Consider the following 85,718-nt stretch of genomic DNA (forward strand, 5'->3'; position numbering starts at 1 on the left):
AGCGTGGCTTGCTGATGTCCTCGACCGTATCCACGATCACAAGATCAACCGCCTCGACGAACTGCTCCCGTGGAACTGGAAGTCGTAGGATCAGGCGACGGTATCAACCGGTCGGTTACCTTTCAGGAAGGGTTAATCATCGACGGAACGCAGGAAACACATGTGTTTACCGACTACCGTTGGAACGATGGATCAGTGAGCCGGCGCCAGTTGGTTGATCCGAACAGTTACGATGCCACGCGTGTCATCCTACGGCCGGTGTCACTCACACTGCCAGGCAGCGAAGATCAGTAAGAAAACCACTCCGAGTGGCCCATGTTGCCCTCGTAGTCACCGAATTCGACCATGATGCTGCGGGAGTAGAACTGCCAAAGGCCGCCACCGCTTGGGTAGGCAATCTCCTGCCCGCTTTCCGAGGTGAATGTCGAGGGCCAGGGCGTGTGGGATCCGTAGACCCGTTGGATATACCGACAAGTCCGGTTCTCGCGATCGCAGGAGCGGATCGACCAGTCCCACTGGCGCGGTTCGTCGCGCGGCTCGTAGGAGCGCCCGGTGAACCAGATCACATGGGTCCGGTTCAGCCATTCGTATTCCGGCAGGTTGGTGTCGAGCTCACCCTCTCCGCCGGGCCCGCCCAGCTCGACCGGCACATGGGCAAAGGTGCAGACCCCGAAGGGCGGCAGGCTCGGCCAGGGCGTGATCCGGCGAATCATCGTGCGATAGGCCCGTGCACAGACCGCGCTCGGGGGGAAACCGCCGGCCATGCAGAGCATGATGGCGCAGTCGATGTCATAAGCTTGCGCCTTCTCAGGGGCTCCGAACACCGCCATCACTCCGAACGCAGCTGCCATCGCCTGTCGTCTCATATCGCTCTCCCGCAAAAGTTGCGGCAACTATCGTGCAATTTGTATTTTTCTGCAATATGTCGTATTGACTCCATATGACTTTATGGCCTTAGTGTCGTGAAGTAGAAGGGCTCTCAACGGGAGAGTCCGAACATGCCGATAGCGCGCAACCAGATCCTGATCACCATCGATGGTGTCAAAGACCTGTCCGAGAAGGGCATCGCGTTCCGCTGCCGGTATGAACTCGTGGGGTTCACGGACGATGGCAAGCCGCGCTACCAGTGCATCTACCTGCGCGAGGGCGAGCCGGAAGCTATTCTTGTCTCGACCCGGATCACTCCGCACGGGCCCGAGCCGCGGTATTTCAACATATGGCCGGGGCTCTTCAAACATCATCTCGAGTTCGGTGACGGGCGCGATCTGCGCTTTGGTCCTGATTACAGCATCACCCTCGAGGAGCGCGGCTGACGTCATCGCCTTCGGCCGCGACGGCACGGCCCGGACTTCTGGCTGGACCTTTCATGGCGAACGACCTGCCTGGGCAGGGCTGGATGATAGCACTGAGGCCGAAGTCGTTCTGGCCTCGCTGGACGCCACGCCGCCTTCCAGTCGCGACGGCATCCTCTCCCTGATCCGGACAACTGCCGTCCGCCACCAGCGGAACCGTGCCCTGCGCCTAGCTGGTCTGAGTGCCGACGACTGGCAGTTCCTGTTCCGAGCACTGGTCGAGGCCGAAAGCAGCTACAACCCAACTGCCGTCAGCCCCAAGGGCGCCTATGGTCTCGGCCAGCTGATGCCAGACACGGCCCGCAGCCTCGGAGTCGACCCGCGCGATCCCTCCCAGAACCTCGACGGCGCCGCGCGCTACCTGCTCGCCCAGCTCGCCACGTTCAAGGACATCGACCTCGCACTGGCAGCCTACAACGCCGGGCCGCACAGGGTGGACGAATATTCCGGCATCCCCCCCTTCACCGAGACCCGCGACTACATCGCGCGCATCCACCGGATCCGGTCCCGGCTGGCGAGCACATCCGTTTCCGCGCCAAACGTCCGTGTCTCGACCCGCGTGCCTGCTCGCGCGCCCGCCCTCATCGATCTCCAGTAAAACAAGGGAACTTCGCATGCTTCGACATCGCCTCAGCCGCCTCTTGCCTGCCACCACAACCCTGGCGGCTTTCGCAACGCCCGCTCTCGCGCAAGACTTGTCACCGATCCAGACCATGCTGGAAACCGTCGAGGCCGCGCTGACCGGTCCGATCGGGATCGCGGTCGCCACACTCGCCGTCATCGGCACCGGTTTCATGTGCATGATGGGGCGGCTGAACTGGGGCTGGTTCGCCTCGGTCATCATCGGGATCGTGCTGATCTTCTCGGCCGGCACCATCGTTGACGGCTTCTCCTGAGAACCGAGTAGAGCAGTGGCAGAACGATCCCCCCTTTTTCTGGGCCTCGCCCGTCCGCCCAAGTATCTGGGTCTCCCTGTCGGATACCTCGTGGTTCTGGCGACTGGGGTCGTTCTGCCGTTCATCTGGACGAAGTCGATGGTCTTTTTCCTGATCGGGCTCGTCGCCTACCCGATCCTCTGGTTCGTCGCCGACCGAGAGCCGCATTTTTTCGAGGTGCTGCGCGTCTCCTATGGATCGGTGCGCCCGACGAAGAACCGGGCCCTGCATGGAGGCGACAGCTTTGGCGCTTGATGCGGGCACACTTTCCACTCACGGAACGGCACTCCTTCAGGTTGGCGGCGGGGCGTTTGCGCGGGAAAGCTATCTCGCGGAGCATCTGCCTTATTTCGCGCTCGCGGATGACGATGTCATGGTCCTGCGCGAAGGCGATCTCTTGGCGACCCTGCGCCTTAATGGTCTGAACCCGATGACTACGGAAGATGCCCGGCTCGATGCGCTCAAACGCGCGGTCGCCGCCATCGTCGCCCAGACCGGCAATGCCTTTGGCTTCTACATCCACCGCATCTCGGTCCCGCAGGATCTTGGGATGCGCGCGATCGAGGGGGACAGTTTCGCAGCCGCAATCGATGCGCGCTGGCAGGCCCATGTCAAAGACCTGCGCCCGGCCAAGCGCCAGCTCTACCTCAGCGTCATCCGGCGCCCCGACATCTCCGCCCGCATTCCGCTTCTGCGGGCGCTGGCCCGCAAGGCCTGGTTCAAGGACCGCGCGACGCGCATGCAGGAGCTGAACGAGGTCATGGGCTTCTTCGAGGTGGCCCTCGCTTCCGCCAACCCGGTCAGGCTCACCAAGGCGGGCGGCGAATGGCTGGGCTATCTCAATACGCTGAACGCTGGGGCATTCTCCCCCATCGCCTTCGGGCAAAGCGCCCTGCCCCTCTCGCACACCCTGAGCAATTGCCGCGCCACCATTGACGGCGACGTCGTCACCCTGACCGATGCCGTGACCGGCCGGGTAAAATACGGCGCGCTCTTCTCGATGAAGACCTATCCGGCGTTGACAGATGTGACGCTGCTCGATGCGCTCGACCTGCCGCTCGACATCGTGCTGACGAACTCCTTCAGCCCGATCCCGAACAATATCATGGCCGAGCGCATCCAGCGGATCATCCGCCAGATGCACGCCTCAGACGATGCCGCCGTCTCCCTGCGCGAGCAGCTTGGCCAAGCCGCCGACGATCAGGAGGCGGGGCGCATCGCCTTTGGCGATCATCACCTTTCCATCGCGGTCTATGCGCCGGACCGCGACACGCTCGAACGCGCCGCCGCCCAGGTCAAGCGCGTAGGCCAGGAGATCATGTCGGTGATCGTGCGCGAGAACATGGCGCTGAAGGCGACGTATTTCGCGCAGAGTCCGGGCAACTTCGGCTACCGTGCGCGCAAGACGCCGATCTCCTCGATCAACTTCGCGGATTTCGCAGCCCTCCATGGCAGCGTCGAGGGGCGTGTTCCGGACCAGTCGCCCTGGGGCCAGACCATCTCGGTCCTGCCGACGGTCGGCACCTCGGGCTATCGTTTCAATTTCCACGAGACGGGCAGTCCCGGCAAGGAACCGACCGTTGGCCACACCCTCGTCCTAGGCCGCACCGGCACCGGCAAGACGCTCACCACCGCCTTCCTCGCGGCACAGGCGCAGCGGGTCGGCGCGCGGCTTTTCTTCTTCGACAAGGATCGCGGGTTAGAGATGGCCGTTCGCGCCTTGGGTGGCCGCTACAACGAAGTCCGTGCCGGGGTGCCGTCCGGCCTGAATCCCCTTGATACCGAGATCGATGAGCGTGGGCGCGCCTGGCTCTCGGATTGGCTTGCGACACTTCTCACACGCAATGGAACCCTCACGGGCGAGCAATCCCGCCATATCCAAAGCGCGGTCTCGCAAAATGCCCATGCCGAGGGCTCGCTCCGGCGCTTCGCGAGTTTCGAGACGCTGTTTCAGTCGCTTGATGACAACGGCGAGCTGCAGTCCCGCGTCGCCGAATGGGCCCCGGGTGGGCGCTATGGCTGGGTCTTCGACGAGCCGGAACATGGTGCCGGGCTTGAACTGGCCTCCGACATCATCGGCTTCGACATGACCGAGATCCTCGACATGACCACCGAGCGGATGGCGGTGCTCTCCTATATCTTCCGCCAGATCGAACGCGTGGTCGAAGATCGCCGTCCCACCATCATCGTGCTCGACGAGGCCTGGAAGCTCTTGGACGATCCCTATTTCGGGGCACGGTTGGAAAACTGGCTGGTCACGCTTCGGAAAATGAACTGCGTCGTGATCATGATGACGCAGTATCCGAGCCAGCTGCGCGACAGCCGCGTCGGCAAGACCATCGTCGAGACAGTGCCAACCCAAATCCTCTTCCCGAACGATCGTGCCACTGTCTCCGACTACGACTTCCTCCGCGTCAACGCCAAGGAGGCCGCCCTCCTTGTCCAGCCCACCATCGGCCAGCGCATCGCCCTTGTCCGCTCGGCGGGCGACAGCGTCTTCGTCGATGCCGATCTCTCTGCCTTGGGCGACCTCCTCCCCATCCTTGGCGGCGGCGCCACCGGCGAGGCCCGCGTTCCCGCCGATTGGCGCGCCAATCCTGATTTCTGGAGACATGTGATATGAATTCGAAACCTCTCCTCGCGCTTTGCGCCGCCGTTGGCGTCCTCTCGGCTTGCGAGAAATACACCGAGAAAACCTCGCCCTGCTTCGGACGCAATGGCGAGCCGCAGGTGACGCGCTCGACCCTCTCCTTCTCGACCATGGGCGCACCGGCTCACGCAACGGCCAAGCCCGACTGCACCTTCGAACCCCTGCCCCGTCCGGAATGAGCCGCGCCGCGTTCATATCCGCCGGGTTCTGCCTCGGCCTCAGCGCTTTGCCCGCGCATCCCCAGGGCGTGCCGACGCAGGACAATTCCGCGATCGGTCGTGCCATCGCGCGGGTGACGGCGCTCGCAGAGGATCTGGGCGTCCAGCAGGACAAGGATCGGACAGAGTCGACCCTGGCGGACGTGCAGGCCGATCAGCTTCGCGTCCTCGAGGAGATGACGGCGGCCATCACTGGTCCCGGCTTCGATATCCGCGCGCTCGAGGGCAACGCGGATTTTGGGGTGGCGGCGGTCTACCCGAACACCGATCCAAGCCCGATGAACAGCCGCCTCTTCGGTGAGGGCCGCGAGACGGTCGAGATGATGATCGTCGAGGTGGCAGGTGAATTCGCAGGCGCGCCGGGTGTGGCCCGCGCCGGGCTCTCGGCCACCCAGTGGCGCTGCCTCTTCCAGGCCCTGATCAAGCAGGAGAGCCGCTTCAACGTCACAGCACAAAGCCCAGTCGGGGCTTATGGTCTGACCCAGCTCATGCCCGGCACCGCCTCCGATCTCGGCGTCGACCGGTACAATGTGAAGGACAACCTGCGCGGCGGCGCGCGCTATATCACCACTCAACTCAACCGTTTCGGCAACATCCCCCATGCGCTCGCAGCCTATAACGCGGGGCCCGGCCGCGTGATCGAGTACGGTGGCGTGCCGCCCTTCGCCGAGACGCAAGGCTATGTGCGTAACATCTCGAAGTTCTACAACGAATACCTCGCCGTGGTGGGTGGTGCCGACGCGCTCGGCACACTCTCGCCTTCGGACTTTGCGCTCGCCGAATATGCCAGCATCTCCGAGGCGGGCGTCTATTACGCGGCCGACAGTTCGGCGACCACCGAACAGGTCATCAATCGCCTGCGCGCGATCATCCTGCAGATCGATGCTCAGCCCAATGCCAAGGCGGCCTGGGAACTCAACACCTACGCCAAGGCCGAGATCGGCCGCATCCTCAACCTCCGCGTCCGGCTGATGGCCGCAAACCAGCAGCGCGAGGCGGCCTATGCGCAGCACCTCGTCGCCGACCGGCTGACCGAGCGCGACTTCATGCAGATGGGAGTTCCCGAATGAGACATCTTCTCCTGACCGCAGCGGCGGTCACCACACTCGGGCTTCCGTTGCCCGCCTCGGCCCAGGGCGTGCCAACCTTCGATGGCTCGCAGCTTGGCCAGCTCGTGGCGCAGCTCGAACACATGGCGGAGGACCTGAACGTTCAGATGCAGCAGCTCGCCACCATGCGGCTGGAGTTGGAAACCCAGCTGTCGCAACTGACGAACCTCGAAGCGCAACTAACCTCGCTGATCCAAGGCAGTGGGCTGGGCGAGCTTTTCGCCACGGTCGAGGAGTTCCGAGCACTCCGCGGCAAGCTGGTCGCTCCGCTCAACACCGCGCAATCGCTGGCGAGCGGCGATTTCCTGAGCGGCTTCAATCCCGGCGCCGAGCTTTCGGCCTCGGTCGAGCGCTTGCTGTCGGGCAGCGGCTTTACGTCGGAACGCCTGAGCACGCTCTCGGGCTCTGATCAACCCGCCGACAACCGCATCGCCACCTCGGCCGGGGCCAGCGCCATGCTCTCGGTTGCCGCGCAGGAAAGCCACGAGGAGGCCGGTCAAAGCCTCGAACGGCTCGAGACCATGGTCGGGCTCATCGACGATCAGGACGGGCTGAAGGCTGCCGTCGATCTCAATACCCGCGTGACCGCCGAGCTCGGCATCATCCTGACCCAGATCTGGCGGCTGGAAGCGGCGCAAGGCGTCAGTGCCGGCCAGCTCGGTGTCGTCGATGCCGCGACTCTCGCGGATGAGCGCAAGTTCCGCTCGATGGCGGTGGATCCATGAGAACGTCCATGACCCACAGCTTGGTTCCAGTTCGGGCGCTTGGTATCGCAGCGCTTGTCTTGGCTGCCCTGCCCTGTAGCGCGCTGGCCCAGACCCCGAATACGGATCCGTCCGTTGACACACCCTTCAGCTCGATGGCCATCGCGCGGGACGAAGCCGACGCCTGCCGGGTCCCAAAACCACCCGCCGATCTGGCCGAAACGGCTTACCTTCGCAACGGCTACCGCGCGATCCTGCGCATCCTGATTGCCGAGGAGGCGCTCGCCTCGGAAACCTGCACCTGCCTGCTGGACGACTACACCTGGGATCAGGCACATGACGCCCTGCCCAGGTTCCAAACTTCGGACAATCCGCGCCTGCCCTTCAACGTGCTCGAGCTCTATGCCAAGGCCGACGCGCTCGAGGCGCAAGTTGTGGAGGCCTGTGCGGAATAGATGGGCGTTATTCGCGACATCCTGAGCCAGGTCGACGCCGCTGTGAACACCGTGGCGCAGGACGGGTTTGTCTCTTCCGCAGCCTCGGTCGGCAATGTCATCTCGGCAGGTGCGACCCTCCTCCTCGTCCTCCTGGGGATCAACGCCGTGATGCAACTCCGCCCCCTGCCCTTCGGCACCGGCTTTGCCTTCGGGATGAAGGTGGCACTGGTCGGGATCTTCGCGCAGAGCTGGGACAACTTCAGCGTCATCTATGGCATCGTCACGGACGTCCCCGACTCCGTGGGCGCCTCGATCCTGGCGCTCACCGGCTCGGGTGACGAGGCCGGGGTCTATGAGAGCCTCGACAACATGGTCGCCCGCATCACCGCCTATGGCGATACGATCGGCGACCGCGCGGGCTGGGTCTTCGGCGCGGTGCTGGGCGCCATCTTCTTCGTTCTCTCCGCCGTCTTCGCCGCCGTCACCGCCGGCATCATCGCCTTCGCCCGCATCGTCTTTGCACTGATGATCGTGATCGCCCCCTTCATGATCGTGACCTCGCTCTTCAAGCCGACCCAGTCGCTCTTCGAGGCCTGGACCCGTGCCACCATCGGCTATGCGCTCATGCCCGTCGCTGCCGCAGGCGCTGCGGGCATCATCGTCGCCATCGCAGAGGCCATCGGGGATGCCTCCGCCGATCCCGGCGATGTCGAAACCGTCAGCCTCATCCTGCCCTTCCTCGTGATCCTGATCCTCAGCGCCGGGATCATGGCCTCGGTGCCCTACATCGCCTCCAACCTCACCGGCGTCGTCGGCATTGCCTCGAATGCCGTGGGCCTGACCGGCCTTGCGCGCCAGGGTTTCGTGAACACGCGGGAGTACGGCACGGGTGCCGCCTCGCGCCTCGTCACCGGCAAATCCCCCCACGAGCTGAACCAGATGGCCAATGCGGGCGTGGTGAAGACCGGCGAGATGATCCGGCAGAGCCCCGGCGCGCTTCTCTCCGCCGCCAAGGCCTTCCGCAAACCCTGATGTGAAAGACGACGACTTTGACGAAGACTGTAACCAGTTCCGCAAACCACGACCGCGACGCATTCGAGGCGGATTTCATCTACGGGCCAAGGCGGCGCGAGCGCTTCGCCTGGTTCGTGGCAGCCGCCGGCGTGCTGGTCGGCGTCGCCGGCATGGTCGCGGGCGCGAGCCTCTTTCCCCTCAAATCCACCGAGACCTTCGTGGTCGTGGTCGACAAGGAAACCGGCGAGATGGACCGGGTCGCCGCCGTGCAGGCGCTGTCGCTGTCCGAGAGCGACGCGATCATCCAGGCGAACCTCGTGGCCTATGTCGATGACCGCGAGACCTATGACCTGACCGATGGCGAGCAGCGCATCAACTCGGTCCTCGATCGTTCGGATGGCGATGCCGCCCGCACGCTGCGCGATCTCTGGTCCTCCACCAACGAAGACTACCCGATCACCGTTTACGGGCGCGACGCCAAGATCGAGGTGGTCATCAAGTCCGTCAACCAGATCGAGCGCGGCGTGGCGCAGGTCCGCTTCACCCGCACGCTCCGCCGTCCCCGCGACACCCGCACCGTGACCAGGCCGTACGTCGCCACCGTCGGCTACGACTTCCAACCCGAAACTCGCCAGCGCCTTCAGGACGTCTGGGCAAACCCCTTGGGCTTCGTGGTGACCTCCTACCGCGTCGACGCCGAGACCCTGGAGAACTGACCCCCATGAAATCCCTGCCCGCGCTACTCCTGGCGCTTGCCCTCCCTGTTGCCGCGTTTGCAGAGGCCACGCCCCAGGGCGGTCCGCTCGACATCCGCATCCGCACCGCCGTCTACAATGAAAATCAGGTCTACCGGATCGAGACCGATCTCAGGCATTCGACGACGATTCATTTCGGGGCGGGGGAACGCTTCGAGGCGGTGATTGTGGGCGACACCGAAAGCTTCCAGGTCGATCCGATCCCCGAGCTTGGCAATGTGCTCACGATCAAACCGCATGTGGCCAATGCCTCCACCAACATGACGGTGATCACCAACCGACGCACCTATTCCTTCCACCTGCGCGAAGGCTCGATCCCGAACCGCACCGGGATGTTCTTCGAAGTCCGCTTCCGCTACCCCGACGAGGAACGCCGCGCTGCGGCCGCCTCCCAGCCCAAAGGGTTCGAGGCGCCGCGCAACTACAACTACCGCGTCTCGGGCGAGGGCGATTTCCGCCCCAGCCATATCTATGACGACGGGCGCTATACCTACTTCGTCTTCCCGGAAAACGCCCGCCAGCCCGCCCTCTTCAAGGCCGATGACCAAGGCCGTGAGCGCACGGTGAACTGGACGCAGGCAGGCAACACCGTCCGTGTGCTCGGGATGAACACCTACTGGACGCTGCGCATCGGCGACGAGGCAATCTGTGCGATGCGCGACGAGAGCGCAATCTATGTGAGCAACTGACCATGGCCGATCAAAACCCTCCCGATCTTCAGAACCGCCTCGACCAGTTCAACCAGCGTGGCAAATCCAAACGCCGCGGCAACAGCCTCGGGGTCGGCGCACTGGCGGCCGCCCTTGCCCTCGGCGGCGCCGGGGTGGCGTATTTCCTGGCCACTGGTCTGCAGGAGGGTGACAGCGCGCTTGAGACTTCCGATGTCGAGACCTTCCAGGACCGACGCCCCGGCACCGGCGGACGGCTGGAGTTCCCGCCTGACGAGACCGAGCAACGGGTCAATGACGCGCTGATCGCCGTCGAGGAAGCGCTCGATGTGCCTGAGGCCCCTGCCCCGGAGCCAAGCGCCGAGGTGTTGGCCGAGATCGCCAAGCTCCGCGAGGCCCTCGCCGCCAGCCAGGCCGCGCGGAATTCAGAGATCCAGTCCGCGGTGGCGGATCTGCGCGAGGCCTTCGACGAGCAGAAGACCGCACTGGAAGCACTTATCGCGGAGAAAGAGGCCGAGCTTGCCAACCTGCAGCGCCAGACCGAGACCCGTATCGAGGGGCTGCAGGCCATGCTCGATGCCGAACGGGCGCAGCGCGAGGGGCTCGAGGCCGAACTGGACCGCGAGGGGCTGATTGCTGATCAGCGCCTGCTAGAAGAACGCCGCCGGCAGGAAGAGGAGCAGCGCCAGCGCGAGGCTGAGCGGGTCGCCGAAGAGCTTCTGACCGCGCAGATCAAATCCCCCGCCGTGGTCTATGCCGACGGTCCTCGCGGCGGCCAAAGTGGCGCGGCGGTCGCCGATCCTGCCGCCACGGGCACAGGGGGGCCAGTCCTTTCGGGCAATGAGCGGTTCCTGCAGAGCGCGCGGCCGCTCGAAGTGCAGGAGGCTGCCCGCCTCGCTTACCCGGAACGCACGCTGACCCAAGGGTCCGTCATCCAGGCGGCGCTCCAGACCGCCATCAACAGCGACCTGCCCGGGTCTGTCGTGGCGGTCGTCTCCGAACCGGTCCCAGCATTTTCCGGGGACCGGATCCTGATTCCACGTGGCTCCCGCCTTTTTGGCCAATACCGCTCAGGGATCGAGATGCATCAGAAGCGCATCCTGATCCTCTGGACCCGCGTCCTGACACCGGACGGCACCTCAATGGAAATCGCCGCTGTGGGCGGAGACCGGCTCGGTCGCTCCGGCCTGACAGGCCTCGTCGACACGAAGTTCGCCGAGCGCTTCGGCGGCGCGGCGCTGATTTCCGTGATCGGAGCGGCGCCCGCGGTAGCGGCGGAAAGTGCCAATAACGAGACGACCAGCATCGTCCTGGGCGATGTCGGCAGCGATCTTCAGGATGCGGTCGGCTCGGTCATCGCCGATCAGGTTTCGATCGCCCCGACGATCTATGTCGATCAGGGTGCCTCGGTCACCGTGCTGGTGGACCGGGATGTGGTGATTTACTGATGGATCAGGCGTCGCCAGCCTCCTACCTCGAGCGTTATCTCGACCCGTTCCGCGACCTTCTGCGGCGCGACGACGTGGTCGAGATCGCGATCAACCCGGACGGCAAGGTCTGGCTCGAGGCCGCGGGCGACGCCACCATGCGCCACGAAGGCCAGACCGTGGACCGGACTACCGCCCTCAACATGGCCCAGACCATCGTCGGCGACGCCAAGGCCCGCGTCTCTGAAAAGAACCCCCTCGTCTCCGGCAAGGTAGAATATGCGGGCCGGCCACTCCGGGTCCAGGTCGCCGTGCCGCCCGCCATCGACCGCGGTGCCTCGATCACCATCCGCCTTTTCGCCTCGGGCAGCGTCAGGGATTACGTCCCGGCCTATCTCTTCGGCAAAGCCGTCTCGCTCGATGCGCTCCGGGCCAAGAAGATGAAAAGCATTGCCAGTCTCGCCGAAGAGAACCTCGAAGCTGCCCTACAGACCCTGGTCGAGGCACGGCTCAACGTCCTCATCAGCGGCGGCACTTCGACCGGCAAGACCACCTTCGCTCGCCACCTTCTGACCTACGTGAGCGAGCACGAACGGTTGATCACCATTGAAGACGCCTTTGAGCTCTTCCCCGGCCAGCCGAACACCGTCGCCCTCCTGGCCGACCGCGGTGCCGGCTCGCAGCGCAGCGCTAACGCCCTCCTGCAGGCCTCCCTCCGAATGCGCCCCGATCGGATCATCGTCGGCGAGCTGCGCGGCGCCGAGGCCCTGACCTATCTCGAGGCGATCAACACCGGCCATGGCGGATCGGTCTCGACCATCCACGCCGAAACCGCGGAACTCGCGATCGACCGGCTTGCGATCATGGTGCTGCAGGCTGGCACACCGCTGACCTTCGCCGAGGTGCGCGAGTACATCCGGAAATCCATCGATGTGATCGTCCAACTCGGTCGCGCGGAGGGGAAGCGGGGGATCACGGAGTTCTACTTGCCGGGGTCGTGAAAACTACCGACATAGACGGCGCAATGCAGCCGTTTGCAACGCTGAACTGGACGTCCGCAAGGCGAAGTGTAGCGGTCACGCCATAAGGCGATATCTGACGTATTAGCAACGGGCAGCGGTGACACTCCGGACCTTGGGTCATTGAAGGAATGTCGCACAGTCTCTTTGACCGCAGCGCGAAGAAAAACCTAACTATCGGAATTACATATGATACTCTCTATGCGAGCAGCAGCGGGGTCGGCACAACCACCCTAAAACGAAAGGAGGCGACCACTGACTCCAGTACTTCCAGAAGACTTGGTTAATATAGTTTCGGGCGATCCAGAAGAGTTGGGTGTTCATCTCCAGCTTGTTCAACGGGACGTGCTCTTGAAAGATTGCGTGGCCCGTCTCCACTGTCATTGCCTGACTGTGGATGGGAACGGACGCGTCAAGCCGGAGCGCCTTGCGGAATTTATGCGCAACTCAATTATCGATTATGCCGTCCCGAAATCGCGGTTGGATGATGCGCGGGCGCGGGACGCCAGATTCAAGTCCGGAAGCGCGGTTGCAGCCCTGCACCACGAGGCAATCGGCACCTTTACGGACCTTGCCAATACTGGCGAAGGCGGCGAGATGCTGCTCTTCCTACTCGCAGAGCGCTTTCTCAAGGTTCCTCAGGTGCTCTGTAAGATGGACCTGAAGACCGACTCTCACATGCACTATCATGGTGCGGACGGCGTCTATGCTTCCGTAAACGAAAACGGCCTTCTCAAACTTTTCTGGGGCGAGTCAAAGGTTTATGGCGACCCTACAGCGGCCATAAGAGATTGCCTTGCGTCACTTGCCCCTTTGCTCGTGGAGACGGACCACGAACGCGCTGATCGCGAGCGGGATCTCGTGCTCCTCAGCGACAAGGCCGATCTCAGTGATCCGGAACTTACGGCCGCATTCCGGAAGTATTTCGACCGAACCTCACCGCTATCGAACAGGGTCGAATATTGCGGGATCGCGCTTATCGCCTTCGATGCGGATTTCTATCCGAAAGATGATGCAAAAGGCATCGGGGAGGACATCCTGAAGGCGGCGAATGACGAAATGGAAAAATGGGTGAAGAATGTAAAGAACAGACTATCGGTGGAGAAACTCGACAAATTCGACATCCAGTTTTTCTGCGTGCCAGTGCCTTCGGCGGATGGGTTTCGCGCATCGTTCCTTAAGGCGCTGGGTATCAAAAAATGAAAGATACCGAACTCTTTGATTGGCTGACGGGTGAGGCGCTTCGTGATGATATTATCAGGTTGACTCAGATCACAGTGGCGACCGAGATAACAAATCTGGACGCAATCCATGAATCCGCTGACCCAAAGAATAGCTTTGACTGGCAGCAGCTTCTTTTGGCCGGAAGCCTTTTGGCCAGATCAACCGAACGAACGCATCAGGAGGCGGCGCTGCGGATCGCAACCGCTGCCGTCACACTCGAAACTTCGCCGGAAGTGCGGGATGCGGGGGCTGTCCTCCTCGAAAAGCTGTCCAATCGCAGGTCCGTCGAGCTGGCAATACGGCGAAACCGGATCGCTCCCGATCTTGAGGGCAGACTGGGCGTGTCGATGCGCCTTGAAGCCAACAGAAGACGTTTCGAGGACTCAATACTCCTTGAATCGAGCGGAAAATGGATAGGCGTAAACGATTTTCAGAGAGAACTATGGGCGGGCGCCTCTTCCGGCGCGGGCTGGCTTTCAGCGTCCGCGCCAACCGCGTCCGGAAAAACTTACCTCGTTTTGCAGTGGCTGCTCGATCACGTTCGCACAAGCAAGACAAAGATCGCCGTTTACCTGGCCCCAACCCGGGCTTTGGTGAGTGAGATTGAACTCAGTCTGAAGGAGCTATGTCAGTCGGACACCGGCATCGAGATCACGTCGCTACCGCTGACGGAAGTTTATTTCTCATCCACGACGGGAGACAAGAAAGCCGTCTTCGTATTCACGCAGGAGCGTTTGCACCTGCTTGTCAATCTTCTCGGGGAGGACTTCAGTGTAGACCTTCTCATTGTTGATGAAGCACACAAGATCGGAGACAATCAGCGCGGTGTAATACTGCAGGATGCAATCGAGCGGGTGTCTCGGCAGAACCCGATGATGAAGGTCGTGTTTGTAAGTCCTTCGACACAAAATCCCGGAGAACTGCTTGAGGATGCGCCGAACGATATGCCAAAAACGTCGGTCAATACCGATATGCCAACCGTTCTGCAGAACGTGATCCTAGCCGAGCAAGTGCCTCGGAAGCCCAAGGAGTGGTCGCTGGACCTTGTCTGGGGCGATTCACCCATACCACTGGGCACGCTTAAACTGTCGAACAAGCCTGCGGGCCTGAAAAAAAGACTGGCGTTCATCGCAGCGGCGGCAGGCGGTCGCGGCGGCACACTGGTTTACTGCAACGGCGCGGCTGAAGCGGAGGACGTCGCGCTCCTTATCAGCCAGTTGGAAGGCTCGGAGAAGACAGATGATCAGGAATTGCTGGACCTGGCTGATCTGGCCCGCAAAGGGGTCCACCGTAATTATCAGCTCGCGCCGCTGGTCGAACGTGGTGTCGCTTTTCACTATGGAAACATGCCCTCTCTCATCCGCACCGAGATTGAGAGGCTGTTCCGCGACGGCAAGATAAGATTTCTTGCCTGCACCTCGACGCTGATTGAGGGAGTAAATCTCTCTTGCAGGACCATCGTTGTGCGCGGTCCCCGGAAGGGCCGTGGGAACCCGATGGAGCCGCACGACTTCTGGAACCTCGCGGGACGGGCCGGTCGCTGGGGAAACGAATTCCAAGGCAATATCATCTGTATCGATCCAAAGGATGAGAAAGCATGGCCCGTCGGCGTGCCGAAGCGCTCACGCTACCCGATCAAGAGAGAGACTGACGTCGTTATATCTTCCACCGATGAACTGGCTGCGTATCTTGAGAACAGAAACATCGACTCTTTGGCCGATCTTGCGCAAGGTGAAGAATTCGAACAGGTCGGGGCTTATCTCCTCAATACCTATATTCGTCTTGGTACGCTTTCCGATGCCGCATTTGCGAAGCGGCATTCTCCAGATACGCTCCGGAAACTCGATAGAAGCCTCGAAGGTATTTCGGCGCTGATCAATATTACGCAGGATGTTCTAGTCCGACATCCAGGCGTCAGCGCGGTGGGCCTGCAGCGTTTGCTGGAAGCTTTTCGAAAGTACGAAGGCAATATCGAAAATCTGCTGCTCGCGCCTTCGGAAAGCGTCGATGCGTACGACAGGTACGTCACCGTGATGCGACGGATTAACGCGAATTTGTATCCTGTCTTTCTGCCGGACAGTCTCATTCCCCTGCACGCGCTCGTGGTTGTCGAGTGGCTGAAAGGATTGTCTTTGGCTGCAATTATCAGGAAGCGTATAGAGTATCAGCAGCGAAACAACAGATCGTTCAAGCTTCCAGTGCTCATTCGCGAAACGATGAGCATGGTGGAAGAGACAGCAAGATTCAAGGCACCGAAGTATATTTCCGCCTATATGGATGTCCTCCGCCTGTTCTTGACTGAAGCCGAGCGCGAGGACCTGATTGATGAAGACTTTGACATCGGGATAGCGCTTGAGTTTGGCGTCTCCAGCATCACGCTTCTCTCATTAATGGAACTAGGGCTTTCCCGCATGTCTGCGGTGGCCTTGTATGAGAAGATTGCGCGCGACGATCTGGACAAGGAAGGTTGCCTGGCCTGGATTAATGAGCATGGCCCGAATTTCGCCGGAATGGACCTGCCTAACCTTATCGTCAGGGAAACGCTGCAGGTATCGGGCCTTGATGATCCGGAAGCGGGCCACGAATTCAGCGAATAGAGTAGAGAGGAAGCGATTATGCCCGCAAAGCCAGTAGAGATCGGATCGCTCTCATTCGCGAGGAAAGGAGACGCAAACGACTTTTTTAGGGATATGCTGTACAAATATGAACTGGGTGACAAGGTAACCAGTAAAGACGCCGAAATACTCACGCATCTCATGCATATGCATCCCGAAGCCACCGAAAAGATCGGCCCGGGAATTGAAAGCTTCAGTGTAAGAACGGCGGATTACGGAACGCGCTGCTTCTGGGTCAACCGCGTCGATGGAACGACAGAAAAATTCTCCTTTCGGGCGTGTTACTGATTATCGACACAGAGCTGCCATCGCTATCGCTCAGTAATTGGCTCGTATTCGAGTTTATGCACTTCCTGGGGTGCGGTGACCTGCCACTGGGCTCTGATCCAACCATGACTGGGCCCGGTTGGTCTTAAGCTGCCTACGGATTCTGGACCGCCGAAAGGTGGAGGAGCCGGTTGCCGAAAACAAACGCGAAATACATGCTATGCGAAATCTTCTTCTCTAAAATTCAATCTTAGTTCTGCGCGACAGCCGCCCTATACCCTCGCCGCTTTTTGGTAGCATGGAGCTTCATGAGCGCCGTGACAGCCTTGCCCTCGTCATCATGCAGTTCGATTAGCATCTGGCCTCGAAACCCGATACGGCCCCATTCCCGCACGAGGCATGCACCGCCAAACAGGTCTGGCTGAACGCTCATTCGATAGAAGCGCCGCATGTTGAGAGACGGGTCGATCCGCTTGAGATCGACCGTCGTCGGGAACACTTCCATTTGCTGCATTGTATCCAACATATTGGGCAATCCTTACTTAGACACCACAATACCAGGTGGACACATGTGTTTCCATTATGTTCTACTTTTTCTCGATTCGGGCGAAACTTTTTCGCTGCACTCCTCCCTAGCTTGGCAGAACCGCTGCAGGTTCGGGACTTTGACTGTACTTCGTGTTCTTGGATAGGGCGACAAATGGTAAAGAACATCTGCATATTCTCGGACGGAACCGGCCAGATGGGTGGTGCCAGGCCGGACCAACGGCTGTCGAATGTTTACAAGATGTATCGCGCCATGCGTCCTGGTCCAGATTCACCAATTAGCCCGAAGGACCAAGTAGCCTTTTACGACCCGGGCTTGGGAACCGGTGAAAGTGGTGGGTTTTTCGGTCGGATCAAGCCGATCCTGGAAAGCGCCGTCGGAACTGGCATCGACCACAACATCATCGATTGCTACGAGCAGATCATCGCCCATTACGAGCCCGGCGATCGCGTGCTGCTGTTTGGGTTCTCTCGCGGAGCCTATACAGTCAGAGCACTCGCCAATGTCATGAACCTTTGCGGTGTCCCGACGCAGATGCCCGATGGTTCTCCGGTGCCGCGTCATGGTCCCGCCCTGCGCAAGATCGCCAAAGATGCTGTAAAATTCGTCTATAATCACGGCGCTGGAAAACCGCGCGGACAAGATCCTTACTTCAAGAACCGTGAAGAGCTCGGCAAACGATTTCGCAAAAAGTATTCGAGCTTTCCCATTGAAGGCGAAGACAATCAGGGAAACGTTCAGCCTACATTCATCGGGGTCTTCGACACGGTGGCATCACTGCGAACGGCAGTTGTCCGCACCTTGGTCTGGGGCGTCACGTTCGGGGTCGGGGCGGCTTTTGCCGCAGGCGTTGCACTCGGATGGTCTTGGCTTTTGGTTGTTCCGCTTGGCGTACTTCTAGTCTCGCTTCTTTGGCAGCTTGGTTCCCTGTTGCTCGACAACTTCAAGTATTTCTCGGACGATCCCGAGCGCAAACTGAAGCTCTGGCGCCCAACCGATTGGCCGCAGATCCTCAAGACGGGTCATTTCGCGGCTTGGAACAAGCGCAACTACGACAAGTGGCTGGATCCCGATGTCCAACACGCCCGTCACGCCATGGCGATCGACGAGGACCGTGCGGACTTTCCAAGGGTTGGATGGGCATCGAAGGCGGCCGCGATTGAGACCAAAGATCGAGAGCCGAAGTGGCTGAAGCAGGTCTGGTTCCCGGGCTGTCATAGCGACATCGGCGGAAGCTATCCCGAGGCAGAGTCCCGCCTGAGTGATATAGCCCTCGATTGGATGGTCGACGAATTGAAAGACTGTGTGCCGTCCATCCAGATCAACGAGAACGTCTTGAACCGCGCCCCTGACCCTCTGGGTTTGCAGCACCGCGAAGACGCGATGGTAGCATTTGGACCATTCCGCATCCGCTGGAGGAAGGGAATTCGCGCAGTTGACGACGACTTCCCAATCCATCCTTCAGTCGAAGAACGCATGCGAGCCAAGGCAGTCGCCCAATGTGGCGAGGTCAAACCCTACCGACCTGCCCAATTGAAAGAGCGACGCGACTTGAAATGCTACTACGACGAATAGGGGACCAATCGACCACGCTCACCCACCCAACAACTCCTCGATGAAGTCCTCCTGCCGGTCGAGCGCCGTCTCCCATTCCTTCGGCACCGCCGCTTCCCGCTCGAGCGTCTCGGGCTCAGGCTGCACGTGCCCGGCCTCCATCGCCATCACGCTCATTGCGCGCGCTTCGCGGCGATGCGAACGATCCCTGACAGGCGCGCGCCCGGCTGGTTTCACCGGCTCGTCAGAACTTGCCTCATCACCAGCATCGCCTCCCCAAGGCCCTACGCCCTGCACGCTCGGCGGATAGGGGAACGGCTTGCCTTCCTGGCGGGCCAACATGTCCTTGAAGAACGGATCGTCGTAATACTTGATCCGGCTTGCCTTGATCGGGTGTTGGGGCGAAGCGAGGATGATGACCTCGTCGGGATCCATCAGGCGCGCTTCGGTTTCCGACAGAAGCGGCCGCTCTTCCAGCCGCGCCGAGGTCGAGGTCGCGCCGAGGAACCCCTTGTTGCGGCCGTACATCCGGGTCACCGCCTCGCGGGTGGTGCTGCCGACCGCGGCGGAAACCTCCTTTACGGTGCGCTGGTCACGCGGGGTGATGTAGAGTTTCAGCCCTGCCCCGTTCTCGAGGCTTTCGCGGCCCTCAGGTCCGTAAATCCGATCGAGCGAAGCCAGTGACTGCGCGATCATTGCGACGCGGCCGCCATAGCTTGCCAGCGAATGGATCGCGCGTTCGAGATAGGGCATCGCCCCCATCTGCTGGAATTCGTCGATCATCATCATGACGGGCCAGGGTTCGCCCGGGCCCGGCTCATTCAGCCGGATCGAGGCGATAAGATCGGCGAACATCAGGCGCAGGAGCGGGGCCAGCGTCGCGATGTGATCCTCGGAGACGGCGATGTAGAGCGACTGCGGGGTCTTGCGGAAGGTCGAGAAATCAAAGTCGCTGTCTTGCGTGGCTGAGCGCACGGCGGGGTTGTCCCATTGCTTGAGACCGGCGGTCATCAGCGCCTGGATGTTCGAGGTCAGGAGCCGCGACGAGGCCGAGGCCGCGTTGGTCCAGAGCTCACGCAAGATGTCTTCCTCGGCCTCGTCGGCATAGGTCTTGTACTGGGCGTTCTTGTATTCGCCCCCGGCGACGATCTTGTTCACCTCACCAAGATTTGGCGTGCCGCGCTGGATCGCCAGCAGGCAGGCCGCGACAAAGATCGACTTGCCGGCCTCGGAAAAAGTGTCGAGTGTCTTGTTGTCCTTGTCGAGGAAGAGGTCGGCGAGGATCGAGACCTCGGTGAAGCGCTGCGCGAATGTCGGGGCCTTCGCAATCCGCGCAAGGGGGTTGTAACGATGCGTGGCATTGGCCCAGTCGAAGGGGCTGAAGCGATAGACCTCGTCGCCGTTCACCGCCCGAAGCCGCGCGGTCTTCTCGAAGTTCTCGCCCTTCACGTCGAGCACCACGACCGAGCCCGCGAAACTCAGGAGGTTCGGGATCACGAAGCCCACACCCTTACCGGCGCGGGTCGGCGCGACCATCATCACATGCGGGATCGTGGTGGAGGAAATGAACTCAGCCTTCGAGGTCGGCGCGCCGAGCTTGCCACAGACGAATCCTTTGCCGGGGGCCTGCAGCATGTCGTTCTTCTTCAGCTCTGCCTTGGTCTGCCAATGGGCCGAGCCGTAGTCGTCCCGCTCCTTCTTCCAGGTCCAGGCGAGCGCCAGGACCCCAAGCCCGATGGCTCCGAAGCCGACGGCACCAAAACCCACCTTGAAGGCTTCGGGATGCGCCGCGCGCGCGCCCGCGCTCGCCTTCCAGAGCGCCAGCATGTCGAAACTCTGAAACCCGGTTTTCAGGGCCAGGGTCAGGTAGAAGGCGGCGACGATGGTTCCGATGACGGCGCCACAGATCACACCGAAGAGGAGCGCGGCCCAGAGGGGAAGTGTCTTGGTCATGGTGGTCATCTCCCCCTTAGAATTCCATCTCGTCATCGAGACCGCGGTCCCGACCAAGATCGCGGCCCATCTCCTGCGCTTCCTGCTGGCCGCGCAGCCGCGCGACTTCGGTTGCCTTGTCCTGCTGCAACCCGGCGGCGCGGTCGGTGAAGACCTGGTCACCGGTCTCCTCGAAGGTCATTTCGAGGAACTCCTGCGTGACGGTGATCTGGTCGAGCTTGCTTGGCAGGGCCGCATCCAGCACCTCGTAGTTGCCACGGCGAAGTTCGGCCAAGCCTTCTTCGCCCAGTTCCTTGAAGAGCTCGGATTGCAGGGTCCGCTCGACCGTCTCTTCCTGTTCCTCGGTGAGCTTGCCGTCGCGCAACATGTCGGCGAGGTCCTGCAGGTAGGGATTTGGTGTCCGGTCGTCCTCGTCGACGAGCGGCAGCGTTGCCTCCTCTTCATCCGCGAGGGTCCGGCCGATTTCGACGCCCATCTCCTTGGCGCGTTCCATCAGTGCGTCCATCACCCCGTCAACTTTCTCGAGCGCGGCATCCAGTTGGTCGTCATTGGCGGTCTCGATGCTGAGACCGTCCTTCGCCAGCACCGCGTTCATGTCCCGCTCGACCCAATCCTGCGCCATGCCGTAGTTCCGCGTGCCGCCCGCCGAGATGCGCGCCACCAGTTCCTCGCTGTCCATGCCTGCCTCCTCGGCGCGCTCGAGCACCTCACGCAGCCCCTCGTCCTTGCCGGACTGCAGCGCGGCGATCAGCACCTCGCTGCCCGCCCCCGGCGGATAGGGTTCTTCGAGCTGCTTGCCAAAGCGCGCGCGCAGGTCCGGATCCGGCACCATCTGCGAAAGGTCCGCGATGATCGGCGCAGCCTTGGCTTCAAAAGCGGCGCGCTCGGCCGGGTCCAGTGCCTCGGCTTTGAGCCTCAGCGCCTCGATCGTGCGCTCGGAATAGTCGATCGCGTCACCGACGGTCTTGATGTCCTTCATGTCTATCTCTCCTTCGGTGAAGTTCCACGGCGTGCACGAACCAAGCCCGTCCGCCATGCCGCGCACGGCGCGCGCCATGTGGTGCCGGTCCATCCGGTCCAGCAGGTCGGCGAGGTTCTTGTAGCCCTTCGCGAAGCCCACCACCTGCGCCTGCGCGATGGCGGACTCTTGCGCGGTCATGACGATTTCGCGCGGCAGTCGGGCCTCTTCCTTGGCGCGGTAGATCTCCTCGATGCCGGCGGGCTTCTCGAAGATGCCCCGCTCGAGCCGGGTGGTGGCGTCGAGCATGACGCCATACGCTTCGGCGATCTCGGCCTGCTTCTCGCGCATGAGCTGCGGCGACATCACACCCTCGGCCCAGCAGGAGAACCAGGTGCCCTTCTCGACGCCGCGGTTGTTCAGGATGATGTGCGCGTGTTTGTGCGCCCGGTCGTCATGGACCGCGAGAACATAGTCCCACTGGTCGCCGTATTGGCCGCTCTCGAAGAAATGCTCCGTCCAGTCCATCGCGATGTCGCGGACCTGGTCGACCGTCACATCGGTCGGGAACGAGAGCAGCATGTGCGAGGTGAAACCGAGCTTGGTCGAGCCGCGCCAAGTCCCAGCCCAATCCTCGATGATGTCTTCCTTCTGCTCCTCAGAAAGCACCGCCGCGTCGGTCAGGGCATTGGTCATGGTCGAGTAGGTGTAGAGGGCCTTGTCGTTGATGTAGGAGATCTGCGCCCCGAGCGAAGCACGCGTCTTGCAGCCCCCCGCCCGGATCCGCTTGAACACCGCCGCCCGGCTTTGCCCCGAGGCCACCTTCAGCGCATTGCGCGCCGACATGGATCCGACGCGCGCAAAACTCCGACCCTGCCGACGCCCCGCCAGCCGCGCGTCGATCCGCGCCGCGGCCTGGCCCCGGATGCGCTCATCCTCCCAGAGCCGCCCCATGACCGAGGCGTAGAGGGCGAGCGGATCAGCCATTTCGAGAGTTCCGGTTCTTCAGCAAATCATCGGGTATCGCCGTTCGCGTTCGAGGCTTGCCGAGAGGCAGCGAAGGGCGATCCAATTCTGAACCGGAACTCTCACGCACGAGCCTCAGACCGCTCCCGATCGTGCGCGGGCCATCCTCCAGAACCGCGCTCTCCGCGCCCTGCCCTTCTTCCTTTTGTGGCCACTCCCGATGGCGCAGCGCCTGCGCCGTATCCTTCATCCGGCCCATCTCACGGCTCATGGACTGCGCCAGATCAAGGAGCTCGATCAGCACCGCGCGGTCCGCCTCCGAGACCTCCAGCCGACCGCGATGGACCGACTTGGCGAGCACCAATCCGGCGTCGCACACATCCTTCGCCTGCCGCCACGCCGCGCAGAATTCCGAGACCAGATCGCGCGGTACATCGAGGAATCCACACCGCCCGCGAAGCACCGCGTTGAGTGCCTGGGATCGGTTGGCAAAGCCCCGCTCACGCCACTCCGCATCGAACGCTGCAAGCTCAGTCTGACTGGCCCGGAACGCCACCGTCTCGCTCGGATCGCGTACCGCGAGCCCCTCGCCCGCCTCCTCTTTCGCGAGCCGGTTCACATGACGCGGAGAGATGCCAAATGCCGCCGCCAGGTCCTTCGCACTCTCACCCGCCGCAAAGCGCCGCGCCACTTCGATGCGCTCTTCAAGCTTCAGGTTTTTCGCTGGCCTCGGCACTAGGACGTTCTCCCGCTTCCAAGGAAAAGATGCATGCGCAGACGCGCGCGAGGCAGCGATTGCCCGCAATCGCGTTCGCGTGCGGCGGAGCATTCAGCTTTGCGGGAAACGCCCATGACAGACCCCTCGGACAAAATGTGCAAACATTGGCCCTATCCTGCCAACGTCTTCCTACTCTCCTTCGCTTATACTTCAATACATCACATTGCGCAATATTACGTTTTGCGTGCCGTGTCTTTTTGCTGGAAATAAGGTGTACTCAAGACCGCTGCGCAGCGCAGCATGGAACGGACGCAGTCCACAATGATACGCGGCAATCAGGTCAAAAGACTCTGCTGAAACTGTTACCCAATCAGCAGGTGACGACAGGCAAATCGAGCGCCCGAGCCGGTCACGGATCGGGCGCCAGGAACACGAATACGGCCCGCGCGAGAAAGCGCGGCCACACCCTCTGAGGGAGTCACGAAGCTTCTGAGAGTCGACGTCAGACCCCTGCGGATTCGAAGACCCGCAGGGGTGTCTGGGTCAGTGACCCAGTCCCTGATTGCGCAGATCGTCGTAGCGGCTGCGGGCGATCAGCGCCTCGGTCTCGAGGCTGTCGAGTGTCTCGGGATGGGTGTCTTCATCAAAGGCGGCGAGGTAGGCTTCGATGGCCATGTCGGCTTGCAGTTCCGCGAGGTCGATGGATTGTTCGAGTGTCATGGTGTGATCCTTTCCGTTGATCGTCGTTGGACGGATCGTGGAAAAGACCGGGGGCATGAGAGCGGGCTGCACCCGGCACGGGGCGGAATGAAATGGAGCACGCCGGGGGCAGGTTTGTTGTGAGCGATGCCCCGCAACGCTCACGGCGTCAGCCGTCCAGAAACCTGCCCCCGGCGTTGCCGACCGCTCGACCCCGGGCTAGCGATCTGAGAGGCCAACAGGTCGACGGAAAGGCGCGCGGCGGTGACACGGGCGCGAGACGTTGCTCCCCGGACGCATGACGTTGATCTGGGGTTTCCTCGCCTGCGGCCAAAGATGTGTTTGCCAACCCAACGGCTTCGCCAAGACCACCCTGGCGCGGGTCGCCCGACTGAGAGGAGGATTGCGCTTGCCTCGCTCAGCTGGCTCCCAGTTCTCCCTGCTGACATTCGGTTTCGCCTCGGGTTCGCGCGATCCTCGCTGTCACTGAACTGAAAGATCGGCGTCGCATCGGCGACCGATCCAGTCTGACTGCCCGACTCTATGTCCGCGTCCGAAATATGCGGCATTCTTCGGACACGGGTTTCGGACCCGAACTGCTGCCATTCCTCAGAACGAGGAAAGGCCAGACCGCCGGAGCGGTCTGGCCCTTGGCTTAGGCTGCGTCTTTGGGACCCCAGGGGATGACGGCCTGCAGGGACAGATCGTCCTGGTTCGCGGCCTTGCCGAGGTTGGCGTTGAAGCCGTGATCGCGGATGGTCAGCGTGTAGTAATCGGCGCCGGTCTCCTTGTTCTGCTTCTTCCAGATGCCGCCGCACTCGACCAGTTTGCCGCGCGGGGAGCGGCCGAGGACGCGGTGCGTGGGGGCCATCGGGTTCGTGCTCGCGACGGGTTCGACCGTAATGTCGAGGTCGAAGGTCAGGGTCGAGATGGAGCCGACGCCCTTGGCGGTTTCGATGTCGGCGCTTGTGAATTTTATGCAGTTCGTGGTCATTGCTCTTCTCCTTGTTTGCGTTGCAATGATGGTCACCTTGCAGCTGGCCAAGGACTGGCCACACCGAAGGCGAAGCGCAGCGGAGAGGGGTAGGCGCCGGTCTTTTTGATCCGCGAGGAATGGCCCGCAGGGTCAGGGGAAAAAGATCGGCGACAACCTTTGTGGACGGGACGACAGCTGCGACCAGCATGTCATGCAACTCAGACAAAAGGAGAAGTGCGGTGGCCGCGAAGGAAACGGGGTGAACAGCTGATGGAGATTGCCGGGGGCGGTGTCTTTTCTGCCCTCTCACGCCGAGCCGCAGCCGGAAGGGTTCGCGCTTTGCCGGGCCTTGCCTAACGTGGCGCGATCGCTCGCATCCATGGCAAGCTGGTTGAGTGCGGTGCCATCTGGCTGAGCGATTTCAAGCAAACCGTGGAGACATCTGCACTGGGCGCGGTTCCTCCCGATTTCGAACGAACCCTCTACGGCAGCCCAATCATTTGCGATTTCTTGCATCGCGCGGATCACCGGCCCTTTGCCAGCTGTGGCAAATGTAATCCGTAGGTCGTCGAACAGCGTTTGCCGCCAATGATGGCAGAACAGCATGTCCGGCAATGCGAGGAGCAACGCTGACTGAGGCGCGGTCGACGAGACCATTGAGGCGACCCGCCCGCCCCAGCGACCGTAACCGAACGGCCGAGGTGAAACGTTGCCACGACCATGCGACGGCACGGCCAGCAGCACGTCGCAGGGAGAGGCGGCGGTTCAGCTCGGGGAGGGCGGCTGCGCGCAGCCGGCCGAGTAGGGCGCGGTCCTGGCCAAAGGGCAGGAGGGGCCAAGATCATGAAAACCTAAACTTTGCACATCAAAAAAACCTAAACACCGCTCAAGGCTCACGGCAGTCCGCGACAAAGATGTGATCGACATGAAAGCCGGTTTGGCGTGTTTCGTTTTTGCTCACCATGGGTATGCAACGAGGCCAGAAACTGAACCTTCTGGCGATCACAAAGACGCCGAAAGCAAGCAACGTGCCCCACATCACTCTGGACGCGAATTGGCCTTATCTTGAAGATCCATCAGACGAGCCATTAGGGCATCGAAAGCGATGGCGTCTGACTGAAGCAGCCCCGCTTCCTGCATTTTCTGGTAGTCTTGGACCAGCGCCTCCAGGGCCGCCCCCTCTGGGATCAGGCAAAGCGACCCTGAGACGGCATCGGCATAGCTAATCGTCGCACCCGCACGATCAGTTTCGCGGAAAAAGTGCTGTTTGTGCTTCGCGACATCTTGAGCAAGCGTCTTGTCCTCCAGCGCCCGTGCAGCGACACCCACAGCCTGCAGCCTATCAAGATCGTACCAGTGACGCGCATAACGGTCGCCGCCTCGAAACGCGCACCGCAAGCAGTAGGCATGGATGGCCGTCGCTTTCTCCCAAAACGTCCGCTCGGCCATCATCACACGAGGCGTGGCGACGGGCGTGAGCAACTCAGGTAGCGCCTGAGAGAGGTCACAAACCACTTCGTGACGCTGCGCCGGTTCGCCTGTCGACCTAGCACCAAATTCCAACAAGACCGAGGATCGAACATATCCACTGCCGCTGCGCACCGCGTCGTAGTCCAGATAGATCTTGTCACCTTCTACACGGATTTCTGCCGGGAGCGCCGCTGCCTTGACCTTGTCCGACAACATGGGGGCAACTTTTGAGCCGGCCCACTCACCCAAGCGATCCCGAACGGCTTCGGTCCATTTCTGAGCTTGCGAGCGGCTTGGCGGATATGGATCGTTGGGGTCCTTGATGAGATCCGGAATGATCTGCCTGATGTCATATGTCAGGTCGACATCCTCTGAAAACCGGTCGATCGCCTTGTAGACCTTGGAAAGCGACGTTCCACCCTTGAAAACCAGGTGTTCGCCGAGATCACTGTCGAACAAGGCGTCAAGCACCCAGACGACCCAGATGTCCTTTTCCAAGAGGTCTGCTGGCCGCCCCAGTTTTGAGGCGGCCACTTCCAGCGCGTCAATCTTGTCTTCGCGTGACAGGGAAAAGTAAGTTTGGCTTTCTGTCATTGCGATGGCGCGAGCGCGCTAAGTTCCTTGGCCATCCAGGTTGGCGCAGAGGCGCGAAGGCTCAGAAGCTCGCGCTGCTCCTCTTCGTTCAACGTCGCCTTGATACGCCTCAAAGCCTGAGCAGCTTCGGATTTGCCGAAATAGGCAAGCGCCCGAAAAGCGTGCCCGGCACGGCTGTTGGGCGCACGAAGCTGCCAGCTCGGCACATGTTTAAGCTCGACGCTTTGCGCTCCGAGCTTCAGATGACGGCTCGGCCCGGAGGTCCAATAAATCTGACGGGATGGGTTCTGCGTCGAAATGCCGAGCAGGTTCGCTGCCGACGCTCCGCTTTGCGACACGCGCTCACCTGTTGATTTCGCAATGTGCTCAACCACGGCCTGAACCGAGGGCGCCCGGCTGCCGAAGCGGGTTTTCACAGGCAAGGCAAACAATCCGCGTCTCACACGCAGAAGCTCCCCACGCCGAACCAAACGCGACAGCGCCTGGTCGACCGCGGCACGCTCTCCGAGGTGCAACAACTCCCGCGCCGACAGGGTCGCACCCTCCGGCAGCGCTTCAGCATAGGCCTTGATCGCTTGAGATGTGGTTTGCATGTTCGCCTCCTAGTGTCAGATATGTAGCTTGATTTCTGACAGTTTTCAAGCTGAAGCTTCCGCGGCTAGGCGAAATAAACGGCCCAAAACGGTCACTACTGAATGTTCAGCGTTGCTGTGCAGCTTCCTGAAAGGTCCCGTCGGCCGCAGCCATCACGACCTCGTCCTCGGCCATCCATTGGTTGGAGATCAGAAACCTGCGGATCGTATCGGGGGCTTCGGAATAGAGCACTAGCGCGAGGCTCTCTTCGGCGCGGGTGCAAGTGACATAGAGCAAGCGGCGGGTGCGCTCGATCGTGGTTTCCTCGCCATTGTCCGCCTTTTTTTGGGCGGTTGGGCCCAAGGGTTTCACACCAAACAGCGTCTCGTAAGAAGCAAGGCCCTTGAAGCGAGTATGGACGTCGTCGGCGATTACCATGACCCGGGGAAATTCGAGCCCTTTGACCCCCTGGTGGGTGCCAAAGGGGCTGCGATCTTCGACATAGGCGAGGTAGCGCGCCACTTGGGAAAACGGGGCATCAAGCGCCTGCGTCCAGGCCTCGGTGATGGTGGGTTCAGTGGGTGGTGTGTCCTCGGGCGTGGTCAGGTCCAGCTCGTCAAACAAGGGATCAAGCTCGGCAAGGATATCGGCCATGTCCTCGGCCGCCGGATTGTCGTCAGGCAAACAGGGTCGAAGCTGGTCAGGGATCGGGAACAACCGGTGCTCGGCCACGACTGCCAACACGTCGGCACAACTCGGATCCGGTTCGTCCTTAAATAGCGTCATCAGCGCCGCAACGCCCGCCCGTGCCGCGTCGAGGCCAGAAGCCTGGCCCCCGCGCCCCGTCCGGATACCTCTCTTATCGACCAGCGGTGAGCCGTCGCGCAGCACTGCCATCGCGGCAAAGGCATCCCCATTCCTTTGTGCCGTCACCAAAGGCAAGACCCGGTGGGTGAAAAGCCGCATCGCAGGTAAGGTGCCATCGCGAAACCCGTCCTTGAGCTTGTCGGGTTTGCTCAATGGCTCAAACAGTTCACTAAAACCAAGACGCGCGGCGGCCATGTGACGCTCGATCGTAAGTGTCTTGATCGCCTCCGCGTTCTGCCACGCGGGGTCTCCGGTGATGCGGGCCATGTCCGCACAAGCGAAGGCTTCAAAGGCTCCGCGATCCGTGCCCTCGCTTGGTGCAAGAAAGACGCGCACGGTGCCACCCGGTTTGTCTTCGCGCGCCCGCTGCTGGCGGCCATCATCGTCGCGCCGGATCGAATTCGCCAGGTCCACGATCCGCTTGCGGCTGCGGTGGTTCATCTGTTTGGCCGGTTGCGAAAAATCCCCCACTCGCTGGTCAAGATCGCGCAAACCATCGGTATAAATGCGCTGCATCGTGTCCCCGAGCAGCCCTAGGGCGATGCGGCCGCGATGGCGCGCCTCGAAGGTCAAGAGCGCCTCCATCAGCGGTTTCATCGTGTCCTGACTCTCATCGATCAGGATGAACGGATAGCGCGCCAGAACGATGTTCTGAAACGTCTCGCTTTCAGTCAGGAAATGCGCGGCGAGCGCAATGACTTCGGTATGTTGCAGCGCATCGCGGCCGAAATTGTCCCCCTCGGGCGCATAGGTGAAGGCGCGGATTTCAGCCAGGCGCTCCAGACGCTTCGTCTTGGAGGCCATCTTCTTCTCGCGTTTGTCATGGGCGTCGGTGCCCACACGGCCCTTCGCATGGGCTGCTTGGATCTCGGCAATTTCTGTCCGCAGGTTGCTCTCTAGCCAGCCCCGAATATCCGCCGTGCGCCCCTCGATGAGCGACCAAGCGAAGCTGTGGATGGTCTGTACCTGAAACACCGGATCGGCCTTGACGCGGCGTGTGATCTCATCTGCGGCGGCGTTGGTATAGGTGATGACGGCGATCTTGCGGCTGTGTTTGCGCAAGGTGGTCAGGGTCTGTGTGTCCAATCCCTCAAGTGCCTCCTTGAGAGATCGCGTCTTTCCAGATCCCGCCCCGGCAAAGAGAAAGAAGCTGCGCGGCTGACCAAGGGACAGGCACGCGCGAATCGTCGCGTCAGCGCCCGCGTCGCGGGTAGCGTCGGTCACGTCTGTCACGCCGCGCCCTCCACGCCCTTCAGCTGGCTCGCGAGCCAGGTAAGGCCGGTGTTGATATAGGGCGGCGCGCGCAACACTTTGATGTCTTTGATGTACAGAAGATCCAGTGCGAAGGCGGCCTTTTCCGGTCTTTTTGCCAACCTTTCAAAGAGCGCCTTGGCGAGGTCTTCAGGGGCCTGAGCCTCAGCGATGGATTTGGCAAAGGCACGGGTCATGAGGCAGGAGAACTCTGTTCCTGCGGCGTCCGTCACGGCTTTCGGGTTAGTCAGGACCAGAGCATCCTCGAAGGTGCTGGGCGTGACGCTCGTGGACACCGAACCAAGTGTCACTTTTTGCGGGGTTTGATAGCTGACGGCGATGGGGCGGTCAGGGGCCGTGTGACACAGAGCCGTGGGGGGAGAGCCTAACAGCTCATCGATCTCTGCCAGCTTGGGGAGCCAGGTCTTTAGCACGTGGTTGGCTGTGGTTTGAGCAGCCCCGCAGCAAGGCTGGACCGATTCTTTGACGACCTTCCCGCCTTTGTCGACCGCTGCCACCGCGTCGAGATCGGTGATGATCAGCGTCGGCACCTCCAGCGCCTCGATCAGAGGCCGCAGCCTATGCGCGTGACTGCCCCCCAGCTCTAAAAAGGATAGATAGGCTGCAGCCAAATCAGGGTAGTGATGTTGGATCAGATGCGGCAGCAGAATTCGCTCCGCAGCACCCTCGATCACGATGATGGCGTCGGCAAAGAATAGATCAAAATGTGTGCTCAGCAGATAGCGCGTCACGAAGCGATGGGTTTCATTGTCCGCACCAAAGAGCCCAGTCATATTCGCCACACTGGCCGTGGGCACAACTCCGTGACTTGGCAGCTCGCGCTTGAAGTAACGCAGCTCCTCAAACGCGGCGGCGTGTGCAATATGGCCCGAATGGGTGCTCACGACCAGCTGAGTGGTAAAGGCCGAGCCCTCCTGCTCCAGATCTTTATGGTTGCGCAGCACCTTGTGGGCCCTAGCCATAAAGACCTGCTGTACCTGAACATGCAGATGCGCCTCCGGTTCCTCGATTAGCACCAGTTGCAGAGGTTCGATACCCTTGTCGTCTGGGGTCACTAACTGCGATTTGAACTTGCCTACTTGCATCCAGTCATCCCGGAAACGCATTAGCTGAAACACCATGGAGATCAGGTTCTGGAAGCCGAGGCCATTGTAGCTTTCAGGCAACTTCACCCCGGAAGTGTCGCCCGAGATATCGTATTGCACCGCAGCCGGGTGATCGAGCCCGTCAACCGGTTTGATCTGCGTGGCTATGAAGAGTTTCGGATTGTTCAGCCCGCCGGGGTAGCCGAGACTTTCCAGTTCCTTGATAGCATCAGCGAAACCATCCTTGAGCCGGGCATTAAAGGTGGTTTCGGCATCATGGATTGCCTCGAGCGCTTTGACGTCGTTCGGCGTGGGGTCCTTTTCGGGGTCGATATGTTTACGGAAATAGGGCTGAATCTGGCTGGCAATCTTGCGGCTAGTTGCGTTCGTCGGTTCATCGTCGTCGCCATTACTGTCCCCTGCGTCTGCGAAACCGCGTTGCGCGTTGATCTCACGAATGTGGATGAGTCCAGCAAAGGGGTTCGAACCGATCCCCTCCGACAAGGCCGGCAGGGCATGCGGCTCAACCGGCCCTGTCGTGGTGAAGCTCATGGGATCCAGAAGATGGGCGTTAAGCTCGAATAGGTCCCTCAGGCGCTTGTCTAGAAATTCTCGAAAGTCACGTGGCCAAAGCGCGAACCCTTTGGCCGTTGCGCCGCCGGGTTGCAGCGTCTGAGCGGCCTCTCGTGCGGCCAGGTACTGCGCCTTGATGTCCGCCCCCTTCTTTGGCTCCAAGCGTAGGCGCACGCCCAGCAAGCCACCAGTCCAGGTCAGTGTTGGGATCAGGTGCGCGACATGGTGCAGCTCTGACGTGTCAGCATGGAGCCAGACGTCAATGAACGGAAGCTGGGCCAGGAGCGGGCTGAGATCCACCTCGACCTCCTGTGTCCAGGCTCCCGCGATCTGTTCAATTGCGGCCCAGTTTGAGGCTGTCACATCACGCGTGTCGATACCGCCGCGATCCTTAAGGAATTTGCGCAGCGCCTTCATGGCCGATGTCTTGCCGCTGTTGTTGGCCCCGACGAGCAGGGTCTGCTTGTCCGACATATCCAGACGGGCGCGCCGCAATTTGCGAAAATTGAAAACTTCAATGCGTGTAAGCTTCATAGTATTGGTGTCCCCCTCGCAGAGAATGCTGCGATAGTTTTTCTATATATACTCGTCCTGCGGGTGTGTAGCCGTACTCAACCGTCAGGGTTCTCCCAGTATTCACTGTCTGGCTATTTGCTTCGCAGATTCACAGGAGATGCTGTGGAAATCGCATGCTGGGTTATGGGCCTCTCATCGGCCGTGAGGCGGAACGCCGGAGGCCTTGCCGCCAATAAATGCAAGAGACTTCGGTCAGAATAAGTGAAACGATTATCGCTTTGTAATCGCGTGACTTTCTTGGCACGCAGATGAATCGTTGCACCGCAAATGAAACGATAAGCACAACGGCGGACTTCACTCTCAGGATCGGCAACGCGTTACCCGCAATCGATTTGTGGCGCTTCGCCCACGACACCCGCATCCACCAGCTGCTCCCGATCGGGAAGATCGCGAAGGCTCTCCAACCCGAAGGCAACAAGGAACTGCTCGGTGGTGACGAAGGTATAGGGGGCCCCTCGCCGGGGCGACCTTGGCCCAGTCCCGATCAGGTTGCGTGCATGCAGCCGCCCGATCAGATCGCGACTAATCTCCTTGCCGAAGATATCCTTGAGCCCGTCGCGCGTGATCGGCTGGTGATAGGCGATGGCGGCCAGAACCGCGACGTCGAATTCGCTCAGGTCCAGCAGTTGATCCCCGACATCTGCCGCCGCGCGGATCGCGGGGGCGTAGGTGGCACGCGTGCGGAACATCCAGCCGCCAGCAACCTGGGCGATCTCGAAGGCCCGCCCCTCCAGATCGGCCGCAAGGTCCTCGACCAGCAGATCCACCGAGGCCCCCTGCCCGACGACGCGGGCAAGGTCTTCACGCGGGACCGGCGCGGTCGAGGCAAACAGCACCGCCTCGATGCGGCGCATCCATTCCCGCCAGCGCAGCTCGGGCGGCAGGTCGGACAGCTCGCGATCCAGTTCGGGGTCAGGGCGATCGTTTGCCATCGCTACAGCCCGTAGAGCCGGAAGGTGTCGCGCCCGGTCAGCTCGCGCACGGCGCCGAGGTCAACCAGCCGGTCACATAGCCGCCGCGCGGCGCGATCCGGCAAAGGCAAGGCACTAGGCGCCACCGCGTCCTGCGTCAGGAATATTTCCACCGCCGCCCCTGCCCCCTTGGCCCGAAGCTTTGGTGCGACCGCTTTCAAATGCGCCGCCCGACGCGCGAGATCGGCAGCCTGCCGGACAGCCTCGGCCCCCGATGATACAAGGGCGCGATGGCAGGCGAGACGCAAGTCGTCGCCTTGCTTGCGCAGGTCAGCGCGTTTCAGGCCCGGGGCCAGCAGCGGCACGACACGATCCCAACCGAGGGCTTGGGCAAGGGCCGCATCCGCGAGGACCAGCGCCGCAACCTCCTCCCGCGGGGCGTCGACCAGAACGGCCTCCAGCACTGCCGCTGCTCGCGCTACCGGCCCGCCCTGCCCTGCATCAAGCCAAACTGCTATCCGCGCTGGATCGAGTTGCGGCAAGGCCCGGTGCAAGGTCCCGATCGACACCTGCCGCTCCGCCGCGCGTTGCCAAGACTGACAGACCGCGCCCGCCGGACCGGGCAGATCGCCCGGACGCAGCAGATGCACCGTATCGCGCAACTCCCCTGCCCGCTCGGGCCGACCGGCAAACGCGACACAAGCTTCGGCCGCGCGCAGCGCGAGGCGGTCCCGCAACAAGGCTTGGGGCACATCCGCGCGTCCCAACACAAGATGCAGGTGGGTCAGCGCTGCGCCCGACAAAAACGCAACATCTTCAAGGGTTTCAGCGCGTACAGAGGTGACCCAGGCGGGCATCCGGGGTAACGTGTCTGGGTCGGTGATGTGATCCGGTCGGGCAACTGTCATGACCAAAGCCTATATCACCACGGCGCTTTTCGCCACAAAAATTCATAGAAACCGCCCCGCCTTCCCGTATCGTATTATGTCCAATAAGTTTGCATTATCGGACATGAAGTAATATGCTCTGCGATATGTCAGAAAACAACGAGAAATCGAGCTCATCCGCGCCAAACGGGTCTTCGGTCAACGAGGACAACGAGAGAGATCACCGTGACGGCGACGCTTTAAGCCTGCCGTCCTTTGTGGCCGGCTCTGGCACCCTTGATCGGCTGGTGGACACCGCGCGCGACTATGCCCGCGCCGCGGCCTCGGACAAGACGCTGAAGGCCTATGCGAAAGACTGGGCGCATTTCGCGCGATGGTGCCGGATGAAGGGCGCGGAGCCTCTGCCCCCGTCGCCCGAAATGATCGGGCTCTACCTTGCGGACCTGGCGTCCGGTTCGGGCCTCTCCCCTGCCCTTTCGGTATCGACAATCGAACGCCGCCTTTCCGGCCTCGGTTGGAACTACGCGCAGCGAGGGTTCACTCTCGATCGCAAGAACCGCCACATCGCCACCGTACTGGCCGGGATCAAACGCAAACACGCCCGTCCGCCGGTGCAGAAGGAAGCGATCCTGGCCGAGGACATCCTCGCGATGGTAGCCACCCTTGCTTTCGACCTGCGCGGGCTGCGGGATCGGGCCATCTTGCTCCTCGGCTATGCAGGTGGTCTGCGTCGGTCGGAAATCGTCAGCCTCGACGTACATAAGGACGACACACCGGATTCCGGCGGTTGGATCGAGATCTTCGACAAAGGCGCCCTGCTCACCCTCAATGCCAAGACCGGCTGGCGTGAGGTCGAGATCGGACGCGGCTCGAAGGATCAAACCTGCCCCGTGCATGCGCTCGAACAATGGCTGCACTTCGCCAAGATCGACTTCGGTCCAATCTTCGTCGGCACCTCGCGCGATGGCAAACGCGCATTGGAAACGAGACTGAACGACAAGCATGTCGCGCGCCTGATCAAGCGCACGGTTCTGGACGCCGGCATCCGGTCGGACCTGCCTGAGAAAGACCGCCTGGCGCTGTTCTCCGGCCATTCGTTGCGCGCCGGTCTCGCCAGCTCCGCCGAAGTCGACGAGCGCTACGTCCAGAAGCAGCTTGGCCACGCCTCGGCCGAGATGACCCGCCGCTATCAGCGGCGCCGCGACAGGTTCCGGGTAAACCTGACCAAAGCCGCCGGTCTCTGAGCCCCTGCCCTATCACGCCGCCTGCCCACTGAGCCTACCATAGAAGCTGCGCTCGAGATGCAGCTCCCCTGCCCCGGCTTTCTCTACCATGCCCCGCAGATAGCCGCCCGGCGAGGCAACCTCGCCCGCACTGTGCTTCTCGAAGACGAGGGCAAACGCGGCCGTGGCCACCTGGGTGCCCATTCGGTCCTGCGCCACGTTCCAGGCATGCTCAGAGATCCCGATCATCGGCCTGAGTTGACCGGCAACCCGGTGCAGATCGCCCCAATCCTTGAGGAATCCACCCAAATTCCGCGCCCAGGACGCGAATTCCGGACAGGCCTGCATGATTGTCGGCAGGTCGAGCGCTGTGCGCTTCTTGCGCACCTCGGCAACCCAGTCTTCCAGCTCCCTGTCAACCCGCTCTTCCGGTGGCGCATTGGGCACCACACCCGCAGCTTCCTCTTTTTCAGAGGAATTACTAGTTACAGGATCAAGTTGGTTTGTAATTAGTATATGAGGTTCAGAAATGACCTCCCTGGGGTTCATTTCTTGAGTCTTCTCCATGACTTGGGCATCTTTATCATCGGTGTTTTCCACAGGTTTCGCCGCGCCCGTCGCTTTGAGATAGGCCGCCTCAACCCGTTCCTGGAGTTCCTTGAACCATGTGAACAAGCGCACCAGCTGTTCGGACGCTTCGTGTCGGCGCGGTAGCCGGTCGAGAAGCTCTTCGAAAAGCCCCGTGAATTGCCTCCAGGGCCCGCGCAACGCGCTGCTGAGAGCTGCCTCGATCCGGGCTCGGATCATCCGGCGCGCCACAGTGATCTGGCGCTTCAGGCGCTGGCAGAGTTCGCGCTCGGCCTGCAAATCGGCATGCAGTTCCTCGAACTCCTCGACACGGGCTGAAAGCGGCGACAGATCGAAGCCATAGGCCTCGACGATCCGCCCCTCTGCGTCCCTGCGGCCCCACCGCTTGCCATTGGGGCTATCCTGGAAGGAGATCACGCCGATCTCAGCAAGGCGCCGCGCGTGGCGCTTGAGGGCAGACAGCGAAAAACCCGTTTGCTCCATCAGATAGGCGTTCGACGCCCAGACGATCGGACGCTGCCCCTCCTCCCAATCCTGGGCCTGAGTGAAGGCCCCCAGTGTATCGAGGAGCATCATGTCGCCGGCTTTCAGGCCGATATGTGCCCCCACGCGCTTGAGTGCCACGAAGGCCCGTGTTTTGGGTACTGCTACCCGTTCACCGGCTTGGGCAAGTTGCTCAGCAACCCCAAGACCCGGTGTCGGCTTGCGCCAACCTGTATGTTTCATGCCTGTATCTCACCTCCGGTTAGTTGGAGGCAAAAGAAAGCCGTTCGCTCAGGAGCGTTCGTCGTTGACAGTGATTCGTGGGAGAGGTATCTTCTAAGCGACCAAACTTTTCAGATTAGCTCTCAGGCCACACTGCTTGGGGGCTTTTCTTTTGCCTAGATCATTGTTCCGACTGCTCCTCTTTTGTCGCGAGGAAATCGCTGTAGAGCTGATCCAGTCGACCGGAGAGAAAGTCCCCGAACTCGGTTGAATCTTGCGCCGTTAGCGAAATACTGAATGCCTTACCGGACCGCCCGATGACGCCTTTGATGCGGCCTTTGCCGGCGGTCCAGGTGCGTTTTTTGGGCGCAGCGCGTGCTTTACGGCGCTTCGGCGCCCTGCCGGCTTCTGCCAGTTTGCTGTGCAAGAACTCGAAGCGAGCATCACTATCGAGATGCTGAAACCCGTCAAACTCCAAGGCTACTTTCAGGATCTTGTCATTCGCGGGCTCCAAAGCCAGCTTTTTGAAATCCTCCCAACGATCCCGTCCGATCTGCTTGGCTGGGCCAATCTGCTCGATAACGTCCCGCGGAACGTTCTGAGCCACCGAGAGCATGCGCGAAAGCAGTGTCCCATCAATGGTCAACGCGGCTTGGATCACATCCTTTGCCTGCCCCATATCCAAGAGATTCTTCGCGAACAGCGCCTTCTCGATGAACGAGAGATCTGCGCGTGCCGTATTTTCCTGCCCTTGAGCAAGAATGTGCGCCACATCGTCCATTGGTTTGACAACAGCGCGAACCTTACGGTTGAGCGCCGACGCAACTCGCACACGGCGATGCCCGAAGACGATCATATAGCGGCCGTCTAATTCCGGATGCGGGCGAAGCAATACTGGTGTGTCCTGGCGGCCGGCAGCGATCGATGCCTTCAGTTCATCGAACGCCTGATCGTCATCACTGAGGCGATCCGAGACAAAGGACACGTCGATCAATTGTGGATCGATCTCCACAATCGTTTCCCCTTCGAGGAGACGCTTCGAGTTCTCCGCGAGGCTGTCGATTGAAACTTTCATCGACTTCGAAGCACCGCGCATTGCGTAACCAGAGCGGCCAGAATCCTTGGGTTGCTCAGGGGAACCGCTCATGACGCTTTTCAGGAGGTCTTTCCGAGCCATCAAGCTAACTCCTTTGCTTTGCGATCCAGCCCACGCTCTGCGCTCATCCGATCAGTTGCAAGGCTGTCAAAATCGGAGATCTGCACGGCTGTCAAAATGTCGGTCATTCGCGCCCCCAGGCCTTGTGAATCAGCTCTGCGATCTCGTCGTTCACGTCGTTCAAAGAAGTGACAGCGCGATCATAGGTGGTCCGGACAAACTGCGACCGCTCGACTTCGTAGAGCGTCTGCTTCGTGATCCCTGCGTCGGATATCGCGGTCGATTTCAACACTGGAGCCGACAGCATCTGATTTGGAAACATTGCCTGGAGGAACCCGACCATCTGCTTTTGGGGGCCGTCCGTCGGTTCAAATCGCGTTACGAGGTAACGGAACCACTTCAGGCGCATGTTCGCTCCAGCGTCACGGATCGTCTTCATGATCCCGCCCAACATCAGAAGAAACTGGCTCATCGACATGACGTCCAGCATCTGAGGATGGACGGTCACAATCACCGAAGATGAGGCCGTCAGAGCGGTGAGCGTCAGGTAGCCCAACTGAGGGGGGCAGTCGATTACGACCACATCATAGCGCTCATCAACCTCGCCGAGCGCTTTGGATATCCGAGTGAAGAAGGTTCGGCCCTCATGGGGGTCGCTGCTCGTCAGTGCAACCGGGGTATCATATTCGTACTCTTGCAGTTCGAGGCTTGCCGGAACGATATCCAGATTTGGAAAGTTTGTCGGTCGGATTACTTCGGAGATGGGCTTGCGCTCGTCATCATACCGTAGTGTCTCATACAACGATGGCACGTTGTCGAGTTCAGGCTGAATACCGTGCAAAGCTGTCAGCGAAGCTTGAGGATCCAAGTCGATCGCAAGAACGCGATGCCCCTTCAGCGCCAAATGCTGAGCGAGATGAGCTGCGGTGGTGGTCTTTCCGCTGCCCCCTTTGAAGTTCACGACAGACACAACGTGCAACTCTTCGCCTGGCTGTCGGTAGGGCACATATCGACGCTTGCCGGGCCGACCATGTTTGTCCAGATAAGCTCTCAGCTCGAGCATCTGCTCCGCAGAGTAGCTACGCCTTCCGGATGACGACGTTTCAGGCTCGGGGCCTTTGCCCTCGAGGTGAAGCTTCTTGATGGTCGACTGGGTTACGCCAAGATAGTAGGCAACCTCCGCCAGCGAAAACTGACGTAGACCTTTCTGGGCATCTGGAGGATACTGTTCTTGCCGCAACATATTGAGACGGTCAGAAATCAACTCTCCCTGCTGAAGGATGATCTCGTCGAAGGGTTGATCCTTCGTATCAGCCTTGAATGACCTATCTCGCATCCGCCTGCCCTCTAAATATCGCTTTTTCAGCGATTTCGCTCTTTAAAGTGTCATCTACACGGAAAAATGAGTCTTAACAACGATTTTCACCCAGAGGTTCGAACCCACTCGATGCACCAGGCGGTTTAGATGCGGCGACAACCTGTAGCGATCACGGAACACCGCGACTCAATATATAGGGACAATAGCGACATCTTCGACGCAGATATTGGGTCATGTCTCGCGGCGATACCTCTGTAACCATCTGTTTTATTTTGAATTTATGCGACTGCACGGCTGTCAAAACACATGCAGATCTAGGACTCGAAACGCCCGACAGCACCTCGAAACCTAGGGTGCCAAAACGAACAGTATCGGCCGGGCCTTACAAACGGACTATGATCATTTGCTGCCGTTCCGCTCTTCAATCACGGCAGACCAACATATAACCAAGTCGTTTCGGGGGCCTAGAAGGCAGCGGAAATCGGCTGGGTTGCCCCAGCCGATTCTTTGCGTCACGCGGCGTCTTTCGGCCCCCAGGGGATGACGGCCTGCAGGGACAGATCGTCCTGGTTCGCGGCCTTGCCGAGGTTGGCGTTGAAGCCATGGTCGCGGATGGTCAGCGTGTAGTAGTCAGCGCCGGTCTCCTTGTTCTGCTTCTTCCAGATGCCGCCGCACTCGACCAGCTTGCCGCGCGGGGAGCGGCCGAGGACGCGGTGCGTGGGGGCCATCGGGTTCGTGCTCGCGACGGGTTCGACCGTGATGTCGAGGTCGAAGGTCAGGGTCGAGATGGAGCCGACGCCCTTGGCGGTTTCGATGTCGGCGCTGGTGAATTTGATGCAGTTCGTGGTCATTGCTCTTCTCCTTGTTTGCGTTGCAATGATGGTCACCTTGCAGCTGGCCAAGGCCCGGCCACACCGAAGGCGAAGCGCAGCGGAGAGGGGCAGGCGCCGGTCTTTTTGCTCCGCGAGGAATGGCCCGCAGGGTCAGGGGAAAAAGATCGGCGACAACCTTTGTGGACGGGACGACAGCTGCGACCAGCATGTCATGCAACTCAGACAAAGGGAGAAGTGCGGGGGCCACGAAGGAAGGTGAGTGAACAGACGAGGGAGATGCCAGGGACCTTGGCACCCTTCTAAACTGATCGCTGATAAGACAAAACCCAGACGTCAAAGTCGCATCCACAGGATCACTACCGCGCCCATTGTCTTCGCGAAAGCGCCCACGATGCAGATGAGTACTCGAGGCGGTCAGAGCGTGGAACGAAAGGCCGGGTCGTCACGTGACACCGCAACCATCCAATCGCCCGAAATGAGAGCCCGGCTGGTCGGTTCGGTCAATACATACGACAGGACACTTGGCCATTGGTCGCCGCAACCAACTGAAAGGGCATACTGCCTGACTCGTGCAACCGTCGCTGACTTGCCCTTCCAGTGTGCATGCTATACGTCATTGACACATACGCCGCCGAAACCTATATGGAACTTAACATGACGCGATTGCAAACAGTGGTCGAACTGCCCGAATTCCAAAGGCGCGCCAAGGCAATCATGTCGGACCAGGAACGTGAGGCGGCGATCAACTTCATTGCCGCCAATCCGGAAGCGGGCATCTCTCTCGGCGGCGGGCTGCGCAAGGTCCGCATTCCGAGAGAGGGGAGCGGCAAGAGCGGCGGCTTCAGGACGGTGTATGTCTTTGGCGGGACCCATATGCCGATCTTTCTGATCACGGTCTTCGCCAAGAATGAGAAAGCCAACCTGTCAAAGACCGAACAGGCTGCTGCGGTAGAGATGAGCAAGGCGCTTGTCGCGAAATATGGAGACGCAACATGAGTGCATTTGAATCCGTATCCAAGGGCCTCGAAGAGGCTCTGGCCTTCGCGAATGGTGATTTGGCCGACGCCAAAGTGCATGAAGTGTCCGTGGCGGAGGTCGATGTCGCCGAAGTCCGGCAACGGACGGGCCTGTCCCAGGCCGAGTTTGCGAAGAGCATTGGCGTCGCGAAAGGTACGCTCCTGAACTGGGAACACGGGCGCCGGCACCCGACAGGCCCAGCACAGGTTCTGCTGGCATTGATCGCCAAGAAGCCTTCCGTCGTACAGGACCTCTTGCGCGGGGCGTGAACCGGGGCCTAAGCCCCGATCCTCTTGATGCGGATTCCGAGCTTGCGGGCCTTGTCGACGATGTTCTCGGTGATGCCCGAACCGGGCGTGGCAATCAGACCCTGCGGCATGGTCTCGAGCATCTTGTCGTTGCGCTTGAAGGGGGCGGCCTTGCCGTGGTTCTTCCAGTCGGGCTTGAAGACCACCTGGGTGACGCCACGGGTATCTGCCCAGCGGGCCGCGATCATCTCGGCGCCCTTGGGCGTGCCTCCGTGCAAGAGCACCATGTCGGGGTATTTCGCATGGGTGGCATCGAGGACGGACCAGATCAGATCGTAAGCCTGATAGTCCCCGCCCGAGAAAGCGATCCGCGTGCCTTCGGGGCAGTGTACCTCGGTCTCCTTGCGGCGCTTGGCCGAGAGATAGGCCCGGCTGTCCACCACGGCGGAGGTGAGACCGCGATGGGAGACCTTTGATCCGGTGCGGGGCAGCCAGGGTGAACCGGTGGCGGCCGAGAAGTGGTCCACGGCCAGATCGCGCATCTGTTCGAAGGCGTCACGATGGTCCCAGAGCTTGAGCCCGATCATCTGGAGGCGCTCGAGCTCGACCGAGGCGACCTCGGAGCCGTCCTGGATTGCCAGACTTTCCCGGACCTCGAATTCGTTGTCGTCGAGGAGCTTCTGGATATGGGTCAGCCGGCGATGGAAGATCGAGGTGAGGGACCAGAGCATCTCTTCGAGATTGTCTTCCAATTGGCTGCCGGTGAGGAGGCCGATGGTGGTGTCGAAGAGGGTCGCCATGGCGAGATCGACCTCATCAGGTTGGGGCAGGGGGCGGTGATCGGTCTCGCCGGGTCCCGGTGTTGCGCCGTGAAGTGCCAGGTGGTCGAGGATGGCGGAGGTGACGCCGGTTTCCTCTTGGATGTCTGTCTGATGGGGCATTGTCTGGTTCCTCTGTTTGATCTGACCCGATTTGGATGGGGCGATACCAGGACCGGCGGCGACCGGGCCGCATCCGTCAGGATCGGAGCGCAGCGGAGAATGCGCCGCGGGCCGGAAAATTGTTCCCGCGAGGAATGAGCCGAAGGCTCAGGGGAATTTTCTGGTTCGGGGCGCATTGCTGCCCGGGCGAGGGGCACTCAGCCCCGACCCGCCGGTCCATCGCTCCCCTTTTCCAAACGGGATCAGATCGAACCTGCGGACCCTTTGCCCAGTCGGACATCCCCGGGGAGGTTGGCGGTCAGCCGTCCTCGATCTCCAGACCTTGTGTTTTCATGGCCTCGAGCAGGGAGCGGCGCAGCGCATCCTTGCCAAAAGCCCGCAGATCGTCGTTGAAATCGCCCATGTTCGGCACGAGATCACCACAGGCAATTCCAATAGATTCCAATTGGTTACGAAATCTCGTTGATGCGTTACGTCCAGCTTCGTCATTGTCTCGCACGATCCAGATGCGCGTGATCCCCGGCGGCGGGATGAAGAGGCCGAGATGGGTGGCGGTGAGACAGGAGGCGAGGTCGAATTCTGGCAGGGCGGTTCCGACCGAGAGGGTGTTCTCGAGCCCTTCGCCGACGATGAGATCGCTGCGAGGTGAGCCGGACCAGAAGCGGATGGCATGGCCGTGCAGCTGCCCGAGGATCCGTTTCGGGCTCTCGATCTCGGCCAAACCGCCGGTGGACGGGTCGAGATAGACCCTTGCGCATCCGGTGATCTGACCCCGATTGTCGGTGATCTTTGCGAGTAGGGCAGGGGCCCGTTCCGGCGGATCGGCGCCGTCCTCGCCCTGCCTGAGGAAGACCCGTGGGTGATAGCGGATCGCGGGACCGAAGCGCGTGATGCCGCGCCCTTGCAGATAGGTGGCGGCGAGGGTTCCAAGGACCGGCTTGCCCGCGGCGAAAAGTTTGCGCGCCCGCGCGATGCGTTTGCTGGAGGCTGCATCCGGGCGCTCAGCCCTTTGGGTGTCTCGAGGTACGGCAGGGCAGGGAGCTTCGCCGAGAAAGGATCGGGCTGCTCTCAGCGTTTCCTTCAACGTGGTTGAACCGAGCCGCTCGTGCAGCAGGTCGATCAGGTCGCCATATTCACCCGTCGCGAAATCTTGCCAGGACCCGGCTTTACGACCACCCTGCGCCTGCAGACGGATGGCGAGGCTCTGGCCCTTTGCACCGGACGTGTCGCCGACCTGCCAATAATTACCCAGCTTGCGCCCCTCGGGGAAATACTGGCGGCAGAAACTCTCGGCATGGTCTGCCAGATCGGCCGAGAGGTCCGCGATACTGTGGCGCGCGCTCATGCGGCGGCCTCCGATGTGCCGGCGCCAACCGGATGCTCGGCAAGGATCCGTGTCAGCACCTCGATGCCGTCGACCGGAATGAACACCCGCGTCTTCCACTGGATCACTTCCGTGAAACAGCCCATTGCCTTCAGTCCGGGCAGGGCCGCGCCTGAAGCACCTATCAGCTCAAGCCTCGGCTGCCCCATGACCAGCGACCGGCGCAGCTGATAGCCGCCGAGGAGGTTCAGGGTCGTTCTGGCTTCCATCACCGCGGCGAAGACCTCCTGCGGTTTCATCTCGATCTGACAATCGAGGCCGAGCCGCGCGTAGACATTGAGAAGCTGCTCTTGGCTGACAAGACGGCCGATGGCGCGTTCCCCATCCTCGGTCTGCAGGCGGTAGATGCGCATGTTGTCAGCGGGAAGCCGATCCCAGATCGGCAGAAGGAGGCCGCAGATCAGCGTGATCTTCGAGGTGGTGAACTCCGGCACCGCGTCAACCTCGGCCTGCCAGAGCTGTTCGAACATGGCATCATCGATCTCTTCCCAGTGCGATTTCGAGAACTCGGTCAGCGCGAGGATCTCGGTGGCCATGGGCCGCAAGAGCTTCACCCGAAGGATTGGCACACCATCCTCGTCCATGAAGGCCGGCGCCTTCACCATCAGGGCCGCGCGTTTGGAGGAGGTGTTCCAGCAGAGCGTCGCACCTTTTGTATCGGAGCAGATGGCTTTGACCCGGGGCAGGGTCAGCGGATCATTGCGATCGGTGCGCTCGACGGTCAGCGCGGTCGCCGTTGCGCCCGTCGCCTCGTGCTCGAAGATCACCTTGCGATCGACGATCTCGAACTTCTCCGCGCGCAAGGTTTCGAGACCGATATCGAGCGTGCCTGCCTGGCGCGCGTCCTCGATGATTGCCGAAAGAAACCCGCCGAAGGCCTCAAAGATCGCGTCCTGCATGTCGATCCTCAGCGCAAGGCAGCGATTCAGGAACTGCTGGATCGGCGGCAGATTCTCTTTCATCGTGCCATCCACCTCATCGAGCGTCAGCCCGGTCATCTCCTGAAACTTCGCGTAGGAGCAGGCATCGATCTTGCCCGCCCGCAGCTTGTAGAAGAACTGGCGCAGCGCAGCGCGGGCGTAGGGGCTTTCGAGATTGTCCTCTGCGCGGAACATGTTCTGGCCGCCCGTCTCGCGTTGCCCCTTGGTGATCGCCCCCAGCGTGTCGAGGCGACGCGCGATGGTGGAAAGAAACCGCTTCTCCCCCTTCACATTGGTCGCAACGGGTCGAAAGAGCGGTGGTTGCGCCTGATTGGTGCGGTTGGTACGCCCCAGCCCCTGGATCGCATTGTCGGCCTTCCAGCCGGGTTCCAGGAGGTAATGCACCCGGAGGCGCTGGTTCTTTGCCCCAAGATCGGCGTGGTAGCTGCGCCCGGTGCCACCGGCATCGGAGAAGATCAGGATGCGCTTGGCTTCATCCATGAAGGCCTGCGTCTCGCCGAGGTTGGAGGAGGCGGGGCGGTTCTCGACCTTGAGCCGCCCCTCACGCGTTTTTACGATGCGCCGCTTGCGTCCGGTGACCTCGGCCACCGCCTCCCCGCCGAAATGCCAGAGGATCTGGTCGAGCGCGCCCTGCACCGGGGCGAGGGCACCCAGATGCTGGACAAGATCGTCCCGCCGCCGCTCCGCCTCGCGGCAGATGATCGGGTTGCCATCGCCATCGAGGGCAAGGCGCGAGCGCAGATCGCCGTTCTCGTCGGTGTAGGGCTCGAAGAGTTGCGTCGGGAAGGAGTGCATCAGGTAATCCATGATGTTCTCCCTGGGCGTAAAATCGACCTGCAGATCATCCCACTCCGAAGGCGGGATATCCTCGAGTCGCCGTTCCATCACCGCTTCGCTGGTCGAAACCACCTGGATCACTGCAGAATGCCCCGCCGCGAGGTCCGCCTCGATAGAGCGGATCAGCGAGGGGCATTTCATGGCGGTGATGAGATGATTGAAGAAACGCTGCTTGTTGCTCTCGAAGGCCGAGCGCGCAGCGGATTTCGCCTGAGGGTTCAGCGTACCGGTCTCGGAGGAAATACCCGAGGCCTGAAGGGCGGCCTCCAAGTTGGTGTGGATGATCTGGTAGGCGTCGGCATAGCTGTCATAGATCGCGATCTGTGCGGGCGTCAGCTCATGCACCAGCATTTCGTACTCGACCCCGGCATAGGAGAGCGAGCGTGCCAGATAAAGCCCGAGCGCCTTCAGGTCGCGCGAGATCATCTCCATGGCCGCAATTCCCCCGGCCTCCATCGCGGCGACAAACTCAGGCCTTGTCACGAAGGGAAAATCCCCGGTGCCCCAAAGGCCAAGGCGGGAAGCATAGGCGAGATTGCCGACGACCGTCGCGCCGGTGGCCGAGACGTAGAGCACCCGCGCATCCGGAACCGCGTTTTGCAACGCGAGGCCCGCAAGACCCTGCTGGGAGGCCTTTTTGTCGCCGCGGTCGGACTTTTCGCCGGCGGCATTCGCCATGGCGTGGCTTTCGTCGAAAGCGATGACCCCGTTGAACCCCTCGCCAAGCCAGGACGTCACCTGATCGAGGCGGGAGGCTTTCCCGTCGCGTTCAGCAGAACGCAGGGTGGCATAGGTGACGAAGAGGATGCCCTCTGGGAGACGGATATCGCTCCCCTGGCGGAATTTCGACAGTGGCACGATATCGATCTCGCGCCCCCCAAGCGCCATCCAGTCGCGCCGCGCATCCTCGATGAGCTTGTCGCTCTTCGAGACCCAGACCGCCCGTCGGCGTCCCTGCAGCCAGTTGTCGAGGATGATGCCCGCGACCTGCCGCCCCTTGCCGCAGCCGGTGCCGTCACCCAGGAACCAGCCCTTGCGCAGGCGAAACGCGCCTTCGTCGCCCTCGGCCGCCGCCATCAACTGGCCTTCGATCTCGCCGCGCTTGAACCAGCCCTTGAGATGCGTCTCATGCGCGTTGCCCGCATAGATGACACTTTCCAGCTGCGGCGCAGAAAGAAGGCCGTCCTGAACGAGGTTCTTCGGCAGGATGGGACGATAGGTCGGCACGGGCGGCGGCACCGAGGCCATAGCGGTGGATTGCACCAGCGCGGTCGGATGTTCCGCCGCGCCATCGATCCTGATCGCCTGAAGGTCATAGGCCTCGTAGACCGTGTCCTGCAGCGTGCCGTCGGGTTGGCTCCAAGCCTTCGGCAGGTAGTCGATCGGGGCCGTCGCGATATCGTCAAACGGGTGCCTTGCGCGTTCTTCGGCAAGGGCACGGGTTTCCTTGCGCGCGGCATTGCGCAGGGCCTGCAGGTTGGTGCGGGTCGAAGCGGTCGGAGCCGACAGGGCTGTGCTGGTTGGGCAGGGTGGAGGGCTGCGGCGCACCGGGCAATGGGTCAGAACTGACGCGAGAAGTTCACCCGTGGTCGCGCAGATCGGATGGTAGACGGCCTCGCTTTCGACCGATGCGATCTCATCAGCGCCAGTCGCACGCTTGTCGATCACCGTCAGCCGCGTGTCGATCGTGGTGCCATGCCGCGCAAAGACCTTGCCGTCGATAGCGGCGGAAAATACCACATCGGCGCTTTGTGCGATCCGCTGAAACGTCGACTGAAAGGATTTCGTCGAGTGGCGGAAGCTCTCGCCGGTGATGACGACAAGCCGCCCACCCGGCGCGAGGCGCGCCAAGGCGGAAAGCACATGTTGACTAGTCGCCTGTCGAAATCGGCCTTCGACATGGTTGGCGGCAGAGAAGGGCGGGTTCATCACAATGACCGAGGGCGTGATCGAGCGAATTAGCCGGTCATCGATCGAGGCAGCGTCGTGTTCCGTGACAACAGCCTCCGGAAACAGATGTCCCAGCAATGCGCGGCGGGTTTCCGCAAATTCGTTGAGCGCCAGCCGCGCGCCCGCAATCCGGGCGAAGATCGCCAGCATGCCGGTGCCGGCCGAAGGTTCGAGCACCAGATCGTCGACGCGAAACCCCGCAGCCTGGGCGACAATGGCCGCGAGGGGCATGGGGGTTGAGAATTGTTGCAAGCGTACGCTGTCTTCTGAACGCCGCGTGTGGGAGGGGGCCAGACCGGCGAGACGCTCGATCATGGTGAGGAAGGCGTGCGGCGAGGCGGCCTGACGTTGCATCAGCGCGCCATAGCGCGCGAGCATCAGGATCTGGGCGACCTCTGCGGCTTCGTAAGCATCCTTCCAGATCCAGGAGCCGCTGGTGTCGCTGGCACCGAAGGCTTGCTCCATCGCAGTGCGAAGGGCGGCGGCGTCGATGGACCTGCCCGCCTCGAACAGGGGGACGAGGGCTTTCGCAACCTGCATCAGGTGTTGGGCGAAGCCCGGAGCCTCTGGCAGGGCAGGGGCGTCGGGCTCGGTTGCAAGTTGGACGGAATGGGGGTGAGCGTTCATCGGCAATCTCCGGGGTTGAGGGTTGGCCCCAAGCCCCGCGCGCACTCTCTCACCCGGGAGGGGTCACCCCTCCCGCCCTGCCTCTTGCTCTTTCATGGCAATGCCCCGCTGCGTGTTTGACCGGTGTCAGAACGGCCGCAGATGCCGCGGCACATCCATGGACTGATGCAGGACCCGGATCACGAAGATCCTGTCCGGGTCCACCTCGTAGAACACGAGGTGCCGACCCGTGATCAGTTTGCGCGCACCCTGCAAGAGATCGGAACAGTCAGACCCAATTTGAGGATTGGCGATCAATCCCTGCAGGGCACGCTCGATGTCGTCGAGATAACGATCCGCCTGCGCCTCGCCCCACTGTCGGTCGGTCTCGACCCAGATGTCGAGGAGATCGGATTTTGCCGCCTGAGAGTGATGAATGTCACGCATCAGAAGCGCCAGAGCGGCTCCGCGCGTCGCGCTTGATCTCATCCATGTCAAGCGGACCGGCGTCACCGGATTGTTTGCCCTCCATCAGCGCAACGCGAAGCCGCGCCCGCTGACCTTCCTGCTCCTCCATCAGGCGCAGAGAGGCGCGGATCAACTCGCTGGTTGACCCGTAACGCCCCTCTTTAAGCATCAGGGCGATGAATTCGTCCCAATGGGGGCCAAGTGTGACGCTTGTGCTTGCCATGCTCACCTCCGTAATACGCATGAATAAGATATATGAGTATTGTGGGCGTTTCAACTCGGGGGTGGGCTTGCGCCCTGTTCCGCAGCGGCGGGTCTTTGTACCTCTCGCAAAATCAGAGGATCTACAACCGCCCGAGCCTCGGACAGGCAGTCCAGCTTATAGTGCTCGAAGAACCCCCAACAGGCGTCGATCTCTTCACCGTCACGCTCGACGACATAGCCATAAACCCGTCCGCCGAGGTAGGCATCGAAGGTGACGATCTCAGCGCGCAGAATGTCCTTGGCCTTTTCGCGCATCGCCTTGGTGACTCGCTTCGCGCCGAACTCCTTTCGAACCGTTTCGAGCGTTACGTATACGAAGCCAACTTGGCCGGAATCCCACGGACAATGGAACCCGATGGTGTTCATCGCGAGGCCGGAATGGTCGTAGAGATACACGGGCAAGATGATTGCCTTGCGCTCGGCGCGCTCGCGGAGGCGATCCAGTGAGAGATCGCTCTGATCCGAGACGCCCGCAAGATCTCGCAGGAACGCCTCGGGGCAGTCGAACCGGTGGCTGTCCCCCAGCCGGTATCGGTGGTGCCAACAGATCAGCGCTCCGAGGTTGGACCACTCCCTTGGGCTCTCAGAATCGGGGTCGTGATAGATCTTGATGACGTGGCCTTGGTAGGCCTCCTCGTAGACAGGGTCTTGCATGTCGATATCCTTTCTTGAAACGAAATCGACCCGCCAAGCCGATTGGGGCTCAGGCGGGTCGATCTGGATGGGATCAGATGGTTGGTGAATGTGCCGCCCAGTGGATCAGGCGGCGGCGCGGTTCTGGCGATGCTGGACGTGCTCGACCGAGACCTTGAGAAGCCAATCCTCAAACCCGAGAATGGTCTGGTGATAGGCCACCGCCTCGATCCAGACCGCGCGCGGATCGCTGCCGATCTGCGTCGGGTCGTTGTCGATCCGGCCATTGGCCATCCACGGCTCCGGCTGAATGCGCCCGAGCCAGTCTACCAGCGAAGGGATACGTCCCTGGCAATCTTCGCGCACATGCTGCTCGCCAATCCAGCGGATCGGGACGACCCGGCCCGCGCTGTTGGTCAGGCTGCGACCGAACACCCGCTCGGCATCATAGATCCCGACGGTATGGTGTTTTTGGGCTCTGTGAACGAAAAGGCCTAGGTGCTCTTTGGATGAGTCAAACCAGTCATGCACGAACTGATAGTCGTCTGGAACACCGCCGAATTTTCGGGCAGAGCTTTCGGCGTGGTGGAGGGGATGTGCCATGTCAGAGCCCTTCATGTTCGGTGGTATTGGTTTCGATATAGCGGTTCGAGTGGCTGACATCGATCTTGTCGGTCTCGAGCGCCCAGGTGAGTTCGCCATAGCCGCCCTCGTTGTTCTCAAACCCAGGGCTCAGCGCATAGGCAAAGTCCCAGCCGAAATCTTCGGCCCGGCGCCGCAGCTCTTCCGTCAGGGTGATCGTGTCAGGGGTCACAACGACATCCTCGACATTGCCGGAATCGCCGTAGCCTTCGTATTGCACCTCGATGTTCGTTACGCCGAGGGTGCGCAGTTCGGAAAGAAGCGCCGCGCGGGTTTCTACCCGCTGTTCGGCAGCACGCCTCTGGGATTCTAGTATCTGCGCGTAGAAATCAGTCTCTTGTGTCATGTCTTTGATCCTTTGGAATTGAGGAAAGGGGAGGGCGACCATTACGCGAGGTCGCCCAGGAAGTTTCCTGCGGGGCTTCAGGCTGCCGCCGCGCCGCGCTGCTCAGCCGTCCGGTCAACCAGGTTGAAATAGAGGTTGTCGGTCGCGCGCTTGAACCCCGGCGGTTTGCGCGGGGCGAGACAGCGCACCGAGGCGCTGCAGCTCTCGCCGTGCTCCATCGCGAACTGCGTCACCTGGTCGATCAGGTCGTCCATGCCCGCGGCTTGAATGCGCTTCTCGGGGTAGCTCGCCAGCATCTGGAACTGGGTAACAACGAAGGCGCCATCGCGATGTGCGGGATAGAGGGTGATCTGGTAGTCGAGTGTCTTGGCCATCTCTGGTCTCCTGCGGCGGGCGGGACGCGGGTATCGCGCCCCTTGGAACCCGCCAGCGCGAAAGGACCGCCCTTGGTGCAAGGACGGTCCGAGGAGATGTTGGTGAAGAGGGGCGTCAGTATTCCGACGGCAGAAGCAGGGTCAGGACCCGGCGCGTTTGTTCCGGGTCGGATGGCTCGGGCGAGCCGTACATGTAGTCGGTGTCGAACAGGTCGAGCTTGAACCAGACTGTCGTGCCATCGAGGTCGATGACCCCCATCTCGTGCCAGCCATGAGGATCGCTGTCAGCGTTGAACGCATCAAACGAAGCAACGCGGCGGGTGAGAACAAGCTGGGCTTCAGGCCCAAGTGCTGAAACGCCGCGCGTCATGACGAACTGGCCCTGCGGCGCATCGACGGAGGGGGTGGTCCCGAGGATGGAGCGGCGAAAGGCATCATTATGAGCGGCAATCAGTGCGGCTTCCTTGACGGGATCGAGATCGAGTGTGGTGGTCATGGGATATCTCCGGGACGGGCCAGCCGATCCGACACCGGCTGCGTGAAACCCGTCAGCGGGAAAGGGCCGCCCTCTGCGCGAGGGCGGCCCAAAGTTCATGTCGTGATCAGATCGGTCTTCGCCGCGTCAGGCCGCATCCTCGCTCAGGAAGGCGGGCAAGGACGACGGTTCATCGCTCTCGGCGTCGGTCAGAGAATCTTCGGCGGACAAATCCCCCTCCTCGGCCTCCGGCGCATCGTTGCCCAAGTCGGCACCGGCCTCCGTCGCACCGGCAAACAGCAGCCCGTCAGGCAGCCAGCGCGTCGTCCTGGCAACCGTTGCGGCGTCGAAGCCTTCCGTCTCGCCGGCCGTTTCCGCGAAAGCCCGTTCCATCGCGGCTGCGATATCGCCCTTGCGCTCGCGATTGCGATCCTCGGCGTAATCGTCACCAATCAGTTTGCGCGCCGTGGCCACGGCATGGCCCTTGTTGACCCGACCCCAGTAGTTCTGCGCGGTCGGGCGCCAGCATGCCGCCACATCGACGTCAAGCCGCCCGCCGATCTCCTCGATGATCGGGGAGGGGCGATTGTCGGAGGAAAGCTGCGGCTTGACTGCCAGACCCGTCGCCCAGGCGAAAAGCGCTTGCTTGTCGGCAAGAGGCAGCGCCGACATCGCCTGGAAGTCCTCTGGTTTCTCCAAGGTCATCCAGTCGGTGGCGAGGTCCTGTTCCAGCGCCTCGAGCATTTTCTGGGCGACGGTATCCGCATGCAGTACCTCGCGGTTTTGCGCCTGGAAGGGCCGGATCGAGATGTCGAGCGCCTCGTTGTTGTAGGACCGCCCCAATGCTTGTTCGCAGAGCGCGTAGAGCATCGCATCGAACGCCACCTCGAAATCCGCCGCCAGATGTGCCCGCAGAATGTGCTGGCGCGTGGCCCGGAGATCGTCGGCCAGGCTCGCCGAAATACCGTCCGCCTTGCGCAAAGTCGCGGCCGGATCGGAAGTCGGCACCGGTGTCGAGGAGGTCGGCGGCGTCACGTGCGGGCGGGCAGGGGATGGGGCATCACCCGCATCCGTGGTGACCTCTTCGGGCTCGGGTGCCGCAGGAATATCTTCGGGACGCACGAGGCCTTTCTCGACGCGCAGTGCCCCGCCATGACCGATGGTCAGAACCACACCGGCGATGGCGCGATCAGCGTCTGCAAAAGGCTGCCGCTCTCGCTGCAAGGCCTCAATCTCGCGCAGGCGCGGCTCGATCGCGTAGTATTCTTCCGTTTCAGCGTCGGTCCAATCCTCGCCGTCATTCTGCGCCGCCAGTTCTTCCTCGCGTGCGATAAGACTTTCCTCCTCGGCTAGCAGGTCCGGATCAGGGTCGATATCCTGCGGATAGACCCGCCCGAAACTGCGAAATGCGCCGTAGTCGACCGAGAGGTGAACCTCGACCCATTTCCACGTCCCTTCAAAAGTCTTGGCCGCAGCCTGCAGCTTCTCGATGGCGAGGCGCTCGAGGAGCTCGGGGTTTTCCATATGGGCGCTGGCCCGATCGTCAAAGAGATCGCGCAGCAGAACCCCGCCCGCCGCCTCATAGGCCTCGATGCCGACAAAGCGCCCCAGGGCGGAGTTCGCCGAATGCGCAGTCTCGGTCAGCTGACGTTTGATGCTCTGGGGATGGATGTGATAACCACCCTTCACCGCGTTCCAGACCGCCAGCTGGCGATCATGATCGTCTGTCAGCGTGAAGGCCATGACGCATTCGAGGGTAAGGCCACCCGCACGGAACTGTTCGATGATCTCGGGCGCGACACGGGCGAGTTTGAGGCGGCGGCGCACCAGGTCGACGGAGACACCGAATTTCAGCGCGATCTCGTCCTCGGTGCGACCCTCACCGATCAGCGCCTCAAAAGCCTCGAACTGGTCTGCTGGGTGCATCGCAGCGCGCTGGAGGTTCTCCGTGGCAGAGGTGAGGATGGCGTTGCGCTCGTCCTCGACGAGGCAAGGCACCGGGTGGTCTGAGGGGATCACGCCGTCTTCGGCAAGCTGCTTCAGCGCCTTGAGGCGACGGCCGCCGGCATCGACCGCAAATCGTGTCTCTGACAACACATGAACCACCAGGTTCTGCTTAATGCCTGTCTCGCGGATGCTGGCGAGCAGTTCAGCGTCGTCGCTGGCACTTGCCGCAACTTTTCGAACGTTGAGAGGGCTCGGTTCCAGTTGATCGAGCGGGATTAGACGGATGTCGGTAGCGCCGTCAGTCGCGGTCGATCCGGCGGCTCCGGTTTTCTTCGCGGTGGCGGGTTTCGGGCGGGTTGAGGTCTTGGCCATGGTCAGGGTCCTTGTCACGCCGGACCCGGATGAGACTCTCTCTATCCTTTCAAGCCCGGCACCCGGGCTTCCCTTTCTCTGGCTCTATTCCAATTGCGGATCACCTTGCCACCAGGACCACGGGCCGAACTGCGTGAAGGCGAGGTCCTCGACGATTGGCGGAAAGCAGAGGCGGGTCATGCCGCGCGTCTTGCCCGTGTGGCCGGTCGCGTCGGCGCGCTGGACGACCGCCTGAAGCGCAGCCCGGAAGGATGGCGGCACAGGCTTGCCCTGATCGAGGCTGCCGACCTCAGCTGGTTCGCGGGTGACCGCATTGGCCCGGATCGCATTGCTATTTGGATATCCATGCGCCTGTCAGGCGTTCAAGAGGACCCCGCAGCACTGGCGCGTGTCGGTTGGGCGGTACGTCGTCTGACAGGGGGACCAGGCCCAAAGGTGGACCTTTCTGCCTTCCTCGATCGTCGCGATCCCAAGAACATGGTCGATGACGCCGAGCCTTTCGCGGATCGCGCGGGCGGTTGGCTGAACCTGATGGCGCAAGCCGCCGAGCTGCACCCGATAACCCGTGCCTGCGCGGGTTATCACCTCTGGAGCCTTGCGGGCCTTGGGCAGCAGGGCGATCGAATGGAAGCGGCAGTCACAGCCGCGCGGATTGTGGCCAGCGAGGGCGGGGGCGCCGTCTTTGCACCTCTGGCTATGGGCGGGGCAGGGGGGCTGCGCGCCAGCGGCCCACCCGCTGACCGTCTGGCGCGCTGGCTTGACGGGATGGAGACCGCATGCCTGACCGCAATGCGGCACCTTGACGATATCGAGGCATGGTCAGCGCGGGCAGAAACCGAGATGACCGCGCTCTCGGGAAAGACTCCGCGCGCCTTGCGCGCTGTGCTTACCGAATGGCCCCTTGTCTCTGCCCCGATGGGCGAGGTCCTGACCAACGCTAGCCGTGCCGCCGTTCAACGCAATATTGCCTGGATGGAAGCGCGAGGCCTTATCCGCGAGGTGACCGGCCAGGGGCGATTCAAGATATGGGTAGCGGCACGATCTTGAATCTTCCAGTTCGATGCATGGGAGCTTCAAGAGTTCGGGAAGTTCGTGTCATAGTTTTCAGTTTCCAGAAATCGCGTCGAGCACCGGACAGTTGGGGACTTCGGCGCCAGAACACCTGGATGCCGTTGCAGCGAGGACGGATTCGATCCGCCGGAGATCCGAGATCTTCGCCCGCACGTCCGCAAGGTGACGTTCTGTCCGCTCCTTGACCTCGGCGCAGGTCGGCGCGGCACCATCGTTGAGCCCCATCAGCCCGCGAATGTCCTCCATCGAGAACCCGAGCTCGCGGGCGCGCAGGATGAAGCGAAGGCGCGTGGCGTGTGCGGCGGAATATATCCGGTAGCCTGCGGCGCTGCGCGGCGGGTCGGGCAGCAGGCCGGTTTTCTCGTAATAGCGGATCGTCTCGATGTTGCATCCGGTCGCCCGGGCCAGGTCGCCGCGTGTTAAGCTGCTCTCGCTTTCGTGATCGATCATGGGGGTTTTCCTCTTGAGCCTGTAGCTACTACAGACCCTACACCCATCGTCAACCACAGACGAAAGGTGCGCGACATGGCGCTGACAGACGACAGAACTGACACCTCAGCAGCGGATCGCCCCGCCCGAAAGGGCTAGCTTGCGGCGGGCGGGGTGATGGGCGCCTTTCTCGCCTCGGCCTGCTGTGTCGGACCATTGGTGCTGCTGACCCTCGGCATCTCGGGGGCCTGGATCGGCAACCTGACGGCGCTGGAGCCCTTCAAGCCGATCTTCGCCGTGATTGCGCTCGGCTTCATCGGGGCGGGATTCCGGCAGGTCTATTTCCGCAAACCGACCGTCTGCGAGCCCGGTTCCTACTGCGCGCGCCCATCCTCGGCGCGCATCACCAAGTCCGCTCTCTGGACCTCCCTGATCCTCGTCCTCGCTGCACTCACCATCGACTGGTGGGCTCCGCTTCTCTACTGATCTCGAAAGGACACCCTCATGAAGACGATCCTTGCCCTTGTTCTGTTCGGCCTGACCGCCACAGCACCCATCACGGCCATCCCTGCCGTCGCGCAAACCGTCGCCGCCGAGCAGACCCTCACCTTCGCGGTGGACAATATGACCTGTGCGCTGTGTCCGGTCACCGTGAAGCGCGCGATGGAGGGCGTCGAAGGCGTGCACGCGGTCGAGATCGACTTCGAGGCGCGCACCGCTACTGTCGTCTTCGACACCGCCGCGACCAGCGCCGAGGCGATCGCGACCGCGTCGGCCAATGCAGGCTACCCGGCGCGCGTCTCGGGTTGACGGGATGACCGAGCGGACAGACCGCAAGCTGATTGCAACAGGTGTCGTCGGCACCGTCATCGCAGCGCTCTGCTGCTTCACGCCGATCCTGGTCGTTCTTCTCGGCGCCGTGGGCCTGTCGGCCTGGCTGGGTTGGCTCGACTATGTGCTGCTGCCCGCGCTGGCGTTTTTTATCGGCCTGACCATCTAGGGGTCTGATGCCGGAGGGGGCAAAATAGTACGCTCTCATGAGCGTTTTTGATTTTCCCGGCATCAGACCCCCCGAAGCTGGACCTCGATGTCTACCCCTACGTGCCTCGGGCGAACGTCGAGACCACGTCCGCGGCCAGCTACATGTCCCTGCTGTCGGAGGATGCAGCATGACCGTGGCCCCGAAGATCCTGCTCGCGGATCATCTCAAGACGCTGAAGCTGCCCACCTTCCTTCGGGAATACGACAAGCTTGCCCGCCAATGCGCCGCCGAGGGTCGGGATCACGTCCAGTTCCTGGCGCGTCTCGTCGAGCTGGAACTGATCGACCGCGAGCGTAGGATGATCGAACGGCGGATCAAGGCTGCGAAGTTCCCAGCCACAAAGAGCCTCGACAGCTTCGACTTCAAGGCGATCCCGAAGCTCAACAAGATGCAGGTGCTGGAACTTGCCCGCTGCGAATGGATCGACCGACGCGAGAACGTCATCGCCTTGGGGCCCAGCGGCACAGGCAAGACCCATATTGCCCTCGGGCTGGGGCTGGCCGCCTGCCAGAAGGGGCTGCCGGTCAGCTTCATCACCGCCGCCGCGCTGGTCAACGAACTGATGGAGGCCCGCGACGAACGTCGCCTGCTCTGCCTGCAAAAGCAGCTGGCCGCCGTCAAGCTGCTCATCATCGACGAGTTGGGCTTCGTGCCGCTCTCCAAGACCGGTGCCGAGCTACTGTTCGAGGTGATCTCGCAGCGCTATGAGCGCGGGGCCACGCTGATCACCAGCAACCTGCCGTTCGACGAATGGACCGAGACCTTCGGCACCGAACGCTTGACTGGCGCACTGCTCGATCGACTGACGCATCACGTCAACATCCTCGAGATGAACGGCGACAGCTATCGGCTCGCCCAAAGCCGCGCCCGAAAGGCCGAAGCCCCAACCTGATCATCCGCCACAGGATTGGCCCTGCGGGCCAAGCGCCATGGCACGCGCCAGCTATGTGACAAGCGCGCGCGCCATGGCGCCTGGCGCCCGTCATTGGCCTGATTTTGCGCCGCCACGTGGCTGGTTTTTACTCCGCCGTTGACACGCGCTCCCCGAAAGGTTGCAACAACTGGCAGGAGATGGTGAAAGGGTCACCCTGATCGCTTCTTGAACCTGATGTGTGGACCGGCGCGGCGAAAGCCGATGCCTTGGAGCCAATGAGGAAGAAGCGCGCGGAAATCCATCGGGGCTCGCGGCGACGAAACATCGGGCCGCTCAAGGAAGCCGGATATACGTCTGCAATCGTGATCGCCGAACCAGACCAAGTTAGCCTGTTGCAATCAGGCGGGGTCCATATACGTCCACAAATGACAGTGCCAAGAGATCTCGTTTAGGATCCACCACGCCCAGTTGTTGTTTGCCTTTGATATCCTTTGGCATCAAGTTTCAGCGTGCGTGACAAGCCTGCCTTGACGCGTCTCAGTGGGATTGAGCTTTCAATAGATGCTACACCTGAAACTTTGGTGAAGGTGCTGGTTAGGAAGCGTTCAAAATCGGAAGGCCCGCGCGTTGCAATGCGCAGCAGATAGTCGCGGTTGCCGGTCATCAGCCAACAATCGACAACTTCAGGAAAGCTGCACACCGCGGCTTCGAAGCTGGCCAGTGCGTCGTCCACTTGACGGTCAAGTTTGACCGAGACAAACACGGAAAATTCATAACCCAAAGCAGTTTCGTCGATCAGCGCAGCATAGCCTGTGATCACGCCCGCATTCTCTAAAATGCGCAGCCTGCGGGCCACCGGGGATGGACTAAGTCCGACGGCTTCGGCCAGTTCGTTGATTGTGGCACGTCCGTTACGCTGCAGGACATGCAGAATACCCACATCGTAAGAATCAAGGTTGGTGCTAATCATCAAGTTTTTCCGAAATAGTGGCTACTGTCACCACATAACACATAAAATCTTCGTAAAATAGGCGAGAAGCGTCAGACTATTGTTGCTAGTCTCGCAACACTTCAAGCTTTGAATGCGAGGGCCGAAAATGACATCTGACACAGTCCATCTCAAAACGCTTCAGGACCGTTTGTTGTGGTTGTCGCATTGGATGATTCATCACGCCAACCACATCCGGCCAAAGGTAGACGGAATCAAGGTTGGTGGCCATCAAGCCAGCTCGGCCTCGATGGTGTCGATCATGACGGCGCTATACTTTTCCGCGCTGCGACCCGAAGATCGCGTAGCGGTAAAGCCGCACGCCTCGCCGATCTTTCATGCCATGCAATACCTGATGGGTCATCAAACGCTTGATAAGATGAAGAACTTTCGCGGGTTCGAGGGCGTGCAAAGCTATCCCAGCCGCACCAAGGATGTGGACGACGTGGATTATTCGACCGGCTCTGTAGGGTTGGGCGTGGCGATTACCGCTTTCGGGTCGATCGTACAGGATTACTTGATGGCCAAAGACTGGAGCAGCGACCTGGCTGCTGGCCGCCATGTGGCGCTGGTCGGCGATGCCGAACTGGACGAAGGTAATATCTATGAAGCGTTGCAAGAGGGCTGGAAGAACGATCTGCGCAACTGCTGGTGGATCATCGACTACAACCGCCAGTCATTAGACGGTGTGGTGCGCGAAGGCCTGTTTTCGCGAGTAGAAAAAATCTTCGAAGCTTTCAGCTGGAATGTCATTCGCGTGAAGTACGGCGCTCTGCAGCGCGCGGCCTTTGAAGAAGAGGGTGGCAACGCCCTGCGCGATTGGATCGACGCCTGCCCGAACCAGCAATATTCCGCCCTGACCTATCAGGGCGGCGCGGTCTGGCGCAAACGGTTGATGGATGATCTTGGTGATCAGGGGCCGGTGACGGCGCTGATCGGCAAGCGCAATGATACGGAACTCGCGGCGCTGATGGAGAATCTTGGCGGCAACTGTGTCGAGACCATGGCCGAGGTGTTTGCCAATGTCACCGACGACCGTCCCACATGTTTTCTTGCTTATACGATCAAGGGCTGGGGCACACCCATTGCGGGCCACAAGGACAACCACGGTGGCTTAATGACCAAGAACCAGATGGCCGACTGGCAACAACATATGGGCGTGCCGGCGGGGCAGGAGTGGGACAAGTTCGCCACCGTGCCAGACGCCGCCGCGCTGCAAAAGTTCCTCGACAAGGTGCCCTTTTTTGCCAAAGGTCGTCGCCGCTTCACCGACGCGGTATTGCCGGTTCCCGAGATTGCCCTGTCATCTGACCGCGAGATATCGACACAGATGGCATTCGGCAAGATCCTTGATGATTTGTCCAAAGGCGACAGCCTTATGGCGGAGCGCATCGTGACGATGTCGCCCGACGTGACCGGCACCACCAATCTCGGCCCCTGGGTGAACCGGCGCAAGCTGTTTGCCCGCACTGAGCAGGCCGATGCCTTTATCGAGCATCGCATCCCCTCAACCGCGAAATGGGAATTCACGCCGAAAGGTCAACACATCGAACTTGGCATCGCCGAGATGAACCTGTTTCTGTTGCTGGCGGCGGCGGGGCTGTCGCATTCACTGTTCGGCAAGCGGCTGATCCCGATCGGGACACTCTACGATCCTTTCGTGGCGCGCGGGCTCGATGCTTTGAACTACGCTTGCTATCAGGACGCGCGGTTCATGGTGGTAGGTACGCCCTCGGGCGTTACGCTGGCACCCGAAGGCGGTGCGCATCAATCTATCGGCACACCCTTGATCGGGATGAGCCAAGACGGACTGGCCGCCTTTGAGCCCGCCTTTGCCGATGAATTGGCAGTTATCATGGAGTGGGCCTTAGGCTATCTCCAGCGGGACGGTTCAGGCAATCCTGACGAGCGCACCTGGCTGCGCGATGAAGCCGGCGGCTCCGTCTATCTGCGGCTCTCGACGAACCCGGTGGAACAGCCCGGCAAGCGCCCGAATGGGGATTGGCAGCAAGGAACTATAGACGGCGCTTATTGGTTGCGTCGGCCCGGACCCAACTGCGAGGTGGTGATCGCTTATCAAGGTGTCATTGCGCCCGAAGCGATCCGCGCCGCAGGCGCGATGGCCGATGCGAGGCGTGACATCGGCGTGCTGGCCGTTACCTCGGCGGATCGGCTGAGCGCGGGCTGGACGGCGGCACAGCGCGCTCGGGCACGTGGCCAGCAGGGCGCGACTAGTCATGTTGAACGCCTCTTGCAAGATTTGCCGCCGCATTGCCGCCTTCTCACGGTAATTGACGGACACCCCGCGACATTGTCATGGCTCGGTGCGGTTCAGGGCCACCAGACGATTCCGTTGGGTGTGGAACGCTTTGGGCAGACTGGGACTATTGGCGAGCTGTACCAATACTACAAAATTGATGCGCAAAGTATGATAGAGAAGATCAATGGCTTGACAACAGGGCGCAAGATTGCCGTTGTTTAAGGAACGTCTGAAAAACCCACCACTTTTGGCGTGATCTGGTAGACTTGGGTGTCCCTGCAAGGAGTCCTTGCGATGCCGAAACAGCCCGCTCTTCCCGGCCTGCGCGACGCCATGAAGAAGAAACGGACGCGGCGGGAGTTGTTCTTGGCGGAGATGGATGCGGTGGTGCCGTGGGTTCGGCTGCTTGCGCTGATCGTGCCGCACTATCCCAAGGCCGGGCCAAAGGGCGGTCGGCCACCGATGGCTCTGGAGGTGATGCTGCGGGTCTATTTCCTTCGGAACTGGTATGCTCTGAGCGACCCGATGGCCGAGGAGACCCTCTACGACAGCCAGGCGATGCGCCGCTTTGCCGGGATCGAACTGGGCGATGACCGCATTCCGGATGAGACCCACCAGCTTTTGCCCACTCCAGCCGACAGATTCTGACCGGGCGGATGCGAATAGGATCATCACCATCACCGATGGCAATCATTTTCCCAACCTCATCCGCCCGGTTTCTGGCCTGCCTTACAGGGGATACTGTTGGGACGGCTGTTCGATCGTAATCCACTTCAGCTCGGTGAATTCATCAATCACCGCAGTGCTGTCGAACTGGCCCCAACCGCTGGCCTTCGTGCCGCCATAAGGCGCTTGGGCTTCATTCGAGACGGTGGAGCCGTTGATGTGCACTGAACCCGTCTGAAGGCGCATTGCGACATCAAGTGCGTGGACCATGTCTGTCCCGAAGACAGCAGCAGACAGGCCGTATTCAGTGTCATTGGCCACCCGAACAGCTTCGTCCGCGCCGTTGACACGGATCACCTGCAAGATCGGACCAAAGGCTTCCTCGGAGTAGATGCGCATCTTGGATGTGACACCATCGAGCACAGTCGGCGACATCAGGGTGCTGTCTGCAAGCCCGCCAGTCCGTATCTTCGCACCTTTTTCGGTCGCGTCGGCAAGCAAACCGTTCAGGTGATTAACTGCGCCCTGGCTGATGATCGGACCAAGCGCGCAAGCCGCCTGAGTGCGTGGATCGCCCGCCTCCAGCTGTGCTGCCCGCGCGGCGAGTTTCTCGACGAACGCATCGGCGACAGACTCATCGACAATGGCACGCTCGGTCGTCATGCAGATCTGGCCCTGATAGAGGAAGGCGCCGAAGATGGTCGCATCCACTGCGCCGTCGATATCCGCATCCGCGAGGACCACCATGGGCGACTTGTCGCCGAGTTCCATCAGGCTACGCTTGAGATGGCGGCCACAAGCCGCAGCAATGATCCGGCCAACATGCGTCGAACCGGTGAAGTTGACACGCCGCACGGCTGGATGCGCGATCATTGCCTCTACGACTTCGGGTGCGTCCTTTGGGTCGTTGATCACGAAGTTGAGCGTTCCTGCGGGGAAACCGGCCGCATGGACGGCCTCAGCAACCAGCACATGGGTCTTGGGCGAGGTTTCCGAGGCGCGGAAAACAACGGTGTTGCCGCACATCAGCGGATAGGCAATGGCCCGTGCTGCCAGCACAATCGGCCCGTTCCAAGGCACGATCGACAGGATCACACCTACCGGCTGCCTTACGGTCATCGACAACGTGCCCGGCTTGTCAGACGGGATAGTACTGCCCTGAATCTGCGTGGTCATCGCTGCGGCTTCGCGGAAAACATTCGCCGCGAGCATGACATTGAAGCGTGCCCAGAGTTCGCCGGCCCCGACTTCGCCTTTCATGGCGACAACGAAATCTTCCGTGCGCTTTTCGATCTCTTCCGCGGCCTTCATGAGCAGGGCGCGGCGCTGGCCCGGACCAGTCTGCGACCAGGACGCAAAGGCGCGTTCGGCAGATTCGATCGCGGCCACGGCATCCCCTGGCGTGGCAGCTGCGCCACGCGTCACGACTTCGCCACTTACAGGTGAGCAGCGTTCAAATGTGGCGTTGTCTGTGGCATTCTGCGCCTCATTGTCGATATAGAGCTGAACAGTCATTCCATGTCCTTTTAAGTTTACTTCTCTGTTCTTGAAACCTGCGTCAGCCAAAAGCCTCGCGAGGATTCGTCCAGAGAACGACCCAGTTTCAACTGTGCGCACGGCCTATCCGTGCGCACGGCTATGGTTAAATTGCGCCGAACTTTGCAACGAGCTCTGCGCCCATATTCGGAGACCCAAAGCCCCGCATGCCGATACCGCCGTCGAAATTCAGTACGGCACCAGTGCCCGGCGTATTGTCGCGACGATTGGCGAAGAAGGCGTAGGCGCCAGCATATTCCCGCGCATTGAATGCACGTTCAAGCGGCAGCATTTGCTTCATCAGGTCGTCGAGCGGAATATCGGAAAACTTGATTCCCTCTTGCGAAAGGGCACTGGTTCCGGCGAGGTTGCTGCCACCGATACCACCTGGCGCGACGCCATTGACCCGTACGTGCGGTGCAAATTCATGCGCCATCTGCTTGATCATGCCGACCACCGCATGCTTCGTTGCCGTGTAAAGAACACCGCCACCGCCTGGATAAAAGGCAGCGTTCGACGCGGTAAAGATCATGTGGCCCTTGGTCTTGTAAAGCTCTGGCAATGCCGCCTTGGCTCCGAGGACATAGCCCTTGACGTTGATGGCGAACATCTCGTCGAAAGCAGATGACAGTTCGTCATCTTCTGTCGAGACCATGGTTTTCGAGTAGTCCCAGATGCCCGCATTTCCGACGAACGTGTCGAGCTTGCCGAAGGCGCTGACGCACTCGGCCACCGCCCGATTGTTGTCGTCCACTTTGCGAACGTCGCCCGCGATGCCGACGACCTTGTCGCCAAACGCTTTCACCGCGTCGTCGATGCGCTCTTGCGAGCGGTCAAAGATTGCAACACGTGCGCCTTCCTCGACGAAGCGTTCCACGATGGCGAGTCCAAGACCGGACCCTCCGCCCGTCACGAGCGCGACTTGATCCTTGAGTTGCATTGTAATTCCTCCCTGTTTTTGACGCGGCTTTTCAGCAGTCGATGTATATGAAGTCGCCGTCAACCTTTGCGGGGAACACCTTGAGTGCCTCACAAGCAGGCAGGGCCTTCACCTTGCCGGTTCTGACGCAAAATTTCGCGAAGTGCAGACTGCACTCGACAACTCCGTCCTCGATAAAACCGTCCGCGAGTGACCACGTGTCATGCGTACAGGTGTCCTGGACGGCGTGTATTTCGCCGTCCACCCGGCACACCATTATCGGCTCAGGGCCACCTTCGAATACTTTCATATCCCCCTCCGGCACATCTGCCGAAGGGAACGCCTTGATCCATGCCATATTTGCTTCCTTAGAAGAAAAAGCTGAGGTTGTTCGACAGGATTGTGCTCTGGTCAATCAGGATCGTGCGGCGCACAATCTCGAAGCCCGCTTCGGTTTCAACCCGACGCAGGACATCCCGGCGCTCGCAGGCGAAAACGTCAAGTTGGCGTTCTTGCCGCGTCCGGTACACCATCGACGCCGAAACGACATTGATCGTATTCTCGTCTTCCGGGACGACCATGACGTTCCCGATCAGATAACGCACGCGAGAGGCCGGGTTTTCGGACCAGCCCACATCGGACAGGATCTTGCGAATCCGGCCTTTCATCGTGTACCAGTTGTCGTCGAAATGGGCAAAGCCGTGCTCATCGGTATATTCCTGAGCGACTTCGCGCATGATCTTCGTCGAGCGGATCGGCATCCAATAGTGAAGGTCCTCAGCCAGCAAGCTGAACCACTCTTTGTACCGGCGATCCGTCAGAAGCTTGGATTCCCAATACAGGAACTGTTCGACTTCATGCTGAAGCTCCAGAGAAACGGCCTTGGGCTTGCTTTCGAAGGCAGCCTTGAAAGTATCATCGAGCATCTTATTCCTCCCTCATCGAAAAGTGTCTGCCGAGGCGTATCGGCAGACGTTTGATACATAAGCGGACATTTGCCGCCGATTGAACGTTACTCTGCCGCGAGCGGCCGTTGATCGATCCGGCGGATTGCATCCCAATCCGGTGCGGTCATGATCTGCGTCCAATAACGGTACAGGCCTCGCGCCGACTCCTCACTATAGGTGTATGCGAAGCTCAGCCCGGGGAAGCCCTCGGGATTATCGGCCGTCACTGTATGCGAGCCCATTTCGATGTTGAACTTCTGGTTTTGTGCAACATGACCCTGCAGCACTTGCTGGATGTCGCACCAGTTTTCGCCATCATCCTGCTCGAACACGCCGCCCGCCGAGAATGTGCGCGATGTGTGGCGACGCCATTCGTCCTTGATCTCCTGCGGGGCAGTTTTGTCAACGAGAGTGAAGGTCCAGACCTCGATCTCGTTCGGGCCGCGAGGCTGCCACATCCGGACCGTGTTGATCCCTGCCAGGAACGACAGGTTCGGGAAGACGTTGGTATGGCAAAGGTTCACGTCCGCTCGTCCCTGACCCAAACGCCGCACTGCCTCCTCGTATGCTGGCCCGGTCGTCAGGTATTCCGTCACCTTCGGCCCAACAATAGTCATGTAGAACATCGGGTTGCGCAAGAAGAGGCCGCAACCATGGCCGTTCTCCAGGTGGACATTCAAACCATCCGTCGGAGGGGCAACCTGGGTAATATCCACATCTTCCGGCACACCGGCCATGATGCCGGACAAGTGCGAGGTGGTGCCCGCATGATAAGCGTCCGAAGCAAACTGCTCGGCCGCGAACTTCCAGTTGCAGGGAATGACCCATTTCTGGATCCCAGGTATCGCCTCGGTTCCGGCCTCACAGCGGTCGAGCATGATGTCCATGTAGAATTTGACATCACCCAGATATTCGTCGAGCCCCGGCGCGTCGGCATCCCAGTTCGCAAAAATGAGACCCTTGTAGGTTTCGACGCGCGCCTGCTTCGGCCCCCACTCTGCCTTGTTCAGGCAACCACCGAAGGCTTCCTTCTCCATCGGGACGCTGACCAGATCACCGCCCTGATTGTATGCCCAACCATGGTAGGTGCAAGTAAATGCCTTGGCGTTGCCCGAATCGGCGCGGCAGATGCGCATTCCGCGGTGCTGGCACTGATTCAGGAACACGCGGATGCTGGCGTCTTTCTGGCGCACAACGACCACAGGATCCTCGCCGATATAGGCGGTCGTGAAGTCGCCCGAATTCGGGATATGCGACTCGTGACCCATGCAAACCCAGGTGCGCGCAAAAATGCGCTCAAGCTCAAGGCGATAAAGCGACTCGTCAACATAGATCTTAGGGTCGAACTTGCCGTTCTTCTCGTCAATCATTGCAAGAATTTCGGCATCAGAATAAGCGCCCGTCGCGCCAACATTTGCCTTTACGTTCATCGTAGGCTCCTCCCTCTGGAATCAATTTCCGCCGCACCAGCTCCTCGCAGACGCGTGGGAAGGAGTGTTACCGCTTTGCGGGGCCGCTGGCAATATGGAAAGCATGCTTTCCAAGCAAGGCCGTAACTGGTAAGAAGAAGCGCTTGCGGAGGAGCGAGTTCAGCATAGGGGGCGAGAAGATGAGGATGTTTTTGACGCGCGTTTTTGGCGCGATGGTATTTGCAGTGACGGCGGCTGGCGGTGCCTCCGCACAGGTTACATCGATCACGACACCTCCTGCGGGTTCGGTGTGGAATACGATGGCTTCGGTCATTGCGGCCGAGGCCCAGAAAAGCGGCGGCGGGCGGCTGGTTGTTCAGGCATATAGCGGCAACGCGCAGATGCTTCAGGCCGTCGACAGCAAAGACGCCGAATTCACGATGACCGACATCAATGACATGATCGTAGCGGTCGCCGGGGAGGGTGACTACTCGGCGGCTCTGCCGAATCTGCGTGTTGTGGCCAAGATCAATCCCTTTGCGGTAGGGCTGTTCGTCCGGGCAGATTCCGGCATGACGCGGGTCTCCGATCTTGCCGGAAAGCGTGTGCCCTCGGGCTGGGAGGCTTTCCCGCTGAACCGTCCGCTGGTGAGTGCGCTTCTCGAGGCGGACGGGATCAGCTATGGTGAAGTGGTTGAAGTGCCGATCCCCGATATCATTCGCAATGTCGATGCTCTGGCCTCGGGTCTGACGGATGCGGCCTTCTTCGCTGTCGGCGGGCCGAAGGTCGCTGAGGTCGGCGCAATGGTGGGCGGGGTCCGCTATCTTCAGGTCGCCTCGGATGAGCAGGCGCTCGAAACGATTCGCAAGTTTCGCCCGGCCTATTACTTCTCAGAGGTGACGCCCTCGCCGGTGCGGGTGGGTGTCGATGCGCCGATGATGATGCTGACATGGGACAACGTCCTTGTTGCTGGTGAGCATGTGTCCGACGAACAGGTCAAGGCGCTGCTGGCCTCGATTTTCGACAATGTGGGTGCGATCGGCGATGCCTATCCTCCGCTTCGCGTGATGAACATTGAAACCGCCTATGTCGATTATCCGGGTGTGGAATATCACCCTGGTGCAGCGGCCTTCTTCGCCGAGCGGGGCGTCGCCATTCGCGCTGTTGACTGACACGGTTATGACGGAGGGCTGGGCCGGGAGATTTCCCGGCGCAGTCCTTTTTGCATTCGCTCATTGTGGAGGAAACAGGCTTTGACTCAGACAACTGGCAGTCGGCTGCCAACATTTCGTCGGATTGCCGTCCAAACCCAGGCGGTGGCACTTTCGCTGCTGGCCGTCGCTGTGGGGTTCGACGCGCCGAGCCGCCTCGGGCTGAGCGTCTATGTCGAGCAGATATTGGCCGTCGCCCTGGGGCTTGGGCTGGGCCTGGTGTTCCTGATCGACAGAAGCAGCGTCGGCGAGAAGGATCCACGCGGCAGCGACGAGAATGTTCCGGCGGACGGTGGTAGAACCATCGACTGGATTCTTGCCGTCCTGGGGCTTGGTCTTTCGCTATATGTTGCCATAAACTATGCCGATATCGTCTCGCGGGTGATGTCCGCCCCGGTCGATATCGTGATCATGTCCGGGATGCTTGTCCTGCTGGTGCTTGAGGGGCTGCGGCGGGTGGTGGGCTGGGCGCTCGTCGTGGTGGTGCTTTTCATCGGGGGCTACGGGATGATCGGCCACATGATTCAGGGTGCGATGCAAACGCGGCAGGTCTCACCGGATCGTCTGCTTTCCTATATCGGGTTCGATGCCAATGGCATGCTCGGCCTTACCATGAACGTGTCGGTAACGGTCGTCGCCGCGTTCGTGCTGTTCGGGCAGATCCTCGTGCGGGCGGGGGGGGGCGAGTTCTTCAACGACATCGCGCTTGCCGCGCTGGGGCGCCGCCGCGGCGGAGCGGCCAAGATCTCGATCCTGGCCTCGACGCTTTTCGGCACGATCTCCGGGGTTGTGGTGTCCAACATCGTCGCGACCGGCGTCGTCACCATCCGGCTGATGATCCGCTCGGGATATCGGCCCCGGATGGCTGCCGCAGTCGAGGCCGTCGCCTCGACCGGAGGGCAGATCGCCCCCCCGGTCATGGGCGCAGTCGCTTTCCTTATGGCCGATTTCCTGGGCGTTTCCTATGCGCAGGTCGCGATTGCAGCGATCATCCCGGCCGCGCTCTATTACTTTGCGGTGTACTGTCAGGTTGATCTTGAGGCCGCCAAGGCCAACATCGCCCCCCTGCGTGAGGATGAAATTCCTTCTGCGCTCGACACTCTGCGTCGCGGGGGTATCTTCATCCTGCCGTTTGCAGTGATCGTGGTCGGCATGTTCTGGCTGGGCCAGCGACCGGAAACGGCGGCCCTCTGGGCGGCCGGCGTTGCCCTGATCTGCGGCGTCGCATACGGCTATGGTGGCCGGCGCATCACTCTGCGCATGATCTGGCAATCGCTCGCCGAAGCCGGCATCTCCATGACCGAGATCCTGATGATCGCCGCTGCCGCCGGCTTCATCATCGGTGTTCTCAACATCACCGGGTTGGGCTTTGCCGGCACGTTCGCGCTGGCCGAGATCGGTCGGGGCAGCCTTCCGCTGCTCTTGCTCCTCACGGCCATTGCCAGTGTTGTTCTTGGCATGGGGATGCCGACGGTTGCCGTCTATCTTTTGCTGGCGGTCCTTCTTACCCCGCCTCTGGTAGAGGCCGGGATCACACCGATGGCCGCCCATTTCTTCATCTTCTACCTCGGCATGATGTCAATGGTGACCCCGCCTGTCGGCATCGGCGCCTTCTTTGCCGCCGCGCTGGCCGGGGCCCCGCCGATGCAGACAGCATTCGTTGCGATGCGGCTAGGCTGGACAGCCTACATCATTCCCTTCATCTTCGTGGTCTCGCCCGCCCTGCTGATGCAGGGAACCCCGGTTGAAATCTTTCTGGCCACGTCTGCTGCGGCAATTGGGGTTTATGCCATATCCGCCGCCATGGTTGGCTGGTTCGGGGGCATGTTGTCAGGCTACGAACGCGCAGCTCTGGGCTTTGGCGGAGTGCTGCTTCTTATGCCGGAAGCATTGGGTGGCGGATACACCCTCATGCTCCATGGCCTGGGTGTCGCAATCATGGTGGCACTTCGGTTTCTGCGCAGGGCGATAGTGCCGACATGACTGCATCCTACGATGCCACATTACTGAATTACGACCACGAGGAAAGGACAATAACCTCCATGAATTACAGTTTCCCGCTGCCGCCTGCCGTCAGCCTGCCTATCGCCGGTCGGGACGAGCGTTTCCCTGTGCGTCGGATCTTCTGCGTCGGACGCAACTATGCCGAGCATGCACGAGAGATGGGCAAGGACCCGGATCGCGATCCGCCGTTTTTCTTCACCAAACCCGCCGATGCCGTTGTCGAAGATGGGCAGGTCGTCGCCTATCCGCCCGAAACGCAGAACTTCCACTATGAAGCCGAACTGGTGATCGCCATCGGCAAGGCTGGCACGGATATTCCCGAGGAACAGGCGCGCGACCACATCTTCGGCTACGCCATCGGCAACGACCTGACGCGACGGGACTTGCAGCTTGCTGCCCGTGCGGCAGGACGGCCCTGGGACTGGGGCAAGGCGTTTGATCGCTCGGCGGTGATCGGTCCGATCCACACTGGCGCGCCGGTCGGCAAGCCCGAGCAGGGCCGGATCCAGTTGACGCTAAATGGTGCCGTCAAGCAAAGCGCCGATCTGCAAGACCTGATCTGGTCGGTGCCAGAGATCATCTCGATCCTGTCGCAGTCAATGGAGATCCGGCCCGGCGATCTGGTGATGACAGGCACGCCTGCGGGCGTCGGCGCGATGCAGGTGGGCGATGTATGCGTCGTCTCAATCAGTGGGCTTGGAGAGATTACCACGACCATCGGGCCGCGCGCGAAGGGACACGTCGAATGACCTTCCGCCTTCATAATTTCTTCCGCTCATCGACCTCGACGCGGCTGCGCGCTGCCCTCAACCTCAAGGGCATCGCCTATGAATATGTGCCCTATGCCCTGCGCAAAGGTGAAACCCGTACGCCCGAATTCCTGGCGCTGAACCCCGCCGGACTTGTGCCGGTTCTGGAAAGCGACGATGGCCAGGTTCTTGTGCAGTCGCTTGCCATCATCGAATGGCTCGACGAAACCCAACCCGGACCGCGGCTCTTGCCTGAGGGGGCAGACGGGCGGGCACGTGTGCGCGCGCTTTCATACATGATCGCCTGCGAGATCCACCCCCTGAACAACCTGCGCGTCCTGACTCGCCTGACCGAGCAATTCGGTGCCGACGAGGCTGCTCAGAAAGCCTGGTTCACGGAATGGGTCGAAACCACCTTTGATCCGCTTGAAATCATGCTGGCGCAGGACAGTCGCACCGGGCGTTTCTGTCATGGTGATACGCCGGGGCTCGCGGATTGCTGCCTCTATGCCCAGGTCTGGAACAACCGACGTTTCGACATTGATACAAGCCGTTGGCCCACCATCGCGCGGATATTCGATGCAGCCGATGCGCTGCCCGCTTTCCGTGAGGCCGCGCCAGCACACCAACCAGATGCGGTATGACGCAACACCAACAGAAGCCGGACTCTCCTGAAGCGAGCGAGACGCCGGATATCTCGACGAGGACACATGAACACCAGACCAGAAGCCCCGCCACCCCTTAGCGGCCTCCGCATTGTCGAAATCGGCCACTTCATCGCCGCTCCGTTCGCCACTCGCATTCTCGGCGATCTTGGCGCCGAGATCATCAAGATCGAACCGCCCGATGGGGATCCTGTGCGGGGCTGGGGCGCGCAATCCAACGGCGCGTCACTGTGGTGGAGCGTTCATGGCCGCAACAAGCGTTCGGTCGCGGTTGATCTCAAAAGCCCCGAAGGAGTCGAGGCCGTGGGACGGATCATCGCGCGCTCTGATGCGCTGATCGAGAATCAGCGCCCCGGGGGCCTGGCGCGTCTCGGCTTCGATCGTAAAAGGCTGCAGGAACTGCGGCCAGGTCTCGTAGTGGCCCATGTCTCGGGTTACGGACAGACTGGCCCATTGCGTGACCGCGCCGCTTTTGGCGTCATTGGCGAGGCGATCGGCGGATTGCGTCACCTGACCGACCATGCTCCCGGCACCACCAATCTGCCGCCGCCACGCGTCGGCATCAGCATCGGCGATTCCGTTGCCGGACTTTACGCCGCGATCGGCGTTCTCGCCGGTCTTTTGCGCCGAGACGGCCGGACGGGCAGCGGCGGAGCCGAGGATGGGGACATCAACACCGTCGATGTAGCGCTTACAGAAGCCGTGCTGTCGCTCACGGAAGGGATCGTCACGGAGTACGGTGCGCTCGGCCTTGTGCGCCAACCCGTCGGCGCGCGCATCGCGTCGGCGGCTCCCACCAGCGCCTATCCCTCGGCAGACGGCCGTTGGGTCATTGTCGCTGCGAATTCAGATCTTCTGTTTCAGCGGCTGACAGCGTTGATCGGGCGCGAGGATCTGGCGGTACGACCGGAGTTGCAGACCAATGCGGGCCGCCTCAAGCACGTCGACGAACTCGACGAGGCCATTTCCGCCTGGTCCCGGCGGTTCGATGCCGGACGACTGACAGAGCTTCTGGCCAAGGCAGACATCCCTTCGACGCTGATCTACACTGCCGCAGAAATTGCCGATGATCCGCAGTTCCGCGCGCGTGGCATGGTGCGCGAAGTCAGCGACCCGCTACATGGCGACCTGCTTCATCCCGGCATTGTGCCGCATTTCCCCGATTCCCCCGGCACGATCCGCTGCACCGGCCCGGAGGTCGGACAAGATACCGCAGCCGTTCTGGCAGAGATCGCGGGCTACTCGCAGGATGAAATCAAGTTGCTCTACCAGAAGGGAGTAATAGCATGACTGCCGTCCAGATCGTCGAAGTCGGCCCGCGCGACGGGTTCCAGAACATCGGCCCCTTCATCCCGACCGAGACCAAGATCGCCGTGATCCGCGACCTTGCCGCTGCAGGATTGAAACGGATGGAGATCACCTCCTTCGTCAGTCCGCGCGCCATTCCTCAACTCACCGACGCCGGCGAGGTTCTGGCCGATGTTCTGGCCCAGGGTCATGTCGTGCCGCAGGTCCTGGTTCCCAATGCCCGCTATGGCCTGAAGGCAATCACGGCGGGAGCGGAGTTTCTGTCCTATGTCATCTCGGTCTCGGAAAGCCACAGCCGTTCGAACGTGCGCGCCACGCCGGATGAGGCCCTCGCCGATTACGCCCGGCTTGTCGCCGAGGCGCCCGATGGGCTGCGGCTGCGGTTCAACCTCGCCACCGCATTCCATTGCCCGTTCGAGGGGGTGACACCTGCCAACGCCGTGCTCGATCTTCTGGAACGCGCGCTGGAAATCTGCCCCGATGCCGAGATCTGCCTATGCGACACGACTGGCCGCGGCGAACCGGCGCAGGTCGCGGAATTGTTCAGGGCGGCGATGGCGCGCTTTCCCTCCGTTTCCGCTTGGGCGATGCATGCGCATGATACCTACGGCCATGGCACGGCGAATGTGCGCGCGGCTTATGATCAGGGTGTACGCGTCTTCGATTCCGCGATTGGTGGGCTTGGCGGCTGCCCTTATGCTCCCGGTGCCAGCGGCAACGTCGCCACCGAGGATGTCGTGAGCCTGTTCCGGGATTGCGGCGTTGAAACCGGCGTGGACCTTGCAGCCCTTGCCCCGATCGCCGCATTCGTCCAGGCCCTTCCGGGCGCGACTTGCGGCTAAAGGCAGATCGCCGCAGAGGAGCGTGCCGCGCACGTGGGGATAGCGCGAAAGGCTGAAGCTTCATCTTCGGACATGGACAAAAGCAAGGGCGAGTCCAAGTTGAAAATTGACAGCATGCTTACGAATGCCTATGTTACAAGCTGTTCATTGATGTGGAATACAGGGGGGAAAAATGACCGGAACCGCGAGAATTGATCAAACAGACTCTGAGAAAGCGCAAGCTTTCAATCTATTGGCTCCGCCGGATGACTATTTCGACGATCCGAGCAAGTATTTTCGCCTGTTGCGCGATGGTGATCCTGTTCACCGGCAAGCAGATGGCACAGTTCTTCTGACGCGCTATGACGATGTGCGTCAGGTTTGGCGCGACCTGTCAGGTCTCGTTTACAAGGGCGAGTACTTTGAGAAGAAATTTGGCAAGGGCCCCCTGCTGGAGCATCACACATCGACGATGCTCTTCCGTGACAACCCCGATCACGACCGGTTGCGCGATATCGTCAACCCCTTTTTCTCTCAGACATCCATCAAGTCTCTGACGGACTTTACCCAAGACGTGATTGACCGTGAGATCAAGAAGGTCAAGCAAATGGGCGAGTTCGACTTCGTGCGCGATTTCGCTTTCCGCATCCCGGTTGCACTCATTTGCAGGGTCATCGGCATTCCGGTTGAAGATGCTGACTATATCCAGGGCGTGGGGCGCAAGGTGCTTTTCCCGCTCAACCCGCAGGTGTCGGTCGAAGCGATCAAGCAGGGCCATGAAGCAGTAACGGAATTCATGGGCTATCTCCTGCCATTTCTCGACGAGATCAAGGCGCGCCGCACGATCGACCCGAGCGAGAGCATCCTCTGCGCAATGGCTGCGGCGCAGCGAAATGGCGTTGAGGTCAGTGACGCCGAAATTCTTCACATGTGCATCGTGACGCTCAATGGCGGCCATGAGACCACGACAAACCTCATCTCTCAGTCGATGCATTTCCTGATGGATGACCCCGAGAGCAAGCGTCAGCTGGTCGAGGGTGAGGTTGCTCTGCCCACGGCACTCGAAGAGTTGATCCGCTTCATCACGCCGCTCCAGCTTCAGGGGCGGCGAACGACGAACGATGTGGAACTTGCCAGTGGTAATGGCACGATCCCGGCGGGCACCGAGGTGGTTCTTGCCCAGGCTTCGGCGAACAGGGACGAGCGTGTGTTCGAAGACCCCGACAGGCTGAATTTTGCGCGCCGCCCGAACAATCATGTCGCGTTCGGTGCGGGGATCCATGTCTGCCTCGGTCGGCCGCTTGCCAGGATGGAGGCCCCGATCGCCCTTGCGTCCGTGCTGAAGGAGCTGCCGACCTTGGTGCGCAACGGCGAAGCTCGCTTTCAGCACAACACACGGTTCAGAGGTCTGGAAGAACTCCCCGTGCGTTTGGCTTGATCCGCGACGACCGCTGAGAACTAGTCACCCCGGCCCGGCGACCCGACCCCAGGATCGCCGGGCCGGGTGCCCGTTGATAAGGAGAAGAAATGAAGATTTGTCGCTTCCACAAGGACCGTATCGGTCTTGTTCAGGACGATGAGGTTGTCGATGTCACCTCGGCCCTCGACCTTTTGCCGCAACTGCGCTACCCGTTGCCGCGGCATGACCCGTTGATCGCACATCTCGATCAGCTCAAGGAGGCATTCCTTGTGGCTGCCAGGACCGGAGAGCGCAGACCAGTCCGTGAACTGGCCTTCGATTCACCGGTTGCAAACCCCGGCAAGCTTGTCGCGGCGCCTGTGAACTACGTCAAGCACCTGGAAGAGGCGCGCGCGCAGAAGGATCTGCACCAGGGCAATGCAGCCCAAGTGCGGGTGATCCACGAGACCGGCCTGTTTCTGAAGGCTACCAGCAGTCTTATCGGCCCCTCCGAGCCGGTGACACTGCGCTTCCCTGATCGGCGCAGCGATCACGAAATCGAACTTGCGGTCATCATCGGCAAACGCGCCGACAGGGTGTCAGCGGAGCGCGCGCTGGAGTACGTCGCAGGATATGCGATCGGGCTTGACATGACGGTGCGCGGCGCCGAGGAACGCAGCATGCGCAAGTCCATAGACAGCTATTCGGTGCTGGGACCGTGGCTTGTAACAGCCGATGAAATCACCGATCCGTCCCAGCTCGACTTCGAACTGAAGGTGGACGGCGTCACCAGGCAGAAGGCCAATACGCGTGATCTTGTGCTGAGCGTGCCGGAACTGATCGAGATGGCCAGCCGATTCTATACACTGGAAGTGGGCGACGTCATCTTCACCGGGACTCCCGAGGGCGTCGGGCAGATTGAGCCGGGCAACAAGATCCATGCCTGGATCGACCGGATCGGCTCGATGGAAATCGACGTCACCTGACGCCAAGAAAAGCTGGCCATCTGCTTGTGGGTGGCCATCTGCAATCGCTATGACTGTCTCAATCCATGTCGGCGTCACGTGCGGTCGGAATTGACGGTCGTGTGTTCTTGCGTGATGCATGAACAAACACTGCCATGGAAGTCAGGAACTGACGCTGCACCTCTGGATCAATTCCATCCAGGAGCAGCGACTTCAGCTTCATGACCTGAATAAACGCCTTGCCGTACAATTCCTCGCCGGCAGGGGTGATGTCGAGCAGTTTCTCTCTGCCATCCGTATCACTCTTCTTGATCGAAAGCAGCCCGCGCTTCTCAAGCGCGCTTGCAGTTCGTCCACAGCTCGCCTTGTCTATTGCGGCGCGCCGGGCAACCTCAGTCACGGACAGGCTCGGGAAATTTCGCACTGTTGCGATAATGATCCAGCTCACAGGCGACAACGGCAGGCCAGCCATAGCCTCGTCGAAGGCACACAAGAAGATTTGGTAGCTACGCCGAATCAGATGCGCGGGATGGTCCATAATGACCCGAAAATCGGCGTCGCCACCCAAGGTTTCGGGCGGTCTCCGCTCGGTATCATCTTTCATGCGCCGACCATCTTCTTTTTCGTTGTTGCCCGCTTATAGCATAACACCCTTCGATACCACCGACAATCTCGGGCAGCAGATGGACGTCTTTACCCTTGGAGCGCGTTACCGGAAAACCCGGGCTCGGGTTTGGTCATGTCTGAGTCGGGGCCTTGGCCATCAATCGCTTGACTAGGAGCAGCAAGATATGCGAACAATGTAGTATGCATGCTTAGTTTAAGCCATTGATCCGCCTGAATGACCATGGTCAGGCGGGATTGGGCACGAAAAAGGCAGCCAAACGGAGGAGTAAGTTCGTCGTTATTGTTCCCAAATGGGTGGGCAAGCCTGCCTTGAGTGGAGCAGTTTCGATTCGAACGACGTGCTGGGAGGAAGAATATCTATGTCGATCCAAGTGGTGTTCATTGATTCGATGGGAGAGCGACGTGAGGTATCGTCGCGCGAGGGGCAGTCTCTGATGGAGGCTGCGACGATGGCTGGCGTGCCGGGAATTGATGCGGATTGTGGCGGCGCTTGCGCATGCGCGACCTGTCAGGTCTATGTTGACCCCAAGTGGCTTTCTCTGCTTCCGCCGACCAGCGAAGGTGAAGCCAGTATGTTGGAGTTTGCGGCCAACAGGCAGGACAGCAGCCGGCTTGCTTGCCAGATTCGCCTGACAGCAGATCTCGATGGTCTCACCGTCACCACCCCAGAGTTCCAGTTCTGATATATGTGACGCTTTCTATCTGATCGCGCCAAACGGAGGATAAATATGTCGCTGACCGAAAAGCCTGTGGAAACAGCAAAACGAAAGATGTTCTATGACAAGATCGATAGCGGGTCCTATACCCCACTTTGGACTGTTTTGTCGAACATCATCACTCCTGAGCCCAAAAGCGGTTGCTTGCCGCACCTTTGGCATTTCGACGAAGCGAAATCCTACCTGCTGGAAGCAGGCGGTCTGATCACGGCGAAGGAAGCCGAGCGGCGCGTCCTTGTGCTTGAAAATCCAGGCCTGCGCGGTCAGTCCCGGATTACCACGTCGCTTTACGCTGGCCTTCAGATCGTCCTGCCGGGCGAAGTTGCCCCCGCGCACCGCCACAGCCAGTCAGCTTTGCGCTTCGTGATGGAGGGCAGTGGTGCGCATACGTCGGTCGATGGCGAGCGCACAGTGATGAACTTTGGCGATTTCGTAATCACTCCGCCGGGAGCCTGGCACGACCACGGCAATGACAGCGACGCGCCGATGATCTGGCTCGACGGTCTGGATATTCCAATCGTGTCGGTGTTCGACGCCTCTTTCGCAGAAGAGCATCACGCGGATCAGCAGCCAATTACCCGCCAGCTTGAAGACAGCACCTGGCGCTACGGTGCCAACATGCTTCCGGTCGACTACGAGGCGACCAGAATAGCGTCGCCGATCTTCAATTACCCTTACGAACGCTCGCGCGAAGGCCTCGAGCATCTTTTGAAGCAGGGTGAGGTCGACCCCTTCCACGGTATCAAGATGCGCTATGTCAACCCGGTCGACGGCGGCTGGGCGATGCCGACGATTTCGCCCTGCCTTCAACTCCTTCCGAAAGGCTTCAAGTCGCGGCCGTATCGGTCGACAGACGCAACAGTCTTTGTCGTCACTGAAGGCACCGGTCGCAGTGTGATCAATGGAAAGACTTACGAATGGGGTCCGAAGGATCTGTTCGTCGTTCCGAGCTGGCATACCGTCACGCATGAGGCGGACGGCGATGCAGTGCTGTTCTCTTACTCCGATCGCGTCTGCCAGGAGAAGCTCGGGCTTTGGCGGGAAGACCGTGGAAACGCGGTTCCGCTCGGCGCATAGTGACACTGTCCGGCATGGTGCGCCCTGGCTGCGCACCATGCCAATCCACGCAAAACAACTCACATAAATCGGGGCTTCAAGCCATGAAACATGAACTGCTCACGGTCGATGACGTGACAGGTTGCTGGGCGATCATGCCCACGCCGTCCAAGCCCAACGCGTCGGATCCGCGCGCTGAAGACACGGTCGATCTGGACGAAACGGCCCGTGTCGTCGAGGCTCTGATCGCCTCTGGTGTGAACGGGATTCTTTCTCTCGGCACCCTGGGAGAGGGAGCCACGACAACATGGCAAGAGAAGCAAGCCTTCATGCGCACGCTGGTCGAAGCCGGTCGCGGTCGCATTCCCATCTTCGGCGGGGCGACCGCCCTTAACACCCGCGACTCCATCAGCATGACCCGTGCCGCGCGCGAGATCGGGCTTAACGGGGTGATGATGGGGCCGCCGATGTGGGTTCAGCCTGATGTGCCGACAGCAGTTCAGTTCTTTCGTGATGTGGCCGAGGCGTGTCCGGACATGGCTATCTGTGCATATGCCAACCCCGAGGCATTCAAGTTCGAGTTCCCGCGTGCTTTCTGGGCGCAGATCTCCGAAATTCCGCAGATCGTATCTGCCAAGTACATAAACACGGCAGCGCTCTATACGGACCTGAACCTGACCAAGCGCCGCATTCGACTGATGCCGCTTGATGTGGACTATTACGCCGCCGCCCGGCTCGACCCCGAACACTGCACGGCGTTCTGGACCAGTGGCGCGGTTTGCGGGCCTGCACCTGTGATCCAGCTTCGCGACCTTGTGGCCAAGGCGGTAGAGACTGGCGATTGGACCCAAGCCAAAAAACTGACCGACAGGATTGGTTTCACCTATCGGACCCTCTTCCCCAACGGCTCGTTCAAGGAATTCTCGGTCTATAACATCGGCATCGAGAAGGCCCGTATGGATGCGGCAGGTTGGATGGTCGCTGGACCTTGCCGTCCGCCCTACCACCTGGTTCCCGCATCGGCTCTGGAAGGCGCGCGCGAGTCCGGGCGTCAATGGGCAAAACTCGCTGCGGAGCTTGAGGCGGAGAGCGGCAAGTGACCGGTCGGCATCTTGACTTCTACTTCGATTTCATGAGCCCCTTCGCTTATCTGGCCTTTCACAAGGTGCCGGGGATCTGCAAGCAATACGGTCTGGAGTTTCGGCCCCATGTCGTGAACCTGCCGCAACTCAAACTCATGGCGGGGAATACCGCACCACCAAATGTCAGCCTGCCGTTGAAGATTCGCTATTTGAGCAAGGATCTCAACCGTTGGGCTGAGGAATATGGTTTGCCTTTGACCTTTCCGAAGTCACTCGCGTCCGAGAAGCTCAACAAGGCTTTTCTTTATGCAATGGCGAAAGGCGAGGGAGAAGCCTTCATCCGGACTGCGTGGGACCGGGTCTGGGGAGAGGGTGCAGACTTGGCTGACCCGGCGTTGCTGGATGAATTGGCGAAGCAGTTCGGCTGGAATCCCGATGTTCTGTCGGCTTGGGTTTCATCGAAGGATGCTACAGACCAATACGAGGCGAGCACGCAGGCCGCGCATGAGGCAGGTGTGTTTGGTACGCCCACGATGATTGTGGGTGATCAGATGTGGTGGGGGAATGACCGCATCACATTTATGGAAAGAACGCTCCAGCAGGAGCTTTGACATCAACGCCAACCATCCATAGGGAGGAATAGTTTGGCTCTTCAAAAACTGTCGCACGCGCACTTGCGGGTTAAGAACCTCGAGGAATCGGTGCGGTTTCACACCACTGTACTGGGGCTTGAGGAAATTGCTCGGCAAGACGGTACTGTTTACCTGACCTGTGGGACCGACGGAACTTTCGATGTGGCCGTGACCGAGGGTGGTACCGGCGTCATCAGCTTTGCGATCGCTGCGGATGATGAGGATGACCTCAATCGCTACAGCAAGCGGGTTTCCGATGCCGGCGTCCAGGTCCGGGAGATGACGGACTGCGATCCGGGTGTCGAGAAGATCATCGAATTCGACCTGCCGCCCCAAAACCAGAAGATGCAGATTGCATTGCTGCGGTCTGAAGCGCGCAAACACTACTATAACCCGGCTGCTCGCAAGGCCAACCACCTGAGCGGTCTGGCGCCGCTTGACCTCGACCATATCACGCTGCGCGTCGGTCCGGATGCGACCCAGACGATCGAATTCCTGCGCAAGCATGTCGATTTCTATGCCTCTGACATTGTCGAGTTCCCCGGAGGCGCAGGGCGTCTTGCGGCCTGGATGCATGTCGGCGACTATCACCATGACGTCGCAATGTTTGCGGGCGCGCCGCATGAGACGCTCGACCATCTCGCATGGACGATCCCGAACATGGAATACATGAAGCTCATGCTCGATCAGGTCGCACGCGGTGGGGTCATGACGGAAGCAGGCCCGGGTCGGCACGGTGTTGGCTCGAATCTCTACTCCTATTTCTTCACGCCGGATGGCAACAGGTATGAGCTTTCGGGGGAAATGCCGCGTTGTGTGGACCACAAGGCAGGCCCGTTCATCTGGAGCGCGGACAAGCCGGGCATCTTCAGCTCGTGGGGTGCTCCGTTCCCCGAGAGCTTCAAAGTGGGTTCCTGACTCAGGACAGTGCCGCGCTGCGGCGCGGACAGGTAATCAACGGATGACGCGCGGCACAGGTCTGCGCGTCATCTGTATCATGGTCTGAGGAAAACTCCGATGGAACGTATCATCATCATAGGCGGTGGTTTGGCTGCGGTCTCCGCGGCGAAAACGCTGCGAACAGAAGGCTTTGAGGGCACTGTCACGGTCCTCTCCGAAGAAGGGCAGTTCCCTTATGACCGCCCGCCGCTGTCGAAGGCGGTTCTTCAGGGTACGGCAGATGCACAGAGCACTTGCTTGCTGAACGCCGAGGCCGCGCAAAATCTTGGCATCGACCTTCAGCTCAACCAACGCGTCGAAGCAATCGACCGCGACGCGCATGTGGTACGGCTCTCTTCGGGAGCAAGCCTGCCCTATGACCGCCTGCTGATCGCGACCGGAAGTCGCGCCCGCATGCTTGATGGCCCCTTCGCGGGAAAAGCCAATGTTTTCTATCTGCGTACGATTGCTGATGCCGAGCGTTTGCGCGCGCAAATGGTGCCTGGAAAGCGGCTTTTGTCGATTGGCGCGGGTTGGATCGGTCTTGAAGTCGCAGCAACAGCCCGAAAAAGCGGGATGGAAGCGGTGGTCGTCGAACTGGCCGACCGGCTTTGCGCCCGCAGTCTGCCAAAGGATGTCGGTGTCGCTTTGGCTGATGTGCACCGTGGCAATGGCACCGTGATCCATCTGAATACCTCAATCGTGACGGTAGGCGGAGATGACCGGGTTGAAAGCGTGACTCTGTCAAACGGGGAAACGCTGCTGGTTGACATGGTCGTCGTCGGGATCGGCGCGATTGCGAATGATGCGATCGCGCGGGAGGCTGGCCTGGAGACGGGCAATGGCATCATCGTAGATGAATTTCTGCGCACGTCCGACCCGCTGATTTTTGCGGCCGGGGATGTGGCGGCTATGCGGGTTGGCGGTGGCCAGCCGACACGGATGGAATCCTGGGCCAATGCGCAGGACCAGGCCGCTGCGGCCGCAAGAAACATGCTGGGGAAGAGGGAGCCCTATGCAATCAACACCTGGTTCTGGTCTGATCAGTACGACCTCAACATTCAGATGATCGGCGACAACCAGCCCGCTGGGGGAACTTTGCTTGTGCGGAAGGGCGAAGGAAAGTCCTTCACCCGTTTCTCGGCCATCGGTGATCGGCTGGTCGGTGCCATCTGTTTCGGTGCGCCCCGCGACATGGCGATCGTTCGCCGCCTCATGTCGAAAGGCTACGCCGTGACTGACGACTCGCTGATCACAGCACCAGACCTTCGTAAGCTACTGTAAGCACAAAGAATACCCAACCAGGCGAAGACCTGGGCAACACCATCACCAAAAAGTCCAACGCATAGGGAGGAAAACTATGTTTAAAACTTACTATACGGCAATACTCAGCGCTTGTCTGGCTCTAGCCCAAACTTGCGCTGCCCAAGCACAGGATGCAGACCAGAACGGCTGGTATGTCCGGGGGGGGCCCGTGGGGATATACTTCAGCCCCGGTGCCGAACTGTCGGTCGGAGGTGCGCCATTCCCCGGCACCGATGCTTCGGTCGACGACAACTACTCGCTCAGCTTTGATATCGGCTATCGCATCAACCCGCAGCTTTCCGCCACCTTCACATTCGGAATCCCACCCACCGCAGAGATTCGCGGCGAAGGAAGCCTTGCTGGGGCCTATCTCGGGGATGTGACTTACGCACCTGCGATTCTCGCACTCCAATACCGCATTCCGACCCGTAATCCGAAGTTCGAGCCCTATGTCGGCGCGGGCATCAACTATACCATCATTCTTGATTCGGAAGGGCAAGATGTGGCCGGCTTCGAGGCGGAAAACGCTTGGGGTGCCGTTCTACAGGTCGGTTTCGAAAGCATGATCAATGAGCGGATGGGTATGTACTTCGACGTCAAGAAAATCTGGCTCGATGCTGACGTCAGTGGCACATTGGGCGTCGGCGGGCCGTCAGCGACAGGTAGTGCGACGCTCGATCCTCTGCTTGTCGGAACCGGTCTGGTCTGGCGCTTCTGAGGCATATACTCCGTCTGCAGTTTCGGGGTACCTGTGCTGAAACACAAAGGAAGGAAACACTGTGAAAATGGAACTCTACTACATACCTGCGGCCTGTTCGCTGGCTGCTCACATCAGTTGTCTGGAGGCGGAGATACCCACAACTTGCCGAATGGTCGTGATGGACCCGGCGGGAAACAAGGTCGATGGTGAGGACTATAGCAAGATCAACCCACTGGGTCTGGTCCCCACCATCGTCGATGGCGAGACCAAGATCTCTGAGGCTGCCATAGTGCTGCAATACATTGCGGACAAGGCAGACGGAAAACTCGGCAAGGTGACGGGAGATGAGCGTTGGAAGCTTCTTGAAACCCTGAACTTCATCTCTACAGAGCTTCACAAGACAATGGCGCCGTTGTTCCGTCCTGATCTGCCGGTCGAAGCCCGTCCTTTCTTCGAAAAAATGGCTGCCAACCGTCTGACCGAAGCAGAGAAGCGCATTGGAAGTGCCGGCTATCTTGTCGGCGACAGCTTCACCGTTGCCGACGCCTATCTCTTCACGGTGCTCGGTTGGTGCAACTTCCTCAAGATGGACATGTCTCCTTGGCCGAAGCTCGTCGAATACGCGCAGCGGATCGGTGGACGACCGGCTGTCCTGCAAGCTCTGAAAGAGGAAGGGCTCTTGTCCCCCGCCTGACGTAGGCTTGGGGTCAGGGTCTATTGATTTCGCCCGTGCAGCGTGATTCAGCCTCCGCAAGGAGGCTGAATTATGACCAACATATTCTGACTGACGGACGCGCAAATTGTCGATGACCACCCGGTCTGGCACGCCGTTGGTGGCAATCGCACGATGCAAGAACCGGCGCGCTGCCGCTAAGTCCCGATGCTCTGACAGTAAGAAATCAAGGGTTTTTCCGTTGCGATCCACGGCCCGGTAAAGGTAACTCCACCGGCCTTTCACCTTGATGTAGGTCTCGTCCACTCGCCAGGACTTAGCGGTCTGCCGCTTGCGGGCTTGCGCCTGCGCCGCGATCAGCGGTGAGAACTTTACTAGGTATTGTCACGTTAACGGGCTTGAGGTTGCGGGTTCATGGATCTGTGCGTAAGCGGTGTCGATGCAGACATTGAAAATCAGCTACAAGCGCCCCGTCTTGGTCTGACGACTGCCGATTTGGACGTTATCGAACTAAACGAAGCCTTCGCCGCGCAAGGCATCGCCGGTCCCGCCATCGTCGCAAACCTGCGCTCGTCCTTTAGCTGAAGCAGGGCAGGAACCATGGAGAAAAGCGCGGTCATCCTCGGGCTCTCGCGGCAAGCCAAGTTTCTTGGCCTGCCGATGCCCTATGCCATGGCAGTGGGAGCGATGACCGTGCTGCCCTTCATTCTGTTCAAGCCAGTCTGGTGGTTCCTGACCGCCCCGATCTGGTACGGGCTTGCGCGCGTAGCCACCAAGCTGAACCCGAATGGGCATCATGTCTTCGCGGTCATGATGCAGGTGACGCCGATGGCCATCCTGCGGAAAGGTCGGCGTCATGTTTCTTGAACGGGAGGGTCTGCGGGGCAGGGCGCGGGCATTGATCCCGGTGGACCCGAAGATCTATGCGCACCTGCCCTATGTCATCGAGCTTGATGACGAGGTGGTGCGTACGCGAGACAACGGGCTGATGATCTCGCTGGAGGTGACCGGCATCGACGGGATCACATCCGGGTCTTCGGCCATCACCGCCCTGCGGGCCGGATTCGCCCACTTTCTCGACACGCTGGATGAGCGTTTCAGCTTCTATTTGCACCGGATGATGCGTTCGGCCAACGCCCAGCTGAAACCCATCCACGGCCAAAGCTTTGCCGCCGACATCGACCGAGCATGGGGCGCCGAGCTGCAGCGCCGCAATCTGCAGGAATCGGTGCTCATCCTGACAGTGGTCCGGCGCCAAGTTACGCCGCTGGTCGTGCCGTTCTTCGGCAAGGCGGCAGCAAAGGTCTGGGGCGAGGATACCGACCGCAGGTTGGAAGAGTTGCGCGAAGTGGTTTCGATCCTCGAGACCGGTCTTGGTGTGAAATCCCACCGCCTCAAGATCAGCGATGGCAGCCTGATTGGTTTTTGTGCCTCTCTTCTGACGGGCGAGTTGCGCGGCAAATCCCGCAGCCCCTTTGGGATCATCGCTGAAGATGCCAGCGATGCCGCCATCCATTTCGGCAAAGGCCAGTTCACGGTGGAGGAGGGGGCAGACACGCCGCGCGTCGGCGCCGTCCTCTATGTCAAATCCTACGCCACCTCGACTTGGCCCGGCATGCTTGATGCACTTGGGGCCAGCCGCGACACCATCATCACGCACAGCTACACGCCGATTGAGCGCGGCAGTATCACCGAGCGCGTGAAACGCCGCATGGCCCAAATGCGGGCCTCCGAAGACATTGCCGCGACGATTGAGGCGCAACTCTTCGAGGCTGCCGACAAGTCGGAAAACGGCGAGCTCGGGTTTGGCATCCACCAGATGACGATCACGGTCTTTGCTGGCGATCAGGCAGCACTCGATACCGAGGTCGCCCGCATCCGCGGCATCGCCCATCAGAACGGCATGCGCTTGGTCCGCGAGGTCACGGCACTCGAAGCTGCGTTCTTCGCCATGCACCCCGGCAATATGGATTACCGGGCACGGGACATGACGGTCTCGTCCTTGAACTTTGCCGACATGGCGGCACTGCATGCGGCTGATACCGGGACGGAAGCCGCACGCTTGCCGTGGCAAACGCCGCTGACGCTGTTCCAGACGCTGCAAGGCTCGCTGCACCGGTTCAGCTTCCATGAACCCGGCGATCCGATGGCGGAGCCGACAAACGGCCACACACTCGTCCTGGGCAAGTCCGGCGGCGGCAAGACCACGACTGTCGCCTTCCTCGCAGCCCAGGCCCAACGAGCAGGGGGCCGAACGATCATCTTTGACAAGGAAGCCGGCCTCAAAATGGCTGTGCGCGCCCTTGGCGGTCGCTATGCCGAAATCCGTGCCGGACGTCCGACCGGGCTGAACCCGCTCGCCACGGAGTCTGGAGAGCGAGGCGAAGCATGGTTTCTGGATTGGCTGGTCGCACTTCTCGAACAGCGCAGCGGGCCGATGACACCCTTGCAATCCGAAGCCCTCAAGTCAGCGATTTCCCAGAACGGCAAAGCCCGGCAAGGGTTGCGGAATTTCCGCGCGTTTCAGGAACTCTTCGGCGATGTCGGCGACGGCCTCGATCTGGCGCAGAGGATCAGCGAATGGGAACCCGAAGGGCGGTATGGCTGGGTCTTTGGCGAGGCAGACGAGCCGGTGGTGGATTTCACCAGCCACGATGTGACGGCCGTCGATCTCACAGAAATCCTCGATCTCGGCACCGAGCGCACCGCGATCCTCGGCTATCTCTTCCGCCGCACCGAGATGCTGATCGAAGAAAAGCGCCCGACGCTAATCCTGATCGACGAGACCTGGAAGGTTCTCGACGACGAATACTTCGCCAAGAAACTCGCGGAATGGTTGGTGACCGCGCGAAAGAAGAACGTCGTCGTGGTGATGATGACCCAGTTTCTAAGCCAGATCCGGGGCTCGAAAGCCCGATCGATTCTAGACGCGCTACCGAACCAGCTTCTGTTCCCGAACGGCGAAGCGGCCAGTGCCGATTACGACGGCTTCCGGCTGACCGACGGCGAGTTGGATTTTGTCCTCAGCCCAATCCCGGGCCAGCGCATGGTGCTGTCGCGCACACCGCGCAGTTCGACCGTACTGAATGTCGATCTCAAAGCTCTGGGGCCACTTTTGACAGCACTTGGCGGTGGTCAAGCCGGACTGAATGCCTTTGGTGCCGACTACGCCGCGCGGCCAAAATTCTGGAAGGAATGATTGTCCAATGAAATCACTATATTACATAACCTTGATTATGCGTGACTTACGCTGTTTCGTGTCATGGTGTATTGACGGTCATCGCTACTCGCCCTAGTAGCATTTGCCACACCAAGTACCCGGAACTGCATGCAAATTGGTCCTCTGTCTCTAAGCACCGATTTTCGATTTTTCTGCTCCCTCACCTTCGAATGTAACATATATCGCGTGGCGATATTTCGTGTACCGTGTCCGTTTCGCGGGCATGAACTTGCGGGACCGTGTAGCATTGAACATCCAGGACTTGAGACGCGCCCGCGGCCTCAGCCAGGAGGAGCTTGCTCATCGGGCCGATGTGAGCCGCGGCCATATGGGCAAGGTCGAGAACGCCAAGTTCGCGGCCTCCCTCGACCTTCTCGAACGCATTGCACGGGCGCTAAACGTCGATCCCGAAGTGCTTTTTGCGAAACGGTAGTCCGTTTCCCTAGGCTTTGATCCCACATCCCAACACGAAAGACAGATCGGCAAGAACAGTACGAGTGGCACGGGGTACATGGCGAAGAGAAAGACAGGCTGGCCCTTTCAGGGTAACCGACCGATTGGGGCCGCCTGCCTGAGGCTGGGGTTCCGAGGTAAGACACGTGCATAACGACGTCGTTATGCACGTGTCTTATTCGGAGGAGCCATGCTGGGCGAGGTTCTGGGT

At 60.8% G+C, this 85,718-nt stretch carries 85 protein-coding genes and 2 pseudogenes; 49 read left to right on the plus strand and 38 right to left on the minus strand.

Going from position 1 to position 85,718, the window contains the following annotated elements; translation table 11 throughout:
• Positions 1-88 (plus strand): transposase domain-containing protein (locus tag I6N89_RS19345; RefSeq protein ID WP_207018952.1); only part of this gene is annotated, 88 nt, incomplete at its 5' end.
• Between the two features lie 199 nt (positions 89-287).
• On the opposite strand, the gene I6N89_RS19350 is transcribed toward I6N89_RS19345, so the two are convergent.
• Positions 288-866: a hypothetical protein gene (locus I6N89_RS19350; RefSeq protein WP_038070142.1), complete on the minus strand. Its 579-nt coding sequence runs from the start codon at positions 864-866 to the stop codon at positions 288-290.
• 132 nt (positions 867-998) lie between these two features.
• Here I6N89_RS19350 and I6N89_RS19355 point away from each other — a divergent pair, with 132 nt between their 5' ends.
• From I6N89_RS19355 to I6N89_RS19435, 17 genes are all read left to right on the plus strand, one after another.
• Positions 999-1,313: a hypothetical protein gene (locus I6N89_RS19355; protein ID WP_008335576.1), complete on the plus strand. Its 315-nt coding sequence runs from the start codon at positions 999-1,001 to the stop codon at positions 1,311-1,313.
• Positions 1,273-1,950, plus strand: a complete 678-nt coding sequence (locus tag I6N89_RS19360) for a lytic transglycosylase domain-containing protein (protein ID WP_236016733.1) — start codon at positions 1,273-1,275, stop codon at positions 1,948-1,950. Before I6N89_RS19355 ends, I6N89_RS19360 begins: the two co-directional genes overlap by 41 nt.
• Positions 1,951-1,966: 16 nt before the next feature.
• Positions 1,967-2,248 carry a TrbC/VirB2 family protein gene (locus I6N89_RS19365; RefSeq protein WP_038070146.1) on the plus strand — a complete coding sequence of 94 codons (282 nt, stop codon included), beginning with the start codon at positions 1,967-1,969 and terminating at the stop codon, positions 2,246-2,248.
• Between the two features lie 15 nt (positions 2,249-2,263).
• Positions 2,264-2,542: a type IV secretion system protein VirB3 gene (locus I6N89_RS19370; protein WP_038070148.1), complete on the plus strand. Its 279-nt coding sequence runs from the start codon at positions 2,264-2,266 to the stop codon at positions 2,540-2,542.
• The gene (locus tag I6N89_RS19375) at positions 2,517-4,910 is read left to right on the plus strand and encodes a type IV secretion system protein B4 (RefSeq protein ID WP_207020149.1); all 2,394 of its coding nucleotides are present in this window, start codon (positions 2,517-2,519) and stop codon (positions 4,908-4,910) included. The genes I6N89_RS19370 and I6N89_RS19375 overlap by 26 nt, the downstream gene beginning before the upstream one ends.
• Positions 4,907-5,116: a hypothetical protein gene (locus I6N89_RS19380; RefSeq protein WP_038069564.1), complete on the plus strand. Its 210-nt coding sequence runs from the start codon at positions 4,907-4,909 to the stop codon at positions 5,114-5,116. The genes I6N89_RS19375 and I6N89_RS19380 overlap by 4 nt, the downstream gene beginning before the upstream one ends.
• Entirely contained in the window at positions 5,113-6,225 is a 1,113-nt protein-coding gene (locus tag I6N89_RS19385) for a lytic transglycosylase domain-containing protein (protein ID WP_038069568.1), read from the plus strand. The genes I6N89_RS19380 and I6N89_RS19385 overlap by 4 nt, the downstream gene beginning before the upstream one ends.
• The gene (locus tag I6N89_RS19390) at positions 6,222-6,989 is read left to right on the plus strand and encodes a type IV secretion system protein (protein WP_038069570.1); all 768 of its coding nucleotides are present in this window, start codon (positions 6,222-6,224) and stop codon (positions 6,987-6,989) included. Before I6N89_RS19385 ends, I6N89_RS19390 begins: the two co-directional genes overlap by 4 nt.
• A gap of 8 nt (positions 6,990-6,997) precedes the next feature.
• Entirely contained in the window at positions 6,998-7,423 is a 426-nt protein-coding gene (locus I6N89_RS19395; RefSeq protein ID WP_081856412.1) for a hypothetical protein, read from the plus strand.
• A complete protein-coding gene (locus tag I6N89_RS19400) occupies positions 7,424-8,437 on the plus strand; it encodes a type IV secretion system protein (RefSeq protein WP_038069572.1) in 1,014 nt (337 codons plus the stop codon).
• Between the two features lie 17 nt (positions 8,438-8,454).
• Complete coding sequence (locus I6N89_RS19405) at positions 8,455-9,135, plus strand: virB8 family protein (RefSeq protein ID WP_038069573.1); 681 nt, start codon at positions 8,455-8,457, stop codon at positions 9,133-9,135.
• A gap of 5 nt (positions 9,136-9,140) precedes the next feature.
• Complete coding sequence (locus I6N89_RS19410; RefSeq protein WP_038069575.1) at positions 9,141-9,863, plus strand: TrbG/VirB9 family P-type conjugative transfer protein; 723 nt, start codon at positions 9,141-9,143, stop codon at positions 9,861-9,863.
• A gap of 2 nt (positions 9,864-9,865) precedes the next feature.
• Complete coding sequence (locus I6N89_RS19415) at positions 9,866-11,290, plus strand: TrbI/VirB10 family protein (RefSeq protein WP_038069576.1); 1,425 nt, start codon at positions 9,866-9,868, stop codon at positions 11,288-11,290.
• Positions 11,290-12,270, plus strand: coding sequence for an ATPase, T2SS/T4P/T4SS family (locus I6N89_RS19420; protein WP_038069577.1), 981 nt, complete (start codon positions 11,290-11,292; stop codon positions 12,268-12,270). Before I6N89_RS19415 ends, I6N89_RS19420 begins: the two co-directional genes overlap by 1 nt.
• Positions 12,271-12,633: 363 nt before the next feature.
• The gene (locus I6N89_RS19425) at positions 12,634-13,491 is read left to right on the plus strand and encodes a DUF1837 domain-containing protein (protein WP_248642603.1); all 858 of its coding nucleotides are present in this window, start codon (positions 12,634-12,636) and stop codon (positions 13,489-13,491) included.
• Positions 13,488-16,109: a DEAD/DEAH box helicase gene (locus I6N89_RS19430; RefSeq protein ID WP_038069580.1), complete on the plus strand. Its 2,622-nt coding sequence runs from the start codon at positions 13,488-13,490 to the stop codon at positions 16,107-16,109. The genes I6N89_RS19425 and I6N89_RS19430 overlap by 4 nt, the downstream gene beginning before the upstream one ends.
• Positions 16,110-16,127: 18 nt before the next feature.
• A complete protein-coding gene (locus I6N89_RS19435) occupies positions 16,128-16,415 on the plus strand; it encodes a DCL family protein (protein ID WP_038069582.1) in 288 nt (95 codons plus the stop codon).
• Positions 16,416-16,644: 229 nt separating this feature from the next.
• Here I6N89_RS19435 and I6N89_RS19440 read toward each other — a convergent pair whose 3' ends face one another.
• Positions 16,645-16,920: a WGR domain-containing protein gene (locus tag I6N89_RS19440; RefSeq protein WP_038069583.1), complete on the minus strand. Its 276-nt coding sequence runs from the start codon at positions 16,918-16,920 to the stop codon at positions 16,645-16,647.
• Positions 16,921-17,094: 174 nt separating this feature from the next.
• Between I6N89_RS19440 and I6N89_RS19445 the strand changes: the two genes are divergently transcribed.
• Entirely contained in the window at positions 17,095-18,516 is a 1,422-nt protein-coding gene (locus tag I6N89_RS19445; RefSeq protein ID WP_038069584.1) for a T6SS phospholipase effector Tle1-like catalytic domain-containing protein, read from the plus strand.
• Between the two features lie 18 nt (positions 18,517-18,534).
• Here the strand turns inward: I6N89_RS19445 and I6N89_RS19450 are convergent, their stop codons facing one another.
• From I6N89_RS19450 to I6N89_RS19505, 12 genes are all read right to left on the minus strand, one after another.
• Complete coding sequence (locus tag I6N89_RS19450; RefSeq protein ID WP_038069585.1) at positions 18,535-20,448, minus strand: type IV secretory system conjugative DNA transfer family protein; 1,914 nt, start codon at positions 20,446-20,448, stop codon at positions 18,535-18,537.
• Positions 20,449-20,464: 16 nt separating this feature from the next.
• On the minus strand, positions 20,465-22,393 hold the full coding sequence (locus tag I6N89_RS19455) for a relaxase/mobilization nuclease domain-containing protein (protein ID WP_038069588.1): 1,929 nt from the start codon (positions 22,391-22,393) through the stop codon (positions 20,465-20,467).
• Entirely contained in the window at positions 22,386-23,108 is a 723-nt protein-coding gene (locus I6N89_RS19460; protein ID WP_328805905.1) for a helix-turn-helix domain-containing protein, read from the minus strand. The genes I6N89_RS19455 and I6N89_RS19460 overlap by 8 nt, the downstream gene beginning before the upstream one ends.
• A gap of 525 nt (positions 23,109-23,633) precedes the next feature.
• Entirely contained in the window at positions 23,634-23,810 is a 177-nt protein-coding gene (locus tag I6N89_RS19465) for a hypothetical protein (RefSeq protein ID WP_169740914.1), read from the minus strand.
• A 634-nt stretch (positions 23,811-24,444) separates the two neighbouring features.
• Positions 24,445-24,783 (minus strand): DUF736 domain-containing protein, encoded by a 339-nt coding sequence (locus I6N89_RS19470; protein ID WP_017470241.1) that lies wholly within the window; start codon positions 24,781-24,783, stop codon positions 24,445-24,447.
• Positions 24,784-25,071: 288 nt separating this feature from the next.
• Positions 25,072-25,422 carry a hypothetical protein gene (locus tag I6N89_RS19475; RefSeq protein ID WP_038069789.1) on the minus strand — a complete coding sequence of 117 codons (351 nt, stop codon included), beginning with the start codon at positions 25,420-25,422 and terminating at the stop codon, positions 25,072-25,074.
• 381 nt (positions 25,423-25,803) lie between these two features.
• Positions 25,804-26,829 (minus strand): nucleotidyl transferase AbiEii/AbiGii toxin family protein, encoded by a 1,026-nt coding sequence (locus I6N89_RS19480; RefSeq protein WP_038069786.1) that lies wholly within the window; start codon positions 26,827-26,829, stop codon positions 25,804-25,806.
• Entirely contained in the window at positions 26,826-27,422 is a 597-nt protein-coding gene (locus I6N89_RS19485) for a DUF6088 family protein (RefSeq protein ID WP_038069784.1), read from the minus strand. Before I6N89_RS19485 ends, I6N89_RS19480 begins: the two co-directional genes overlap by 4 nt.
• 106 nt (positions 27,423-27,528) lie before the next feature.
• Complete coding sequence (locus I6N89_RS19490; protein WP_038069781.1) at positions 27,529-29,502, minus strand: UvrD-helicase domain-containing protein; 1,974 nt, start codon at positions 29,500-29,502, stop codon at positions 27,529-27,531.
• Positions 29,499-31,733, minus strand: a complete 2,235-nt coding sequence (locus I6N89_RS19495) for an ATP-dependent nuclease (protein ID WP_038069779.1) — start codon at positions 31,731-31,733, stop codon at positions 29,499-29,501. The genes I6N89_RS19490 and I6N89_RS19495 overlap by 4 nt, the downstream gene beginning before the upstream one ends.
• Positions 31,734-32,092: 359 nt before the next feature.
• Positions 32,093-32,707 carry an SMC-Scp complex subunit ScpB gene (gene scpB, locus I6N89_RS19500; RefSeq protein ID WP_038069776.1) on the minus strand — a complete coding sequence of 205 codons (615 nt, stop codon included), beginning with the start codon at positions 32,705-32,707 and terminating at the stop codon, positions 32,093-32,095.
• 2 nt (positions 32,708-32,709) lie between these two features.
• Complete coding sequence (locus I6N89_RS19505; RefSeq protein ID WP_038069773.1) at positions 32,710-33,594, minus strand: DUF1403 family protein; 885 nt, start codon at positions 33,592-33,594, stop codon at positions 32,710-32,712.
• A gap of 113 nt (positions 33,595-33,707) precedes the next feature.
• Here I6N89_RS19505 and I6N89_RS19510 point away from each other — a divergent pair, with 113 nt between their 5' ends.
• On the plus strand, positions 33,708-34,817 hold the full coding sequence (locus I6N89_RS19510; protein ID WP_107817726.1) for a tyrosine-type recombinase/integrase: 1,110 nt from the start codon (positions 33,708-33,710) through the stop codon (positions 34,815-34,817).
• 12 nt (positions 34,818-34,829) lie between these two features.
• Here the strand turns inward: I6N89_RS19510 and repC are convergent, their stop codons facing one another.
• The 4 genes from repC to I6N89_RS19530 form a co-directional block, all read right to left on the minus strand.
• On the minus strand, positions 34,830-36,110 hold the full coding sequence (gene repC, locus I6N89_RS19515; protein ID WP_074854998.1) for a plasmid replication protein RepC: 1,281 nt from the start codon (positions 36,108-36,110) through the stop codon (positions 34,830-34,832).
• A 160-nt stretch (positions 36,111-36,270) separates the two neighbouring features.
• Positions 36,271-37,266 (minus strand): plasmid partitioning protein RepB, encoded by a 996-nt coding sequence (gene repB, locus I6N89_RS19520; protein ID WP_038069770.1) that lies wholly within the window; start codon positions 37,264-37,266, stop codon positions 36,271-36,273.
• Between the two features lie 103 nt (positions 37,267-37,369).
• Positions 37,370-38,581 (minus strand): plasmid partitioning protein RepA, encoded by a 1,212-nt coding sequence (repA, locus tag I6N89_RS19525; RefSeq protein ID WP_038069768.1) that lies wholly within the window; start codon positions 38,579-38,581, stop codon positions 37,370-37,372.
• Between the two features lie 494 nt (positions 38,582-39,075).
• Positions 39,076-39,414, minus strand: coding sequence for a DUF736 domain-containing protein (locus I6N89_RS19530; protein WP_017470241.1), 339 nt, complete (start codon positions 39,412-39,414; stop codon positions 39,076-39,078).
• A 624-nt stretch (positions 39,415-40,038) separates the two neighbouring features.
• Between I6N89_RS19530 and I6N89_RS19535 the strand changes: the two genes are divergently transcribed.
• Together I6N89_RS19535 and I6N89_RS19540 are read left to right on the plus strand one after the other, a co-directional pair.
• Positions 40,039-40,392: a type II toxin-antitoxin system RelE/ParE family toxin gene (locus I6N89_RS19535; protein WP_236016735.1), complete on the plus strand. Its 354-nt coding sequence runs from the start codon at positions 40,039-40,041 to the stop codon at positions 40,390-40,392.
• Entirely contained in the window at positions 40,389-40,682 is a 294-nt protein-coding gene (locus I6N89_RS19540; protein WP_038068090.1) for a helix-turn-helix domain-containing protein, read from the plus strand. The genes I6N89_RS19535 and I6N89_RS19540 overlap by 4 nt, the downstream gene beginning before the upstream one ends.
• Positions 40,683-40,690: 8 nt before the next feature.
• On the opposite strand, the gene I6N89_RS19545 is transcribed toward I6N89_RS19540, so the two are convergent.
• The 11 genes from I6N89_RS19545 to I6N89_RS19595 form a co-directional block, all read right to left on the minus strand.
• Positions 40,691-41,602 carry a DUF2493 domain-containing protein gene (locus tag I6N89_RS19545; protein ID WP_038068089.1) on the minus strand — a complete coding sequence of 304 codons (912 nt, stop codon included), beginning with the start codon at positions 41,600-41,602 and terminating at the stop codon, positions 40,691-40,693.
• A 298-nt stretch (positions 41,603-41,900) separates the two neighbouring features.
• Entirely contained in the window at positions 41,901-42,947 is a 1,047-nt protein-coding gene (locus tag I6N89_RS19550; protein ID WP_038068088.1) for a DUF7146 domain-containing protein, read from the minus strand.
• Positions 42,944-47,341: a strawberry notch-like NTP hydrolase domain-containing protein gene (locus I6N89_RS19555; RefSeq protein WP_038068087.1), complete on the minus strand. Its 4,398-nt coding sequence runs from the start codon at positions 47,339-47,341 to the stop codon at positions 42,944-42,946. Before I6N89_RS19555 ends, I6N89_RS19550 begins: the two co-directional genes overlap by 4 nt.
• Before the next feature lie 126 nt (positions 47,342-47,467).
• Complete coding sequence (locus I6N89_RS19560) at positions 47,468-47,767, minus strand: type II toxin-antitoxin system RelE/ParE family toxin (RefSeq protein WP_038068086.1); 300 nt, start codon at positions 47,765-47,767, stop codon at positions 47,468-47,470.
• The gene (locus tag I6N89_RS19565; protein WP_009827037.1) at positions 47,760-48,011 is read right to left on the minus strand and encodes a type II toxin-antitoxin system ParD family antitoxin; all 252 of its coding nucleotides are present in this window, start codon (positions 48,009-48,011) and stop codon (positions 47,760-47,762) included. The genes I6N89_RS19560 and I6N89_RS19565 overlap by 8 nt, the downstream gene beginning before the upstream one ends.
• Before the next feature lie 50 nt (positions 48,012-48,061).
• On the minus strand, positions 48,062-48,706 hold the full coding sequence (locus tag I6N89_RS19570; RefSeq protein ID WP_038068083.1) for a hypothetical protein: 645 nt from the start codon (positions 48,704-48,706) through the stop codon (positions 48,062-48,064).
• Between the two features lie 105 nt (positions 48,707-48,811).
• Positions 48,812-49,288: a DUF6915 family protein gene (locus tag I6N89_RS19575; protein ID WP_038068081.1), complete on the minus strand. Its 477-nt coding sequence runs from the start codon at positions 49,286-49,288 to the stop codon at positions 48,812-48,814.
• Position 49,289: 1 nt separating this feature from the next.
• On the minus strand, positions 49,290-49,673 hold the full coding sequence (locus tag I6N89_RS19580) for a DUF6878 family protein (protein ID WP_038068105.1): 384 nt from the start codon (positions 49,671-49,673) through the stop codon (positions 49,290-49,292).
• A gap of 77 nt (positions 49,674-49,750) precedes the next feature.
• Positions 49,751-50,047, minus strand: coding sequence for a hypothetical protein (locus I6N89_RS19585; protein ID WP_038068079.1), 297 nt, complete (start codon positions 50,045-50,047; stop codon positions 49,751-49,753).
• A 115-nt stretch (positions 50,048-50,162) separates the two neighbouring features.
• Positions 50,163-50,543, minus strand: coding sequence for a DUF3768 domain-containing protein (locus I6N89_RS19590; protein WP_038068078.1), 381 nt, complete (start codon positions 50,541-50,543; stop codon positions 50,163-50,165).
• A 126-nt stretch (positions 50,544-50,669) separates the two neighbouring features.
• Entirely contained in the window at positions 50,670-52,841 is a 2,172-nt protein-coding gene (locus I6N89_RS19595; protein WP_038068076.1) for a ParB/RepB/Spo0J family partition protein, read from the minus strand.
• A gap of 93 nt (positions 52,842-52,934) precedes the next feature.
• Here I6N89_RS19595 and I6N89_RS19600 point away from each other — a divergent pair, with 93 nt between their 5' ends.
• Positions 52,935-53,888 (plus strand): hypothetical protein, encoded by a 954-nt coding sequence (locus tag I6N89_RS19600; protein WP_038068075.1) that lies wholly within the window; start codon positions 52,935-52,937, stop codon positions 53,886-53,888.
• A 57-nt stretch (positions 53,889-53,945) separates the two neighbouring features.
• Here the strand turns inward: I6N89_RS19600 and I6N89_RS19605 are convergent, their stop codons facing one another.
• A complete protein-coding gene (locus tag I6N89_RS19605; protein WP_038068073.1) occupies positions 53,946-54,362 on the minus strand; it encodes a MerR family transcriptional regulator in 417 nt (138 codons plus the stop codon).
• Between the two features lie 156 nt (positions 54,363-54,518).
• Between I6N89_RS19605 and I6N89_RS19610 the strand changes: the two genes are divergently transcribed.
• The 4 genes from I6N89_RS19610 to istB all read left to right on the plus strand — a co-directional run bounded on the left by I6N89_RS19610 (position 54,519) and on the right by istB (position 56,275).
• Positions 54,519-54,827, plus strand: coding sequence for a mercuric transporter MerT family protein (locus I6N89_RS19610; protein WP_236016736.1), 309 nt, complete (start codon positions 54,519-54,521; stop codon positions 54,825-54,827).
• A gap of 18 nt (positions 54,828-54,845) precedes the next feature.
• Positions 54,846-55,151, plus strand: a complete 306-nt coding sequence (locus I6N89_RS19615) for a heavy-metal-associated domain-containing protein (protein ID WP_038068071.1) — start codon at positions 54,846-54,848, stop codon at positions 55,149-55,151.
• A gap of 4 nt (positions 55,152-55,155) precedes the next feature.
• Positions 55,156-55,341, plus strand: coding sequence for a mercury resistance system transport protein MerF (merF, locus tag I6N89_RS19620; RefSeq protein WP_107817721.1), 186 nt, complete (start codon positions 55,156-55,158; stop codon positions 55,339-55,341).
• 169 nt (positions 55,342-55,510) lie between these two features.
• On the plus strand, positions 55,511-56,275 hold the full coding sequence (gene istB / locus I6N89_RS19625; protein WP_038068069.1) for an IS21-like element helper ATPase IstB: 765 nt from the start codon (positions 55,511-55,513) through the stop codon (positions 56,273-56,275).
• A 430-nt stretch (positions 56,276-56,705) separates the two neighbouring features.
• Here the strand turns inward: istB and I6N89_RS19630 are convergent, their stop codons facing one another.
• Positions 56,706-57,224 carry an Lrp/AsnC family transcriptional regulator gene (locus I6N89_RS19630; RefSeq protein WP_419247628.1) on the minus strand — a complete coding sequence of 173 codons (519 nt, stop codon included), beginning with the start codon at positions 57,222-57,224 and terminating at the stop codon, positions 56,706-56,708.
• 130 nt (positions 57,225-57,354) lie between these two features.
• On the opposite strand from I6N89_RS19630, the gene I6N89_RS19635 reads away from it, so the two are divergent.
• Entirely contained in the window at positions 57,355-59,727 is a 2,373-nt protein-coding gene (locus I6N89_RS19635; protein WP_038068067.1) for a 1-deoxy-D-xylulose-5-phosphate synthase N-terminal domain-containing protein, read from the plus strand.
• Between the two features lie 72 nt (positions 59,728-59,799).
• Positions 59,800-60,117, plus strand: a pseudogene (locus I6N89_RS19640) (transposase); the annotation flags it as partial.
• A gap of 117 nt (positions 60,118-60,234) precedes the next feature.
• Here I6N89_RS19640 and I6N89_RS19645 read toward each other — a convergent pair.
• The 5 genes from I6N89_RS19645 to I6N89_RS19665 all read right to left on the minus strand — a co-directional run bounded on the left by I6N89_RS19645 (position 60,235) and on the right by I6N89_RS19665 (position 65,003).
• Positions 60,235-61,686 carry an aldehyde dehydrogenase gene (locus I6N89_RS19645; protein WP_207020151.1) on the minus strand — a complete coding sequence of 484 codons (1,452 nt, stop codon included), beginning with the start codon at positions 61,684-61,686 and terminating at the stop codon, positions 60,235-60,237.
• A 127-nt stretch (positions 61,687-61,813) separates the two neighbouring features.
• The gene (gene hcaB / locus I6N89_RS19650; RefSeq protein WP_038068063.1) at positions 61,814-62,647 is read right to left on the minus strand and encodes a 3-(cis-5,6-dihydroxycyclohexa-1,3-dien-1-yl)propanoate dehydrogenase; all 834 of its coding nucleotides are present in this window, start codon (positions 62,645-62,647) and stop codon (positions 61,814-61,816) included.
• A 31-nt stretch (positions 62,648-62,678) separates the two neighbouring features.
• Positions 62,679-62,984 carry a non-heme iron oxygenase ferredoxin subunit gene (locus I6N89_RS19655; RefSeq protein WP_082386790.1) on the minus strand — a complete coding sequence of 102 codons (306 nt, stop codon included), beginning with the start codon at positions 62,982-62,984 and terminating at the stop codon, positions 62,679-62,681.
• A 10-nt stretch (positions 62,985-62,994) separates the two neighbouring features.
• Complete coding sequence (locus tag I6N89_RS19660) at positions 62,995-63,552, minus strand: aromatic-ring-hydroxylating dioxygenase subunit beta (protein ID WP_054540706.1); 558 nt, start codon at positions 63,550-63,552, stop codon at positions 62,995-62,997.
• Between the two features lie 86 nt (positions 63,553-63,638).
• Positions 63,639-65,003, minus strand: coding sequence for an aromatic ring-hydroxylating dioxygenase subunit alpha (locus I6N89_RS19665; protein ID WP_207020152.1), 1,365 nt, complete (start codon positions 65,001-65,003; stop codon positions 63,639-63,641).
• A 185-nt stretch (positions 65,004-65,188) separates the two neighbouring features.
• On the opposite strand from I6N89_RS19665, the gene I6N89_RS19670 reads away from it, so the two are divergent.
• From I6N89_RS19670 to I6N89_RS19705, 8 genes are all read left to right on the plus strand, one after another.
• Positions 65,189-66,154, plus strand: coding sequence for a TAXI family TRAP transporter solute-binding subunit (locus I6N89_RS19670; RefSeq protein ID WP_236016737.1), 966 nt, complete (start codon positions 65,189-65,191; stop codon positions 66,152-66,154).
• 81 nt (positions 66,155-66,235) lie between these two features.
• Positions 66,236-68,176 (plus strand): TRAP transporter permease, encoded by a 1,941-nt coding sequence (locus I6N89_RS19675; protein ID WP_038068056.1) that lies wholly within the window; start codon positions 66,236-66,238, stop codon positions 68,174-68,176.
• Between the two features lie 59 nt (positions 68,177-68,235).
• The gene (locus tag I6N89_RS19680) at positions 68,236-68,946 is read left to right on the plus strand and encodes a fumarylacetoacetate hydrolase family protein (RefSeq protein ID WP_038068055.1); all 711 of its coding nucleotides are present in this window, start codon (positions 68,236-68,238) and stop codon (positions 68,944-68,946) included.
• Positions 68,943-69,590, plus strand: a complete 648-nt coding sequence (gene maiA / locus I6N89_RS19685; protein ID WP_038068054.1) for a maleylacetoacetate isomerase — start codon at positions 68,943-68,945, stop codon at positions 69,588-69,590. Before I6N89_RS19680 ends, maiA begins: the two co-directional genes overlap by 4 nt.
• 66 nt (positions 69,591-69,656) lie before the next feature.
• On the plus strand, positions 69,657-70,901 hold the full coding sequence (locus tag I6N89_RS19690; protein WP_038068053.1) for a CaiB/BaiF CoA transferase family protein: 1,245 nt from the start codon (positions 69,657-69,659) through the stop codon (positions 70,899-70,901).
• Entirely contained in the window at positions 70,898-71,761 is an 864-nt protein-coding gene (locus tag I6N89_RS19695) for a hydroxymethylglutaryl-CoA lyase (RefSeq protein ID WP_038068051.1), read from the plus strand. Before I6N89_RS19690 ends, I6N89_RS19695 begins: the two co-directional genes overlap by 4 nt.
• 172 nt (positions 71,762-71,933) lie before the next feature.
• Complete coding sequence (locus tag I6N89_RS19700; protein WP_038068049.1) at positions 71,934-73,178, plus strand: cytochrome P450; 1,245 nt, start codon at positions 71,934-71,936, stop codon at positions 73,176-73,178.
• An 89-nt stretch (positions 73,179-73,267) separates the two neighbouring features.
• On the plus strand, positions 73,268-74,125 hold the full coding sequence (locus tag I6N89_RS19705) for a fumarylacetoacetate hydrolase family protein (protein ID WP_038068048.1): 858 nt from the start codon (positions 73,268-73,270) through the stop codon (positions 74,123-74,125).
• A gap of 58 nt (positions 74,126-74,183) precedes the next feature.
• Here I6N89_RS19705 and I6N89_RS19710 read toward each other — a convergent pair whose 3' ends face one another.
• A complete protein-coding gene (locus I6N89_RS19710; protein WP_207020153.1) occupies positions 74,184-74,708 on the minus strand; it encodes a MarR family winged helix-turn-helix transcriptional regulator in 525 nt (174 codons plus the stop codon).
• Positions 74,709-75,090: 382 nt separating this feature from the next.
• Between I6N89_RS19710 and I6N89_RS19715 the strand changes: the two genes are divergently transcribed.
• The 8 genes from I6N89_RS19715 (at position 75,091) to I6N89_RS19750 (ending at position 81,855) form a co-directional block, all read left to right on the plus strand.
• The gene (locus I6N89_RS19715) at positions 75,091-75,414 is read left to right on the plus strand and encodes a 2Fe-2S iron-sulfur cluster-binding protein (protein ID WP_037209930.1); all 324 of its coding nucleotides are present in this window, start codon (positions 75,091-75,093) and stop codon (positions 75,412-75,414) included.
• Between the two features lie 45 nt (positions 75,415-75,459).
• A complete protein-coding gene (gene gtdA / locus I6N89_RS19720) occupies positions 75,460-76,524 on the plus strand; it encodes a gentisate 1,2-dioxygenase (protein ID WP_207020154.1) in 1,065 nt (354 codons plus the stop codon).
• An 83-nt stretch (positions 76,525-76,607) separates the two neighbouring features.
• Positions 76,608-77,603, plus strand: a complete 996-nt coding sequence (locus I6N89_RS19725) for a dihydrodipicolinate synthase family protein (protein WP_207020155.1) — start codon at positions 76,608-76,610, stop codon at positions 77,601-77,603.
• Positions 77,600-78,196: a 2-hydroxychromene-2-carboxylate isomerase gene (locus I6N89_RS19730; protein ID WP_054540696.1), complete on the plus strand. Its 597-nt coding sequence runs from the start codon at positions 77,600-77,602 to the stop codon at positions 78,194-78,196. The genes I6N89_RS19725 and I6N89_RS19730 overlap by 4 nt, the downstream gene beginning before the upstream one ends.
• A gap of 33 nt (positions 78,197-78,229) precedes the next feature.
• Positions 78,230-79,135, plus strand: coding sequence for a VOC family protein (locus I6N89_RS19735; RefSeq protein WP_054540695.1), 906 nt, complete (start codon positions 78,230-78,232; stop codon positions 79,133-79,135).
• Between the two features lie 99 nt (positions 79,136-79,234).
• Entirely contained in the window at positions 79,235-80,440 is a 1,206-nt protein-coding gene (locus tag I6N89_RS19740; RefSeq protein ID WP_207020156.1) for an NAD(P)/FAD-dependent oxidoreductase, read from the plus strand.
• A gap of 76 nt (positions 80,441-80,516) precedes the next feature.
• A complete protein-coding gene (locus I6N89_RS19745) occupies positions 80,517-81,179 on the plus strand; it encodes an OmpW/AlkL family protein (RefSeq protein ID WP_207020157.1) in 663 nt (220 codons plus the stop codon).
• Between the two features lie 67 nt (positions 81,180-81,246).
• The gene (locus I6N89_RS19750; RefSeq protein ID WP_038068037.1) at positions 81,247-81,855 is read left to right on the plus strand and encodes a glutathione S-transferase C-terminal domain-containing protein; all 609 of its coding nucleotides are present in this window, start codon (positions 81,247-81,249) and stop codon (positions 81,853-81,855) included.
• 45 nt (positions 81,856-81,900) lie between these two features.
• Here I6N89_RS19750 and I6N89_RS19755 read toward each other — a convergent pair.
• A pseudogene (locus I6N89_RS19755) lies at positions 81,901-82,218 on the minus strand (DDE-type integrase/transposase/recombinase); the annotation flags it as partial.
• Between the two features lie 30 nt (positions 82,219-82,248).
• Between I6N89_RS19755 and I6N89_RS25540 the strand changes: the two are divergent.
• The 4 genes from I6N89_RS25540 to I6N89_RS19775 all read left to right on the plus strand — a co-directional run bounded on the left by I6N89_RS25540 (position 82,249) and on the right by I6N89_RS19775 (position 85,487).
• Positions 82,249-82,419: a hypothetical protein gene (locus tag I6N89_RS25540; RefSeq protein ID WP_081856365.1), complete on the plus strand. Its 171-nt coding sequence runs from the start codon at positions 82,249-82,251 to the stop codon at positions 82,417-82,419.
• A gap of 15 nt (positions 82,420-82,434) precedes the next feature.
• Positions 82,435-82,701 (plus strand): VirB3 family type IV secretion system protein, encoded by a 267-nt coding sequence (locus I6N89_RS19765; protein WP_038068035.1) that lies wholly within the window; start codon positions 82,435-82,437, stop codon positions 82,699-82,701.
• On the plus strand, positions 82,691-85,033 hold the full coding sequence (locus I6N89_RS19770; RefSeq protein WP_038068034.1) for a type IV secretion system DNA-binding domain-containing protein: 2,343 nt from the start codon (positions 82,691-82,693) through the stop codon (positions 85,031-85,033). Before I6N89_RS19765 ends, I6N89_RS19770 begins: the two co-directional genes overlap by 11 nt.
• A gap of 268 nt (positions 85,034-85,301) precedes the next feature.
• Positions 85,302-85,487: a helix-turn-helix transcriptional regulator gene (locus tag I6N89_RS19775; protein ID WP_236016738.1), complete on the plus strand. Its 186-nt coding sequence runs from the start codon at positions 85,302-85,304 to the stop codon at positions 85,485-85,487.
• Positions 85,488-85,718 lie beyond the last annotated feature (231 nt).

Source organism: Salipiger abyssi, assembly GCF_017311415.1.
GTDB classification, from domain to species: Bacteria; Pseudomonadota; Alphaproteobacteria; order Rhodobacterales; family Rhodobacteraceae; genus Salipiger; species Salipiger abyssi_A.

Coding starts and splice junctions, on each gene's coding strand:
- I6N89_RS19350 (WP_038070142.1), bottom strand. CDS start 866: ATGAGACGACAGGCGATGGCAGCTGCGTTCGGAGTGATGGCGGTGTTC.
- I6N89_RS19355 (WP_008335576.1), top strand. CDS start 999: ATGCCGATAGCGCGCAACCAGATCCTGATCACCATCGATGGTGTCAAA.
- I6N89_RS19365 (WP_038070146.1), top strand. CDS start 1,967: ATGCTTCGACATCGCCTCAGCCGCCTCTTGCCTGCCACCACAACCCTG.
- I6N89_RS19375 (WP_207020149.1), top strand. CDS start 2,517: ATGGAGGCGACAGCTTTGGCGCTTGATGCGGGCACACTTTCCACTCAC.
- I6N89_RS19380 (WP_038069564.1), top strand. CDS start 4,907: ATGAATTCGAAACCTCTCCTCGCGCTTTGCGCCGCCGTTGGCGTCCTC.
- I6N89_RS19385 (WP_038069568.1), top strand. CDS start 5,113: ATGAGCCGCGCCGCGTTCATATCCGCCGGGTTCTGCCTCGGCCTCAGC.
- I6N89_RS19390 (WP_038069570.1), top strand. CDS start 6,222: ATGAGACATCTTCTCCTGACCGCAGCGGCGGTCACCACACTCGGGCTT.
- I6N89_RS19395 (WP_081856412.1), top strand. CDS start 6,998: ATGACCCACAGCTTGGTTCCAGTTCGGGCGCTTGGTATCGCAGCGCTT.
- I6N89_RS19400 (WP_038069572.1), top strand. CDS start 7,424: ATGGGCGTTATTCGCGACATCCTGAGCCAGGTCGACGCCGCTGTGAAC.
- I6N89_RS19410 (WP_038069575.1), top strand. CDS start 9,141: ATGAAATCCCTGCCCGCGCTACTCCTGGCGCTTGCCCTCCCTGTTGCC.
- I6N89_RS19415 (WP_038069576.1), top strand. CDS start 9,866: ATGGCCGATCAAAACCCTCCCGATCTTCAGAACCGCCTCGACCAGTTC.
- I6N89_RS19420 (WP_038069577.1), top strand. CDS start 11,290: ATGGATCAGGCGTCGCCAGCCTCCTACCTCGAGCGTTATCTCGACCCG.
- I6N89_RS19430 (WP_038069580.1), top strand. CDS start 13,488: ATGAAAGATACCGAACTCTTTGATTGGCTGACGGGTGAGGCGCTTCGT.
- I6N89_RS19435 (WP_038069582.1), top strand. CDS start 16,128: ATGCCCGCAAAGCCAGTAGAGATCGGATCGCTCTCATTCGCGAGGAAA.
- I6N89_RS19440 (WP_038069583.1), bottom strand. CDS start 16,920: ATGTTGGATACAATGCAGCAAATGGAAGTGTTCCCGACGACGGTCGAT.
- I6N89_RS19445 (WP_038069584.1), top strand. CDS start 17,095: ATGGTAAAGAACATCTGCATATTCTCGGACGGAACCGGCCAGATGGGT.
- I6N89_RS19450 (WP_038069585.1), bottom strand. CDS start 20,448: ATGACCAAGACACTTCCCCTCTGGGCCGCGCTCCTCTTCGGTGTGATC.
- I6N89_RS19455 (WP_038069588.1), bottom strand. CDS start 22,393: ATGGCTGATCCGCTCGCCCTCTACGCCTCGGTCATGGGGCGGCTCTGG.
- I6N89_RS19465 (WP_169740914.1), bottom strand. CDS start 23,810: ATGACACTCGAACAATCCATCGACCTCGCGGAACTGCAAGCCGACATG.
- I6N89_RS19470 (WP_017470241.1), bottom strand. CDS start 24,783: ATGACCACGAACTGCATAAAATTCACAAGCGCCGACATCGAAACCGCC.
- I6N89_RS19475 (WP_038069789.1), bottom strand. CDS start 25,422: ATGGTCTCGTCGACCGCGCCTCAGTCAGCGTTGCTCCTCGCATTGCCG.
- I6N89_RS19480 (WP_038069786.1), bottom strand. CDS start 26,829: ATGACAGAAAGCCAAACTTACTTTTCCCTGTCACGCGAAGACAAGATT.
- I6N89_RS19485 (WP_038069784.1), bottom strand. CDS start 27,422: ATGCAAACCACATCTCAAGCGATCAAGGCCTATGCTGAAGCGCTGCCG.
- I6N89_RS19495 (WP_038069779.1), bottom strand. CDS start 31,733: ATGAAGCTTACACGCATTGAAGTTTTCAATTTTCGCAAATTGCGGCGC.
- scpB (WP_038069776.1), bottom strand. CDS start 32,707: ATGGCAAACGATCGCCCTGACCCCGAACTGGATCGCGAGCTGTCCGAC.
- I6N89_RS19505 (WP_038069773.1), bottom strand. CDS start 33,594: ATGACAGTTGCCCGACCGGATCACATCACCGACCCAGACACGTTACCC.
- I6N89_RS19510 (WP_107817726.1), top strand. CDS start 33,708: ATGCTCTGCGATATGTCAGAAAACAACGAGAAATCGAGCTCATCCGCG.
- repC (WP_074854998.1), bottom strand. CDS start 36,110: ATGAAACATACAGGTTGGCGCAAGCCGACACCGGGTCTTGGGGTTGCT.
- repB (WP_038069770.1), bottom strand. CDS start 37,266: ATGGCTCGGAAAGACCTCCTGAAAAGCGTCATGAGCGGTTCCCCTGAG.
- repA (WP_038069768.1), bottom strand. CDS start 38,581: ATGCGAGATAGGTCATTCAAGGCTGATACGAAGGATCAACCCTTCGAC.
- I6N89_RS19530 (WP_017470241.1), bottom strand. CDS start 39,414: ATGACCACGAACTGCATCAAATTCACCAGCGCCGACATCGAAACCGCC.
- I6N89_RS19535 (WP_236016735.1), top strand. CDS start 40,039: ATGGAACTTAACATGACGCGATTGCAAACAGTGGTCGAACTGCCCGAA.
- I6N89_RS19540 (WP_038068090.1), top strand. CDS start 40,389: ATGAGTGCATTTGAATCCGTATCCAAGGGCCTCGAAGAGGCTCTGGCC.
- I6N89_RS19545 (WP_038068089.1), bottom strand. CDS start 41,602: ATGCCCCATCAGACAGACATCCAAGAGGAAACCGGCGTCACCTCCGCC.
- I6N89_RS19550 (WP_038068088.1), bottom strand. CDS start 42,947: ATGAGCGCGCGCCACAGTATCGCGGACCTCTCGGCCGATCTGGCAGAC.
- I6N89_RS19555 (WP_038068087.1), bottom strand. CDS start 47,341: ATGAACGCTCACCCCCATTCCGTCCAACTTGCAACCGAGCCCGACGCC.
- I6N89_RS19560 (WP_038068086.1), bottom strand. CDS start 47,767: ATGCGTGACATTCATCACTCTCAGGCGGCAAAATCCGATCTCCTCGAC.
- I6N89_RS19565 (WP_009827037.1), bottom strand. CDS start 48,011: ATGGCAAGCACAAGCGTCACACTTGGCCCCCATTGGGACGAATTCATC.
- I6N89_RS19570 (WP_038068083.1), bottom strand. CDS start 48,706: ATGCAAGACCCTGTCTACGAGGAGGCCTACCAAGGCCACGTCATCAAG.
- I6N89_RS19575 (WP_038068081.1), bottom strand. CDS start 49,288: ATGGCACATCCCCTCCACCACGCCGAAAGCTCTGCCCGAAAATTCGGC.
- I6N89_RS19580 (WP_038068105.1), bottom strand. CDS start 49,673: ATGACACAAGAGACTGATTTCTACGCGCAGATACTAGAATCCCAGAGG.
- I6N89_RS19585 (WP_038068079.1), bottom strand. CDS start 50,047: ATGGCCAAGACACTCGACTACCAGATCACCCTCTATCCCGCACATCGC.
- I6N89_RS19590 (WP_038068078.1), bottom strand. CDS start 50,543: ATGACCACCACACTCGATCTCGATCCCGTCAAGGAAGCCGCACTGATT.
- I6N89_RS19595 (WP_038068076.1), bottom strand. CDS start 52,841: ATGGCCAAGACCTCAACCCGCCCGAAACCCGCCACCGCGAAGAAAACC.
- I6N89_RS19605 (WP_038068073.1), bottom strand. CDS start 54,362: ATGATCGATCACGAAAGCGAGAGCAGCTTAACACGCGGCGACCTGGCC.
- I6N89_RS19610 (WP_236016736.1), top strand. CDS start 54,519: ATGGGCGCCTTTCTCGCCTCGGCCTGCTGTGTCGGACCATTGGTGCTG.
- I6N89_RS19615 (WP_038068071.1), top strand. CDS start 54,846: ATGAAGACGATCCTTGCCCTTGTTCTGTTCGGCCTGACCGCCACAGCA.
- merF (WP_107817721.1), top strand. CDS start 55,156: ATGACCGAGCGGACAGACCGCAAGCTGATTGCAACAGGTGTCGTCGGC.
- istB (WP_038068069.1), top strand. CDS start 55,511: ATGACCGTGGCCCCGAAGATCCTGCTCGCGGATCATCTCAAGACGCTG.
- I6N89_RS19635 (WP_038068067.1), top strand. CDS start 57,355: ATGACATCTGACACAGTCCATCTCAAAACGCTTCAGGACCGTTTGTTG.
- I6N89_RS19645 (WP_207020151.1), bottom strand. CDS start 61,686: ATGACTGTTCAGCTCTATATCGACAATGAGGCGCAGAATGCCACAGAC.
- hcaB (WP_038068063.1), bottom strand. CDS start 62,647: ATGCAACTCAAGGATCAAGTCGCGCTCGTGACGGGCGGAGGGTCCGGT.
- I6N89_RS19655 (WP_082386790.1), bottom strand. CDS start 62,984: ATGGCATGGATCAAGGCGTTCCCTTCGGCAGATGTGCCGGAGGGGGAT.
- I6N89_RS19660 (WP_054540706.1), bottom strand. CDS start 63,552: ATGCTCGATGATACTTTCAAGGCTGCCTTCGAAAGCAAGCCCAAGGCC.
- I6N89_RS19665 (WP_207020152.1), bottom strand. CDS start 65,003: ATGAACGTAAAGGCAAATGTTGGCGCGACGGGCGCTTATTCTGATGCC.
- I6N89_RS19670 (WP_236016737.1), top strand. CDS start 65,189: ATGTTTTTGACGCGCGTTTTTGGCGCGATGGTATTTGCAGTGACGGCG.
- I6N89_RS19680 (WP_038068055.1), top strand. CDS start 68,236: ATGAATTACAGTTTCCCGCTGCCGCCTGCCGTCAGCCTGCCTATCGCC.
- maiA (WP_038068054.1), top strand. CDS start 68,943: ATGACCTTCCGCCTTCATAATTTCTTCCGCTCATCGACCTCGACGCGG.
- I6N89_RS19690 (WP_038068053.1), top strand. CDS start 69,657: ATGAACACCAGACCAGAAGCCCCGCCACCCCTTAGCGGCCTCCGCATT.
- I6N89_RS19695 (WP_038068051.1), top strand. CDS start 70,898: ATGACTGCCGTCCAGATCGTCGAAGTCGGCCCGCGCGACGGGTTCCAG.
- I6N89_RS19700 (WP_038068049.1), top strand. CDS start 71,934: ATGACCGGAACCGCGAGAATTGATCAAACAGACTCTGAGAAAGCGCAA.
- I6N89_RS19705 (WP_038068048.1), top strand. CDS start 73,268: ATGAAGATTTGTCGCTTCCACAAGGACCGTATCGGTCTTGTTCAGGAC.
- I6N89_RS19710 (WP_207020153.1), bottom strand. CDS start 74,708: ATGAAAGATGATACCGAGCGGAGACCGCCCGAAACCTTGGGTGGCGAC.
- I6N89_RS19715 (WP_037209930.1), top strand. CDS start 75,091: ATGTCGATCCAAGTGGTGTTCATTGATTCGATGGGAGAGCGACGTGAG.
- gtdA (WP_207020154.1), top strand. CDS start 75,460: ATGTCGCTGACCGAAAAGCCTGTGGAAACAGCAAAACGAAAGATGTTC.
- I6N89_RS19725 (WP_207020155.1), top strand. CDS start 76,608: ATGAAACATGAACTGCTCACGGTCGATGACGTGACAGGTTGCTGGGCG.
- I6N89_RS19740 (WP_207020156.1), top strand. CDS start 79,235: ATGGAACGTATCATCATCATAGGCGGTGGTTTGGCTGCGGTCTCCGCG.
- I6N89_RS19745 (WP_207020157.1), top strand. CDS start 80,517: ATGTTTAAAACTTACTATACGGCAATACTCAGCGCTTGTCTGGCTCTA.
- I6N89_RS19750 (WP_038068037.1), top strand. CDS start 81,247: ATGGAACTCTACTACATACCTGCGGCCTGTTCGCTGGCTGCTCACATC.
- I6N89_RS25540 (WP_081856365.1), top strand. CDS start 82,249: ATGGATCTGTGCGTAAGCGGTGTCGATGCAGACATTGAAAATCAGCTA.
- I6N89_RS19765 (WP_038068035.1), top strand. CDS start 82,435: ATGGAGAAAAGCGCGGTCATCCTCGGGCTCTCGCGGCAAGCCAAGTTT.
- I6N89_RS19770 (WP_038068034.1), top strand. CDS start 82,691: ATGTTTCTTGAACGGGAGGGTCTGCGGGGCAGGGCGCGGGCATTGATC.